This is a genomic window from Streptococcus vicugnae (genome assembly GCF_016461705.1).
GTDB classification, from domain to species: domain Bacteria; phylum Bacillota; class Bacilli; order Lactobacillales; family Streptococcaceae; genus Streptococcus; species Streptococcus vicugnae.
Map to the genome: position 1 here is coordinate 115343 of NZ_JAEMHW010000001.1, position 115343 is coordinate 230685.

General features: G+C 36.5%; 109 protein-coding genes, 1 tRNA gene, 1 pseudogene, 1 CRISPR repeat array and 1 riboswitch (2 of these 113 running past the window's edge). Of the genes and pseudogenes, 22 read left to right on the top strand and 89 right to left on the bottom strand.

The features are described 5' to 3' along the window. From JG537_RS00575 to JG537_RS00590, 4 genes are all read left to right on the top strand, one after another. A protein-coding gene (locus tag JG537_RS00575; RefSeq protein ID WP_199542399.1) for an ABC transporter substrate-binding protein/permease crosses the window boundary here: on the top strand, window positions 1-712 show its end. The gene continues 1493 nt to the left of window position 1, outside the view; 712 of the gene's 2205 nt are visible here — the last part of the coding sequence; its start codon lies beyond the left edge, outside the window; it ends in the stop codon at window positions 710-712. Beyond that, a complete protein-coding gene (locus JG537_RS00580) occupies window positions 712-1452 on the top strand; it encodes an amino acid ABC transporter ATP-binding protein (RefSeq protein WP_074481560.1) in 741 nt (246 codons plus the stop codon). The genes JG537_RS00575 and JG537_RS00580 overlap by 1 nt, the downstream gene beginning before the upstream one ends. A 280-nt stretch (window positions 1453-1732) precedes the next feature. Next, window positions 1733-2269: a rubrerythrin gene (gene rbr / locus JG537_RS00585; protein WP_132869271.1), complete on the top strand. Its 537-nt coding sequence runs from the start codon at window positions 1733-1735 to the stop codon at window positions 2267-2269. Window positions 2270-2550: 281 nt separating this feature from the next. After that, complete coding sequence (locus JG537_RS00590; protein WP_199543588.1) at window positions 2551-4050, top strand: ATP-binding cassette domain-containing protein; 1500 nt, start codon at window positions 2551-2553, stop codon at window positions 4048-4050. A gap of 39 nt (window positions 4051-4089) precedes the next feature. On the opposite strand, the gene JG537_RS00595 is transcribed toward JG537_RS00590, so the two are convergent. The 29 genes from JG537_RS00595 to lepA all read right to left on the bottom strand — a co-directional run bounded on the left by JG537_RS00595 (window position 4090) and on the right by lepA (window position 32102). Then, window positions 4090-4272, bottom strand: a complete 183-nt coding sequence (locus tag JG537_RS00595; protein WP_132869594.1) for a hypothetical protein — start codon at window positions 4270-4272, stop codon at window positions 4090-4092. Between the two features lie 231 nt (window positions 4273-4503). Then, a complete protein-coding gene (gene obgE / locus JG537_RS00600; protein WP_074560570.1) occupies window positions 4504-5817 on the bottom strand; it encodes a GTPase ObgE in 1314 nt (437 codons plus the stop codon). An 85-nt stretch (window positions 5818-5902) separates the two neighbouring features. Beyond that, entirely contained in the window at window positions 5903-6031 is a 129-nt protein-coding gene (locus JG537_RS00605) for a DUF4044 domain-containing protein (RefSeq protein ID WP_003065505.1), read from the bottom strand. An 83-nt stretch (window positions 6032-6114) separates the two neighbouring features. Further along, window positions 6115-6843: a pseudouridine synthase gene (locus JG537_RS00610; protein WP_132869595.1), complete on the bottom strand. Its 729-nt coding sequence runs from the start codon at window positions 6841-6843 to the stop codon at window positions 6115-6117. 104 nt (window positions 6844-6947) lie between these two features. Continuing rightward, entirely contained in the window at window positions 6948-8594 is a 1647-nt protein-coding gene (locus JG537_RS00615) for a peptide ABC transporter substrate-binding protein (protein WP_132869596.1), read from the bottom strand. 440 nt (window positions 8595-9034) lie between these two features. Next, on the bottom strand, window positions 9035-10681 hold the full coding sequence (locus tag JG537_RS00620; protein ID WP_199542401.1) for a peptide ABC transporter substrate-binding protein: 1647 nt from the start codon (window positions 10679-10681) through the stop codon (window positions 9035-9037). 356 nt (window positions 10682-11037) lie between these two features. Beyond that, a complete protein-coding gene (locus tag JG537_RS00625; RefSeq protein ID WP_132869961.1) occupies window positions 11038-12690 on the bottom strand; it encodes a SulP family inorganic anion transporter in 1653 nt (550 codons plus the stop codon). A gap of 598 nt (window positions 12691-13288) precedes the next feature. Next, complete coding sequence (locus tag JG537_RS00630; RefSeq protein WP_246454252.1) at window positions 13289-13693, bottom strand: nucleoside deaminase; 405 nt, start codon at window positions 13691-13693, stop codon at window positions 13289-13291. A gap of 140 nt (window positions 13694-13833) precedes the next feature. After that, window positions 13834-14244: a GNAT family N-acetyltransferase gene (locus tag JG537_RS00635; protein ID WP_132869883.1), complete on the bottom strand. Its 411-nt coding sequence runs from the start codon at window positions 14242-14244 to the stop codon at window positions 13834-13836. 36 nt (window positions 14245-14280) lie between these two features. After that, window positions 14281-14697 (bottom strand): GNAT family N-acetyltransferase, encoded by a 417-nt coding sequence (locus JG537_RS09670; RefSeq protein ID WP_249927644.1) that lies wholly within the window; start codon window positions 14695-14697, stop codon window positions 14281-14283. A gap of 69 nt (window positions 14698-14766) precedes the next feature. Continuing rightward, the gene (locus tag JG537_RS00645; RefSeq protein WP_132869882.1) at window positions 14767-15363 is read right to left on the bottom strand and encodes a transglutaminase-like domain-containing protein; all 597 of its coding nucleotides are present in this window, start codon (window positions 15361-15363) and stop codon (window positions 14767-14769) included. An 11-nt stretch (window positions 15364-15374) separates the two neighbouring features. Further along, window positions 15375-16277: an NAD-dependent epimerase/dehydratase family protein gene (locus JG537_RS00650; protein WP_199542404.1), complete on the bottom strand. Its 903-nt coding sequence runs from the start codon at window positions 16275-16277 to the stop codon at window positions 15375-15377. Between the two features lie 255 nt (window positions 16278-16532). Further along, a complete protein-coding gene (locus JG537_RS00655; RefSeq protein ID WP_165941976.1) occupies window positions 16533-16709 on the bottom strand; it encodes a glycine zipper domain-containing protein in 177 nt (58 codons plus the stop codon). Between the two features lie 25 nt (window positions 16710-16734). Further along, complete coding sequence (locus JG537_RS00660; RefSeq protein ID WP_132868968.1) at window positions 16735-17229, bottom strand: GNAT family N-acetyltransferase; 495 nt, start codon at window positions 17227-17229, stop codon at window positions 16735-16737. 21 nt (window positions 17230-17250) lie between these two features. Then, window positions 17251-18057 carry an N-acetyltransferase gene (locus tag JG537_RS00665; RefSeq protein ID WP_246454253.1) on the bottom strand — a complete coding sequence of 269 codons (807 nt, stop codon included), beginning with the start codon at window positions 18055-18057 and terminating at the stop codon, window positions 17251-17253. 161 nt (window positions 18058-18218) lie between these two features. Beyond that, window positions 18219-18863, bottom strand: coding sequence for an ABC-2 family transporter permease (locus JG537_RS00670; protein ID WP_199542406.1), 645 nt, complete (start codon window positions 18861-18863; stop codon window positions 18219-18221). Continuing rightward, on the bottom strand, window positions 18841-19575 hold the full coding sequence (locus tag JG537_RS00675) for a lantibiotic immunity ABC transporter MutE/EpiE family permease subunit (RefSeq protein ID WP_199542408.1): 735 nt from the start codon (window positions 19573-19575) through the stop codon (window positions 18841-18843). The genes JG537_RS00670 and JG537_RS00675 overlap by 23 nt, the downstream gene beginning before the upstream one ends. Window position 19576: 1 nt before the next feature. After that, entirely contained in the window at window positions 19577-20269 is a 693-nt protein-coding gene (locus tag JG537_RS00680) for an ABC transporter ATP-binding protein (RefSeq protein ID WP_132868833.1), read from the bottom strand. A gap of 86 nt (window positions 20270-20355) precedes the next feature. Continuing rightward, window positions 20356-21696, bottom strand: a complete 1341-nt coding sequence (locus JG537_RS00685; protein WP_199542410.1) for a sensor histidine kinase — start codon at window positions 21694-21696, stop codon at window positions 20356-20358. Then, on the bottom strand, window positions 21689-22372 hold the full coding sequence (locus tag JG537_RS00690) for a response regulator transcription factor (protein ID WP_199542412.1): 684 nt from the start codon (window positions 22370-22372) through the stop codon (window positions 21689-21691). Before JG537_RS00690 ends, JG537_RS00685 begins: the two co-directional genes overlap by 8 nt. A 257-nt stretch (window positions 22373-22629) precedes the next feature. Further along, window positions 22630-22947 (bottom strand): TfoX/Sxy family protein, encoded by a 318-nt coding sequence (locus JG537_RS00695; protein WP_199542414.1) that lies wholly within the window; start codon window positions 22945-22947, stop codon window positions 22630-22632. 1 nt (window position 22948) lies between these two features. Beyond that, the gene (locus tag JG537_RS00700) at window positions 22949-23719 is read right to left on the bottom strand and encodes an alpha/beta fold hydrolase (RefSeq protein WP_199542416.1); all 771 of its coding nucleotides are present in this window, start codon (window positions 23717-23719) and stop codon (window positions 22949-22951) included. Between the two features lie 2 nt (window positions 23720-23721). After that, on the bottom strand, window positions 23722-24231 hold the full coding sequence (locus JG537_RS00705) for a CDP-alcohol phosphatidyltransferase family protein (RefSeq protein ID WP_199542427.1): 510 nt from the start codon (window positions 24229-24231) through the stop codon (window positions 23722-23724). Between the two features lie 249 nt (window positions 24232-24480). Continuing rightward, window positions 24481-25851, bottom strand: coding sequence for a 23S rRNA (uracil(1939)-C(5))-methyltransferase RlmD (gene rlmD / locus JG537_RS00710; RefSeq protein WP_199542429.1), 1371 nt, complete (start codon window positions 25849-25851; stop codon window positions 24481-24483). 110 nt (window positions 25852-25961) lie between these two features. After that, a complete protein-coding gene (locus JG537_RS00715; protein WP_132868841.1) occupies window positions 25962-27443 on the bottom strand; it encodes an LCP family protein in 1482 nt (493 codons plus the stop codon). Window positions 27444-27542: 99 nt separating this feature from the next. Next, on the bottom strand, window positions 27543-28367 hold the full coding sequence (gene pheA, locus JG537_RS00720) for a prephenate dehydratase (RefSeq protein WP_132868842.1): 825 nt from the start codon (window positions 28365-28367) through the stop codon (window positions 27543-27545). Further along, window positions 28364-28840, bottom strand: coding sequence for a shikimate kinase (locus JG537_RS00725; protein ID WP_132868843.1), 477 nt, complete (start codon window positions 28838-28840; stop codon window positions 28364-28366). Before JG537_RS00725 ends, pheA begins: the two co-directional genes overlap by 4 nt. Continuing rightward, on the bottom strand, window positions 28833-30116 hold the full coding sequence (gene aroA / locus JG537_RS00730; protein WP_074481533.1) for a 3-phosphoshikimate 1-carboxyvinyltransferase: 1284 nt from the start codon (window positions 30114-30116) through the stop codon (window positions 28833-28835). The genes JG537_RS00725 and aroA overlap by 8 nt, the downstream gene beginning before the upstream one ends. Before the next feature lie 150 nt (window positions 30117-30266). Beyond that, the gene (gene lepA, locus JG537_RS00735) at window positions 30267-32102 is read right to left on the bottom strand and encodes a translation elongation factor 4 (protein ID WP_074481532.1); all 1836 of its coding nucleotides are present in this window, start codon (window positions 32100-32102) and stop codon (window positions 30267-30269) included. A 252-nt stretch (window positions 32103-32354) separates the two neighbouring features. On the opposite strand from lepA, the gene JG537_RS00740 reads away from it, so the two are divergent. Then, window positions 32355-32921 (top strand): Ltp family lipoprotein, encoded by a 567-nt coding sequence (locus JG537_RS00740; protein ID WP_074481531.1) that lies wholly within the window; start codon window positions 32355-32357, stop codon window positions 32919-32921. Window positions 32922-33056: 135 nt separating this feature from the next. Then, window positions 33057-34279: direct repeats of the CRISPR family, unit length 36 nt; unit sequence GTTTTACGGTTACTTAAATCTTGAGAGTACAAAAAC. A 62-nt stretch (window positions 34280-34341) separates the two neighbouring features. On the opposite strand, the gene csn2-St is transcribed toward JG537_RS00740, so the two are convergent. The 14 genes from csn2-St to cdaA form a co-directional block, all read right to left on the bottom strand. After that, window positions 34342-35391 (bottom strand): CRISPR-associated protein Csn2-St, encoded by a 1050-nt coding sequence (gene csn2-St / locus JG537_RS00745; protein WP_199542431.1) that lies wholly within the window; start codon window positions 35389-35391, stop codon window positions 34342-34344. Next, window positions 35388-35711, bottom strand: coding sequence for a CRISPR-associated endonuclease Cas2 (gene cas2, locus JG537_RS00750; RefSeq protein WP_199542436.1), 324 nt, complete (start codon window positions 35709-35711; stop codon window positions 35388-35390). Before cas2 ends, csn2-St begins: the two co-directional genes overlap by 4 nt. Window position 35712: 1 nt before the next feature. Next, window positions 35713-36624 (bottom strand): type II CRISPR-associated endonuclease Cas1, encoded by a 912-nt coding sequence (gene cas1, locus JG537_RS00755; protein WP_199542444.1) that lies wholly within the window; start codon window positions 36622-36624, stop codon window positions 35713-35715. A 172-nt stretch (window positions 36625-36796) separates the two neighbouring features. Then, complete coding sequence (cas9, locus tag JG537_RS00760) at window positions 36797-40186, bottom strand: type II CRISPR RNA-guided endonuclease Cas9 (RefSeq protein WP_199542456.1); 3390 nt, start codon at window positions 40184-40186, stop codon at window positions 36797-36799. Between the two features lie 116 nt (window positions 40187-40302). Continuing rightward, window positions 40303-40719 carry a nucleoside-diphosphate kinase gene (gene ndk, locus JG537_RS00765; protein ID WP_199542460.1) on the bottom strand — a complete coding sequence of 139 codons (417 nt, stop codon included), beginning with the start codon at window positions 40717-40719 and terminating at the stop codon, window positions 40303-40305. Between the two features lie 159 nt (window positions 40720-40878). Continuing rightward, entirely contained in the window at window positions 40879-41073 is a 195-nt protein-coding gene (locus JG537_RS00770; RefSeq protein WP_199542463.1) for a type II toxin-antitoxin system HicB family antitoxin, read from the bottom strand. 33 nt (window positions 41074-41106) lie between these two features. Further along, window positions 41107-41277, bottom strand: coding sequence for an NADH-quinone oxidoreductase subunit L (locus JG537_RS00775; protein ID WP_199542466.1), 171 nt, complete (start codon window positions 41275-41277; stop codon window positions 41107-41109). Window positions 41278-41282: 5 nt separating this feature from the next. Continuing rightward, the gene (locus JG537_RS00780; protein WP_132869984.1) at window positions 41283-41939 is read right to left on the bottom strand and encodes a TIGR01906 family membrane protein; all 657 of its coding nucleotides are present in this window, start codon (window positions 41937-41939) and stop codon (window positions 41283-41285) included. After that, the gene (locus JG537_RS00785) at window positions 41929-42702 is read right to left on the bottom strand and encodes a TIGR01457 family HAD-type hydrolase (RefSeq protein ID WP_132869985.1); all 774 of its coding nucleotides are present in this window, start codon (window positions 42700-42702) and stop codon (window positions 41929-41931) included. The genes JG537_RS00780 and JG537_RS00785 overlap by 11 nt, the downstream gene beginning before the upstream one ends. A 95-nt stretch (window positions 42703-42797) precedes the next feature. Continuing rightward, complete coding sequence (locus JG537_RS00790; RefSeq protein WP_074481523.1) at window positions 42798-43526, bottom strand: acyl-ACP thioesterase domain-containing protein; 729 nt, start codon at window positions 43524-43526, stop codon at window positions 42798-42800. Between the two features lie 5 nt (window positions 43527-43531). Then, window positions 43532-44662: a radical SAM family heme chaperone HemW gene (gene hemW, locus JG537_RS00795; RefSeq protein ID WP_132869292.1), complete on the bottom strand. Its 1131-nt coding sequence runs from the start codon at window positions 44660-44662 to the stop codon at window positions 43532-43534. 113 nt (window positions 44663-44775) lie between these two features. Beyond that, window positions 44776-46128, bottom strand: a complete 1353-nt coding sequence (glmM, locus tag JG537_RS00800; protein WP_132869293.1) for a phosphoglucosamine mutase — start codon at window positions 46126-46128, stop codon at window positions 44776-44778. A 109-nt stretch (window positions 46129-46237) separates the two neighbouring features. Continuing rightward, on the bottom strand, window positions 46238-47194 hold the full coding sequence (locus tag JG537_RS00805; RefSeq protein WP_132869294.1) for a CdaR family protein: 957 nt from the start codon (window positions 47192-47194) through the stop codon (window positions 46238-46240). After that, on the bottom strand, window positions 47191-48039 hold the full coding sequence (gene cdaA / locus JG537_RS00810) for a diadenylate cyclase CdaA (RefSeq protein ID WP_132869295.1): 849 nt from the start codon (window positions 48037-48039) through the stop codon (window positions 47191-47193). Before cdaA ends, JG537_RS00805 begins: the two co-directional genes overlap by 4 nt. A 105-nt stretch (window positions 48040-48144) precedes the next feature. Between cdaA and murT the strand changes: the two genes are divergently transcribed. Both murT and gatD read left to right on the top strand, forming a co-directional pair. Further along, window positions 48145-49488: a lipid II isoglutaminyl synthase subunit MurT gene (gene murT, locus JG537_RS00815; protein WP_132869296.1), complete on the top strand. Its 1344-nt coding sequence runs from the start codon at window positions 48145-48147 to the stop codon at window positions 49486-49488. Between the two features lies 1 nt (window position 49489). Beyond that, a complete protein-coding gene (gatD, locus tag JG537_RS00820) occupies window positions 49490-50278 on the top strand; it encodes a lipid II isoglutaminyl synthase subunit GatD (protein ID WP_132869297.1) in 789 nt (262 codons plus the stop codon). Window positions 50279-50450: 172 nt separating this feature from the next. On the opposite strand, the gene eno is transcribed toward gatD, so the two are convergent. Next, window positions 50451-51749: a surface-displayed alpha-enolase gene (eno, locus tag JG537_RS00825; protein WP_132869298.1), complete on the bottom strand. Its 1299-nt coding sequence runs from the start codon at window positions 51747-51749 to the stop codon at window positions 50451-50453. Between the two features lie 206 nt (window positions 51750-51955). Here eno and JG537_RS00830 point away from each other — a divergent pair, with 206 nt between their 5' ends. Continuing rightward, entirely contained in the window at window positions 51956-52405 is a 450-nt protein-coding gene (locus JG537_RS00830) for a YueI family protein (RefSeq protein WP_132869970.1), read from the top strand. On the opposite strand, the gene JG537_RS00835 is transcribed toward JG537_RS00830, so the two are convergent. From JG537_RS00835 to JG537_RS00960, 27 genes are all read right to left on the bottom strand, one after another. After that, window positions 52402-53517, bottom strand: a complete 1116-nt coding sequence (locus tag JG537_RS00835; protein WP_199542469.1) for a glycerate kinase — start codon at window positions 53515-53517, stop codon at window positions 52402-52404. The genes JG537_RS00830 and JG537_RS00835 overlap by 4 nt on opposite strands. Window positions 53518-53664: 147 nt before the next feature. Further along, on the bottom strand, window positions 53665-60315 hold the full coding sequence (locus tag JG537_RS00840; protein ID WP_199542472.1) for a pullulanase: 6651 nt from the start codon (window positions 60313-60315) through the stop codon (window positions 53665-53667). A gap of 204 nt (window positions 60316-60519) precedes the next feature. After that, window positions 60520-60834, bottom strand: coding sequence for a phosphoribosyl-ATP diphosphatase (gene hisE, locus JG537_RS00845; RefSeq protein ID WP_199542475.1), 315 nt, complete (start codon window positions 60832-60834; stop codon window positions 60520-60522). An 11-nt stretch (window positions 60835-60845) separates the two neighbouring features. Then, on the bottom strand, window positions 60846-61166 hold the full coding sequence (gene hisI / locus JG537_RS00850; protein WP_132869324.1) for a phosphoribosyl-AMP cyclohydrolase: 321 nt from the start codon (window positions 61164-61166) through the stop codon (window positions 60846-60848). Continuing rightward, entirely contained in the window at window positions 61163-61921 is a 759-nt protein-coding gene (gene hisF / locus JG537_RS00855; RefSeq protein WP_132869325.1) for an imidazole glycerol phosphate synthase subunit HisF, read from the bottom strand. The genes hisI and hisF overlap by 4 nt, the downstream gene beginning before the upstream one ends. Before the next feature lie 3 nt (window positions 61922-61924). Continuing rightward, window positions 61925-62644, bottom strand: coding sequence for a 1-(5-phosphoribosyl)-5-[(5-phosphoribosylamino)methylideneamino]imidazole-4-carboxamide isomerase (gene hisA, locus JG537_RS00860; RefSeq protein ID WP_199543591.1), 720 nt, complete (start codon window positions 62642-62644; stop codon window positions 61925-61927). A 64-nt stretch (window positions 62645-62708) separates the two neighbouring features. Then, entirely contained in the window at window positions 62709-63317 is a 609-nt protein-coding gene (gene hisH, locus JG537_RS00865; protein WP_199542478.1) for an imidazole glycerol phosphate synthase subunit HisH, read from the bottom strand. Window positions 63318-63389: 72 nt separating this feature from the next. After that, window positions 63390-63974: an imidazoleglycerol-phosphate dehydratase HisB gene (gene hisB, locus JG537_RS00870; RefSeq protein WP_132869327.1), complete on the bottom strand. Its 585-nt coding sequence runs from the start codon at window positions 63972-63974 to the stop codon at window positions 63390-63392. 39 nt (window positions 63975-64013) lie between these two features. Beyond that, window positions 64014-64661, bottom strand: coding sequence for a phosphoserine phosphatase SerB (gene serB, locus JG537_RS00875; protein ID WP_132869328.1), 648 nt, complete (start codon window positions 64659-64661; stop codon window positions 64014-64016). Continuing rightward, entirely contained in the window at window positions 64654-65931 is a 1278-nt protein-coding gene (gene hisD / locus JG537_RS00880; protein ID WP_132869329.1) for a histidinol dehydrogenase, read from the bottom strand. The genes serB and hisD overlap by 8 nt, the downstream gene beginning before the upstream one ends. Beyond that, the gene (gene hisG / locus JG537_RS00885; protein WP_074481505.1) at window positions 65928-66575 is read right to left on the bottom strand and encodes an ATP phosphoribosyltransferase; all 648 of its coding nucleotides are present in this window, start codon (window positions 66573-66575) and stop codon (window positions 65928-65930) included. The genes hisD and hisG overlap by 4 nt, the downstream gene beginning before the upstream one ends. Beyond that, window positions 66576-67544 (bottom strand): ATP phosphoribosyltransferase regulatory subunit, encoded by a 969-nt coding sequence (locus JG537_RS00890; protein WP_132869330.1) that lies wholly within the window; start codon window positions 67542-67544, stop codon window positions 66576-66578. A gap of 26 nt (window positions 67545-67570) precedes the next feature. Further along, window positions 67571-68629, bottom strand: coding sequence for a histidinol-phosphate transaminase (hisC, locus tag JG537_RS00895; protein ID WP_199542481.1), 1059 nt, complete (start codon window positions 68627-68629; stop codon window positions 67571-67573). 443 nt (window positions 68630-69072) lie between these two features. Further along, complete coding sequence (ezrA, locus tag JG537_RS00900; RefSeq protein ID WP_199542484.1) at window positions 69073-70797, bottom strand: septation ring formation regulator EzrA; 1725 nt, start codon at window positions 70795-70797, stop codon at window positions 69073-69075. Between the two features lie 105 nt (window positions 70798-70902). Further along, window positions 70903-72855, bottom strand: coding sequence for a DNA topoisomerase (ATP-hydrolyzing) subunit B (gene gyrB / locus JG537_RS00905; protein WP_074481501.1), 1953 nt, complete (start codon window positions 72853-72855; stop codon window positions 70903-70905). Further along, window positions 72856-73416 carry an HAD-IA family hydrolase gene (locus JG537_RS00910; protein ID WP_199542487.1) on the bottom strand — a complete coding sequence of 187 codons (561 nt, stop codon included), beginning with the start codon at window positions 73414-73416 and terminating at the stop codon, window positions 72856-72858. A gap of 94 nt (window positions 73417-73510) precedes the next feature. Continuing rightward, complete coding sequence (locus JG537_RS00915; protein WP_199542490.1) at window positions 73511-74722, bottom strand: FtsW/RodA/SpoVE family cell cycle protein; 1212 nt, start codon at window positions 74720-74722, stop codon at window positions 73511-73513. Between the two features lie 266 nt (window positions 74723-74988). Next, window positions 74989-75060, bottom strand: a tRNA-Arg gene (locus tag JG537_RS00920). Window positions 75061-75117: 57 nt separating this feature from the next. Then, entirely contained in the window at window positions 75118-75465 is a 348-nt protein-coding gene (gene rplS / locus JG537_RS00925) for a 50S ribosomal protein L19 (protein WP_021142699.1), read from the bottom strand. 145 nt (window positions 75466-75610) lie between these two features. Then, entirely contained in the window at window positions 75611-76831 is a 1221-nt protein-coding gene (locus JG537_RS00930) for a voltage-gated chloride channel family protein (RefSeq protein ID WP_199542494.1), read from the bottom strand. A gap of 12 nt (window positions 76832-76843) precedes the next feature. Beyond that, the gene (locus JG537_RS00935; RefSeq protein ID WP_199542497.1) at window positions 76844-77131 is read right to left on the bottom strand and encodes a chorismate mutase; all 288 of its coding nucleotides are present in this window, start codon (window positions 77129-77131) and stop codon (window positions 76844-76846) included. A gap of 38 nt (window positions 77132-77169) precedes the next feature. Continuing rightward, the gene (locus JG537_RS09675; protein WP_425507459.1) at window positions 77170-77448 is read right to left on the bottom strand and encodes a VTT domain-containing protein; all 279 of its coding nucleotides are present in this window, start codon (window positions 77446-77448) and stop codon (window positions 77170-77172) included. Window positions 77449-77456: 8 nt separating this feature from the next. Further along, on the bottom strand, window positions 77457-77648 hold the full coding sequence (locus JG537_RS09680) for a hypothetical protein (RefSeq protein WP_246454255.1): 192 nt from the start codon (window positions 77646-77648) through the stop codon (window positions 77457-77459). A 298-nt stretch (window positions 77649-77946) separates the two neighbouring features. After that, window positions 77947-79332, bottom strand: coding sequence for a Fe-S cluster assembly protein SufB (gene sufB, locus JG537_RS00945; protein WP_199542500.1), 1386 nt, complete (start codon window positions 79330-79332; stop codon window positions 77947-77949). An 82-nt stretch (window positions 79333-79414) separates the two neighbouring features. Next, a complete protein-coding gene (locus JG537_RS00950; protein ID WP_132869609.1) occupies window positions 79415-79858 on the bottom strand; it encodes a flavodoxin in 444 nt (147 codons plus the stop codon). Window positions 79859-79899: 41 nt separating this feature from the next. Beyond that, window positions 79900-80919 (bottom strand): adenosine deaminase, encoded by a 1020-nt coding sequence (gene add / locus JG537_RS00955; RefSeq protein ID WP_132869610.1) that lies wholly within the window; start codon window positions 80917-80919, stop codon window positions 79900-79902. A gap of 131 nt (window positions 80920-81050) precedes the next feature. Beyond that, window positions 81051-82202, bottom strand: coding sequence for an iron-containing alcohol dehydrogenase (locus JG537_RS00960; protein WP_199542502.1), 1152 nt, complete (start codon window positions 82200-82202; stop codon window positions 81051-81053). 194 nt (window positions 82203-82396) lie between these two features. Here JG537_RS00960 and JG537_RS00965 point away from each other — a divergent pair, with 194 nt between their 5' ends. Both JG537_RS00965 and JG537_RS00970 read left to right on the top strand, forming a co-directional pair. Beyond that, the gene (locus tag JG537_RS00965; protein WP_199542504.1) at window positions 82397-83338 is read left to right on the top strand and encodes a DHH family phosphoesterase; all 942 of its coding nucleotides are present in this window, start codon (window positions 82397-82399) and stop codon (window positions 83336-83338) included. 156 nt (window positions 83339-83494) lie between these two features. Then, on the top strand, window positions 83495-83740 hold the full coding sequence (locus JG537_RS00970) for a type B 50S ribosomal protein L31 (RefSeq protein WP_021142736.1): 246 nt from the start codon (window positions 83495-83497) through the stop codon (window positions 83738-83740). 101 nt (window positions 83741-83841) lie between these two features. On the opposite strand, the gene JG537_RS00975 is transcribed toward JG537_RS00970, so the two are convergent. Then, window positions 83842-84999, bottom strand: a complete 1158-nt coding sequence (locus JG537_RS00975; protein ID WP_199542506.1) for a tyrosine-type recombinase/integrase — start codon at window positions 84997-84999, stop codon at window positions 83842-83844. Between the two features lie 54 nt (window positions 85000-85053). Further along, window positions 85054-85653 (bottom strand): helix-turn-helix domain-containing protein, encoded by a 600-nt coding sequence (locus JG537_RS00980; RefSeq protein ID WP_199543593.1) that lies wholly within the window; start codon window positions 85651-85653, stop codon window positions 85054-85056. 131 nt (window positions 85654-85784) lie between these two features. Between JG537_RS00980 and JG537_RS00985 the strand changes: the two genes are divergently transcribed. The 7 genes from JG537_RS00985 to JG537_RS01015 all read left to right on the top strand — a co-directional run bounded on the left by JG537_RS00985 (window position 85785) and on the right by JG537_RS01015 (window position 90962). After that, on the top strand, window positions 85785-86063 hold the full coding sequence (locus JG537_RS00985; protein ID WP_009853864.1) for a hypothetical protein: 279 nt from the start codon (window positions 85785-85787) through the stop codon (window positions 86061-86063). A 7-nt stretch (window positions 86064-86070) separates the two neighbouring features. Beyond that, window positions 86071-86397: a replication initiator protein A gene (locus JG537_RS00990; protein ID WP_199542508.1), complete on the top strand. Its 327-nt coding sequence runs from the start codon at window positions 86071-86073 to the stop codon at window positions 86395-86397. Window position 86398: 1 nt separating this feature from the next. Further along, window positions 86399-87040, top strand: a complete 642-nt coding sequence (locus JG537_RS00995) for a hypothetical protein (protein WP_199542510.1) — start codon at window positions 86399-86401, stop codon at window positions 87038-87040. Window positions 87041-87331: 291 nt separating this feature from the next. Further along, window positions 87332-88183, top strand: coding sequence for a replication initiation protein (locus JG537_RS01000; RefSeq protein ID WP_199542513.1), 852 nt, complete (start codon window positions 87332-87334; stop codon window positions 88181-88183). Window positions 88184-88242: 59 nt separating this feature from the next. Next, window positions 88243-88677, top strand: coding sequence for a hypothetical protein (locus JG537_RS01005; protein ID WP_199542515.1), 435 nt, complete (start codon window positions 88243-88245; stop codon window positions 88675-88677). 316 nt (window positions 88678-88993) lie between these two features. Then, window positions 88994-90250: a MobV family relaxase gene (mobV, locus tag JG537_RS01010; protein ID WP_199542525.1), complete on the top strand. Its 1257-nt coding sequence runs from the start codon at window positions 88994-88996 to the stop codon at window positions 90248-90250. 172 nt (window positions 90251-90422) lie between these two features. Beyond that, window positions 90423-90962 carry a hypothetical protein gene (locus tag JG537_RS01015; RefSeq protein WP_009853857.1) on the top strand — a complete coding sequence of 180 codons (540 nt, stop codon included), beginning with the start codon at window positions 90423-90425 and terminating at the stop codon, window positions 90960-90962. A gap of 639 nt (window positions 90963-91601) precedes the next feature. On the opposite strand, the gene JG537_RS01020 is transcribed toward JG537_RS01015, so the two are convergent. The 8 genes from JG537_RS01020 to JG537_RS01055 form a co-directional block, all read right to left on the bottom strand. After that, a complete protein-coding gene (locus JG537_RS01020; RefSeq protein ID WP_199542536.1) occupies window positions 91602-92360 on the bottom strand; it encodes a glucosaminidase domain-containing protein in 759 nt (252 codons plus the stop codon). A gap of 143 nt (window positions 92361-92503) precedes the next feature. Beyond that, window positions 92504-94021, bottom strand: a complete 1518-nt coding sequence (locus tag JG537_RS01025; RefSeq protein ID WP_199542539.1) for a zinc ABC transporter substrate-binding protein AdcA — start codon at window positions 94019-94021, stop codon at window positions 92504-92506. 133 nt (window positions 94022-94154) lie between these two features. Then, on the bottom strand, window positions 94155-95552 hold the full coding sequence (locus JG537_RS01030) for a C69 family dipeptidase (RefSeq protein WP_132868738.1): 1398 nt from the start codon (window positions 95550-95552) through the stop codon (window positions 94155-94157). 18 nt (window positions 95553-95570) lie between these two features. After that, window positions 95571-96482 (bottom strand): DNA-binding protein WhiA, encoded by a 912-nt coding sequence (whiA, locus tag JG537_RS01035; protein WP_132868737.1) that lies wholly within the window; start codon window positions 96480-96482, stop codon window positions 95571-95573. After that, window positions 96479-97456, bottom strand: coding sequence for a YvcK family protein (locus JG537_RS01040; protein WP_132868736.1), 978 nt, complete (start codon window positions 97454-97456; stop codon window positions 96479-96481). Before JG537_RS01040 ends, whiA begins: the two co-directional genes overlap by 4 nt. Next, window positions 97453-98343 (bottom strand): RNase adapter RapZ, encoded by an 891-nt coding sequence (rapZ, locus tag JG537_RS01045; protein ID WP_132868735.1) that lies wholly within the window; start codon window positions 98341-98343, stop codon window positions 97453-97455. Before rapZ ends, JG537_RS01040 begins: the two co-directional genes overlap by 4 nt. Beyond that, a complete protein-coding gene (locus JG537_RS01050) occupies window positions 98336-99106 on the bottom strand; it encodes a DUF1003 domain-containing protein (protein WP_132868734.1) in 771 nt (256 codons plus the stop codon). The genes rapZ and JG537_RS01050 overlap by 8 nt, the downstream gene beginning before the upstream one ends. A 72-nt stretch (window positions 99107-99178) precedes the next feature. After that, entirely contained in the window at window positions 99179-99790 is a 612-nt protein-coding gene (locus tag JG537_RS01055; RefSeq protein ID WP_074481486.1) for a TetR/AcrR family transcriptional regulator, read from the bottom strand. 297 nt (window positions 99791-100087) lie between these two features. Here JG537_RS01055 and JG537_RS09825 point away from each other — a divergent pair. Beyond that, a pseudogene (locus tag JG537_RS09825) lies at window positions 100088-104473 on the top strand (acyl-CoA dehydratase activase-related protein). A gap of 70 nt (window positions 104474-104543) precedes the next feature. Here the strand turns inward: JG537_RS09825 and JG537_RS01070 are convergent. After that, window positions 104544-104924, bottom strand: a complete 381-nt coding sequence (locus JG537_RS01070; RefSeq protein ID WP_006532694.1) for a RidA family protein — start codon at window positions 104922-104924, stop codon at window positions 104544-104546. A 156-nt stretch (window positions 104925-105080) separates the two neighbouring features. Then, a riboswitch (PreQ1 riboswitch) is annotated at window positions 105081-105124 on the top strand. 106 nt (window positions 105125-105230) lie between these two features. Here JG537_RS01070 and JG537_RS01075 point away from each other — a divergent pair. Continuing rightward, on the top strand, window positions 105231-106214 hold the full coding sequence (locus JG537_RS01075; RefSeq protein ID WP_199542547.1) for a nucleoside hydrolase: 984 nt from the start codon (window positions 105231-105233) through the stop codon (window positions 106212-106214). A gap of 3 nt (window positions 106215-106217) precedes the next feature. Further along, window positions 106218-106775 (top strand): ECF transporter S component, encoded by a 558-nt coding sequence (locus JG537_RS01080; RefSeq protein WP_132869783.1) that lies wholly within the window; start codon window positions 106218-106220, stop codon window positions 106773-106775. Window positions 106776-106817: 42 nt separating this feature from the next. Here JG537_RS01080 and JG537_RS01085 read toward each other — a convergent pair whose 3' ends face one another. The 6 genes from JG537_RS01085 to JG537_RS01110 all read right to left on the bottom strand — a co-directional run bounded on the left by JG537_RS01085 (window position 106818) and on the right by JG537_RS01110 (window position 113173). Continuing rightward, window positions 106818-107102 carry a hypothetical protein gene (locus JG537_RS01085; RefSeq protein WP_132869782.1) on the bottom strand — a complete coding sequence of 95 codons (285 nt, stop codon included), beginning with the start codon at window positions 107100-107102 and terminating at the stop codon, window positions 106818-106820. Between the two features lie 98 nt (window positions 107103-107200). Beyond that, complete coding sequence (gene asnS / locus JG537_RS01090; protein ID WP_132869781.1) at window positions 107201-108547, bottom strand: asparagine--tRNA ligase; 1347 nt, start codon at window positions 108545-108547, stop codon at window positions 107201-107203. Between the two features lie 18 nt (window positions 108548-108565). Next, a complete protein-coding gene (locus tag JG537_RS01095; RefSeq protein WP_158914234.1) occupies window positions 108566-109009 on the bottom strand; it encodes a protease inhibitor I42 family protein in 444 nt (147 codons plus the stop codon). A gap of 1 nt (window position 109010) precedes the next feature. After that, window positions 109011-110192: a pyridoxal phosphate-dependent aminotransferase gene (locus tag JG537_RS01100; protein WP_132868938.1), complete on the bottom strand. Its 1182-nt coding sequence runs from the start codon at window positions 110190-110192 to the stop codon at window positions 109011-109013. Next, window positions 110189-110659, bottom strand: a complete 471-nt coding sequence (locus JG537_RS01105) for a cell wall elongation regulator TseB-like domain-containing protein (protein ID WP_132868939.1) — start codon at window positions 110657-110659, stop codon at window positions 110189-110191. The genes JG537_RS01100 and JG537_RS01105 overlap by 4 nt, the downstream gene beginning before the upstream one ends. A 30-nt stretch (window positions 110660-110689) precedes the next feature. Beyond that, a complete protein-coding gene (locus JG537_RS01110; protein WP_199542549.1) occupies window positions 110690-113173 on the bottom strand; it encodes a bifunctional DnaQ family exonuclease/ATP-dependent helicase in 2484 nt (827 codons plus the stop codon). A 125-nt stretch (window positions 113174-113298) separates the two neighbouring features. Here JG537_RS01110 and JG537_RS01115 point away from each other — a divergent pair, with 125 nt between their 5' ends. Together JG537_RS01115 and JG537_RS01120 are read left to right on the top strand one after the other, a co-directional pair. Then, entirely contained in the window at window positions 113299-113940 is a 642-nt protein-coding gene (locus JG537_RS01115) for an MBL fold metallo-hydrolase (protein ID WP_199542551.1), read from the top strand. Beyond that, the gene (locus JG537_RS01120) at window positions 113937-114650 is read left to right on the top strand and encodes an alpha/beta hydrolase (RefSeq protein WP_199542553.1); all 714 of its coding nucleotides are present in this window, start codon (window positions 113937-113939) and stop codon (window positions 114648-114650) included. The genes JG537_RS01115 and JG537_RS01120 overlap by 4 nt, the downstream gene beginning before the upstream one ends. Window positions 114651-114687: 37 nt before the next feature. On the opposite strand, the gene ftsX is transcribed toward JG537_RS01120, so the two are convergent. Then, window positions 114688-115343, bottom strand: the 3' portion of a protein-coding gene (gene ftsX, locus JG537_RS01125) for a permease-like cell division protein FtsX (RefSeq protein WP_199542555.1). The gene runs 274 nt beyond the window's last position; 656 of the gene's 930 nt are visible here — the last part of the coding sequence; its start codon lies off the right edge, out of view; its stop codon occupies window positions 114688-114690.

A 115343-nucleotide genomic window follows, 5' to 3' on the forward strand; every position in this document is an offset into this window, starting at 1 on the left:
TGGCTCATCAGACGAGAAGAAATCAACTTCATCAAGTGTCGATGAAACAACTATTTGGGGACTTATCAAAAACAACTACTCACAATTGCTTTCAGGTCTTGGAACAACTCTTAGCTTGACATTGATCTCATTTGCAATTGCAATGGTTATTGGTATCATCTTTGGTATGATGGCAGTTGCACCAAATAAGGTTCTTCGTACAATCTCAGCAATCTTTGTTGACGTTGTTCGTGGTATTCCATTGATGATTGTGGCAGCCTTCATCTTCTGGGGAATTCCAAACCTCTTTGAATCACTAACTGGTAAACAAAGCCCAATCAATGATTTCCTAGCTGCAACAATCGCCCTTTCATTGAATGCTGGTGCTTATATCGCTGAAATCGTTCGTGGTGGTATTGAAGCTGTTCCTAAAGGACAAATGGAAGCTAGCCGAAGCTTGGGTATCTCATACGGTAAGACAATGAAAAAAGTCATCTTACCACAAGCTGTTCGCGTGATGTTACCAAACTTCATCAACCAATTCGTTATTTCATTGAAAGATACTACTATCGTATCAGCAATTGGTCTTGTCGAGCTCTTCCAAACAGGTAAAATCATTATTGCTCGTAACTACCAATCATTCCGTATGTATGCTATCTTAGCAATCATCTACCTTGTAATGATCACCCTTTTAACTCGTTTAGCAAAACGTTTAGAAAAGAGGCTTAAATAATGGCAGAATTAAAAATTGATGTTCAAGATTTGCACAAATCTTATGGAGATAATGAAGTCTTAAAAGGAATCACAACCCAATTCCACGAAGGTGATGTTGTATGTATCATCGGACCTTCTGGTTCAGGAAAATCAACATTCCTTCGTACCCTAAACCTACTTGAAACAATCACTAGTGGTAAAGTTGTCGTTGATGGTTTTGAACTTTCTGACCCAAACACTGATGTCGATAAAGTTCGTGAAAACATTGGTATGGTATTCCAACACTTCAACCTCTTCCCACATATGACGGTTCTCGAAAACATCACTTTCGCACCAATCGAACTTGGAAAAGAATCTAAAGAAGAGGCAGAAAAACACGCTATGGAGCTACTTGAAAAAGTTGGTCTAGCTGATAAACGTGATGCTAAACCAGATAGCTTATCAGGTGGTCAAAAACAACGTGTGGCTATCGCTCGAAGCTTGGCAATGAATCCAGATATCATGCTCTTTGACGAACCTACTTCTGCACTTGACCCTGAAATGGTTGGTGATGTTCTTGGTGTTATGAAAGACTTGGCAGAGCAAGGTATGACCATGTTAATCGTTACTCACGAAATGGGATTCGCTCGTAAAGTTGCCAACCGTGTTATCTTTACTGACGGTGGACAGTTTATTGAAGATGGTACACCAGAACAAATCTTTGATAACCCACAACACCCGCGTCTAAAAGACTTCTTGAACAAAGTATTGAACGTATAATAAATTAAAAGCTAGTTGTAACAAACTAGCTTTTTTATTGCAGTAAATTTTGGCTATGTATGTCAGAATTTTGACTTTCATTTTTGGATTTGTTAGACTTAAGTTAAGTTGTTTAGACAAACTACAAAAGATACACACTTGCACATTACCTCACTTATATTTAAAGTACTCCTAAGTTTGTCATAAGCGAGATAATATGACCATTCGTAGCAAATCCAAATAACTTTCGTATGTGATATTCAGTAGTTATCTACTGTTTAATATAAGGAGGATTTTTGATATGTCTAAGTATGCAGGTACTCAAACCGAAAAAAACTTACAAGCTGCATTTGCTGGTGAATCTCAAGCTCGCAACAAGTACACTTTCTTTGCTTCAAGAGCTAAAAAAGATGGATTTGAACAAATCGCAGAACTTTTCTTAAAAACCGCCGATAATGAAAAAGAACATGCCAAGATGTGGTACAAAGAACTTTACGGTATTGGTGACACTTCAGAAAACTTGGAAACTGCTGCTGACGGTGAAAACTACGAATGGACTGATATGTACGTTGAATTTGCCAAAACAGCTGAAAAAGAAGGATTCCCTCAACTTGCTAAGAAATTCCTTATGGTCGCTGAAATCGAAAAACATCACGAAGAACGCTATCGTGCTTTATTAAAAAATATCGAAACTGCTAAAGTTTTTGAAAAGAGTGAAGTTAAGATTTGGGAATGTCGTAACTGCGGTCACATTATTGTTGGAACAAAAGCACCAAAAGTTTGTCCAGTATGTGCTCACGCTCAATCTTATTTCGAAGTTCGTGCTGAAAACTATTAATAAAATCACCTCCCAGCTAATTTTTACTGGGAGGTTTACCATATCCTTTGACAATAACCTTAGTCTTTTGCTAAAATGGAAGCAAATCAAGCAGGAGGATTTTTAGCAATGAACAACTAAGAACAAAATGTGTTATATACCATATCAGGTTTTGTTTTTAGTGCACTCTTTTATTCTCTTGCTTATCCATCATACGTGTTGGGTATTTTTAGCGTTGACCATAATGAGATTCACACTCTACCTGATATGGTAGAGTGTGTTTTTTTGAAAGGAAGTCTCGTATGCTAAACATAAACCAACTATCAATTACTAACCTCAAGGATTCTAAACAAATGATTGCTGATTTAAACCTCATAGTAAACTCAGGTGAAAAATTAGCGATTATCGGCGAAGAAGGAACTGGAAAGTCCACTTTGCTTCAAGCTATTGCCAATTCACAAATGATTGCTAGCTATGCAAATCTTGAAGGGCAAATTCAAAATAATTTTAAAAAAGTGGGTTATCTCCCACAGTCGCTAGCTAAAGAAGAAAGAAGTCAAACTATTTCTGATTTTCTTTACAAAGATATAGATTCTTTTTTCAATTACAATGCATTTTATCAAATGGCTGCGCTCCTGCATCTAGACCTTTCTACACTAGAGAATAATAATCAATCATTAGCTAATTTATCAGGTGGTGAGAGGATAAAACTTCAACTAACTAAATTAACTGGTCAAGAACCCGATTTGTTCTTGCTGGATGAACCATCTAGCGACCTTGATATTGAAGGCCAAAATCTCCTTAAAGATTTTATTCAGAACACTGATAAAACTGTGATTTTTATTTCTCACGATGAAGCGATACTTGAAGACACTGCAACTGCTATTCTACACTTAGAGCTAATCAGAAAACGACAAATACCTCGCGCTAGCTATTTTCAAGGAAATTATAATGACTACCTTAAACAGCGGAAAAAAAATTTTATAAAGCAATATAAAGAAGCAAAAAACGCTCAACGTCTGAAGAAAAAACGAGATGAAAAGATTAGGAGATTGCACCAAGCTGCCCAATACAATGTTCGACATACTCATGATAGTACCCTGGGAAGACTAGCTGCTAAAAAGATGAAAAATGTCCTATCACTTGAAAAAAGATATGAAAAAGAAGACAAAAATCTTACAGAATTCCCCGAAAACATGGATAGCATAAAGCTCTTTTTCCACGGTATTTCCCCGATTGACAAGAAAAAACGACTCTTATCATGGCATAATCAAGTGTTGTCGACTGGTCAAACTATTGATTTGGATATTTTAGGACAGGATAAAATTGTTATTACTGGGAAAAATGGCATTGGAAAAACGCGACTTCTCAAGCAAATTTACCGAGAGCTCAGCAGAAATAAACAATTGTCTATCGGCTACATGCCTCAAGATTATGACAATATACTAAAAGGTGACATTTCTGCTGTCTCATTTTTAAGTGAAGTAACAACCGATAAAACGGCTAGAACTATTTTAGCTAGTCTACAATTTACAAAAAATGAAATGGAGCATAGCATTATTGAATTATCTGGCGGGCAAAAAGCCAAGATCTTTTTAGCACGTATGGTTCTTGCTAAAAATCATATTATTATCCTAGATGAAGTAACTCGACATTTTTCGCCTACTAGTCAATCTGTTGTTCGTCAATTATTACGTGATTATCCTGGCTGTATTATTAGCGTTTCTCACGACCAAAATTATATCAATAATGTTGTAAGAACACATTATCAATTAACTAGCGACACTTTACAAAAGCATTAAAAAAGCTCAGCATATGCTGAGCTCAAGCAGGATAGTGCATTAAGACTCATCGGCTTCTGCTTCTCCTGCTTTTTCTTTTGCCAATTTTTCACGTTCTAAGCGAAAACGTCGATTTGGATTAAGTGTATTGAAAAGTTCTTCTAGCTTTTCAGCATTCCAGACATCGGCTGCTGATACAAAATTACCATCTTTATCTCTAAAAGATATCGGTTTTTCTCCCATAAGAACCTCCAGTTAAATATATAAAACTTATTTGTGAATTAAAAACTTTGAATTGTCATTCAAAATACATTCTACAAGCTCTGCAAAGAAGATAATTGCTATCTAGAGCTCATGGCTCTCCGTCAAAATTCCTATTTTTGCTCTGCTTCATTAGAATATAAGTTACTAGCTCCCATATAGAGCTTGCTGCTTTGTCGTTAAACAGCTAAGCTAGCAACGACAAATAGTAGGTTAATCCACGAATTCAAATTCGAAGTTACCAATTCGAACGATATCTCCGTCTTTAGCACCGCGTTCACGAAGGGCTTCATCAACACCCATACCGCGCAATTGACGGGCAAATTTCATAACTGATTCGTCACGTTCCATATTTGTCATGACAAAGAGTTTTTCAAGTTTTTCACCTGACAATACCCAAGCAGCATCGTCATCACGTGAAATTTCAAACGGACGTTCGTCTGGATCAAATCCGTAGTAAACTTCTTCATCAATCATATCATCTTCAGTGTAAAGCAAGAATTCATCAGTCTTATCAAGCAATTCTGCTGTTGCTTCCATAAGATTTTCCAATCCTTGATGTGCCAAACTTGAAATTGGGAAAATCATTGGCATTTCTTCAAAATCATCATAGTTAGCAGCCAATTTTTCTTTAAAGACTTTCAAGTTTTCTTCTGCCTCTGGCATATCCATCTTATTTGCAACAATGATTTGTGGACGTTCCATCAAACGAAGGTTATAAGTTTCAAGTTCATTATTAATTGAAACATAATCTTCATATGGATCACGTCCTTCACTTGCTGACATGTCAATCACGTGAAGAATAACACGTGTACGTTCGATATGACGAAGGAATTGTGTACCAAGACCAACACCTTGTGAAGCACCTTCAATCAACCCTGGAAGGTCCGCCATAGCAAAGCTGTCACCTGATTTTGTGCGAACCATACCAAGGTTAGGCACGATTGTTGTAAAGTGATAAGCACCGATTTTGGGTTTAGCAGCTGTAACAACACTTAGTAATGTAGATTTACCAACTGATGGGAATCCAACCAAACCAACGTCTGCTAAGATTTTCAATTCCAATTGAAGTTCACGTTCTTCACCTGGTTCACCATTTTCAGCGATTTCAGGTGCAGGATTACGTGGTGTCGCAAAGCGGATATTACCACGTCCACCACGTCCACCGTGAGCTACAACAAACTCTTGACCATTTTCAACAAGGTCAGTGATAACTTTATTTGTCTCAGCATCACGAACAGTTGTTCCTTGAGGGACACGTACAATAAGGTCTTCTGCACCACGTCCATGCATTCCTTTTGTCATCCCTTTTTCACCAGATTTTGCTTTAAAAATACGGTTGTAACGGAAGTCCATCAAAGTACGAAGTCCTTCGTCAACTTTAAAGATGACTGAACCACCTTTACCACCGTCACCTCCCCAAGGTCCGCCATTAGGGACGTATTTTTCACGACGGAAGGCAACCATGCCATCACCACCACGACCAGCTTTAACGCTAATTTTGGCAGTATCTAAAAACATACTCATTATTAATTCCTATTCTTTCATTATAGTAACTTTTACACTAAAAATTGATTTGCAAAAGCATAAAAAAACGCCTCATCAGCGTTCTTTAAATAATTGAACCAATAGCAGTCGCAATAAGACCACCTACAGTTACTAGAACCATTAAGATAACAACTACTAAAGTCAGTTTTTCAAACGCTGTTTTTTTACGTGGTCCGTTTTCACCAAATGCCACCTTAATACACCTCGCTCAATTGATTTTATTACTATTATCTTAACATGATTAGCCTAAATAATCAAATAACTACTGCAAGAAATTTACAGTTCAACGTCAAATACTTCTAGTTTTGCTAGCTCTTCTGCCGTCAATCGACGCCATTGTCCAAGTGTCAACGATTCATCCAACTGCAAAGGCCCCATACTCAAACGTTCTAACTCTGTGACTTCCTTGCCACAAGCTAAAACCATGCGTTTGACTTGGTGGAATTTTCCTTCTTTGATTGTGATTTCGACAAGACTTGTTTCATTTTCCTTATCAACTTCTAAAATCTCTAGCTGCGCTGGTTGGCAAGTAAAATCTTTCAGCTCAATTCCTTTGGCAAAACGCTCAACATCTTCTGCTGTCATAATGCCTGAAACTCTAGCACGATAACGTTTATCAACGTGCTTTTTAGGTGATAGCATGGCATGCGCCAATTTACCATTATTAGTCAACAATAACAGTCCATGAGTGTCTATGTCTAAACGCCCAACAGGAAAGACTTCTTTATCCCAAGCTGTTTTATCCAACAAATCTAAAACCGTTTTGTGGTGATTATCTTCTGTTGCTGAAATTACACCTTTTGGTTTATTTAGCAGGTAATAGACATATTTTTCATAGGAAAGATTTTCTCCCTGACAGACAATTTGATCAGCCTTTTCATCAATTTGAGTCTTTGGAGAGGTTTTAATTTCACCATTAACAGTTACTTGTTTTTTCTTAAGTAATTGTTTGACCTCAGTTCGCGAACCGATTCCGGCTTCTACTAAAAATTTATCTAAACGCATAGTATTCCTTTATCTGAATATGATACACTCATTGTACCATTTTTCAGAGCATAAAAAAACAAGGTCGAGCAAGCTCGAACCTTGTTTAATCATCACTTCAAGATTTATTTTTTGTATGCGTATGTGAAGTCTACAGACAAACCTGTTGAGTTACGGACGAGACCTTTAAGGTCTGGATTTTGAAGTGATTTTGTACTACGGAAGTAGATTGGGTTGTAAAGTGCGTTGTCATAAAGTGCTTTTTCAGCAGCTTTATAATCATCAGCAGCAGCTTTAGGATCTAGAGCATCTGTAGTAATAGCTTTTTGGTAGGCAGCATCGTAATCTGCATTTGAGAATTTACCATAGTTATATGATGAACCAGTAGTGAAGAGTCCGTAGAATGTTGAACCTTCTGGATAGTCACCACCCCAAAGAACAAGGGCAACATCAAAGTTTTGGTTCTTAGTATCTTCAAGACGTTGTTTGAAAGTAACAAATTTTTCTTCAACTTTCAATCCTGGAAGAGCTTCTTCCCAAGTTTGTTTGATATAGTCAACTGATGCTTTAGCAACTGGTGCGTCTGAGTCAGCTGTGATAGTTAATTTAACTGAATCAGTACCAAGTTCTGCAAGACCTTCTTTGAAGAGTTTTGTAGCTTCTTTCTTATTGTAGCTGTAACCTGGTGATACGTATTTAGCTAAGTCAGTTCCATCAGGAAGTTTTTCAAGACCTGTTGGTGCTAGAGCTGTAGCAGCTTTTGAACCAGTATCGATAGCAGCTTTTACAATTCCTTCACGGTCTGTTGCCAAATTAAGGGCTTGACGGATTTTAGTGTTGTTCAAAGCAGTCACTGTACCAGTTTGGTTGTAAACCATGTAAGCTGTCGTTGCTTCTGGAACTGGAACAACATCTTCACGGTTTTTATTAGCTTTAAATGTAGCTTCTGTATTTGAGATGTTTGCTGTATCAAGGTCACCGTCTTTGTACATTTGAACAGCTGTATCAGGTTTCTTGATTGTTTGAACGTTTACTTTCTTAGTTTTAACGTCTTTTGCATCCCAATAGTATTTGTTTTTCACAAGTGTGAAGTTACCATTTGTACCGTTCCATTTTTTAACAGTGTATGGTCCAGAATACAATGCTTTATCTGAAGTTGTACCATATTGGTCGCCTGCTTTTTCAACAAATGCTTTACTTTGAGGCATGAAGTTTGCAAATGATAGAAGGCTCTCAAATTGTGGAGAAGGGTTTGACAAAGTAAAGATAACTTTGTTTCCATCAGCTTTTACACCAAGTTCTTCAACAGATTTTTTACCTGCGATAATATCTTCAGCATTCAAAACATGAGCATCTGATGCAAGGTATGAATATTCTGATGCAGTTTTTGGATCAACAAGTCGTTGCCAAGTATAAACAAAGTCTTCAGCAGTCAATTTGCTTCCGTCTGACCATTTAAGGTTATCACGAAGAGTAGCTGTATAAGTTAAACCATCTTCTGATACTTCAACACTTTTAGCCAAATCTGGTTGCAATTTACCATTTTTATCAACTCGAAGAAGGTTACTTCCTGAGTTACCAATAGCAATTGATGAGTAAGTATCAGTTACTTTTGAAATATCAAGCGTGCTGATTTCAGTTGGTACGAACCAATTGATATCTTTGCTAGCAGATTTTGATGTTGATTTATTTCCACCACATGCTGCTAGTGTAGCAACAGACAACAATGCGACAGCTCCAAGACTGACACGTTTTAAAGTTTTAATCTCCATAATGGATCCTCCTACCATATAACTTTCTTTCGGTATGTTAAGTATTATAACACAATATTTTCTAAAAATACAGAAAATTTGAAAATTAATTAAAATTTCAAAAAGATTGCTTACGCTCATTTTTCACTTATTTTTCAATCATTTCATGATAAAAACAACAAATTATATCGAAAAAACGCATAAAATAAACTAATATAGACATTTTTTTGTATTGAAAGCTTTTCATTTTTATAAAACATTAAAGGTTTCATATTTCCAACTATCCCTCTTTTTCCCAACAATCAATGTCTATAAAAGCTAACATCAAAAATGAATATTTTATCTTTTTTTGTATAAATCATAACTAAAAACAACCTTTTATGTGATATTTAAAAATAATTATACAAAAACAAGGCCAACTAAGATCAACCTTGTTTTGTTTTTTTTAGAGAGGTTATTAATTATTTGTGAGCATAAGTGAAATCGACAGTTAAACCTGTTGAATTTCGAACAAGTCCTTTAATGTCTGGATTTTGAAGCCATTTAGTACTACGGAAGTAGATTGGGTTATAGTGTGCTCCATCATAAAGAGCTTTTTCAGCTGCTTTATAATCTTCAGCAGCCGCATCAGTATCCAAAGCATCAGTTGTTAAAGCTTTGTTATAGGCTGCGTCAAACTCAGGGCTTGACACTTTACCATAGTTGTATGCTGAATTAGATGAGAACAAACCATAGAATGTTGAACCTTCTGGATAGTCACCACCCCATGCTACAAGAGCAACTTCAAAGTTTTGGTTCTTAGTATCTTCAAGACGTTGTTTAAAGGTAACAAATTTTTCTTCAATCTTCAATCCTGGAAGAGCTTCTTCCCAACTTTGTTTGATGTAGTCGACTGCTGCTTTAGTTACAGCATCATCAGAGTCAGCGGTAACAGTCAATTTAACTGAGTTTGTTCCAAGTTCTGACAACCCTTCTTTGAATAATTTAGCTGCTTCTTTTTCATCATACTTGTAACCTGGTTCAACATATTTTGAAAGATCAGTTCCGTCAGTCAATTTTGCAAGACCTGGTGTAACAAGAGCTGTGGCAGGTTTTGAACCTGTATCAATTGCTGCTTCGACAATACCTTTACGGTCTGTAGCTAAGTTAAGAGCTTGACGGATTTTTTCATTGGCAAGAGGAGCTACTGAACCAGTTTCATTGTAAACAATATAAGACATACGAGCTTCTGATACTGCTACTGCATCTTTATTAGCTTTATTCGCTTTGTAGATAGATGAGGTTGCAGAAATATTAGCTGTATCTAGCTCACCATTTTTGTACATTTGAACGGCTGTATCAGCTTTTTTGATAGCTTGAAGGTTAACTTTTTTAGTCTTAACGTGTTTAGCATCCCAATAGTATTTATTTTTAACTAAAGTGAAGCTACCATCGCTACCGTTCCAACCTTTTATTGTATATGGGCCTGAGTATAGTTGATTTTTTGAAGTTGTTGCGTATTTATCGCCTTCTTTTTCAACAAATGCTTTTTTCTGTGGCATGAAGTTAGAAAAAGCAAGGTAATATTTGAATTGAGGACATGGACTTGTCAATGTGAAAGTCACTTTATTACCATCAGCTTTTACACCAAGTTGGTTAAGGTCAGTGATTTCACCAGAATTAATTTTATCCGCATTTTCCAAATGAGATTCAACAGCTAGATAAGAATATTCTGATGCTGTTTTTGGATCAACCATTCGTTGCCAAGTATAAACAAAATCATCTGCAGTCAAAGCACTTCCATCTGACCATTTAAGTCCATCACGCAAAGTTGCTGTGTAAGTCAAACCATCCTCAGACACTTCAACACTTTTAGCCAAGTCTGGTTTTGGATTACCATTTTTATCAACACGCAGAAGGTTACTTGATGAGTTCCCAATAGCTAGTGCTGAATATTGGTCAGTATTTTTTGAAATATCAAGTGACAAGATTTCAGTCGGTGTGTACCAATTGATTTCATCTTTATTAGTAGCTGATTTGCTACCGCCACCACATGCTGCTAGTAGAGCGACAGAAGCCAAACTAACCGCTCCCAGACCAACACGTTTCCAAGTTGATTTGTTTTCCATAAAAAATTCCTCCTACCATAAACTTTCTTTCGGTATGTCTGGTATTATAACACACTATTTTCTAAAAATACAGAAAATTTCAAAATTAATACAATTTTAAAAAAACTGAATTATGATAATAAAGTGTTGTTTATGGCTGAAAAATGGGGAAATTGCTTGAAAATTTGTGACTTTTAGCTACTTTTATGGCAACTATTTATTCTCCTGCCTTGCTTACTTTTTCATTTTTGTGGAAAATTAAAAAATATTGCTACCGCTACTTGTCACTTTTTAGCCAAAAATCAGTTAGGAAAACTAACATAATAACAAAAAATCCCACAGATTTTTCTGCAGGATTTATTTATCTATAACCACTATTATGCAAGACTTGCTGCACGTTTAAGTGAGGCATCAATATTTTCACAAAGATTTTCTTGACCAACTTTTTCGATAAAGCCAGCTTTTTCCATCACACGATATGGTTGTTTATTAACATGAGAAAGAATCAATGTCATACCACGTTTTTGGCAGATTTCAAGTGTTTCTTCAAGTGCTTCAAGTCCTGAAATATCCATTGCAGGAACATTACGCATACGAAGAATCAAGACATTTTTTCCTTCTTCGTGGGTAAAGTTAAGGAAATCATTAGCTGCACCAAAGAATAATGATCCAAAGATTTCGTAAACAACTGTGTTATTTGGAACATGTTTCAAATCAGTATTCTCAGAAAGTTCAGCATCATCAAGACTATCTTTATCAACCCATTGACGAACTGCTGCAACGTCTGACATGCGTTTAAGGAATAAGAAGGCAGCCAAAACCATACCGAATTCAATAGCTACTACAAGGTCAAAGAAGACTGTCAATACAAGTGTAATAACCAAAACAGCAATATCACTCTTAGGTGCTTTTTTAAGCATGTGTACAAATGTACGCCATCCACTCATATTGTATGCAACCATAATCAAGATTGATGCTAAACAGCTCATTGGAATAAGTGAAGCATATGGCATCAAGAACAATAGGATTAAAAGAAGAGTTACTGCGTGTGTCATACCAGCAATCGGTGTACGTCCACCATTTTTAACATTGGCTGCTGTACGAGCAATAGCTCCAGTTGCAGGAATGCCACCAAATAAGGCAGACATCATATTACCAACACCTTGTCCGACCAATTCAGCATTTGAACGATGGTGGCTACCAATCATACCATCAGAAACCACACATGAAAGAAGTGATTCAATCGAGGCAAGGATAGCAATGGTGAAGGCTGGTGAAATCATTTGACGAACTAAAGCAAACGAAAGGCTTGGCATTGTGAATGAAGGTAAACCAGCTTTGATTGTGTACAAGTCACCAATTGTTTTAACAGACATGTGACCAAATCCAACAAGTGCTGTTGTCACAATAATAGCAACGAGAGAACCAGGGATTTTTTGAGAAACACGTGGCCAGAAGATTTGGATTAACAAAGCAATCATACCAATCAATAGTGTTGGCCAGTTAATTGTATTTAAATGTTGAGCATAGGCTACCATTTTTTCAACGAATTCAGCTGGAACGGCACCCATATCAAGTCCTAAGAAATCTTTGATTTGTCCAACAAAGATTCCGACAGCAATACCTAATGTGAACCCAACTGTGATTGTTTTAGGAATGAATTTAATCAAATCTCCAAAGCGAAGAAGTCCCATCACAATCATCATAATACCAGCTAAGAATGTTGCAATGGTAAGACCAGCCATACCATATTGTGCAATAATACCGTAGATGATGACTACGAATGCTGCAGTCGGTCCACCGATTTGAACACGACTACCACCTAAAAATGAAATAAAAAAACCTGCCACAACTGCAGTATAAAGACCTTGTTCTGGATTAACACCTGATGCAATCGCTAAGGCAATTGACAATGGTAGGGCAATGATTGCCACAATAATCCCTGCAACAAGGTCTTTTGCAAACTGCGCACCCGAATAATTTTTAAGAGTACTGAACAGTTTTGGCTTAATATACTTAAAAGCGTCCATCTTTTCCTCCTACTTTTATTTGTTCTCAGACGCTTACGAGAACTCACATTACCATTTTATCACACCAAAAGTGAGAATTCTAGGTATATCAAGGGAAAAACTAGCTTTATTTGCTAGTTTTTAGCTCCGCTAGTTTACAGATTTTGGATTTTGAATCAAAAATCATTCTGATTTAAAATTGTAAGCGCTATACGCTGTTTTAGCCGCGTTTTTTGAAAATCCACAAAAATTCAAAAGTAAATTTTCAGATTATTTTCAACCTTCAGGTGAATGATTGGATTTTTAAAATGTTTTTGATAACATTTCAAGTATTTCTTCCCCATTTTTCTGCATAAAAAATGTGAACCTCCGTCTGAGCGGGAGCAATTTGAGTTGCTAATGGCGTTACAAAATCAGAATAACACTGGCAAAATAATGATTTTTTACTAACCAATCCTGCCATAAAAATACCTCAGTCATTATATCATTTTATTAACAAAAAACTGTAGCATATTTGCTACAGCTAATAATAACTTGAATCCTTCAATCTAATAAAGATCATGATTCATTTTTTGATAATCATCAAATAGCTTTAGACACTCTTCGTGACAAATTTGAGTTAAATAGTTTTTAGGAAGATGTGACAGATTGTTGACAATATCATCCAACTTTTCATTACGAAAACCGATTTTTGAATATCATCATTTGAACAGCCATAATAAATCTTATCAATATTTGCCCAAAGACACGCTGCCAAACTAAGTAAGCTTGGTTCACCTGTTGACACCAAAATACATCCAGATAAGTCAAAGTTATTCAACTTTTGACTAGCTTCACGAATTGCCAACAATTCTCCATGGGCAGTTGGATCATTTTTTCTGATTACCATATTATGACCACTACCAATGATTTCGCCGTCTTTCACAACAACTGAACCAAAAGGACCACCATCTCCCTTATGAATTCCATCATAAGTTTCTTCAATAGCCTTTTGCATATAAATTTCTAATGATTCATTTGACATCAAAATCACTCCTTCCTATTGAAAAATCGGATAAAATTTTAGTCTTTTTACAAAGATAAGAATTTCTGCTATTCGTGAAATATCTTCTTTTCTGGCTTTTCTAATCGCTGCTTTTCCTTCTCATCGATTAATCCTCAAAACTAAGTCCATAGCGATGTAATGAAAAGTGGTGAGCAATTTTCACTTTTAACAAAGCCACAATTCTCATAAAAGTCAATTTCCTTATTATAGCCAATCACAGCAATTCGCATGAAAGACTTGTATTTTTCTTTTACCATCTGAATCAGTTTTCTTCCGATAGTATGCCCTTGATAGTCAGGATCAACGAGCAAATAATGAATATAGGCATTCATGATGCCATCATCCATAACACAAATCATACCTACCAGCTTCTCTCCATCCCAAGCTGAATAGACAGTTTTAAAATTCTGCATGGCAAGGACTAACTTTTCAGGGAAATGACCTGAGGACCATTCTACTGAAAGAAATAAACGCTCTAAGTCGCTACATTTAAAATTTTGAATAGATTTATAATCAATATCTTCCGCCATCTGATAACCTCGTTTCTTCGTACAAGTACGCTTATCTTACTCACGCGCTTTATTTTGAATAATAAATTGCATTTCATCATTCATTTGACAAAAGCCGTAATTTTCATAAAGTTTTCTTCCCATTTGAGTCGCTTCAAGCGTGATGAAGTCAATACCACGTTCTCTTGAATCAGCAATCAACAAATCCAATAAATTGCTCGCAATCCCGCGTCTACGATATTCTGGAGCCACATACATGTTCATAATATAAGCTTTTTTCCCTGACGGATTATGATAGGTTGGCATAACACGATAGTAAGAAATTGCCCCTGTTGCCACCACCTTGTCAGCATCATAAACCAAAAATGCTGTGTGATTGCCATTTGACAAAGCTTCTTGATAATACTCTTTTGAACTTTTAGCCAAATGACTTAAATCTACGGAATGCTCTAATTGATTTGCCGCCCGTAGCACTTCAATTCATGCTGACACCAACATATCTATATCAGAAATACTAGCTTTTTTAAATAACATATCGTTCCCTTACTTCACTTCGCAAGTTAATCTATCGGGTAAATGATGCAAATACATATCAATAGCGTCTGTGCTCTTTTCTAGTACCGTCATCAAGCCTTGATCTGGTTTTGCATGATTATCGTGATAATCTACCTCACCTTCTGCATCTGGATAAAAAGCTAATCGTTCCTCATCTAGCGAAAACTCTGCTTGAACATTCTTTTTATTTCCTCTAGCATCTAAGCGTAGCCATTTTCCTAAAGAATCAAGATAAACAGTATTAAGAGCATGAATACAATAACCTGTGTCAGGTGTAGAACCAAGTATCAATCGTTGATAGGAAAAGCCAGAAGGAATGCCATTTGCTCTAAAAAGTGCGGCCAAAAGATTTGATTTTGCCCAACAAATCCCGACACCTTCTCTAAGACAGTCACTAGCTGAAACTGTTACGCGATGATCTTTCACATCCCAAGAATGTGAAATTTTATCTCGCACAAAATGGAAAGTATTTTTGACCAAATCTATTTCATCTATGCTCTCATTTTTTAATTGGTGAGCACGTTTTTGAATTTCAGGATGAAGATAATCAACATATTCACTGACTTCTAAAAATTCTTGATTCATACACCCCTCCTTTACTTCAAATGTTTTTCAATATAATCAAAAAATGGTTTCTTTTTGACGTCGAAGACGTGGTTTTCACACCATGTGTAGGATTCTTTTAAGCCAATTTCTAGAGGTGTTAGCTCTGGTAATAATTTCTCTTGCCTTTTGACATCTAAAAAGAACTCATAGTCGTAAAAACTAAAGTAATTGCGCTGATCGACCTCATCAAAGACTTCGATGAATTCTGGAATTTTATTACTGCAGGCATAGCAGAGCTTCACCCACTGGCGAGTACTTATAACTTCAGTATTTCCTACGTTATAGAGGTGTTCTGCTGGCCGCTTTTCAATAATAGCTTCCATCATGCGGCACAAATCCTTAATATAAAAGAATTGTAATTTTAATTCACCGTGGCGTGGCAGATAAAATGGCAAATCATCCTTAGCACAATCAAAGACAAAAGCTTCGCGATAAACATTATTCATCGATCCGTAGAGATATGGTGGGCGTAAAATATAAGCTTCTGGAACCAGCTCAAGCAAACGTTTTTCTGCTGCAATCTTATCTAGACCATACTGGCCCCAGAATTTATTTTCACCGACTTGGGAAGTTTCTAAAAATGGTTGAGGTCCATTTTCCGGATAGACAGAACTTGAACTAATCATGATATAGGTGTCAAATGAGTCAAGCGCTTCTACAAGGCAAGTAATATCACTAGCCTTGTAGGCTGTTACATCCAAAACAAGGTCAAAATGCAAACCCTTCAGTCGATTTTCCAAGTTGTGTCGATCAGCTTGAATCAAAGTCACGCCTTCAACTTGCGTCTTGGTACTTCGATTAAGCACATAGACATCATAACCTTGTTTAAGAAAGTAAGCTGCCGCATACTTGCTCACAAAAACTGTTCCACCCGTTACAAGTACTGTTTTCATCCAAAAACCTCCTTTGTAATTATCAGAATATTATAATATCTGAATTCTATCATAAAAAAACTGTCGTTACAACGAACAACAGTTTTTCAGCTAATTCCCTATCAGATTTTAGACTTTTTTGTGCCAGTTTCTGATAAAAATGTCATTTAACAATATTTTTTGACTATCTCTTTTAAACTCATCAAGCACTCTGATTAGAAAATAAAGTAAATAAAAAACTACCATCACATTAAAACGGCAGTTATCTGTTGACTATTACTCCATTTGATTATTATCACCATCGCCATCTTTTACAAGAAGAAGCCCAATAATAAGACCAATGGAAATACCTAGCGACACCCATAAACCAATACTATGCGTCAAAACGCCGATTCCTGCCCCAAATAATACTCCAAGACTGATTCCCATTGCAATTCCGTTTTCTTTATTCATAATCTTCTCCTCCTAAATAGTGAAACTATAGGCGTTTTTCAAATCGAAACATTTCTGAAGCTTCATCATCATTTGGATCTTTGTGGTGACTGTTAAAGAATTCAACAATCTTAAACCCACAACGATTGACATAAAAATGGATATTACGCTTTTCAAAATATGGTGTCACAGTTTCCCAAACTTTCACTTGAGGAAACATTTTTTCAATCTGACACCAAGCGGCGTAGCCGATTCCTTTGCTATGACACTTAGGAGAAATAAAGAGCAAATCTAAGTCTCCCTTATCTCCATCAACACGCACAACAACACCACCGACAACCTTTCCATCATCAAGGATACGGTAGGCTTCTCCACTATCTATGGATTCTTCAATTGTCTCTAGAGAGATGATTTGACCATCTTCTTCAAAATGGTCATCTCTCAAACCAAATTCCTCTAAAGCCCCATAATTGAAAGCTTCTTGATTATCTTTAATAAATTGTTCACGATCACTTGAAACAAGTGGTTTTAACTCAATCATACATACCTCTTCATCGAAAAATTATCCTTCAACTTTCGAGACGAGTTTTAAAAACTTCTTAGCATTCATCTGCTCATTTGTCACATAATCTCCGTTATAAAAAAGAGCATAGGTCGTTATTGGGGTTGGCACTGATTGTGCTGTTTTTTTATCCGTAATCTGAATAGCTTCAAAAGGAATCCCTTCTTGCTGAGCTGTTTCTGCAAGGATTGGAACATACTTGGCATTAAAAGGACATTGACTGGTGTAATACAAAATGTAACCTGATTTATCGATATGAGGATGTTTGGCACAAGCTTTGAATTTTGGACATTTGTCATCATCAGAAAATGGCAAATACCAAAGTTGAATACCATTGTCAGCTTCATCAGCCACCTTAAACCCCTTGTAAGTTAAATACTTAGGGTCTGCCAGAAATGGTTTCTTCTTAGCCGCTGCTAGAATGCACAGCCCTTTCTTTCCTTTAGCCTTACTATCAGTAATACAAGCTTCTAATAAATCCGTCGAATACCCATGTCCCTTAAATGCTCCTGATACCCACAAGCAATCAATGTACATATAATCATCTGCTTCAATGGGATTCCAAGCATTTTCAGCAGGAAGATACTCGATAAAACACTTGCCACGTTCAACACTTTTTAGGAAAACTAATCCATCATCAAAGCGCTCCAACAGCCAAGCTTTTTTAGATGATACCTGAACATCTTTGTTGTTAGAGATGGCACAACAAATATGCTCTTTTTCCAAATTTTCCTTTGTCACTTGGATGTATTCCATAACCGATACCTCCTCATCGCCCAAGAAAACGTTATCACTCTTTGCTTTCATTGTAGCAAAATCAAGGTATTCTGACAAAAGAAAAACCAGACAAAAAAGACATTATCTGGTTGGTTTAATTATTCAATATAATAGGATAAGCAAAGCGATAGCTATTATTAATTTCAACAGCAACTGCTGCCTGTTCTGATTTTCCTTCTACAGAGTAAACTTCATCCTACTAACATTACCAAGTTTACAAGGTAAAATAGAATGATATTAGCCACTAAGGCTAGCAAACTTGTCGCTGAATAAGTAAAAATCAGGTTAACAGGAAGTGCAATTGGCATCCAGAGAACGTTAAGAAAAGCTTTATTTGTCGCAAAGATAATAAATAAACATTCTACAAAGGATAGGAGTAAATTCCCCCCTTTTCCTATAAAAAGGCTCAAAAACATGTGAAAATGGTTCAACATTATCAACAATAGCCAAACAACAAGTCCAATGTAAAGAAAATGAGTGAGTTCATTGACCTCAGCTCCTACTCCCAGCCAAAGTATAACTGTAGGAATAAGCAGTATCACATCAGTCGCCAAAAGCTTCATTGACCAAATTCTCAGTTTATGCTTTTCACTTCTGATGTTTTGAAAATGATTAGCATCCATCTCTTGCTCATGTAACAAAATTGATACGATACTCATCACGATACAATAACCTAACATGTATAAGAAAACAATGTTTTGTAAGATAGTCGGATTATTAACAATCAAGACATAAGGCAGAATGGTGACTAATTGCAAGAATGACAAGATTAGAATCAAGTAAAAAGCATAGGAATTTTTCCATTTTACCAACTCACTTTTTAGATAATTCATCATTATTCAGCCTCCATTTCAGTAAAAATACGCACAGCAAGCACATCAAAAGAGATAGTATCAGTGCTGTAATAATCAGTTGAATATCCATTACACCAGCAACGTCTAAATCTCCCGATGGTTTTAACTGCATCATGCCATAAGCAATTTTATAGTGATAAGTATAAGGAAAAATATACCAAAAAGATGTCTGGGCTAAAAATGGCGCTACCAGCAGGCAGACCAAAGCATTTACTGCCAATAAAAGATAGGGACTCAACCATCGTGATAAAAAATATAAGAAAGGTAAATTCCAAATAGAGGCTAACATAATCAAAAGCAAACAAAGGAAATCTCTACTCATATCTACAGACATTACTCCTGAAAACAACAGTGATACAAGATAGAATATCACCGTAAAGATTACTGTTGCTACAAAAATATCTTTCACCTTTAATAGCATCTTAGCTAGATAAATGTTAAAAGTCTCTTTTCCTAGATGAATATTTTGAAAGTGACCTGCTTTTTCTTCGGCTTTATAGTCATAGAGAAATAACAAACCAATTAAAGTGTACAAAAAGATTGATTCCCACCAGTACACTGAAAAGCTCTCTAAAAGGCTATAACCTGAAAGCAATACTGCGATAAAAATCGTTAAAAATGGGACAAAGAATAATAATTTCTTATCTGAGCTCGACTTTTGTTTCAACCATTCTGACTTCAATATTTTTTTCATCCTAAGCACCTCCGTGAACGATTTCAAAGAATAATCTTTCTAAATCATCATCATGAGTATTATCTTCATCATAGAAGATTTCACCATTATGTAAAATAACAATATGGTCTGCAACTTTACTAACTTCGTGGAGTTGATGACTTGATAAAAGAATGGTCATACCAGATTTTTTTAAATTCGTTATTAAATCTAACAATTCTTTAATACCATCTGGATCTAAACCATTTGTTGGCTCATCCAAAATCAATAAGTCAGGATTAGTTATCATCGCCATTCCTAAGCCCAAGCGTTGTTTCATCCCTAATGAAAAATGTCCTGCTTTTTTCTTACCTGTATGAGATAATCCAATCAACTTTAGCACTTCATTGATTCTCTCATCTGAAATGTCATATAAGAGTGCGCGTGTTTTTAAATTATCAAAAGCTGACAAATTCATATAAATTGCTGGTGATTCGATAAGAGCACCAATATTAAAATCTGCACTAGATTTTTCACTAATTTGCTCACCATTAAAAACAACAGCACCGCTATCAGCTTCTTCCAAGCCAAAAATAATTTTCATAATGGTTGACTTACCGGCACCATTAACGCCAAGCAAACCACAGACATTACCTTTTTCAATATCAAATGAAACACCTTTTAATATCTCTTTATCTTTAAAAGACTTTTTCAAATTTTTAACCTGCACAACCATAAGTCTTCCTCCTTTTTACCTATTAACTATATCGAAGGAATTTCAGCGTTTGTTCAGAAAAAAAGAAAAATAGCACCTAAAAGATGCTATTTCTTGATAGATAAACTGACTACTGCTCCACCTGTGGGAGGATTTTGTAAAACAAGCTTTCCGTGGTGATTTTTAGCAACTACCTGAGCAAATGATAAACCTATACCATAATGTTTGCTATTTCTTCCTTTATTTTCAGTGTAAAAAAGATTATCTGCGCTTTCCAAAGCTTCTTTTGTAAAAGCAGGTCCATTATTCCATATATGAAAAACTAGAAACTCTTCTTCCTCAATCACTGAAAGTGTTACTTTTTTATGACCAGAACTATATCTCGCAGCATTTGACAAAATGTTAATCAGAGCTCGGCTTAAATTAAGTTGGTTTCCTTTGAAAAATTCCAAGTTAACGCGCTTAATCACATTAAACTCAACCTCATGTGTATCCATAATTGCCCTTGCTTCTGTAACGAGTTCTTCTAAAAATTCTGGCAAAGAAATCTCTTCTTGATAGTCCTTTTCTTCCACTAGTAAGCGAGAATACTGAATCATATCATTAAAATATTTTTCAAAAACTTTGATACTGTTATCAGCTGAATTGAGAAAGTCTGATTGTTGATTCGTCAATTCTGTCATATCAAGCAACTCCAAATTTCCTTTTAAAACTGTCAAAGGTGTTTTGATATCATGAGCTAAGGCTGCCACTTGAAAAGATAAATCTTTTTTTGCTTTTCGCTCTGCCTCCAACAGGGTAACTAGTTCAGCGTCTTTTTGATAAAGCATCGATAAAATATCGTTAAACTCTATCATTTCCGTCTGAGAATGTTTGACAGTCATCTCAGGTTTTCCCATGTTCAAAGAAATCTCTTGAATCAATCGAAAATTCTTAGTAAATTCTTGTAAAAGCCTTGAAATTGACCAGATAATCAAAGCGAGCTCTAATATCAAGAAAAAGAGGTATGAAAAACTGTTAAATGAAATCTGTCTTAATCTAGGATTGACAAATTCAGGCAAGGTTGGGCATCTGAGAATGAGCACGTATTTTGAATTACTGAACTTTGCATAACGAATTGTCCCAACTTCTTCAGTTCTTCCATGATCAAAAGCATCTTTATAATGCTTATAATCCTCACTTTGATACCTACTGGTACTGATTTTTCCAGAAGATTTTTCAAATACAACATAGTCAAAAGTCGTTTGATTTAACTGCTTTGCAATCATCTTAGCTGAAGCATTATCTTTTATCTTAACCTTAAACTCTGAGCCATAGCTATTCAACTGCCCTGTTATCACTAAAAGATAAGTGAGGAAAAATAACACTAAGACATTAATCACGGTTCCCAGTAATATTTCAGAAATGCTCCGCAACACCCTTCTTTTGATTGAGTAATGTCTAGTCATACCACTTATATCCCATTCCTCTCACAGTCTTAATCGGATTGATGCCATAAGACGAGAATTTCACTCTTATCTGATAGACATACTCTGATACCGAACGAAATAAAGCATCAGCTTCTTCATCATAAATATGGCTGTAAATATCTTCTCGCGTGAAAACTTTATTGCGATTAGCTGACAGTAGTTCTAACAAATCGTATTCTCTACTTGTCAATGGAACAACCTTGCCATTAACACATACCGTTTTTTCTTGTAAATAAAAAGTAATCGGTAGCAATTCTCGAACAACTTTCCCATCTGATTCAGCTTTTCTAAAACGTTCTTCGCGTTTCAAATGCGCAGCAACTTTCGCAACCAACTGTTTAACACTAAATGGTTTTGTAATGTAATCGTCACCACCAAGATTTAATCCAGTAACGATATCATCTTCTTCGTCTTTTGCACTAACAAAAATAATTGGCGCACTCACTTTATCGCGGATTTGTTTACAAACTTGCAAACCATCAATATCAGGCATCATGACATCAAGCAAAATCAAATCATATCCTTGAAAATCCATGCTATTCAGCGGTAAAGTTATTCCTTGATAAGTTGTGACATCATAATTTTTCATCTCCAAAATCGTACGCATTAACTTTAAAATTTCAAAATCATCATCTACAACTAAAATTTTATACATCCTATCTCCTATACATTCACCCAAAATTGACCATCAGTTGCTTCTTCGCTATAATCAAGACTTTAAAAGGATAGCAACAACATTTCAGAAAAAGTTCAGAACAAGTTTCCTTCTGAAAACTTGAAATCTTGAAATACAAAAATTTCTCAATTCATATTTTATCAACAATTGCTGTAATAAGTATATCATTCAATTAATAGATATACTAACTCTTAACTTATTTTCAATTTTGAAAAGAAAAACCAACCTTTAAATGGTTAGTTTCTTTTTTTCTTAGGGGCAGGTAATTCCTCAGCTATTGCCTGCAATAATTGTGCCAAAAATGCTTTATCATCAAGCTTATCAACCAGAAGCATCTTCTTGGCACCTTCATAAGGTAATGCCATCTTAGCCTCTGGTAGCATATCTAGCGCTGATTTTGTTGGTTTAACGAGGAAACGATTATCATAAATACCACCAATGACCTTGCCTTGACAATATATAATATACTCGCCCATCATCGCTCGCCAAGAGACCTCTTTTGTCTCAGACAATTGATTTAAAATAACTGTTAAATACTCTTTGCTTGAAGCCATATCATTCACTCCTTGTATGCTTACATTCACTTCTTTGAATTCCCTCCAGAAGTTCTTTGACATATAATTCTGGATAATTAATAGAATACTGACCGTGAGCCAGACCAACTTTGATTTCCAAGCGACTGTCTGGTAAAAGGTGATTTAGCTGATTTGCTGAGCGGATTACTCTTTTTGGCTCTTTATCTCCAACAATAATTCTCACAGAGGCAGAGCAATTTCTCAAATTATCTTTTACTTGATACAAGCTACTTGCTTTTGTAAAAGCAATCAAATTTTGCTTAGAAAGTTTCACTGTGTCCTCATAATAGTGCTCGAATAAATCATCTCTCATGCCAAGATAGTGAAACTGCAACTTTGCAAACCACTTTTGTTTGATCAAGCCATAAGTGGCTGAAAATAGCGGAGCAACCACACTTGCTGTCAATTTATCTGGAATGATAGCAGCACTCTCAATAATCGCCTGTTTACAAATAGTCGGTTGCTTAGCAAGCATTTCTAAAAGAATCTGACCGCCAAGCGACAGACCAGCAATTAGCAAAATCGAACCGCCATACTCAAGATTGATGAAATCAATCAAGCTAGCAGCATTTTCTTCAATACTTGTAAAATCTCTATCACTTCCAGCATGCCCATCGAGAATCGGCACAACCACATGATAATTTTTACATAGCAGCTCCATCTGAGATTGATACTGCCACCAGGACAAACCGCCACCATGAAGTAACACGATAACGTCTTGATTTTCTTGACCAACTTCAACAAACTTCATGCCTACCTCCTTTTATTAGACGATTCACTATTTCCTGTTCTAATCAGGTGGCCTTCTTGAATAGCAGCTAAAGTTGCCACAATCCCAATCACCAGCATACTGTAACTCAGGTCAATTACCTTTAACGATATTGGCAAGAAAAACAACAAAAGCCCCGTTAATTTATTGAGATTTGAATGAATAGCCACAAACTTCTTCTGCACAACATAAGCAGAAATAAGATTAATTAGCTTGATGATGGCTATCACAAAAATCCAGATAAGCATCCAATTTGCAAATTTTAATACTGGAATTAATTTGATAAAACATACTAGACAAAAGATAAAATCAGCAATTGTATCAAGTCTTGAACCAAATTCACTGACATACTCAAGTCGTCTAGCCACCATACCATCAAGAACATCTGTAATCCCAGCTAAGATATAAAGCACATAAAAAGAGACCGAAAAAGCAGGACAAAACAATAACACGATGCTACAAATTATTCGAATACATGTTATCGCATTTGCCATACCTTGGCCTCCTTTTAGAAAAATAAGCTAAATTCTTATTCTGCGTTTTTAACTAGTAAGCTTACACATTCAGCGGTTCGCCGTTACCGTTTCATTTCGTCGCTAAGTCCTCATTCTACGACAGGCGCAGTGGTTACTAACCAATCAAGCTTCGTAACCTCGCTTTCTTGGAGTAACTGTGCGTAGCATACTCCTAAGTTGCTAAAGCAACAAGGATTATCCTATATCGCATGGGCAGAACATCCACTTCTACTTCGCTGTTTCAGCAGCTCGTACAAGCAGTGATACTGCCTCAATGTGGTGCGTATTCGGGAACAAATCCACCGGCTGTACTTTTTGGAGTTTGTAGCCGAGTTCTTGGTAGAGTTTGATGTCACGCGCCATAGTTGCTGGGTTACATGAGATGTAAGTAACTTTTTCTGGCTGCATCGCTACACTTGCTTTGATGAAGTTTTCTGTCAACCCTTTACGAGGTGGGTCAACCAGAATCACACTTGGTTTGATACCATCTTTGCTCCATGTTGCCATAGCATGTTCTGCTGAGTCAGCCACATAGTGTGCATTGGTAATACCGTTTAGCGCAGCATTTCGTTTAGCATCTTCAACAGCATCTTCAATCACTTCAACACCGTAAACTGCCTTCACATTTTTAGCAAATGAAAGACCAATTGTTCCGATACCAGAATAAGCATCAATAACAATATCATTTGGTGTCAAATCTGAGAAATCAATAGCAGTTTGGTAAAGTTTTTCAGCCATTTCAGTGTTCACTTGGTAGAATGAACGCGCTGAAATTTCATATTGATTGCCAAGCATACTATCAACAATCGTATCTTTTCCATAAAGTGTTCTAAAGTCATTACCAAAAATCGCATTGGTATTTTTATCGTTGATATTTTGGACGATTGATTTTACGGCTGGGAATTCAGCAACGATTTTTTCGATGATTTGCTCGATGCGGAAAATTTTCGGACGTGTTGTGACAAAGACAAGCATCATTTCACCAGAATAGTGTCCACGACGAACGACCAAGTTACGAATCAAACCAGTTTGTTCTTTTTCATCGTATGGTTTAAGGTCAAAACGACGAAGCAAATCACGTGTGAAATTGATTAAACGGTCAATTTCTTTATTTTGAATGTAAAAATCAGAAATTGGCATCAAGTCATGTGAATGTTTGCGGAAAAAACCAGTTTCTAGTTGACCATTTACACGACGAACTGACACTTGAGCCTTGTTACGATAAGCATATGGATGTTCCATACCTAGAGTTTCAGCTACTTCAACATCTGAAATACCAGCTGTCTTATAAAGGTTATCAGCTACTTGTTTGCGTTTAAATTTTAGCTGCTCAGCATAGGCAAGGTGCCCAAAATCAGCGATTCCTGTACGCAAATAATCCACATTCAAATCTTGATTGCGGTGCTCTGAAATCGTCAAGTATTCCTCAACCTTACCGAATCCTATATTTTTCTTCACTTTCAAGACACGCATCTTGATTTTTTCACCTGGAAGAGCATTTTCAACAAAGAAAACAAAGCCATCAACCTTTGCAACACCAGCTCCTTCATGTGATAAATCTGTGATTTCAACCTCAACAATGCTATTTTTTTCTAACATATTTTCCTTTCAACAAGCCTGTAAATTCAAGCTTCTATTTAATCAATTCTCGTTCGGTTACTTTTCTCAAAAAAAGAGAAGCATAACTGCCTCTCTATTATATCATATTATTAACGTAGCCCAAGCTCCTTCAACTCTTCTTGGTATTTATTAAAATCAATTGCGATACCGAGTCCGCCGTACATGTCATAATCATCAGTCCAGTCTCCTTCCGCTGGGACCGTCTTTTGCTCAATACCTTTTTGACCACTAGTAATCACACCCAAACCTTCTTTAAGAAGAAATGAGTAAGACACATTTGTTGAGGTAAGGGCATAGATTTTTCCGATGGCTGCAGATCCTGTAAAGAGTTTTGAAGGATCTTTGATCTGGTTGACGATAGCAGAAATCACTTGTTGTTGACGTTGAGTGCGTCCATAGTCACCGTCATCATCTTTACGGAATCGAGCATAGTTAAGCAAGGTACGTCCATCCATCCTTTGATTGCCAACTTCAATCGTTTGATTTGGCACTGTTCCATCAGCTTGCATGTTCAAATCATCTGGAACTTCAACAGAAGAAACTTCTTGTCCATCAACAGTACCGAATTTGGCATCTATTTCAACACCCTTTGGAAATAGTGTATCGATAGCTTCTGCAAAGGTTTCAAAGTCAACCATGACATAATACTTAATATCAATGTCAAAATTATTTTTCAAGGTTTTACGCATAAGTTCTGCACCTTGACGATCATCTTGTTCACCAATATTGAAAGCAACATTAAGCTTTTGGTCGTTTGCGTAATCATTATAGCTAACACCGTTAATATTAACCAAGGTGTCACGCATAAAGCTAACTAGTTTAACTTTACCTTCTTTGTTACCAATATTCATCACCATGATGGTATCTGTTCTAGCATCAGATGAGCCCTGCGAAATCCGCTTATCACTACCAAGAATCAGAATATTAGTCCCGTCATGACTATCTTGACCGTTAAAAGGTTCTACTACTGCAGCAGAATAATTCGTTTCACCACTTGATACCTCATCGACACCACGATAGAACATATAAACCATACCAGCCATAATCAAAATGACTAATAAGCTACAAAATTGTAGAAAATGTTTAAAGCGTTTTTTGTGATGCTTCTTTTTAGGCTTCTTTGCCTTTGGAGCTTTGGGTTCATCGTGTGCAATCCCTTCGTAATAGTCCAAATAGGAAGAAGCGGGATTTTTTTCTTTTTTCTTTCGTTTTGAACGATGTGACTTCTTGGTTTGAGGATATTTTGGTAAACCTTGTGACGTTAATTGATTGTCAGATGTATCGTAATCATCGTACTCATCATAAGTCACATAAGCGTCATAATCATCATCATAGTCGTCATCGTAGTAATCATAATAATCATAATAATCGCCATAATCATCATAGCGTTCATAATGAGGCTCTTTATTGACAGACGAAGAGTATCCAGATGACATCTCTTGCATACTCATCTGCTTTTTTTGATAGAGATAACCAAACTCTTCCTTTTGTTGCGGATTTAGGTACTCTAAATTTCCCAAAAGGTATTCATATCTTAATTCTTCATGCCGACTTAATTTATTTTCTGCCATATCTCATACCACTCTTTCAATCAATCTATACTAAAGTCAGTACAAGTTTAACGAAACGACTATACTATCATTATACTAAAAAAGACATCAGGAAAGAAATTATAACTTGTAAACGTCGTATTTTCCAAGCATTTTATAACCAATGCCAAGTTGGCGCAATTCTTCTAAGGCAAAAGAGACAAGCGCTTCATTGGTATTGTCAATATCAACGATGAAAAAATACTCTCCAAGCGCAGTTTTTAAGGGACGACTTTCAATTTTAGTCAAATTAATCCCACGCCAAGCAAAGACCGCTAAACCTTTATAAAGCGCACCTGGAAGATTATCTGGGAGCGTTAAAGCTAATGAGATTTTTTGTTGACACTTAGTCAAATCAAATGAACACTTCTTGCGCCCCAATACCCAAAAACGCGTGAAATTCTCATCCATTTCTTGGATATCTTTAGCAATAATTTCCAAATCATACTCTTTTGCTGCTGCAACTGGTGCAATTGCTGCAAAAGGCTCATCGGGATTTTCAGCAATAAAACGTGCAGCGTAAGCCGTGCTTGCTGTCATCTCTATTTGTGCATTCGGATAATGCGCTTTGATGTATTTTTTCCCTTGAGCAATAGCCTGCGGATGTGAGAAAATCTTTTCGATTTTCTTATCTTTCGAAGTCGCTAAAAGTTGTTGCTTAATGGGTTGAATCATTTCCGCAACCGCTTCAATTTTAGCTTGATGAAAAAGGTAGTCCAGAGTTTCGTGAACTGACCCTTCAATCGAATTTTCAACTGGAATAATGGCATAATCCACCATTCCTTCTTCGTAAGACTTGATTACTTCAGTGATATTTGCAAAAGGCACTCGTTCAGCTTCTGGGAATGCCTTAACAGCAACATTGTGCGTAAAAGAACCATTCGGTCCTAAATAGCCAACTTTCATCCAATTTCCTCAATAATTTCTTCCGGTGTTTTTCCAGCAACTTCGATAATACGATTGGCTGCAGCCTCATACATCTCTTGACGTCCATCAAAGATAGCTTTGAAATCTTCTTTACTATTATTAACAAATAAAGGACGGACATTCTTTGTATCATTTTTAATACGATCATAAAGCGTGTCAAAATCAGCTTTCAAGTAAATCGTTTCAGGATTTTTTGCCAAAATATCTCGGTTAATTGGGTTGATAACCACACCACCACCAGTTGAGATAACATGGTCAGAATTTGCCAGTTCAGCTAAGACCTGTGATTCAATCTCACGGAATTTTGCTTCGCCTTCTTTTTCAAAAAAATCCGCAATTGACATGCCAATACGCTCTGTAATCAAAGCATCCATATCAATATAATCTTTATCTAAAAGTGATGAAATGGTTGATTTTCCAGATCCCATAAATCCAATAATAATTCTAGCCATGTGACAAGACCTCCAAATCACTAAAGAAGCTTGGGTAACTTGTATTGATTGCTTCTGCTCGTTCTAATTCAACGTCACCATCTGATACCAAAAGCGCAGCAATAGCTGTCATCATTCCGATTCGGTGGTCACCAAAGGTATTGATTTTAGCACCATGAAGTGGTGTTTTTCCTTTGATAATCATGCCATCGTCAGTCGGTGTAATGTCAGCACCCATGGCATTCAAAGCATCGGCTACAACTTGGATACGGTCTGTTTCTTTGACTTTCAATTCTTCAGCATCACGAATGACTGTTGTGCCATTAGCTTGTGTAGCAAGAAGAGCAATAATTGGCAATTCATCAATCAAACGTGGAATGATTTCACCACCGATTTCAGTACCAGAAAGCTCTGAAGTTTCAACGGTAATCGTTGCTGATTTGGCAACTTCATCAACATCTGAAATTGTCATTTTACCACCCATTGCTTCAATGACATCAAGAATACCTGTACGAGTTTCATTGATACCAACGTTTTCAAGTGTTACTTTAGCATTTGGAACAATAAGCCCTGCAACTAACCAAAAGGCTGCTGATGAAATATCTCCCGGTACAACCACATCTTGACCAGTAAATTCTTGACCACCTTTGATGCGAATTTCTTTGCCATTCACATCAATTGCACCGCCAAATTGAACAATCATATCTTCTGTGTGATTACGCGTCTTTTCTTTTTCGATAATGACTGATTCCCCATCTGCTTGCAAAGCAGCAAAAATCAAAGCAGATTTCACTTGAGCTGATGCCACAGGAAGTTGGTAATGAATAGGCTTTAGATTTTTACTTCCATGCATGGTAAGTGGTGGCAAATCACGGTCTGTCTGACCAGAAACTTCTACACCCATTTGACGAAGTGGAATTGTCACACGATCCATTGGACGTTTTGACAAACTGTCATCTCCAAACATCTCAACCGTAAAATCTTGTCCAGCCAAAACACCAGAAATCAAACGAATTGATGTTCCTGAATTTCCCATATCAAGTTTATTTTGAGGGGCTTTAAGACCATCAAAACCAACACCTGTAATGGTTACAAGGTCTCCATCATCTTGAATATCAACCCCTAAATCACGAAAAACTTGCATGGTTGACAAAACATCTTCGCCACGTAAAATATCGCGAACAGTCGTTTTCCCCTTAGCAAGACTTCCGAACATGATTGAACGGTGACTGATTGATTTATCTCCAGGAACACGTAACGTTCCTTGTAATTGTGACACATTTGTCAATAATTTCATACAACTCTCCCACGGTTTAGTTTTAATTCTATTGTACCATAAAAATACTGAAAATTTGCACAACTCTCTAACAATTCTCTTTTTATGATGTTTTCTGTACAAAATTTACAAGAAAAACAACTGAAAGAAATTCTTTCAGCTGTTTATGTTTTATTTTTTGCTGCTTTCGTCATCCATTGAAAGAACTGACAAGAAGGCTTCTTGTGGCACTTCAACAGAACCGATAGCTTTCATACGTTTCTTACCAGCTTTTTGTTTTTCAAGCAATTTACGTTTACGAGAAACGTCACCACCATAACATTTCGCCAAAACGTTTTTACGAAGAGCTTTGATGTCAGATCGAGCAACAATTTTTTGACCGATAGCCGCTTGAATTGGCACTTCGAATTGTTGACGAGGAATGATTTTCTTCAATTTTTCAACAATCATTTTACCACGTTCATAGGCAAATTCATTGTGAACGATGAAGCTAAGCGCATCGACCTTATCACCGTTAAGGAGAATATCCATCTTAACCAATTTAGATTTGCGGTATTCTGAGATTTCGTAATCAAAGCTTGCATAACCACGTGTTGATGATTTCAATTTATCAAAGAAATCAAAAACGATTTCAGCTAGTGGAATTTGGTAAATGACATTAACACGATTTTCATCGATGTAATCCATTGTCACAAAATCACCACGTTTGCGTTGCGCAAGTTCCATAACCGCTCCAACAAATTCTTGCGGAACCATGATTTGTGCTTTAACATATGGTTCTTCGATACTTGCCACCTTAGTTGGGTCTGGGAACTCAGATGGATTTGACACTTCTAGCATTTCGCCATCAGTCGTATTGACATGGTAAACAACAGATGGTGCTGTCATAATCAAGTCAATGTTAAACTCACGTTCCAAACGTTCTTGGATAACGTCCATGTGAAGAAGTCCCAAGAAACCACAACGGAAACCAAAACCAAGAGCTTGTGACGTTTCTGGTTCGAATTGAAGACTAGCATCGTTCAATTGAAGTTTTTCAAGTGCTTCACGAAGGTCATTGTATTTATTTGATTCGATTGGGTAAAGACCAGCAAACACCATTGGGTTCATTTGTTTGTAACCGTGAAGTGGTGCTTCTGCTGGGTTATCCGCAAGAGTAACCGTATCACCTACACGTGTATCAGCAACTGTCTTGATTGACGCCGCGATATAACCAACATCACCTGTTGCTAAGAAATCACGTCCAACTGCTTTTGGTGTGAAGATACCAACTTCAGTAACATCAAATGTTTTACCATTTGACATCAATTGAATGGTATCACCAGGTTTTACCATACCATTGACGATTCGCACTTGCAAAATAACTCCACGATAAGCATCGTAAACAGAGTCAAAGATAAGTGCTTGAAGTGGTGCTTCAACATCTCCTGCTGGCGCTGGCACGTACTCAACGATTTGTTCGAGGATTTCTTCAATCCCGATACCAGCTTTTGCTGAGGCAAGTACTGCTTCTGACGCATCAAGTCCGATAACATCTTCGATTTCTTGACGCACACGTTCAGGGTCAGCAGCTGGCAAGTCAATCTTATTAATAACTGGCAAGATTTCCAAATCATTATCAAGTGCCAAATACACGTTAGCAAGAGTTTGAGCTTCGATACCTTGTGCCGCATCGACAACCAAAATAGCCCCTTCGCAGGCTGCTAGAGAACGTGACACTTCATATGAAAAGTCAACGTGCCCCGGTGTGTCAATCAAGTGGAAAATGTAAGTTTCACCGTCTTTAGCTGTGTAATTCAACTCAATCGCATTCAATTTGATTGTGATACCACGTTCACGCTCCAAATCCATGCTATCCAAGAGTTGAGCTTGCATTTCACGACTAGAAACTGTTTCAGTCTTTTCCAAAATACGGTCAGCCAAAGTTGACTTTCCGTGGTCAATATGCGCAATAATAGAGAAATTGCGAATCTTTTCTTGTCGTTTTTTTAATTCTTGAATATCCATCTATCCTATAATCCTATACAATTAATCACTATTCCTATTATATCAAATAAACACCTTGGGTGCTATAAAAAGTTTGTAACAAGCGATAAAAGCAAAGAAAATCACTTATTAAAAAGAGCCTCAAATTTCTTTACATTTTGTAAATAAAACGCTATCATTTAAGTGAAAATTAGACAAATAACTTACTTCCACACTTCATTTTAAACTGTATTATCCTATCTCACACACTTAACCGTTGATAAGGAGAACATCATGAAAAAGAGAACAATGATTATTGCCTGTGCTTTGGCACTATTAGGATTGTCTAGTTTTTTCATAACAAGTCCACCACTTGTCTCGCACCCTCATATCGTCTATGCTGCAGCGACTAGTAGCCAGAAAAAAGCTCTAAGCAAGGCTGAAAAGTACTACAAGCTCATGAACATGTCAAAATTAGGCATTTACGACCAATTGACATCAGATGTTGAAAAATATTCTGCCGAAGATGCTCAATATGCCGTTGACCATTTGAAAGCTAATTACAAAAAAGCTGCGCTTAAGAGAGCAAAGAGCTATTACAAGATTATGCACATGTCAAAACAAGGCATCTACGACCAATTGTCTAACGAAAATGGCGATAAATTCACTGCTGAACAAGCTCAGTACGCTATCGACCATGCCAAATTAGACTATAAGAAAGCTGCCTTGGAAAAAGCAAAAAGTTATAAGAAAACACTAGACTTGTCATCAGATGAAATCTACGAACAACTCACTTCTGAGCACGGCGCAAAATTCACCACCGAAGAAGCTCAGTATGCCATCGACCATCTGAATGACTAAGCCAATCTAACCTAGCAAACCTATGACCCATATAGGAAAAACCACCTGGAAATTTCTAGGTGGTTTTGGTGTTTCAGTGTTTTTTAATCTTGAGAGTACAAAAACAGCCAGTTGGTGTTACTGTTGAAATGTCTTGTTTTACGGTTACTTAAATCTTGAGAGTACAAAAACTGCTGTGACAGTTGTTGGTTTAGTAGACCAGTTTTACGGTTACTTAAATCTTGAGAGTACAAAAACATCGAGTACTACTTCAATGCTTCTCATAAAGTTTTACGGTTACTTAAATCTTGAGAGTACAAAAACCTACGGCTTAGACGGTCCAATTTGTAAACCGTTTTACGGTTACTTAAATCTTGAGAGTACAAAAACTGTCGTTATAACCACAAAACTAAAAAAAGGTTTTACGGTTACTTAAATCTTGAGAGTACAAAAACTTTCGGCTGCGCTGATAATTAACCAGATGAGTTTTACGGTTACTTAAATCTTGAGAGTACAAAAACTAGCAAGTTGTTTGTTGATCATAAACATTGGTTTTACGGTTACTTAAATCTTGAGAGTACAAAAACTAGAAATATTCTTAACATCGTAAGCCTTAAGTTTTACGGTTACTTAAATCTTGAGAGTACAAAAACGTTGACTACAGACGATTTTAGAGTACTAAAGTTTTACGGTTACTTAAATCTTGAGAGTACAAAAACTAGATGTTAATGACAATACGCTTGTATGTGGTTTTACGGTTACTTAAATCTTGAGAGTACAAAAACTGATAGTTCCAGAGACAACATAACGCGTCCGTTTTACGGTTACTTAAATCTTGAGAGTACAAAAACGGTCGATATAGCCGTCTGCTTCGTCGTATTGTTTTACGGTTACTTAAATCTTGAGAGTACAAAAACCGCTGTGTAGATGTCGCTGCCTACTGTCACGTTTTACGGTTACTTAAATCTTGAGAGTACAAAAACAAGTTTCCAATCTTTGATATTGAAGAACTCGTTTTACGGTTACTTAAATCTTGAGAGTACAAAAACCAAGCTCATATTGAGAAATCACTTGACGAGGTTTTACGGTTACTTAAATCTTGAGAGTACAAAAACGTCCTTTTGCAATATCTAATAAACTCATATGTTTTACGGTTACTTAAATCTTGAGAGTACAAAAACGTCCTTTTGCAATATCTAATAAACTCATATGTTTTACGGTTACTTAAATCTTGAGAGTACAAAAACAGCCTAGCTTGCTAGCCATGCTACTAACAGGTTTTACGGTTACTTAAATCTTGAGAGTACAAAAACCTGCTGTGACAGTCGCTGGTTTAGTAGACCGTTTTACGGTTACTTAAATCTTGAGAGTACAAAAACCTCAAATCGTCATTTTTGGTCTTTATACTCTACAAGAATTATAATTTCATTGAGCCTAAAAGTCAATCTTTATCCTTAAGAAAGCTTATTTCAAGCTGATTTATCTCTGAAATTGGATATTTAACTGACTTATCATAGTGATATAAACTATTTAGTATCTTGATAGCTACCATATCCGAAATTCCTAAACTCACATATGAAATTTGCTCACTAAATAAATAACTTGCATTCTTCTGTAAAAGAATTAAAAATTCTTTTTTTGTTGGTACATTGTTGGATGGATATCTTCCAACAAATCTTTCATACATAAAATTAAGATCAAACAAAGATTCAATATAATCTGAAACAATGGTAATATTTTCTATTGTTTCTTTAGTCACATACAAGTAGCTTTCGTTTGACGGAAAAATCGTACAATAAAAATTTGGAAACTCCTCAGTCATTCTTGTGATAACCTGACAAATTCTTATAAATGAGGCATAATCAAGGTAATCATCCATATTCTTAAAAATCAGAAGAATGTTACTAGTATCATTGGATAATTTTTCACTTAACATTTTGAGTAAAAACATTACCTTAATCTCGTTATCAACAAATTCAAAAGCAATATTTTTGTCTTGATATTTAAAATATGGTTGAAAATACTTACTCAATAAGTGTTCAGCCGTAACCATACAACTCTCTGTATGATAAGTTACATCTTTAATCGATAAGTCTAGAGCTTGATTAACAGTCAAAGAAACTTTTTCTAATTTATCATTGATTTCATCGATTTCTTCCATAACATCAACTGTATCTAGATTTATCTTCATAAAATCAAAGGCCACTGTACCTTTTTTATAAGACATCTGTTCAAGTAAATCTTTAATATCAGAAATTGAAATAATACTAAAATCATTTCTTTTTAAACTTTTTCCTTCACACAAGATTTCTGGTTCTTCTTGGTTAAACAACGATAAATCTTCTTCTGAATATTTTTTGCCGTCAAAATACCATATAAATAATTGCCACATATAATATTTTAATTGCTGATTTTGACCAATAATTTGTGTAAATTGTCCAAAATGAATATCAAGATTATCTTTAAAAGGATGCGTAAAATGTAATCTCATATAACCACCAATTTATTATCACTAACAACTTCTTCTTGTTTCGTTTTACCTCCAACAATCAAAGTCATTTCCGAAAACTGTTTTTCAGTTACAGCCAAAAGGCGTACATTACCAGCTGGTAGATTGCTTTGTTGCAATCTTTTATAAAACTTATTAGCAAAACTCCGATTTGGGCATGTACGATAATAAACAGAGAACTGTAACATTTCAAAACCATTAGCAATTAACTCTTTTCTAAAATTTCGATAAGTTCTTTTTTCGTGTGCAGTTTCCATCGGTAAATCAAAAAAACATAATAATCTCATTGCAGCATACCTCATCTTAAGACTCCAATTCTAGACTAGAAACCACCGGACAGAAAAACTTACTAGTATCTTTCTTGTCAATACATTTTATAAAACCTTGAACATATTTATCCATAGCTCCAGTCACCGTACAATTCTCATTACCGTATTTAATCTTAGTATTCAATAAATTTGTTAAAGCCAAGCGATATTCATATTTTAAATATTCTTTATCTCGCAAATTTTGATAAACCCAAACATCAACTATTTGTCTAAATGGCTCCATTAAATCATCTACTAAGTTAAATTGATTATATTCATTTTTATGAAAGATACCAACTAAAGGATTTAGACCGTATCCCTCAACAATCCTAGCCATCTGTGCTCTTAAAATTGCATATCCATAATTTAGTCCAGCATTAATCACATCAGCTTCCTGCTGTGTCACGCGCGTAAACTTTTTACCAAAAAGCTCATTAAAATAAACTTTAGCCGCATGTCCTTCACGATTAGTCTTATCCCCTAGCTCAATGTGATCTTTATAGTCAGCTAACAATTGGATTGCATCGATATCTCTTTCAAATAGAGATAATACGTCTTGTTGGTTATTAATTTTAAAATAGGTTACAATTTGCCAAAGCTTATCTTTTTGCTCCTGACTCCACTCTAACTGCTTTTGCAATCTCTTATAAGCCCTAGAATGTCCATTCGGTGCATGATAAACTCCAGTTGGTAAATGTTCGTTGTCACAAACAATTAATGCAATATTGTATTTGCTTAATGCACTTAAAAGTCTAAGAGTAACTACAGTATCACCACCTTCAGCAACAATGATTGAGATATCACTAAGTGGGATAGTGTATTCCTCTCCCATCTTTTTTATAACAATATTATCCAATTTTAAGTGCATTTTTTCACTTTGATTGACATACACAACTCTCCAAGTCATAATACTCTCCTTTTTACACAACGAAAAGCACCCCATGTTTAACATGGGGTGCTTGAATTCGGCATGAAGCCTTATCTTTGTAGGCTCTGCAAGATTTAAGTAACCGTGCAAGGCGTCCCTTGCAAAAACTATTATATAGCGTTTACATAAAAATTGCAACCCCAAATTTCAATTATTTTTTATTATTTTTAAAATCTAACTTAGGTTTATCGCCTTCTTTTTTAATAAAGAATTTATTACCAAGAACATCTGTTCGAACTTTATAGATTGATATGTTAGGTTTATTTAAACCTTTAATAAACTGTCCACTTTTTGCAACTTTTCCCAAAACTGGTAAAATTTCTTCCTCAGAATCAAAAGTTCCTTTTTCTAATGGTTTTAATTCCACATAGTGCTTAGATGTATCATTTTTTGAGCCGAATCTTAACATCCTTTCACAATTATTTAGAGTATCTTTGATTAAAATCAAATCATTTCGGTAAAGAGTAAACTTAAACTCAGAGTCTTTACTGACACCTTCTTTTTCCCTTATCGCATCATATTTTTCTTGTGAGATATGATACTTACCAGTTCCTTTTTCAAAACTTAAATCAGAATATTTCAATCCCATCAGTTCATATTTTAAAGTCTCTGGATTAAAGTAAATATCAGCTCGCCAAGGAGAAATTTGTCTCAATACAACACTATTTTTAGATTTTTCAGGTGTTATATCAATATAATTTCCTAATTTTTTATCATAATACTTAAGAGACTTAATTGGTGTTCCATTTCCTTTTTTACTGTATTTACAGATTAAGCCATTTTCTCTACGATACTCTTCAAAAGGATTGCATTTTACAGTTTTTTTACCATCTTCGGAAAGTTTTTCACTTGGATAATCTCTGAGAATAACTTCAATAACATTTGTCCAAGTCATTGGGTCTTTTTGGTATATCAAGAATTGTGTTTTATCTTTTTTATATCTTTTAATAAAAGTATCAAAACCATCTTGACTGTAGATATCTTTTATCTTTCCTAAAACATAAGTTTCATCTTTTTTATCTTTTCCAAGTTTAGCTTTTCGTGTTGAATAAATAGTGGCATCAGAGACTTTACGATTAAATTTTGAATCAACTTGATAAGAGAATAAAATTTCATCTTCAAATCCTTTACTTGAAATCGTATTTACAAATCCTTGATAAGGTGGTTGGAAGACTAATTCTTTATATTCATCATCAGAGATACTTAAAATTTCACCAGTCTCTTTATTCACCACTTGATTTTCACCATAGCTCTCAAACATCGGATTTTCTTGTTTTTGCCACAACTTCAATTGACTTGAAGCAGCAATAATCAAAGCATCAACAGCATGGTGATGATAAGTTTCGCGTGATTTATCAATTTTCCATTTTCGACGTAGTTGTGATGTAAATTGACCTCTGACAACTGAGACTTTAGTATCTTTCCCCAACTCTTTTAATGCCGTTTGAAGGCTATTCAAAACTACTCGTGAAGCATAACGAGTGTCCACAAGATTACGTTCGATAAATTTCTTTTTTACTTCGATTTTATCAATATTTTCTGTTGTTAAAAGATATTCACGTTTTTTCTTACCAAGCCCTTTTTGTTTTAAGACATAATCTTTCATTTCTCTAAATGACCATGCCGCATCCATAGAATCAATAACTTGATAAGGAGTTTTTTGTCCCTTCTCTTGGTTAGTCCAAGCATACACTAAAACCTTATTAGCTAAACTATCATCAAAAGAAAGTGATAGAGGCAAAATATGATCAATCTCATAGTTATTTGAATTATGCACTAAATCATGAATAGAAATTGGCTTACCAGAATATAAACAACGCTCACCTTGTTGATACCAAAGGCGAATTTTAGTTTTTAACTCTTTATTGCCATGAAAAACGCCATCAGGTAAGTTATCAGTACCATTATAAAGAAAAGCTGCTCGTTTTAAAGAATCATCTTTTTCTTTTTTATTTTCTTTTTGCTTTTTATCAATAAATTTCTTCTCATCTTCAGCATTCTTATCTCGTGGCATCTCGATAACAATCTTATCAAAATCGCCATATTTCTTAACAGCTGCATTAATGATTTTAATTGTTTGTCGAACTGATTTTGCTACAACAGGATTATAAATTTCATCTGTTATTTCTTTTTCATCAATTGTTTTTGTATTTTTTGACGATTTTTTATTAACCTTGAATTTTTCTAGTCTTGTCAAGATTGTCATCTGTTCTTCAGATGTTGCATACAGTTCAGGGATTAGTTCATTCATCAATTTAGCTGAAAAGCTATGCCAACCTTTATTGAATGCTGAACTTTGATTTTTCCTAATTTGAACAATTTCAGAAATTTGTTCTTCGGTAAATTGACTTGGAAGATTGCGTTTGATAGCATCTTCAATACCTTCACGTTCTGTATTAAGTGTTAAAATATCTGCCAATTTATCTAATGTTTCTCTTGATAGTTCATCAATATCAATTGAACTTAAATTAAATTTTAACTTACGATAAGGCTCAAAAGTATGCAAATCTGGCTTATCTTTATTATCTACTCGATAGCCCTTAATATCATCTACACTACAATCTACCATCTTCGCAATTTCTTTTAATAATTTAGAAGCACCGAGTGCTTTTGATTTCTTAGCAAAATCTACTAAATACTCTTTCTGCTCAGTAGACAATTTACCAGTTTCAGTAGGAACTTTTAAATTATTTAAATCATTTAAAAAGTTAAACTCTTGCGCAGTATATGAAGCTTTAGAAGCACGATATTCTTCAGGATAAAAACTACATTTTCCAATCAAAATTCCAAAGATATTCTCCAAGGTTGTTCCATCTGTACGAAAACGTCCGTAATCTGTACGAGATTTTTCGTTACCTGGCCCATGGTAATATTTTCTTTTTTGAGTTAGGATTTCAATATAGTCTTCAATAAACTCATCTGTAATTTGTTTATTATAGTTTGATTGAGTTTCTAAAATTTTACGTGCTTCATTCTTATAATCAGAAGTAGAGAAAACGTTAATTAGTCTATGAGCTTCACCATTTTCATCATACACTGTGAAGTTTCCTCGTAATTGACCATGTTTTTCCAATCGTTCTAATTGAATTTGACCTGGAGTTTTAGTTTTCAACAAACGACGATTCTCATCAATAGATTTTGCATAATCTGAACTACCTGTTGAATCATCTTCTGCATCATCAAGATATGAAATGCCTCGTCTTTTTGCAATTGTACGCAAAGCAGCAAACAATTCTTCATTTGTTAATTGTTCCGTTAACCCTTTAACACGAAGTTCGTACGGATTTAAATTTAGATTTCTAAAATCAGTTGAAATATCATATTTTTCAAATAAATCACGAACACGTTTTACACGATGTTTTTTACGACGGGTTAAACGTCTTGCACCGCGAAAACCTCTTCTTTCAGCATTATTTTCAGCATTTGCAGCAGAAAATAAACGCGAATTGGCGTGTATTACATTTCCTGTTTTTGCATCAATAATACCAACACCAACGGAAGCTACACCAATATCCAAGCCTAAAATTTTTCCATTTGTCATAATAAATCCTTTACTCTTTGACTTTTATTTATACCTTTCATTTTACTCCTTTGCAAAATAAAAAACAAGCGCTTTCAAGCGCTTGCCTTTACTTTTACTGTACAAATTATTGCCTTTTATTTCCCAAACCAAAGAGCGATTTCACGTTCTACTGATTCTGGTGAATCTGAACCGTGAACGATGTTAAATGTTGCTGCTCCTTCTGCGGGTGCTTGTGCATAGTCACCGCGGATTGTTCCAGGAAGAGCTTCTTTAGGGTTTGTTGCTCCCATCATTGTACGCCAAGAAGAAATCACTTCTTCACCTGACATAACACCAGCAATCACTGGACCACTTGTCATAAAGTCTACAATTAATGGGAAAAATGGACGGTCAACTAAGTCTTCGTAGTGTTTTTCTAGCAATTCTGGAGTTGCCATACGCATTTCCAATTTTTCAATTTTGAAACCACGACGTTCGATACGGTGTAATACTTCACCAACAAGTCCGCGTTTCACACCATCTGGTTTAATCATAAAGAAAGTTTTTTCCATGTAAACAATCCAACCTATCTAACTAAAATAAATTCACTTTCAATTTTACCATAAAAGAAAATTTTTGAAAAACGTTGAAAGACATTTTCACTAAAGTTTTAGTTGATTTTCATGAACTTCAACCTTAACTAGATTAGCAGAACTATCTGTACAAGATTTTTACTCCATATCACTTGGATTTGGCCAAGTGATTCCATCTTTTTGGTGAGTTTCCAAGATAGCTTGTAAAAATTCTTGAGCATTCATCATCACTTCTTCAAAGTTCCCATCTTGAGTACCTCCTGCAAACTCCGGAAATTCAACCCAATATCCTTTGATTTCTTTTTGAAAAATTGCAGGATAAGCTTTTAACATCATAAACACCCTTAATTAAGTAACTGATTTTCCCTAACTCACCAGCCAGCCCCAGAAAAAGGGGAGGAGAAAGGCGATGATACCTGCGATAACGAAGGTGATGCGTAGCCATTTTTGAGAAATATCAGCTGATTTTACCCAAAAAGTAATGGCAAAAAGCCACGATACGGCAAATAAAAGCCAGTAATACCATTCAAGAAACATTTTGCTTATCCTTTCTCTTTACCATGATGTGCTAGACGCTCTGCTAATTGTTTCCTTGCTATGACAAGTAAGCTTAGCATGAGTGCTTCATAAGTTACAAAGAAGATGATAAAGCAGTGCATGAAGTACTCTTCTGGCAGCACCCAGATGATAGGATCTGTTGCTGGGTTAAAGAGCCAGCTAGAATCCCCTGGAAATAGCATTTCATGAAAAAGGGTAAAAAATTGGTCAAAACCAATCAAAATTCCCACCACTGCAATCAGAATCGGTAAAATAGCTGCAAAAGCAAATGTTTTTTGATGTAGAAAAAGGGATTTGTCAGCTCTGCTATTTTTCCAAAAACGCCAAGATGGATAAACCAGTAAGATGAACACTGCTTGTGCTAAATGAAATAGATGCTTCACGTCGCCAAAATGCTTAAGCCCACTAGCTGATGAGGGAAAATCAGGCATAGCTAAGGTGTGAGATAAGGGATTTGTCAGATATGTCATCAAGACATTGAAGTTTTTTAAGAGGTCAGCTTTTGTTATAGTCACTTGGAGGGTAAGCTTGAGCCAATCCACCTCTAAAGGATAGATTAACCACGCGCCATAAATAGCTACTAGCACTGCTAAAGATAGAAGCCATAACCAAGTGCTAAAGGTCCAAATTCTATTTTTCATCAAAATTCCATTCGTCAAGGCTAGCTAGTACGTGGTCAGGTTTTACTGGAAGTGTTGGCACTTCTTCAGGTTTGGTAAATCCTGTTGTCACAAGTAAAGTAGCAATATCATTTTGAATTCCTGCCATGATATCTGTGAGGTAGTTATCTCCAACCATGATAGCTTCTTCACGTTTGACCCCAAGAACGTCCAAGGCTTTGTTCATGATAATAGCATTCGGTTTTCCGATATAAACTGGTTTAACACGTGTTGCAACTTCTAATAGATTGTTAATGGCACCAGCTCCTGGCATCAAACCACGTTCTGTTGGAATATTCAAGTCTGGATTTGTTCCGATAAAGACAGCACCTTTTTGGATAGCTAATGTTGCTACTGACAATTTTTCATAAGTCAAATCAGTATCGAGTCCCACAACGACATAGGCCGGATTTTCAGTATCTTCGACATAACCGGCTTCTGCAATAGCAGTTTTCAAACCTGTTTCCCCAATCACATAAACAGTTTTGCCACGATTTAAATCATTCATGTAATCAATCGTTGCCATTGTTGCCGTATAAATCGTATTAAGGGGCGTGTGAACATTAAATTGTGTTGCCAACATTTCTTGTACTTTTTCAGGAGTACGTGTTGAGTTGTTCGTTACCAATACATAAGGAATTTGTCGTTCTTGTAGACGTTGGATAAAGCGTTCCCCGGCAGGAATACGTTCTTTTCCTTTATAAATTGTTCCGTCTAAATCAATCAAATAGCCTTTATAAGTCATTCTTTCCTCCAATATATAGTAAATGACCTTTCAGGTAAGTTAAAAGGTCATTAAGTCTTACTTCTTTCCTTAATTATTTAAAAATAGCAGAGCGCTTATTTTTCTTTCCATTCAATGCGTGCTTGAGCTCGCACCACACCTTGAGTGACAATTTCATGCTTGGTTGTCAATCCATCACGTTCAACACGTGACTTGATGTCATGACCATATTGAACCTCTTTAACATATTTTAAATTAATATGATGAGGAATGTATTTTTCTAAAAAGTTGACATCTAAAACATCATACATCCATTCAAGGTATTTACTATTATTAACATGACCATTTAAATCAAGATCAAAGAAACGCACATGATAAAGAGTTTCTTCTGGATTTTCCAAACCTTCATAGCGAGGACCACGATAGATTTTCTTAACTTTTTCCACTTGGTAAACATCCACAATGTCATCAACGACAGGATGTACTTTTCGAGTGTCATAATCCATCAAAACAAAGGTTGAGTGAATGGTCAAAATCTTCTCACCATCTTGACCATAGACATTAAAATCACGGTAACAAAAGAGCTTGTTATAAGCTGTTGGGACCGTCTCAATCACAATGTTTTCAGTGTATTTAGGCAAGCGGTCAATCTCAATAGCATATTCTGTGATAATCCAGACAAGATTATAAGTTTGAAAAACATACTCGTCACTCATTCCAAGACTTAACGATTGCTTGCCAGAAACCTGCAAAACAAGCGATAAGAGTTGTGATAATTTCATATTTTGATTAATATCACTTTCATAAAAAGGTACTTGATATTTTTCTTGATAACTTAATCCCATCTTTTTTACTCCAATATAAATCTCTCTGCGACTGTGTCTCCCAAAAACAGTCCTTTTTTGGTCATGCGTATCACCTTATCATCTGGGACTAATAAGCCCTGCTGACAAAGGTCTCTCACAATTTGACCATAACGTTCTTCAAAAGACAAGCCGAATTTTTCTTCAAATCTGGCGATAGAAACACCTGATTTTTTACGTAATCCTAAGAACAATTCTTCTTCCATCATCTCATCTTTTGTCAATTTTTCTTCTGATAATCTGGCATTACCTTGAGCAACTGCTTTAAGATAATGCTGAATTGGTCCACGATTACGATAGCGGACACCATTTAAATAACCAGAAGCCCCTGCTCCCACACCAAAATACTCTGCATTATCCCAATACACCAAATTATGACGGCTTTCAAAACCTGGTTTGGTGAAGTTTGAAATTTCATAGTGCTCAAAGCCATTAGCTTCTAACTCAGAAATAATGTATTCAAACATCTCCGCCTCCAAGTCTTCTTTAGGTAATTGTAATTTACCGCGACGCATCTTATTCATGAAAACCGTATGATGCTCCAAAATTAAGCTATAAAGACTCAAGTGCGGAATATCAAGAGCAATAGCCTTAGCCACATTTTCCTTAACATCTTCCATAGTTTGACCAGGAAGAGCATAAATCAAATCAATGGAAATATTATGAAAACCAGCTTTTTTCAAATTTGAAATGGTTGAATAAATCTGTGCTTCATTGTGACTACGACCGATTTGTTTCAAATGTTTGTCATTGAAAGTCTGAACGCCAAGTGACACACGATTCACGGCTGAGCGCTTGAGCACTTCAATCTTATCTTCTGTTAAATCACCTGGGTTAGCTTCAATAGTGAATTCTTCTAAAGCACTCAAATCCAAGTGCTTAGTCAAATTCGTCAACAAGTACTCCAGTTGTTCTGCAGTAATTGAGGTTGGTGTTCCACCACCAATATATAAAGTACGCAATTTCTTAATATCATAAGACTCAAACTCACGAATAAGAGCCTGCAAATACTCATCGACAGGCTGATTCTTGATAAAAACCTTTGAAAAATCACAATAATAACAAATCTGCGTACAAAAAGGAATATGTACATAAGCTGATGTTGGTTTTGTTAGCATGACGCTATTATAACATTTTTAAGAAAGATAACCAATGAAATAAACACAATAAAACTCTCTAAACTAGCAAAAAAAGTAGAGCATTGCTGCTCTAACCTTTTTTAATTATTCAATTAATCAATTCCGATTTCTTTACGAACAACATCCGCAATCGTATCTACATAGTAGCTAACTTCGGCATCAGTTGGTGCTTCAGCCATGACACGAAGAAGTGGTTCAGTACCACTTGGACGAACCAAGATACGACCATTACCATTCATTTCTTCTTCCATTTTACTGATGATTTCTGCAATAGCTGGAACTTCCATAGCTTTGCTCTTCATGCTGTTTTCAACACGAACGTTAACCAATTTTTGTGGGTAGATAGTCACTTCAGCAGCCAATTCAGAAAGTGTTTTACCAGTTTCTTTCATCACTTTAACCAATTGGATACCAGTCAATTGACCATCACCAGTTGTGTTGTAATCCATGATGATAACATGACCTGATTGTTCACCACCAAGGTTGTAACCAGATTTACGCATTTCTTCAACAACGTAACGGTCACCAACTGCTGTGATAGCTTTGTTAATTCCTTCACGGTCAAGTGCTTTGTGGAAACCAAGGTTTGACATAACAGTTGTTACGATAGTATTGTGAGCCAATTGTCCACGTTCTGATAGATATTTACCGATGATGTACATTACTTTGTCACCATCAACGATTTCTCCGTTTTCATCAACGGCAATCAAACGGTCACTATCACCATCAAAAGCTAAACCAACTGCTGAACCTGATTCTTTAACAAGTTCTTGTAATTGTTCTGGGTGGGTTGAACCAACACCATCATTGATGTTAAGACCATCTGGATTTTCACCAATAACAGTAATATCAGCATCCAAATCAAGGAAAACATCACGTGCTGATACTGAGGCTGAACCATTAGCAGTATCAAGAGCGACTTTCATTCCTTCAAGGCTCACACCTGTAGAAACAAGGAATTTTTCGTATTTACGAAGTCCTTCTGGATAATCAACAAGTGTTCCCAAGCCGTCTGCTGAAGGACGAGGAAGAGTATCTTCAGGTGCATCAAGAAGAGCTTCAATTTCCAACTCTTGATCATCAGCCAATTTAAAGCCGTCACCACCAAAGAATTTAATTCCGTTATCTTGTGCAGGGTTGTGACTAGCAGAAATCATAACACCAGCACTAGCTTTTTCAGTACGTACAAGGTATGAAACACCTGGAGTTGCTAAAACGCCAAGTTTATAAACTTCAATACCAACTGAAAGAAGACCAGCAACCAATGCTGATTCAAGCATTTCACCAGAAATACGAGTATCGCGTGCAACAAATACTTTTGGACGTCCTGTTTCATGCTGGCTAAGAACATAGCCACCAAAGCGTCCCAATTTGAATGCTAACTCAGGGGTCAGCTCAACATTTGCTTCTCCACGAACACCATCTGTTCCAAAATATTTTCCCATTATTTTTTTTAGCGAAAAATTCGCTTCCTCCATTACTAATATTCATTTCCTAAGGGCAAGAAATTAACTTGTCCACTATTCTTTAATATATAGTCCTAGCTATTATGAACTATTTTTTTGTCACTGTCAACTGTACCGTCACTACTGAAGGCTCAACAGCTACATTATCAGCTGTTAAATTAACACTTAAATTCGTATCTTTTGTTACGTTCGACACATCGACATTTGCAACAACTTCATTGACAGCATTAAGAGCATCTTGACTACCAGAAATCGTCACCTGATCTTGACTAAGATTGTAAGAAATTTTTGATAGTTTGTCATTCATTTTGCCGGTCATCTTAACAGTAACAGGCACAGTTTTAGTCAACTTTTTGATGTTAACTTCAAGTCTTGCTTTTGAAGGGTTGATAGCACTTGCAAGGATTGTTCCATCGGCGGCTACTGCTTGCAAGGCAACTCGTCCATTATAGTTGCTATTTAAAACTTCATTTTCTGGCAACTTGGCAACTACATGATCAATTTGATCAATGATTGACTCTGAACTAGTCACTTCAACTTCTGAAATGTCAGTTGATACCTTCTTCAATTCATAGCCTTTGGCAATTTGGTTATCGTCAATGACACCTTGAACCTCAAAAGTTTTGGTTTTCTTTTTACCAATTGTCACTGAAATATTATTTGGTGAAGCTGTTGCTGTAACACCTGAAGGTAAATTAGTTACCTTAAGCGGTACGGTTTGAGTACCTTCACCTAATCCAGTCAAATCTGCAACAACCTTAAAACTTCTCGTATCATTATTAATCTCTGAATCTAATTTAACACGGTTAATTGATGTTAAATAAACTTCTGTTTCATAAGAGTAACCACTAATAAAATACTTATCGCTATCATATTTGATATCGATAGGAACGTTGGTCAAAGTGTGCGTAAAGGTCTCCGTTGCCCCAGACACCTGTGACCCAACGTTCTTATAATTACTCGTTGTGGCAGTCAAAAATAGAAGAATGGAAAAGATAATCGATACAATAACCAACCAAAATTGACTATTGAAAAACTTTTTCATTTTTTCTTCCTCCAAATTTTTTGGTACCAATGCTCTTCTTCCTCAACTTTTGTAATTAAGTGGGTGCGAAGAATGGCCTCAAAATTTTCTTTTGTCAAATCATGTAAAAATTCGCCTTTTGACGTAATTGAAATACCACCAGTCTCTTCTGACACAACAATTGTAAGAGCATCAGAGTTTTCTGAAAGTCCAATAGCCGCACGGTGACGTGTTCCAAATTCCTTTGAAATTGCCATTGACTCAGATAAAGGAAGATATGAACATGCTGTTGCAATTTTATTGCCACTAATAATAACAGCTCCATCATGCAAAGGAGTATTTGGAATGAAGATATTAATCAATAATTGACTTGAAATATCAGCATCCAAAGGAATCCCTGTAGAAATATATTCTTGCAAAGTTTGTGTACGTTCGATAGAAATCAAAGCTCCAATTTTACGTGGACTCATGTAAGCTACAGATTTGACCAAAGCTTCAACTAATTTTTCTTCATCACTGATTTGTTGTGTTTGCGAAAAAACTTGTGTTGAACGACCAAATTTTTCAAGTCCTGAACGAATCTCAGGCGCAAAAATCACAACACACGCTATCACACCATATGTGATAACTTGATTCATCAAATAAGAAATGGTCGTAAACCCAATCCATTCAGCGATAAATTTCAATAAGATAAAGAAGACAACACCTTGAATCAAGGACATAATCTTCGTGCCCGCTAAGGCTTTTATTAAACGATAAATAAAATATGCTACGATTAAAATATCTAATAAATGAACAACAATAGTCCATGGATTTTCAACTAAAGTTGCCCAAAATTTAGCATCAATAGCCGCTAAATTACTCATACATACATCTCTTTTCTCTAACTAATTAAAACTACCCCTCTATTATACCACTTTTAAAACAGATTTTCTTTATTCGAAAATACCTTTTTGTGGTACAATATTCCTATGAAAGTAAACACATTAATGGGAATTACGGCTGGTAAAGCAGCTCACGCCATTCTTTCAAAAATGGGACGTGGCTCAACCTTGCCTGGAAAAATTGCCCTCAAATTCGACAAAGATATTCTAGATACGATTGCAAAAGATTACGAGATTGTTGTCGTGACAGGAACAAACGGTAAAACTCTCACAACTGCCTTGACAGTTGGAATTTTACGCGAGGCTTTCGGTGAAATTGTGACAAATCCAAGCGGTGCTAACATGATTACCGGAATCACGTCAACTTTCTTAACAGCTAAAAGAGCGAAATCTGGCAAAAAAATTGCTGTGCTAGAAATCGATGAAGCTAGCCTTCCAAAAATCACTGAGTACATCACACCAAGTCTATTTGTTTTCACGAATATTTTCCGTGACCAAATGGACCGCTATGGTGAAATCTACACAACTTATCAAATGATTTTGGATGGCGCTGCCAAAGCTCCTAATGCTACAATCTTGGCAAATGGTGACAGTCCACTCTTTAATTCAACAACTGTGGTCAATCCAGTAAAATACTACGGATTTGATACTGAAAAACATGATCCTGAGTTGGCTCACTACAACACTGAAGGTATTTTGTGTCCGCAGTGCCAAAGCATCTTAAAATACAAACTTAACACTTATGCCAACCTTGGTGATTATGTTTGTGAAAATTGTGGTTTCCACCGTCCAAAACTCGATTATGCCTTAACAGAATTGACAAAAATCACAAACACAACTTCTGAATTTGTCATTGATGGACAAGGTTACAAAATCAACGTTGGCGGTCTTTACAACATTTACAACGCACTTGCTGCTGTTTCCGTTGCTGAATTCTTCGGGGTTGAGCCTGAAAAAATCAAGGCTGGCTTTGACAAGAGTCGCGCTGTATTTGGCCGTCAAGAAACCTTCAAAATCGGTGATAAATCATGTACTTTGGTTCTCATCAAAAACCCAGTTGGTGCCAGCCAAGCCCTTGATATGATTAAACTTGCGCCATATCCATTTACCTTATCAGTCCTACTGAATGCTAACTATGCTGATGGAATTGATACTAGCTGGATTTGGGATGCTAACTTTGAATCTATCCTAGATATGGATATTCCACAAGCCTTTGCTGGTGGAGTTCGTCATTCCGAAATTGCACGTCGCTTACGTGTAACCGGTTATGATGAAGACAAAATCACTGAAGCAGAAAGTTTAGAAGATATTATGGCATTGATTGAAGCTCAACCAACTGACCATGCTTATATCCTCGCTACCTATACTGCTATGCTACAATTCCGAGAAATATTAGCTAGTCGACATGCTGTTGGAAAGGAGATGAGCTAAGATGACATATACTTCACTACAATCTCCTAACACTAAAGATTACCAATACGAATTAAACGTTGCTCATCTTTACGGAAATCTAATGAATACCTACGGTGACAATGGTAACATCCTTATGATGAAATATGTCGGTGAAAAGCTTGGTGCTAAAATGACCTTTGATATCGTTTCATTAGGGGATTCATTTGATAGCGATTATTATGATATGGTCTTCTTCGGAGGGGGACAAGATTACGAACAATCTATTGTTGCCAAAGATCTTCCAAGTAAAAAAGAAGGTATCGCTGATTTCATCAACAAAGATAAAGTCATTCTTGCTATCTGCGGTGGTTTCCAATTATTAGGTCAATACTACGTCCAAGCCAACGGCGAAAAAATTAACGGTATCGGTGTAATGGGACACTACACCCTTAACCAAAAAAATAACCGTTTCATCGGTGATATCAAAATTCATAATGACGAATTCAACGAAACTTACTACGGTTTTGAAAATCATCAAGGTCGTACTTTCCTCTCTGACGATGAAAAACCACTTGGTACTTGTGTTTACGGAAATGGTAATAACAAAGAAGACGGTACAGAAGGTGTTCATTACAAAAATGTCTATGGTAGCTACTTCCACGGACCAATTCTATCACGTAACGCTAACTTAGCTTACCGACTTGTAACCACTGCTTTGAAGAACAAATACGGCTCTAGTATTACACTACCAAGCTATGACGACATTCTTTCAAAAGAAGTTGCCGAAGAATATGCTGATACTAAAAGTAAAGCCGAATTTGAAAAATAGCATACTAAAAAGCGCCTGAAGACAATTCTTCAGACGTTTTTTCTCACTCTTCAATTGGCCCATTTTCTTTACTCATAAAATCATGAGAAATTTACCTTCAATACTATTTATCATTTTAAACACAAAAAAACCTTAGCCTAAGCTAAGGTTTTTTACCTTATATAATCAGAGATTATTTTTTAAGGTTGTAGAATGATTTCAATCCACGGTATTCAGCTACTTCACCAAGTTGGTCTTCGATACGAAGCAATTGGTTGTATTTGGCGATACGGTCAGTACGTGAAAGTGAACCAGTTTTAATTTGACCAGCGTTAGTTGCAACTGCGATGTCAGCGATTGTTGAATCTTCAGTTTCACCTGAACGGTGTGATACAACTGCAGTGTAACCAGCTTCTTTAGCCATTTCGATAGCTTCGAATGTTTCAGTCAAAGTACCGATTTGGTTAACTTTGATAAGGATTGAGTTAGCAGCTTCTTCTTTGATACCACGTGCAAGGTATGAAGTGTTTGTTACAAAGAAGTCATCACCAACCAATTGAACACGTTTACCAAGACGTTTAGTAAGTTCTTTCCATCCGTCCCAGTCGTTTTCGTCCATTGCATCTTCGATAGTGATGATTGGGTATTTGTTAACCAATTCTTCAATGTAGTCGATTTGTTCTGCAGCAGTACGTTTAGCAGCACCTTCACCTTCGAATTTAGTGTAGTCATAGACTCCGTTATCGTAGAATTCTGATGAAGCACAATCAAATCCAAGGAATACATCTTCACCTGGTTTGTAACCAGCAGTTTCGATAGCTTTGATGATTGTTTCTACAGCGTCTTCAGTTCCTTCAAATTTAGGAGCGAAACCACCTTCGTCACCAACAGCTGTTTCAAGACCACGTTCTTTAAGGATTTTCTTAAGTGTGTGGAAGATTTCAGCACCCCAACGAAGAGCTTCTTTGAAAGTAGGTGCACCAGCAGGTACGATCATGAATTCTTGGAAAGCGATTGGAGCATCTGAGTGAGAACCACCATTGATGATGTTCATCATTGGAGTTGGAAGAACTTTAGTGTTGAAACCACCAAGGTAGCTGTAAAGTGGAACTTCAAGGTAGTCAGCTGCTGCGCGAGCTACGGCAATAGAAACACCAAGGATAGCATTTGCACCGAGTTTACCTTTGTTTGGAGTACCGTCAAGAGCGATCATAGCACGGTCGATAGCTTGTTGATCACGAACATCGAAACCGATGATTGCTTCAGCAATGATGTTGTTAACGTTGTCAACAGCTTTTTGAGTACCAAGACCGTTGTAACGAGATTTGTCTCCGTCACGAAGTTCAACTGCTTCGTGTTCACCAGTAGAAGCTCCTGAAGGAACCATACCACGACCAAATGCGCCTGATTCTGTGTAAACTTCTACTTCAAGTGTTGGGTTACCGCGTGAGTCAAGGACTTCGCGAGCGTAAACATCAGTAATAATTGACATTATGTTACTCTCCTTATGAGTTTTTAATATTTTTACACTAAAATAATACCATAATATCGGCGCTTAAGCAAATAAAAACGAGAAATTTTGAAAATCGCTACCAACTTTCATAACTTTTCACAGTTTTCAATAACCAGACAGCTCAAAACTGACAGTTTAGTAAATTTAACTTATAATGGTTGTAACAACATACGGAGGCCCTTACTATGACTGATTTAGAAAACAAAGTTTTGCAAGCTGCAACAGGAGAAAAACGCTTAAATCCTGATGAACAACGTCTTTATTTTGGAACTTTTGCAGAACGTGTCGTCTTGTCTATTCCTCTTGAAGAAAGTCGATTAGAAGATGTTCAAAATCGTTTTAGTGATATTTTAGGACAATTAAATAAAAAATACGACACTTTATTAGTTAAAATTTCGCCAAAATTATCCGTTTCAAACCAAATGGTTTACATGAAAACTGCTCAGGAATTACACATTCAAGCAACAATTGTTGATGAAAAAAATGCCCAATCCCCTTATGGTATCATTGTTCACTCAAACCAAGCTGAAAATGTAGCAAATCCTCTGCTATCTGATCAATTTCCTATTAGCCATAATGAACCAAAAGAAGCCCCTAAAAAGGGCTTCTGGTCAAAACTTTTCCACAAAAATTAAAATCTAGTAAAGCTTAGTAAATTTCCAACGTTTTGTGCGGTGCGTTCCAAGTTTTGCCTAGCTTTATCAAGAGTATTTTCCAAAGTATCGACATCAGCAATGATCGGGAAAGCAGCCTGAATATTTGAAATTGGGAAACTTGGCAAATCATCTTTGAGACTGCCACAGATAGCAATCACTAATTTTCCGCGTGGTGTTCGTTGAGCGAGTCCAACTGGTGCTTTTCCTGACAAGCTTTGCTTATCCATACGTCCTTCACCGACTATAACAACATCAGCTTTTTCAACACGTCGATCAAAATCAAGCATATCAAGAACAGCATCGATACCTGAAATAATTTGCCCACCAGCAAAGGCCGATAAACCAGCTGCCATTCCACCACCTGCTCCTGCTCCAGCCAAATCCAAAACAGCTGGGAAGAAAGTTTGGTAAAATCTTTCCATATCTTTATCAACGCTTGCAAAGTCATCTTTTGCAAGCCCTTTTTGTCCTCCAAAAATATAGGTTGCTCCATTTGGACCACACAAAGGATTGGTTACATCAGTGATGACTGTTATCTTAGTTTGCGACAAATCCCAATGACAACTTTCGTAAGAAACCATTGTAATCTCTCCAAGATGCTCACCAATAGCCTCTACTTCATGACCAGTTTTATCAAAGAACCGGTAACCTAAACCACCGGCCATACCAAGACCACCATCATTGGTTGAACTACCACCAACGCCAATCATAATTTCTTCGACACCTAGTTCAACAAGGTGACCAATCATTTCACCGACGCCTCTTGTTGTAAGGGTTAATGGGCTACGCTGATCAGTCGGTACTTTTTCTAGACCACAAATATCAGCCATTTCAAAAACAGCTAAACGACCATTAGTTGCATAATGAGCTTCAACGGGTTGACCGAGAGCTCCTGTAACGGTATAGTTTTCACGTTTTAAATGGAGACCATCAGTCAATGCTTCCAATGTGCCTTCACCGCCATCACCAACTGGCATTAAATCAAAGGTAGCGTTAGGCAAAGCTTTTCTAAACCCTTTTTGAATAGCTTTTGCAACTTCGAGTGCCGATAAACTTTCTTTAAATGAATCAGGTGCGATTAATATGTGCATAGTACCAACTCCCCCTTACACTTCTTACTACTATTATATAATTTTTTTTAACAAAAGAGGTTACAAAAACATGAAGCTATACAAAAATCCCCTTTCATACAAGAAAGGGGATTGTAATGAATTTTAGTCAGAGTACATAATCATAGTTTAGCCATTCTTCTTATGTCTTTTTACTTCTAACACTGCTAAACTTGCCAAGCTTAGAAGACCTACAAAGCTTAAAACATTGCTATTTCTTTGACCTGTTTCTGGCAAAGCACCTGTGCTATTTTCAACTACCTTAGCAGTTTCAAGATTATTAAGAGCATCAAATACAGCTTTATTTTGATTTTGTGCAGTTTCTAAGGCTTGTGACGCTTGATTAGAATCAGTAGACACTTCATTTTCTGCGATTTTATCTTGATAAACAATACCATACTGGCTAAAGTGGTCTACATCAAAGACTGCAAATGTTACAAGGTGACCATCAATAACTCTATTCATTAGTTGGAATGTAAGAGATTGAGGCTGACCATTAACTGGCAGATAAAAAACTTCTGAAATTGTTTTACCAGCATCAACCGGTAAAATGACACGAGCTGTTTTGGTGATATCCAACACATGACCTGCATCATCTGTTGGTTGAATATCAAACAAATCATAATCGTCACCAGTTAAAATTTCTGGTGTTTTAGCATCGTTAGTTTCTTGATGACTTACTTCAATTTTTTTGATATCTTCACGCTCACCTGGCGCTAAAACAACACTAACACCACTCGCTTGGTCATAAAGAGTTCGCTCAGTTTCAGCACTAGGTTTTCTCAAACGTAAAATTGTTGCTGTTAAGGGATCAAGTGTCACACTATTTTCTGTAAATGACACACCTTTTGGATTTAAAATCGCACTTGAACCAGCTTGTTCACTATCTGCAACTACTTCAGCATTCAATAAAGCTTTATAGGCATCTGATAAAACAATATCACGCGCTTTACTATCAGCGTTGATAAAGACAGCATAAATATCTCCGTTACTTGCTTGTGTTTGATAGGCAATAATCAAATCTTCTTGACCTACACCATTTTCATTTGGTACAGTGATTAGTTTAACTTTGCTATCAACTTCTTCCTTAGTCTTAAGGGTAAAGGCGTCAGTTGAGCGACGTAGAGCAATCAAACCTTTTGTATAAACTTGTGTTTTCGCATGTTCTGGATAAGCTGTTTTATCTGTCGCCTTCGTCCAATCAAAATGATTAATCGCATCAGTTGAGTCATAAGAATCACTGATGAAATATGGATAGTCAAATGGTGTGCCATCTAAGTTGGTTAGTAAATCTGATTTTTCTGGTACTTTATCAGCAGAAACAGGAGTCTTATAGGCTTCGTCACGGAATTGTTTGGTGCGGCCATATTCTTGACCTGAATGAATAAAGGCTGTTCCTTGAGAAGTTAAGATAATAAGATTTCCCAAACGTTGACGACGTAGAATCTCAGATTCATTTTCAGCAACTGATGGATCTTTATGGATTGATTTGGCAATAATATCGTGAAGCGTTAAATTATCGTGAGCCGCAATGTATTGAATTACATCACCTGGATCATCCGCTGTGAAATTATTTGGCTGAGCTTTGATAGTGTTAAAGAGTTCTTGTAAATCTTTTACCCCACCAGTGATAAAACATGGTAAACCTTCACTTGGATAACCTGATTTAAGGAGATTACGAATATCATCAGAGAAAGAAGCGACACTATCTGTGTGTGCCATCCAAGTTTGGTCAGCTGGTTGACGACTATCATTAGCATCACCTGCATAAGTTATCCAACCTTCACCAAGCATAATAACATTTGGATTCAAGGCTTTTGCTATATCATAAGCCATCTGAACAGTTTGGGCATCCAAATCTCCCATCATATCAAAACGGAAACCATCTACTTTGAATTCTTTTGTCCAATAGGCAATAGAATCCAAGACCATACGTCGAGTCATGTAGTGAGTTGTTCCTGGACGACCACCGCCAAAGCTTGTCTTAGCTTTGCCATCTGCTTCCATGAAGTGATAATAATTTGGCTCTAAATCTTCAAGAATAGCAAGATCTGCTGTGTGATTATAAACAACATCCAGGATAATGCCCATGCCATGGTTGTGAATTTCATTGATGAGATTCTTAAATTCAGCAATACGTTTAGCTGGATCTGATGGATTTTCAGAATACATCCCTGTCAAAGCAAAATAGCTTTGTGGGTCGTAGCCCCAATTATAGTTTGTATTACTTGAAGCATAATCAGTTAATCGTTGACTATTAATTGCTTCATTAACATAGTAATAACTCATCACTGGTAACAATTGAATATGAGTGACACCTAGACTTTGGAGATAATCTAATTTTTCAGCAAATGCCGCAAATGTCCCAAATTGATTACGAAGCTCTTCTGAAATCGCTGTGTCAGATGTAAAGTCACGGACATGTGCTTCATAAATAATGGCATCTTCACGAGCTGTGTAACCTTTAATATCTGCATAAGTCATGTCTTGATTACCAATAGCACTTGTATCGACAATAGCTGCTTTAGCAACCTTATATGATGGATCTGCTCCTATTAAGTCACTATTCCATTCAGCTAGTGACTTAGCATAAGGATCAAGTGCTAAAACAGTATCCTCACCACGAGTGATTTCATAATGGTAATAATAACCACGATAATCAGTAATTCCTAAACCAAGACTTGGTGTCAATGTCACAGACCAATCGCCCTTATCACCTTTTGCCATGGCAACTTTACCAAGAACTTTTGTTTGGTCATTTTTATCATAAAGTACAAGTGAAACACTGTCAGCACTTGGAGACCAAACAGTCAAATCAACACGCGCTCCTTCTTCAGAAACACGCGCTCCCAATTCACCGTCATAAGCGTATTGTGAATCCATGTATTGCCAACTTCTTTTGGCTTGATAGTGATCTTCAGCATAACTTACAGTATAAGTTGTTGCTGCTGAAAAATCACCTGTAATGGTTACTTTATTGCTTGCAGCATCTAGACTAATAGCTGTAATCGCAACAGGATTACCATCTTTATCGCTTACTTTAAGATTTTCTAAAAGGTTATCTTTATCAGCATCTGCTAAGTTGCTGATAATTGCTGAAAGTTCTGTTTGACTAATTTGTTGTGCTGATGTTAAGCGAACAGTGCTTACAAAATATGGATTCGTATAAATAGTCTTATCCTCATCTTTCAAGAAAATTTGTGTTTGATTAGCTAAATCTTTAAACGTGTAATTATCTGGCTGAATTTTAGCTGCATCCCCTTCTTTAGATTCATCAAGAAGCAAGAAACCAAGTTCATTGAAATCAGCTAAAGGAACATCAATATAGGCACCATATTTGCCAAAATTTTCAAAATCAACGCCATCAGGCCAAGCCCCCATACGAGAAGTGATTGAACCGTCTGCACTACCCCATAGCCAAATCGCTAAATTCTTGTAATTACCATCGCTACGGTAATAATTAATCCGAATTTTTCCTTTTTCAAGTGGAGCATAGTAATTAGCATTGTAATTTTCATCAAACCAAACTTCATTCATGTCCTGGCTAATGAGATTAACCAATTTATCACCTGAAACATTATCACCCTTGCTATTATTGATTAACAGTCCAACCTTGTGACGATTAGCATTTACCAATTTCACATCAAGATAATAACCATAAGCATCACGTTTAGCATTTGAAAAATTAAGAGCTCCGTTTGGCCAAGATTCTGATGGGTGTTCAACATCTTCCCAAGTCCATAAACCAAGGCTAGCTAAATCATCTGATGGCAAAGTCTTAAAATGAACGCGCAGCGTATTTTCAGCAATTGGCTCTTCTTCTGTCTGAGCGATAAAAGCCTGTGTAATAGCACCTGCAGACACTTTTAGCAACATGGTACCACCTTTTGAAATGGCTGGCGCTTCAATATCAAGATAATACTGACCATCTTGTCCAAGGAGAGCTTGATAAGTTGCTCCTGTGTAATAATCAGTCACCGTTGCTGCCTCAGTCAAAAGCAAATGAAGTTTTTGCGATTGGTCTTTGAGATTGTAGAGAATGTAAGCCGCATCTGAGTCATTAGCTCGTTTTGCAAGTAGCCATCCTTGACTGTCATTTACAGCTACAGTACTGTGACTACCACGCGCTAACAATTCACTGTTATCACGACGGAAGGCTAATAATTTTTGATAGTGCTCTAAAACTTCATTATCAGTTACATCATTCCAATCAAATTCATAACGATTGTCATAGTAAGGCCAGTTATTAGCACCAGATTGCCCTAGCTCCTCACCATAATAAATGACTGGTTGCCCTTTAGCAGTTAACAAAAGCGTTGCTGCTAATTTGAGTTTATTTAAATCACCACCAATGCTATACAAGAAACCATCTTCATCATGGCTACCTAGAAATTGTGCCAAGGTATAAGCACTAGTAAGCGCATCATTTCTAGCAATTAATTCATCATTTGCTTCTTTTAAGCGACCATTGACTAATAATTTAGCAATATCTTTGAATCCAAAGTCAAGCAAACTATCCATGCTACCAGTTCCTAAATCACCTTTGGTATCTTTGTAATTAGCTCCCCAACTTTCTCCAACCAAGTGGAAATCAGCATCTTTTAGCGCTAGCTCATTTTTAAAATATTGCCATGTCGTATCATCAACGTGTTTAACAGTGTCGACACGAAAAGCGTAGATACTATTTCCTTTTGCTGTTGTAGATTTTTCAAGCCATGCTGTTTGCCAAGCAACTAATTGCTCTCGCACAGCTTTCTCTTCTGTTTTAAAATCAGGTAGGCCAGATTGTGACCCTTGAATATCATCGCCTTTATCTTCTTCTGGTGTACGTACCATACCAGCAAATTTATCTTCTGTACCATAACCTGAGTGATTTAGTACCACATCAACAATAATATTAATACCACGCTCTGCTGCCTGATCAATCAATTCATGGAAATCATCAAGTGTCCCAAGATGTGGATTAAGTTTTTCAAAATCATCAGCCCAATAGCCATGATAAGCATAATACTCTTTACCAGCTTCAGTGCTAACATTTTGTGGGACATTTTCAACAATTGGTGTTACCCAGATACTTGTTACGCCTAATTGTTTGAGGTAATCAAGTTTAGCGGTAACCCCTTTAAAATCACCACCTTTGTACACACCTGCCTGATTGACAGCTTTAGCGTAGTCTTGATGATAAGGATCATCATTACTTGGATCACCATTGTAAAAACGGTCAGTCAACATGAAGTAAATCACTTGTTCATCCCAGTCGACTTCATTAGCCTGTTTAACTCGCTTGGTTACAGTGACCGAAACCGTCGTATCATAATAACCATTATCTTTATCAAAGACTCGAACAGGAAGACTATAATTTCCGGGTTGAGTATCTGAAGTTGCCGTAATCGTTACACGATTGAGCTCAGGTGACATTTCAATAATACCACCACCGATTTGAGTCGTATCAACTTGCATGCGCGTGATGTCAACATTTTCCGGATTAGTAACTGTCACATCAATCAAATCGGTTTCATTATAATTAAACGGACGGTAACTACTTGCTGCTACTGAAACATTGTGTACTCCAGGGGTAGCTTTTGAAAAGTCCTGTCCTGTAACCGTAGCTACATAATAAGGATTCGTATAGACTGTGGCATCGTCATTATGTAAGAAAATCTGACTATGAATCTCTCGATCAGAAAAGGCCATATCAAGAGTTTTATTACCAGACTTGTCAGGATCATTTTGATTAACTAACAAGAAACCAATATTAGAATCTAACAATTTTGACAGAGGTAGATCAATATAACGACCGTAAGCTCCTTCTTGTGTGAAATCAAGAGCATCTGTTGGCCATGTGCCAAATTGCGAAGCCACATCTCCCCAAGCCCACAGGCCCCAGCCATCATAATTACCGTCATCGCGCTTGTAGTTAATACGAATAATACGGTCATCAGCTAAAGGCTTATAGCTATAAGTCGTAAAATCTGAAGTAACCCAAACTTCATTAGCATCTTTTGATAAAGGTTTAATGCTTTGGTCTGAATCACTAGTCTTCTCACCATTTTTTAGTAAAAGGTAGCCAATGTCACCGTGACTTGCCGCTTGCTTAAGGTCAATGTAGTAACCAAATTCATCTTTCTGATTAGCAGAAAATGGCGTTGCTGCTGCAGGCCAATTATTACCATCAGAAGGTTCAGCTACAGCACCCCAAGTCCACAAGCCATACTGCGCATAATTATCATCTGTTACTGCTTGGTAGTGGACTCGAATCGTATTTTCAGCAATCGGAGGATTTGATACTTGACTGTCAGATTGAGGAGAATTTAGAAGATTAATCTGATTAGCAGTCTCAGTAGTGGTTTCACTAGTAGAAGACTCTGGACCTACTGTTTCTGAATTACTTAGCTCATTAACAGCTTGATTACCTTGACTTTTTGAATTAGCTTCTGAAGTTTGTAAATCTTGTTCAACTTCTTGTTCTGCAGCAACTGTTGGCTGAGACTCAGTCTCATCAACCGAGTTAGTTGGCACGTTAGTTTCTGTGTTTAAGGTCTGATTAACTACCTCAGTAAACTCAGAAGTTTTTTGCTGCTCAGTCACAGAAAGCAAGTTATCACTCATTTCCTCTTCAGCTGCTAGCTGGGCATTTACCTGATCTGCAGAAACGCTTGTTATCCCAGCGCCCCAAAAAAGTGCAGTCGCAATTGCAACCGAAGCGACACCAACTTTTAGCTTACGAATCCCAAAGCACTCTCGCTTTTCTGGGAAAGAAAGTCGACTTATTTTTTTCATTGAAGACCTCCGTCTTAAATTAGTAGTATTTTATGCTTTCAGTATACAAAATACTTTATATTTACGCAAGCGTTTTCGTAAAATAAATATTATATTTAAAAATAGTTTTTATGGTAAATAATTAGACACTAAGAAAAACAGAGTGCAATCGATTGCTTTTGGACACAATAAAAAGGGTAGAACTTTTTCTACCCTTTTTTTAACTTAATAATTTGTAATTTCTGGTCGGTCGTGAACATTGCTCTTTTTGCCTTGACGAGCCTCTAAAACAGCTTCGACATCATCAGTAGTAACACCAGTTTCAACTAGCATAACTGCCAAATGATATAAAACATCTGCTGTTTCATTAGCGATTTCATCTTTGTCAGCATTTTTAGCAGCGATAACAACTTCAGTTGCTTCCTCACCAACTTTTTTCAAAATCTTATCCAAGCCTTTGTCAAAAAGGTAATTAGTGTAAGAACCTTCTTTAGGATTTTCTTTACGATCTAAGGCTTCTTTATAAAGTGTTTCTAACATAGTTTTCCTTTCTATAAAATATCATTGAAGAAACAGCTGTAAGCACCTGTGTGACAAGCTGCTCCTTCTTGTTTTACAGCCACAAGTAGCGTGTCACAATCACAATCCGTCTTAATTGACTTAACATACTGGTAATGACCACTTGTTGCTCCTTTATGCCAAAGTTCATTTCGTGAGCGACTCCAATAATGCATTTGTTTTGTCTCTAATGTTAAACGGTAAGCTTCTTCATTCATGTAAGCAAGCATTAACACTTGCCCAGTCTGATAATCAGTAACAATTACAGGAAGAAGACCGCCTTGTTTAGCAAAATCAAGTTTAATATCACTCATTGTCTCACCTCGATTCCAGCTTTGGTCATGGCTGATTTGGTGTCAGCAATCGATACTTCTCCATAGTGGAAAATCGATGCAGCTAAAGCACCTGTAGCTGTTGTCTTTTCAAATACTTCTACCATGTGCTCAATATTTCCAGCTCCCCCAGAAGCAATAATAGGAACATTGACCACATCAGCAACTGCATTTAACATATCTAAATCAAACCCTGATTTAGTACCATCTTTATCCATACTAGTGAGAAGAATTTCACCAGCACCAAGACTAACAACTTTTTTTGCCCATTCAATCAAATCAATGCCTGTATCCTTACGACCACCAGCAACATAGACATGCCAAGTGCCATCTTCTTCTTTTCGAGCATCAATAGCTGAAACAACACACTGATTACCAAACTTTTCAGCACAATCTTTAATCAATTGCGGATTAGCTACCGCTGATGAGTTAACCGCCACTTTATCAGCACCAGCTTTAAGCATTTTATTCATATCCTCGACAGAGCGAATACCTCCACCAACTGTAAATGGAATAAAAACTTGGTCAGCAACGCGTCTCACCATATCAACCGTCGTATCACGTTTTTCGTGTGTCGCTGTAATGTCTAAGAAAACCAATTCATCACAACCAGCTTCATAGTAGGCACGCGCGGCATCAACAGGATCTCCAACATCGGTTAAATTAACAAAATTAACTCCTTTAACCACACGCCCATCTTTTACATCAAGACAAGGAATAATGCGTTTTTTCAGCATAGACTATCCTCCAAAAGCTTTCAATTCTTCAAGACTAATATTGCCATTATAGTAAGCTTTACCAACGATTGTCCCAGCAACACCAATTTCTTGTAATTTCACTAAATCACCCTTCTCAGCAATACCACCTGAAGCAATGACTTTAGCCGTTGTTAATTCAGCAACCAAGCGCTCATAATGTTCAAAATTAGGTCCTGTTAGTGTCCCATCTCGATCTACATCGGTGTAAACAAAGAGAGTCACTCCAATTTTTTCCATAGCTTTAGCTAAACTAATGTAGTCAACATTACTTGTTTCTAACCAACCTTCAGTGGCTACGTAACCATTTTTGGCATCAATACCGACAACAATTTTATCGCTACCAAACTTTTCTAAAGCTGCTTTAACAAAATCTGGATTCTTCACTGCCATTGATCCGATAATCACACGGTCAATACCCACAGCCAAATAATCTTCAATCTGTTCAAGCGTACGAATGCCACCACCGACTTCAACGCCAAGGCCAGATTCTTTTTTTAATTTGGCAATCAAATCACGATTAGTAGCTCTACCATCAAGAGCACCATCTAAATCCACAACATGAATAAATTCAATGCCAGCTTGAGCGAAAATTTTAGCTTGCCCAAGTACATCAGGGTTAACAATAGTCTTTTGATTAAAATCACCTTTAAAAAGACGAACCGCCTGCCCTTCTTTAATATCAATAGCTGGAAGAATCTGCATCATTAAACTCCTTTTCTTTTTTAACACTATACCTAAAAGATACTTTTAAATCTCAATAGCTGATTTATTTTTCACATAGAGCAATAAACTTTTTAAGTATACCCAAACCAACATCGCCAGATTTTTCAGGGTGAAACTGTGCTCCATAGACATTATCTTTGTGAATCATAGCTGGCACATCAATGCCATAATCAGCTGTCACATCAATGTATTCTTTCGGAACATCTGTAAAGTAACTGTGCACAAAATAGACAGACTGATTTTCTAGTCCTTCTGTTAATGGGCTAGTGTGTTTAACTATCAAATTATTCCAGCCCATATGTGGTACAGGCTTAGCTTTAGTTGCTTGTATTTCACGACAAACGCCTGGAATAAAACCAAGACCAGCTGTTTCTTGGTGTTCTAAACCAACCTCAGTTAAAACTTGCATGCCAAGACAAATTCCTAATAAAGGTGTCCCTTTAGCAACAGCTTCCTTAATCACTGGAACCAAGCCACGTTTAGTTAGCTCAGCCATAGCTGCCGGATAAGCACCAACACCTGGTAAAATCAAACCACTGGCAGCCAAAATTTTAGTCGGATTGCTGGATAATTCAGCCTCAACACCAATTTTTTTCAAAGCTCTTAAAACATTAGCAGTATTTCCTGCATCATAATCAATCACAATAATCATTAGCTAAGTTATCAAACCTTGTAAACACCACTAAGTAAAGGCGTTTTGGCTGATTTTCCTTTCTATTTTCTATTAAAGTGAACCTTTTGTAGAATTAACACCATGAATTTCTGGGTTAATCGTAATAGCTTCGCGAAGTGCACGACCAGTCGCTTTGAACAAACTTTCTGATTTATGGTGGTTATTTTTACCATGCAAAATCTTCAAGTGCAAATTCATTTGAACATTGAAAGCAAAAGCTTGGAAAAATTCCTCAACAAGTTCTGTATCAAAATTGCCAAGTTTTGGATTATCAAATTCACAATCAAACACAAGGTAGCTACGTCCCGACAAATCAAGACTAGCCATTCCCAATGTTTCATCCATAGGAACAAATGATGTTCCATATCGATTGATACCAGCTTTATCTCCCAAAGCTTCTTTCAATGCTTGCCCTAAAACAATTCCCACATCTTCAACAGTGTGGTGACTATCGACATAAAGATCTCCATCAGCTTTAACCACAAGAGAAATACGACTGTGCCTTGCAAAAAGGGTTAGCATGTGGTCAAAGAAACCAACTCCAGTATTGATATCAACTGGTTCTTGAGCATCCAAGTTAAGGCTCAATTTGATTTTAGTTTCAAAGGTATTACGTTCAATTTCTGCTTGTCTCATAATAACTCCTTTTCCTTTGATTGTTTATAATGAGTTACTTTACTTATCTTGATTATCTAAAATATCAATAACCTTGTATAAATCTGCTTCATTAATTTGGTAAGGTGCTTCTTTTCGAACAATTGGCTTAGCACAAAAAGCAACCCCAATGCCAGCTGTTTTAATCATTGGCAAATCATTAGCACCATCACCCATTGCAATGGTTTGACGTAATTCCAAATCATTTTCAGCTGCCCATTTAATAAGACTTGCTTTCTTAACGTCTTTTGTAACCACGTCACCAAGAACTTTTCCTGTCAAAAGGCCATCTTTGACTTCTAAGCGATTAGCTTTGACATAATCGAGACCGATGCGCTTTGCTAAAACATCTACAGTTTCATGGAAACCACCTGACACAACAGCCACCTTGTAACCACGACGATGAAGCTCAGCTACCAATTTTTCAGCACCATTTGTAAAATGCATACGAGCAAGTACTTTGTCAAAGATACTTTCAGGCAAGCCTTTTAGCAAACCAACACGTTCATCTAAAGCTTGTTTGAAATCTAACTCACCATTCATGGCACGTGCAGTGATATCAGCAATTTTTGCACCAACACCTGCTTCTTCACCTAATAAATCAATGCCTTCTTCTTGAATGAGGGTTGAGTCCACATCCATTACCAATAAACCATTTACTTTAGTCATGACGCACCTCGATTGCTTTAGCGTGAGCTTGCAAACCTTCTGCATAAGCAAGCGTTGTTATATCGTGACTAGCAGCATTGACAGCATCCTTAGAGTATTGCATGTATTGAATTCGTTTCACAAAATCATGCACTCCTAGTGCTGATGAAAAGCGACTAGTGCTTGTTGTCGGCAAGACGTGGTTAGCACCAGCATAGTAATCTCCAATAGGCTCACTTGTAAAATGACCTAAAAAAACTGAACCAGCGTTTTGAACTTTATCAAGGTAATCGTAAGCATTGTCCATTGCTAATTCCAAATGCTCTGGAGCGACCTGGTTCATCAAATCAAACATAGCTTCAACAGAATCAGCAATAATAATACGACCATTATTTACAACTGACGCACGCGCAATTTCTTCACGTGGCAAAGCTTTAAGCTGTTCATCAATCTCTTTTTCAACAGCATCAGCTAATCTAGCTGAATCAGTCACCAAAATTGCACGAGCACGCACGTCATGTTCAGCTTGAGAAAGCAAATCTGCAGCAACGTATTTAGGATTAGCTGAGCTGTCTGCAATCACTCCAATTTCAGAAGGTCCCGCAATCATATCAATTCCTACCAAGCCATAAACCATCTTCTTAGCTGTCGCAACAAAGATGTTTCCTGGTCCAGTAATCTTATCTACTCGAGGAATCGTTTCTGTACCATATGCCAATGCAGCAACACCTTGAGCACCGCCAACTTGGTAAATCTTATCAACACCAGCAAGCGATGCAGCTACCAAAATAGCTGGTTCGAAATGCTTTTGAGGTGGTGTAATCATAATGATTTCTTTAACGCCAGCAATTTTCGCTGGAATCACATTCATCAAAACTGACGATGGATAAGCAGCTGTTCCTCCTGGGACATAAACACCAGCACGTTCAATTGGACGAATCAATTGACCACGTAGGACACCGTCTGTAGGTTGATCTTCAAAACCAGATTCTAATTGTTGCTTGTGATAACTTTCAATGTTAGCTTTTGCATTTTTTAACGCTTCTAAAACTTCAGCGTCGATTTCCTCAAAAGCTTGATCAATCAAATCTTGACCAACTTCAAAATCATCCAAGGTAATCTTATCAAATTTTTCTGAGTAAGCTTTGAGAGCTTTATCTCCATTTTCTTTGACATCTTCCAAAATTTGGCGAACCGCATCATCAACATCAAGATTTTCTTTACTTAATTCAAGTTGTTCTTGGTAGAGAATTTTTGAAATTTCTTCTGTCGTTCCTGTTAAACGTTTCATTTAAAAGCTACCTCCTCATTTCCGACGATACTTTCCAATTTTTGGATAAATGGCATAATTTCAGGATTATTTTTCAAAGCCGCTTTGTTCACAATCAAGCGAGCAGAGATACGGCAAATATCTTCGTAAACTTTAAGACCATTTGCCACTAAAGTATTTCCTGTTTCAACAATATCAACAATGGCATCCGCTAAGCCAATAACAGGAGCAATCTCGACACTACCTTGGATAGAGATAATTTCGACGTCTTCTCCTTTTTTATTAAAATAGTCTGTGGCAATTGTTGGGTATTTTGTGGCAATACGTTTACGCTTATGGTCATGTGGTTTGTAGTCATCTGTTGAAGCTACTGAGAATTTACACAAACCAAAATTCAAATCTAACATTTCAAGATAGCCAATCGGATGTTCAATTAACAAATCTTTACCAACTACACCAAGATCAGCAACGCCATGGCGCACATAAGTTGTGACATCTGGTGCCTTGACAAGTAAAAAGCGGAATTTCTTATCTGGACTTTCAAAAATTAAATTGCGGCCCTTGTCTGCCATAAATGACATGTCAAACCCTGCTTTTTCCAAAAGTTTTACAGTATCTTTTTCAATACGCCCTTTGGTTAAAGCAATGGTAATTTGATTTTCCATTTAGGCACCTCCTTCTAAACTATCATGTACAGCTTGGTAAATAGCATCGATATCTACTGCCCAACCAACAGCTGTTAATTTTTTAGCTTCAAATCGTTCAAAAAGTTTATCGTAACGACCACCTGAAGCAAAGGCATCTGGAACCTTATCACCAAAAACCTTAAACATGACACCAGTGTAATATGGCATTGATGGAATTTGCGCCAAATCAATATTACTTTCTGGTAAAATATCAGAAACTTGTTCAAGAAGTTCTTCCAAATCTGTCAACGCTGCCAAGATTGCCTCATTTTTAACAAGCTTACGAGCTTCGTTGAGGACTTGATGACTTTCACCAAAAAGGTATGGTAAATTTTTCAAAAAGTCATCAAACTCACTTGGATACTTCTTAGTCAACTCATTTAGCTGTGTGATATTTTTATCTTTAATGGCTACGTCCAATTCTTTTTCGGCCGCAACTGGCAAATTCAAATCTTCAAAAATCGTTTGTAAAATTCCTGCATGTGAAAATTCAAATTGATAAGAGGGAATATCCGCTTTATCAAGCGATGCTTTGGCTGAAGCAATTGCCTCGTAAACCGCTTCTTTAGCAGGATAACCAACAATTTCAATCCCAGCTTGCGTGTGTTCGTTCATCAATCCACGCATTTCTTCATTGTATTTAAAAACTTTGCCAGAATATGAAAACTTGATTGGTGTTTCAACTTGCGTCGAAGCAATGACACGACCAATTTGACTGGTAATATCTGGACGAAGTGTCAGCAGTTCACCGCTTTTATCAAAAAAATTGTAATTATTTTTAGTAATGGTATCACTAAAGACTTCGAAATGTTCCAAGGTAGGTGTTTCAATGCGATTAAAACCTTGACTCATCAAAAAGTCACTAATATCTCGTTCAATTTTGTAGGTCACACGTGCTCGTTTGAATAATTTATCGTGCATTCCTACTGGTAATGTTGTCTTCTTCATTCAATCACTCCTCAAATCATTTCACATTAAAGTGCTAAAAAATCCTTAATTGCCTTAAGCACTTCTTCCATTTCATCTTGTCTACCAATTGAAATACGCAAATGATTTTTAATACGTTCAACTTTTGGGAAATAACGGACATAAATATTTTTCGCTTGCAAGTAGTTAAATAGCTCACCTGCGCTATTTTTAGGACATTTCGCTAAAATAAAATTAGTTTTGGATTCTAAAACTGTAAAATCTAGAAATCTTAATTCATCAGTAAACCAATCCCTGGTTGTCATGATTTTCTGACAAGTTTCTTCGTAATAATCCCAGGATTCAACGGCTGCAAGAGCTAATTTCTCAGCAATCAGATCAACATTATAAGGATTCACTGAGTTTTTAACAGTATTGATAACTGCCATTAGTTTAGGACTTCCCATACCATAACCCACACGAAGACCGGCAAGAGAGGCATCTTTTGAAAATGTACGCGTGATAAACACATTCTCATATTTTTTAAGCAATGGCAGAGCTGTTTCACCACCGAAATTGATATAAGCTTCATCGATGATGACGACGACATCTTGATTAGCACGAATAATCTTTTCCAAGTCATCAAGCGATTTATAAATTCCAGTAGGTGCATTTGGATTAGTAATGATAACTCCGCCATTATCAGCAATATAATCACTTGAATTAATTTCAAAATCACTAGTTAACGGAATTTCATGATAATTGACGTGATATAAATCTGCCCATACCTTGTAAAATCCATAAGTCAAATCAGGAAATAGAACTGGCTCATCGCTATTGAAAAATGCTAAGAATGCCATTGATAAAATATCATCAGAACCATTACCAACAATAATTTGATCTGGATCAAGACCATGTTGCTTAGCGAGTGCAATACGCAATGATTTTTGATCTAATGTTGAATATTTTCGCAATTGATGGACGTCAAAATGCGCAAAAACTTCTGCTACTTTTGGACTTGGTCCGTAAGCATTTTCGTTTGTATTTAATTTAATTAAATTTTCACCGCTTGGTTGACTTCCGGCAACATAAGGTTCAATCTCTCTCAATCCTTTTATAGTTGTCATAATATGTTCCTTTCTATTTTCTGATATAAAAAAGACGCCCTCGCAAAAAAACTTTGCAAGGACGTTAAAAACGTGGTTCCACCTCTGATTCAACAGCCAGTCGCCTAGACTGTTCTCATGAAGTACGTGACTTCTATTCCGTAACGTGGAATCACCCGTCGTGCACTACTAACTGATAAAAGCAGCATTCGCACACGCACTCAAGAATGTGTCGCCCAAGGATTGCACGCTTTTCTCACCACCAAGCACTCTCTGTCTGTTGTCTCAGGCTTTTTCTATCGTCGCTTTTTTATATTAAAGTTATTTTACAAGAAAATTCTGAAAATAGCAAGCCATATTTTCGGATTTTTTATATTTATTTAAATTCCTGTAAATATTGTATAAATACCAATAAATTATGTATAAAAAAAAAGACAATCCAAGGATTGTCTTTTTAACTTTATTTAGAAACGAATTTGTTCACGTGTCTTTTCATATGATGATACAAAACGATCAGTAACACCTGGTTCAACTGTTTCAAGAGCATATGAGATTTCATCAAATGATGCTTGATAATCGTTGTCTACTTCAAAAAGATGCAAAGCATGTTCGAAACTACTTTGAACGCTTGGTTCAAAGCTACGGTAACGGTTTGAGTATTGTAACAATTGTTCAGTCAATGTTGCATTTTGAACAACTTGGTAAGTTGCTTCTTCAAGATTAGCAATTGCCGCAGTAGCAACGTCTGTCAAACGAGACACTGCTTCAATATCAATACGTCCACGACTAAGTTCATCAATCAATACTTCTAACTGTTTACTTGTTGTGAAGAATGCACTCAAGAAATCTTGAGGAATTCCTGGCAAGTTACGTTTTTCCATGTAACGTTTGATTGAATGCAAACGATTAATGTATTGATCCAAGCTTTGACGAGCAACACTTTCAATCTGTTCAATGTTCTTAACTTGTTCAAAGACTTGCATTTGGCCTTCTTCAACCGCATCAAGAGTTTTCAATGTGCGATCAAAAATCAATTGAAGTTCTGAGAATGGTTTATCTTGATTATCAAATACTTCAACGATTGGCAAGGTTTCTTGTTCAATTTCATCCAAGTTCTTAGTGAATGAACGAAGGCTAAGATTTTCATTGTCATTCAAGATGTATTTGTGAGACAAACGTTTGATTTCGTGTTCCAATTTTTCATTATTGGATTTAGCATGTGCCAAATAATCTGGAATAATTTTACTGTCCTTAAGCGCAGCCTTGTGAGCAGCAATTTCACGTTCAAACAATTCATACAATGAATCAATTTTTTCTTGAATGTGTTCATTTTCATCACGCGCACGATCCAAGTCCAAAGTTACAAGTTCAGAAGAATTTGCACGAATGGCATCACGAACTTCTTGGAAACGAGATTCGATGTCTCTTTCAGCAAAGTGATAATTTTGTTCAAGCAGACGACGGTAACCTTGTTCCAAATCATCAAGTTGATCTGGAAAATCATCTTCCAATTTAGCAACAATTGCTGGAATTTGCTCTGAAATTTGACCAAGTGCAATAGTGTGTTCTTCAGCACGATCAAGCACTTCTGACGCTTCAACCGGGTCACCAGTTGAGTTAAGTGTCACAAATTGAGAGAACTCAGTTTCAATGTTCTTCAATTGTTTCTCAACTTCAGACATTGTTGAACCAAAATTGTCTTCTTTTTCTGAAATAGACGCTTGAAGTGTTTCATACAAGTCCAAAGCATGTTTAACTCGAGCACTGTTCTTTTCTTCTTGTTCTTTCAAAACAGCAAGTGCTTCTCGAATAGCATTAATATCTTCTTCAACCAAGTTCAATTGGCTTTCAACGTTGTCAATTTCATGTTTAGCACTGATAAATTTGAAACTATCATTAAGGTCTTCTGCTTCAAAAATATGGTTTTCAATATCTGAAAATGAATTTAATGAAAGGTCAACCCATTTTTGGTTCCATTCACGAAATGTTGTTTGACTTTGCCCGATAAGATGAAGGTTTTTGACAGCTTCTACTTCTTCATTGACTGGTAATCCAAATAACGATTGCTTTCTTTCTTCTAAACTTGCAATCAATGAATCATTTCGTTTGCGTACAATGACGCCAACTAAATAAGCAATAATGACTAAAACAACTATTGCTACAAGCAGTAAAATAATTCCGCTCGACATTTAAAACTCCTTATAAATTGTCTTTTTTATCGTAAAAAATAGCTATAACATTACGATTATAACATACTTAGAGATTGTGTGCAGTATTTTTATGTTAATATTCGATTAAATATCAAGCGTACTATAAACCGCATTTTCTTCGATGAACTCACGACGTGGTTCAACCTTATCTCCCATAAGCATATCAAAAATCTTATCTGCTTCGGCAGCGTCATCAACAGAGACACGCGCCATTAATCGATTTTCTGGATCCATTGTGGTTGCCCAGAGTTGGTGATCATCCATTTCTCCAAGACCTTTGTATCGTTGAACAGATGGTTTTGAACGACCATTGCTATAACGTTCAATCGCTGCTTGTAGTTCAACTTCTTGGTTAGCTCCAGGTTGGATATATTCTTTAATTTCGCTACCAACTTTAACACCATAAATTGGTGGTTGCGCGATGTAAACATAACCTGCCTCCAATACAGGACGCATGAAACGATAAATCAATGTCAAAAGCAACGTGCGAATGTGAGCACCATCGACATCGGCATCGGTCATGATAACAAGTTTGTGGTAGCGTGCCTTAGTAACGTCAAAATCAGCTCCGAAACCAGTTCCCATAGCAGTAAACAAACTACGGATTTCTTCGTTAGCAAGAATTTTATCCATACTTGCTTTTTCAACGTTCAAGATTTTACCTCGAATTGGTAGAATTGCTTGGTGCTCGCGGTCACGTCCTGATTTTGCAGAACCACCCGCAGAGTCCCCTTCGACGATAAACAATTCATTCATTGTTGCGTCGTTTGAAGAACAGTCAGCCAATTTACCAGGAAGGTTTGAAATTTCAAGTCCTGATTTCTTACGTGTTACTTCACGCGCACGTTTAGCAGCGATACGCGCTTTAGAAGCAAGAATACCTTTTTCAACGATTTTCTTAGCAATTTGAGGATTTTCTAACAAGAAACGTCCAAAAGCATCGCTAAACAAACGGTTCGTAATCTTAACAACTTCTGAGTTACCAAGTTTTGTTTTGGTTTGTCCTTCAAATTGTGGATTAGGGTGTTTAACAGAAATAACAGCTGTTAAACCTTCGCGGACATCATCACCTGTTAAATTATCGTCTTTTTCTTTCAACAGTTTGTTTTGACGAGCATAATCGTTAATCACACGTGTCAAGGCTGTACGGAAACCTTGCTCGTGAGTACCACCTTCATGCGTGTGAATGTTATTCGCAAAACTCATCACTGTCTCATGATAGCCAGTTGTGTATTGCATAGCAACTTCAACTGAGATACCGTCCATTTCACCGTCAGTATAAATTGGTGTATCAAAGATGACATCTTTATTTTCGTTAATAAATTCAACGTAACTTGAGATACCACCTTCGTAGTGATAATGCTGTTCTTGTTCGATACCTTCACGTTTATCAGTAATTGAAATACGTAAACCGCGATTCAAGAAAGCAAGTTCTTGAATACGTTTAGCTAATTTATCAAAATCAAATACTGTTGTTTCTGTGAAAATTTCACCGTCTGGAGTAAAGTGAACTGTTGTTCCATGACGATCTGTATCTCCAATAACTTTCAAATCATCAACAACGTGACCACGACGGTATTCTTGATAATGGATTTTTCCATCACGGTAAACAGAAACATCCAATTGTGTTGAAAGGGCGTTAACAACAGATGAACCTACCCCGTGAAGACCACCTGATACTTTATAACCGCCTCCGCCAAATTTACCTCCGGCGTGCAAGACTGTAAAGACTGTTTCAACGGCTGGACGACCAGTTTTTTCTTGAATATCTACCGGAATACCACGTCCATCATCGACAACTGTAATTGAATTATCTTTCTCAATGAAAACCTCAATGTGTGTCGCAAATCCTGCTAAGGCTTCATCGATTGAGTTATCAACGATTTCCCAGACTAAGTGGTGCAAACCTTCTTTTGAAGTTGAACCGATATACATACCTGGGCGCATACGTACAGCTTCAAGTCCTTCTAAGACCTGAATCTGACTGGCATCGTACTCTTTCGCTAATTCTGCTAAATTTTTATTTTCTTCCGTCATTTACTTCACTATCTCCAATAAGGATTTTTTTCCATCAACTAACAAGGTATCAAAGCCAGCAGCCTGACCAGCTTCTTTATCAATTTCACGATCTCCAATAACTAAAGCATTATCAATCTTATACTTTTTCTTAAGGTATAACATTGATTCTGGGTTAGGTTTACGAGCAAAGCCGCTTTCTGAGGTAACGACTTCTGTGAAATAAGGGAGTACCTTTGTTTTTTCTAAAATATCAAGGACTTGTTTATTTCGATGAGAAACCAAGAAATTTCTCCCACCGCTTGCCACAATTGCCTGCAAAACTTCGCTGGCGCCCGTAAAAAGAACCGGTGTTTTCAAATAATCAGCTTCTAATGCTTTATATGCTTTCAAAAATTGTGGTTGGTTTGGGATAAATTTCTTAACAGCGGCATCTGTTGATTCTTTTAGCTTTTCATAGACATCATCATGTGATGCTTGACATCCAAAATCCGCCAAAGTTTTCACAAAAGCCTGAGTGGACATTTCATAATTATCGAGTAAAGTGCCACCCAAATCCCAGATATAATCATGGTAATTCATAACCAATATTATATCACATTTTTACATTTTTTTATAGTCTCTACCTAATCAATTTCTGGCACTAAAAAAGGTTTGGGAAATGTCCCAAACCAACTTAGTAACGTGCACTTCTTCTGAAATGTTCTTCAATTTCTTGCTCATGATGCAAATTATTTTGGTAACTCATCGATAAAATCAAACCAACACAAATCAAATTAGAAATCAATGATGAACCACCTTGTGAAATGAATGGCAAAGGAATACCAGTCAAAGGTAGAATACCAATAGCTGCGCCAATATTTTCGAAAATATGGAACAAAATCATCATGATAAATCCTGTTGAGATGTAAGTGTAGAATCGATTATTTGATTCAAAAGTCACACGAAGCATTCGATAAATCAAAACAAGATACAAGGTCATGACAACCGCACAGCCAATGAAACCAAAATCCTCAGCAATAACTGTAAAAATCATATCACTTTCACGAACTGGGACTGAAAGATCAATCACGTTAAAACCTTTACCACCAAGTCCTCCACTACCAATCGAAATCATACCTTGTGTTTGTTGATAAGCGATTGACTTAGCGTATGAAAAAGGATCTAACCAAGCCGAAATACGGTTGATTTGATAAGTATCCATCCCCAATCCATAGAAAATATCTTTGCCATGTGTTGATAGAAAAAGTGCTAAAAATCCACCAATGATTACCGTTACAGCAATAACAACAGGTAAGATAATCCACCAAGAAATTCCAGACAACAAAATCAAGCCAGCTAAAATAGCCGAGAAGACCATAGCTGTTCCCAGGTCTTTTTGTAAACCAAGAAGAATCATCACTGGCAAGGTAATCAACGCAAAGATTCCTAGTAACTTCCAATCATTTTTTAAGTTATCTTCTGGAACCTTATGTCGGAACCAAATCGATGCTCTAGCGAGCATCAAAATATAGGAAACCTTCATGAATTCAGAAGGTTGAAATAAGGTCACAGACCCAATGGTTACCCAGTTTTTTGCCCCGGTTGACTCTACTAATTCTGGACTGTAAAAAATTAATGGTAAAACCATTAAAGCCAATCCCAATACATACAAATAAGGGGTGACTTTCCATAAAAATTCGGTACTAAAGAGCATGACAACAAAGGCAACTACGCATCCTAAGAAAATCCAAACGCCTTGTTGTGTCATTACTTTTGTAATTGTTCCAGGGTAGTCATTTGAAGTTGCAATATAGACAGCCACCAAACCAATTAGCAAAAGAAAAAAAACAGGTAAAATTACAGAATAGTCAATACGACTATCAATAGAATATTTTTTTCTTGCCATTTTACTTCCTTCGTTTCTAGTCAAAAAATATTATATCATTTTTTATTTAGAATAGAGGAAAAATACTAGTGAAAATAGGAGAATTTTTCAGAAAAAATTAATCAAGTTTTTTCAAGTATTTTTATAGGTATTTTCAGGAAAAACAAGGCTAGCAACTAAGCATAATTCTGATAAAATACTCAAGTTTTTTCAGGACAAATTTCGGGCTGTCTCATTTTGTAATACATAAAAAGCCCTTGAAACCAAGAGCTTCTAACTAGCTTATATCTCCCCTGCCGGAATCGAACCAGCAACTACTCCTTAGGAGGGAGTTGTTATATCCATTGAACTAAGGGGAGCTATGAAAAAATCTGTCGCTAGGACAGATTTTTATCATCGAATATTTATCGTCAAAATTAACGACGGATTTCTTTAATACGAGCAGCTTTACCTTGCAATGCACGCAAGTAGTAAAGTTTAGCACGACGTACTTTACCGTGACGAACAACTTCGATTTTTTCTACACGTGGAGTGTGAACTGGGAATGTACGTTCAACACCGATACCACTTGAAATTTTACGAACTGTGTACATTTCTGAGATCCCTTGACCTTTACGTGAAATTACCACACCTTCGAAAATTTGGATACGTTCGCGGCTTCCTTCAACAACTTTTGCGTGAACACGAACAGTATCACCAGGTTGGAATGCAGGGATGTCAGTACGTAGTTGACCTTCAGTCAAGCTTTGAATTAATGGATTCATTTATTTATTCTCCTATCTTACTAATCATTAGGTGCTTGTCCCAGCGGATTAGCCGTATTTTAGTGCGTCCATTACACACTCTACGTATTTTACCAAAAAACACCATAGCTGTAAAGCGAAATGAGTGATTTTTTGAGTGTTTTTACTAGAAAGTAAGAACTTCTTGCCCAGTGTAGATAGAATGCTTACGATTAAAGCTATAAGCGAAAATCATAACCAAGGCAAAGTAAGGAAGATTAACAAAACCAAAAACTTCTCCGCCAATAAAAATCGGTGCCAAAAAAGTATTTGTCGCACTTCCAAAAACACTAATATAACCTGCTGCAGCAACAAATTCAATTGGCAATCCAAAAATATTAGCCAAAACCACACCAAGTGATGCTCCAATAGCAAAGAGCGGTGTTACTTCTCCACCTTGAAAGCCAACCGCTAAAGTGGCCACTGTTAACAAGAGCTTCAAAAGCCAATCATAAAAGTAAATGTCTTTTCCAGAAAAGCTTGCCTCAATCAGATTTGTTCCAAGTCCAGAATAACGTCCATGATAAAGCATTAAGAAAATAAGACTTAATAGAATACCACCAAATAAAATACGATAATAAGGATTATCCATAACTTCTTTAGCTTTTTGTTTAGCATAAGTCAAAAATGCTGCAAAAACATTTCCCACTATCCCAAAAATAATTCCTAATAAAGCTAAACGACAAAAGACTGATGCATTAAGAGGCAAAGAAACATTCACAAAATGAGAGAATTTTTCTAGTCCCAAGGCGTGTGATGTTGCGCTTGCGACAAATGAAGCAATTGTCATCGGAACAAGAGCTGGCAATTGTAACTTGCCAAGAACTAAGATTTCAAGTGCGAAGAAAACTGCAGCTAAAGGTGTTTGAAATAAACCAGCAAAACCAGCAGCCATACCAGTCACTAAAAAGATGCGAGAGCTATTTTCAAATGAGAAAAACTTACTAAAAGCATGTGAAATGGTTGCACCAAGTTGAACGCCTACTCCTTCTCGACCAGCACTACCTCCAAAAAGATGAGTTAACCATGTTGCCACAGTCACTAACGGCAACATAACTAAGGGAATTTCTTTTTCTTTCCCCTGACCAACTTCAAAAACTAATCCCATTCCTTTGCTAGCTCGTACATCGGCTTTTTGATAAAAAAAGACAATCATAAGTCCAACTAACCCTAAAAATGGAATCAGATAGTTAAAATGTCCCACTCTAAAGGCACTAAGCAGTAGTAAAACACGTCCAAAAACAGTGTCAACACAGCCTACCAGGATACCAATAATAAAACTAGCACCAATTACCTTTAAAAGGGCTCCATAAGAATAGTCTTGATTATCTTTTAGCTTTTTAACCATTATTAGCACCTCTTAGGCCAAATCGTCACTCAATTGTTTTGCTTGATAAGCGCGTGAATTTTTCATAATATCTGCAAAAGTATTGACAAGCGTTGTTTCAAAATCTTTATTTTGAACACGGCTAGCCACTTTATTTAAGATGACTTCTTCACGGCTCGTATCTAAAATAGGTTTTCCAGTAGCTTTTTTGTATGCTGCCACTTGATTCACCAAAGTCATACGTTTTTCAAGAAGAGCCACCAATTCTTGATCCACCTGGTCAATTTCTTGACGGATTACATCCAATTCTTTTACTGACATGTCCCTCTAACCTTATCTTTCCAATTTCTACTATAAAGTTACTTTTTCTTTTTTCGTTTGAAATAACTTCCCAACAAAGTGATTGAAACAAACACAACAAAAAGTACAATGATACGTTTTATATTTCCTGCAACGACAGCATCTCCACCTAGAGCATATAATAAACTACTAGGAGCAACACCGACCGTAACATAGAAAAACCACCTGCGCCAAGGCAATTTGATTTTTGCCACATGATAATTAATTAAAATCGTTGGAATCACAGGAATCATATAACCTATCATAATTCCAAGTTCCTGATTTTCAACAGCATCAATGACATTTTTTAAACTAGCAAAATGTTTTTTAGCTTTGTATCATTTTCTTTCAAGTCAATCATTTCTAGAATTTTAACAAAAACAAAATTGCCCAAGACATTTGCCGTTAAATTCATCAAAAAGCCAATCACTGGACCGTAAATCAAGCCATTAAAGACAGCAAAAATAGCATTTGACATAAATGGAATTGCTGCTGTCAAAGCTGTAAAAAATAACAGAACAGAGATATTCAAAAGATTTTTTGTCCGCAGCTGCATAAAAAACTCAGTTAAAGCCGTCTTGGAGCTCGATTGCCAAAAGGTAGTAATGAGTTGCCAATGTCTTACGACATAAATGATAAAATAGCAGGCCACACTAAGCAAACTAAAAATCACTAAGAATTTGCACAGTTGACTATATCTGTACTTGTGTTTTTTCATATCGCTTCCATTATAAAGAAAAGTTTATAGCTTGACAAGAAAACTTTAAAGATAATGCCTTCTTCTGAAAAAAGATAGTTTATCCAACAGAACCTTCCATACTCATGGTAATGAGACTGTTCATTTCAACAGCATATTCCATAGGAAGTTCTTTAGTAATTGGCTCCATAAAACCATTAACAATCATAGCTGTTGCTTCTTCTTCTGAAATTCCTCGGCTCATCATATAATAAAGTTGTTCTTCTGAAACTTTTGAAACTTTAGCTTCGTGTTCTAAAGAAACGTTTGAATTATGAATTTCATTAAAAGGTATCGTATCAGAACTAGATTCTTCATCCATCAAAATTGTATCGCATTCAATATGAGATTTTGAGCCACTGCTATTTTTTCCAAAATAGACCGAACCGCGATAATCAGTCTTACCACCATCTTTAGCCACTGATTTTGAAATTAAAGTTGACGAAGTATGAGGAGCGTTGTGATAGACTTTACACCCTGCATCCAAATGTTGCCCATAATTGGCAAATGCCATAGAAAGAACTGAAGTTTTAGCATATGGACCATTTAAAATAGAACAAGGGTACTTCATATTAACCTTGCTGCCGAGGTTACCATCAATCCATTCTAACATACCATTTTCTTCAACTCTTCCACGTTCAGTAACAAGGTTATAGACATTGTCAGACCAATTTTGCATGGTTGTATAACGAAAGCTTGCATCGCGTTTGACAACAATTTCTACAGTTGCAGCATGTAGGCTATTTGTCGTGTAATTGGGAGCTGTACACCCTTCAATATATTGAATAGAGGCTCCTTCATCCACAATAATTAAGCTGCGTTCAAATTGCCCCGCATTTTCCCCATTAATACGAAAATAAGTCTGTACTGGAATATCACACTGAACACCTTTTGGAACATAAATAAAAGTTCCACCTGACCAAACGGCACCATTTAAAGCGGCAAACTTGTGTTCACTATTTGAAACAATTTTTCCAAAATATTCTTTAAACAGTTCGGGATATTCTTGAAGGGCTGTATCGGTATCGGTGAAAATTATCCCTTGTTTTTGGAACTCTTCTTTCATGTTGTGATAAACCACTTCAGATTCGTATTGCGCAACAGCACCAGATAAATAATCACGCTCTGCTTGTGGGATTCCAAGCCGTTCAAACGTTTCCTTAATCTTATCAGGAACATCATCCCAATCATTGACTTTTTTATCAGATAGCTTTTGAAAATAAATCACATCATCAAAATCAATTCCTGACAAGTCTGGTCCAAAGTCTGGCATTGGCAATTTATAAAACAACTCCAAGCTCCTCAAGCGATAATCAAGCATCCACTGTGGTTCATGCTTGTATGCTGATATCTGACGTACAATTTCCTCAGTTAAGCCCTTGCCTGTTGAATAAGTTGGGGTAAGTTCATCGTGAAAACCATAATCGTAATCTCTATTTTTGGCCATCTGACCACCTCACTTTATATAACATTCTTTATGAAATGGAGAAAAAAAGAGATTGGAGCACACTCCAATCTCAGTTAGCTATTTAGTTCACTTTTTCAGAAATAGTTTCTGCGAAAGCTTCTAGATTTGCAATATCTTCGTCTTCTGCAGCCAAGTCAACTTTAACTGAATCAGCACCTTTTGTGGCACCAGTCAATGCAAATTGAGCTTCAAATTCGTCAACTGCTTTACAGAAGTAATCATAGAAAGTATCACCAGATCCAACAACACCAAAGATTTTATCTGACAAATCAACATCTGCAAGATCTTCATAAAAATCAACGATTTCATCTGGCAATTCACCATCACCATATGTATACGATGCAACGATAGCAACATCAGCATCTTCAAAATCAGCTGCATCTACTGTTGTACATTCATCAACTTCGACAGTGTGTCCAAGTTCTTCAAATTTATTTCCTACGATGTCAGCAATTTCTTCAGTATTTCCTGTCATGCTGGCATAGACAATCTTAACTAAAGCCATAGTTCCCTCCAAACATAAATTACCACTATTGTAGCATATTTTTACAGAAATGTTTTATATAAATTGTCAATTTTAGATAATAAATCAGCTTTTTGAGCTTCTGTCGTAAACGATGCACGAATAGCATTTTTATTAAATGTTAGAAAATCATTAACGCCAGCACCGAAATGTTTCACAAAAAGGGAATATTCTTTAGTTAGGTTAGTATCAGAAACCGTACGGTTATCGGTGTTAATGGTAATCTTAGCACCAGCATTTTTCAAAGTAAGAAAAGGAAACTCAGCTAAAGATTTCGCAGCTTTGGTTTGGAGATTGCTTGTCAAGCATAACTCAGCTGTCACTCCTTTTTTGACAAATTCTTGAATCAATTCAGGTTGGTCATAAATGGCTGTGGTATGTCCGATACGCTTGATATCAAGAGCAATGGTATCCACAATGTAATGAGCGCAGCCACATTCACCAGCGTGAAATGTCAAAGGAAGTCCTAACTCCTGAGTGTGCTTGATAATGGTTTCTAATTCTGCAGGTGGAAAATCTAGTTCATTTCCTGCAAAGTCAAAACCAGCTAATCCTTGGTCAGCTAACTGGACGACATGGTCAAAAATATCACGTGTCACATGTGCAGGTGATTGTTTCATGCCACAGACGAGAACCTTAGCCACAATGCCAAAATCTGCTTCTGCCTGTTTAAGACCTGAAAGTACTGCTTCAACAGTTTCAGAAGCTGTTAAACCTTGGTCCATTGAAAATTCAGGTGCAAAGCGAATTTCAGTATAAATCACGTTTTCCTGCGCAGCTTGTCTAGCAACATCATAAGCAGCCAAATGAAGAGCTTCTTTCGTCTGTAAAAGCGGACGAACAAAATCAAATGCTTTTAAATAGTCCATCAAACTTTCCGCTTCAGCCGGTGCGGTAACTAAGTCTTTCAAATCTTCATCTGCTGCTGGAACAGCAATATCTGCCATATCTGCTAATTGACGAATTGTCTCTAGTGAGATAGAACCGTCCAAGTGACAATGAAGTTCTGTTTTTGCCAAGTCTTTTAATGTTGTTGTATCCAAGTTAGCCTCCCTAATTAAATTTTTTTAGCTACTATCTTAACATATTCTTTTTACTTTGCAAAGAAATTTTACCAAAAAAAGATAAACCAGAATATTTTCATGGTTTATCTCTTTACTTTCTCCATTAAGACTTAAAATAATTGTTTATAAAGTGCGATTGTTTCTTCAAGGGTTGGCATGAATGGATTACCAGGTGCACAAGCATCCACCATAGCATTTTTAGAAAGAAATTCAAAGTCAAATTCTTCTTCCTTAATCCCCAATTCTGTTAATTTCTTAGGAATACCAACGGTAGCTGACAAACTTTCAATGACTGAAATAGCATAATCTGCACATTCTTGATCGCTTTTATCTTCAGTATGAAGACCTAGTCCTTTAGCAACGTCACGGAAAGCAGCTGGAACGTGTTTAGCATTTTCACGTTCAACGATTGGTAAAATCATGGCACAGCAGACACCGTGTGGCAAATGGTAAACAGCGCCAAGTTGATGAGCCATCGCATGCACGTAACCAAGTCCTGCATTGTTAAATGCCATCCCTCCAAGGAAGATAGCATTGACCATAGCTTCACGCGCTTCCAAATCTTCACCGTTTTCAACGGCACGAGGTAGAAATTCTTTGATTAACTCAATAGCTCCAATAGAAAGTTTTTTAGTAGCACCATAAGCGCCTGGAGTAACTAAAGCTTCAATTGCGTGAGTCAAAGCATCCATACCAGTTGCTGCTGTTAACGATTTTGGCATTGAAACCATAAGTTCGGGGTCATTAACTGACATCAAGGCTAAGCTATTTTTATCAACCATAACCATTTTAACTTTACGTTCTTCATCTGTGATGACATAATTGATTGTAATTTCAGCTGAAGTCCCTGCTGTCGTATTAATAGCTACAACAGGAAGACCTTGTTCTTTTGATTTATGAACCCCTTCGTAATCTTGTGGGCGCCCTCCATTTGTAGCCAAGATAGAAATACTGCTTGCAGCATCTTGTGGAGAACCTCCGCCAAGTGAAATAATAAAATCACAGCCATTTTCTTTTAAAACCGCCAACCCCTCTTCAACATTTTTAACAGTCGGATTTGGATCAACATCGCTATAAATAATATAGTCGATGTTTTCAGCATCAAGCGGAGCTGTCACCTGTGGTAGAATGTCGCTTCCAGCAATAAAATGGTCGGTTACCAAAAGGGCTTTGTGATAACCTAATCTTTTGATATAACTACCAATCTCTTTGACAACACCACGTCCAATAAGGTTTACTGATGGAACATAAAACACTGACATAAGCATATCCTCTCTAAGATTTTTAGAAAACGTTTACATAGATATTTTACCACTTTGATCCTAAAAACAAAAAATAAAACATGAACTGAAAAGGAAGACTTAATAACTTTACCACATTCTCAAAAGCCCCATTAACACCTCTCAGTCTTTTCATGCTATAATAGGGTAAAATCTTGCTTACAAAGGAATTAGATATGAATACATTTGAAGAAATTTTAGAAAAAATTAGAGCTTATGATACCATTATTATTCACCGTCACCAAAGACCTGACCCAGATGCACTTGGAAGTCAGGCTGGTTTACGTGAATTGATTAAGCATAATTTTCCAAATAAAAAAGTTTTGGCAACAGGATTTGACGAACCAACCCTTACTTGGATGACAAGCATGGACCAAGTCAATGATAGCGATTATGAGGAAGCTTTGGTTATTGTAACGGACACAGCCAACACGCCTCGTATCGATGATGACCGTTATACAAAAGGTGACTGTCTCATTAAAATTGACCATCACCCTAATGATGACGTTTATGGGGATTTGCTTTATGTTAATACTGAAGCTTCAAGTGCCAGTGAAATCATCTCAGATTTTGCTTTCTCAACAGGTTTAAAAATTTCATCTGAAGCTGCCCGTCTCCTTTATTCAGGTATTGTCGGAGACACTGGACGCTTTCTATACCCTGCCACAAGTAGCAAAACATTTTTGATTGCAAGTAAACTTCGTGACTATGATTTTGATTTTTCTGGCCTAGCTCGACAAATGGATTCTATTTCATTTAAAATTGCTAAACTCCAAGGCTTTGTCTATGATAACCTCCAAGTTGATGAAAATGGAGCTGCACGAGTTGTGCTAACCCAAGAAACAATGAAAAAATATAATGTCACTGAAGCTGAAACTTCTGCTATTGTTGGTGCTCCAGGTCGAATTGATTGCGTCGAATCATGGGCTATTTTTGTTGAACAAGCTGATGGTAACTATCGTGTTCGCTTACGCAGTAAAACTCATGTCATTAATGGAATTGCTAAACGCCATGACGGTGGAGGTCATCCACTTGCTAGTGGAGCAAATTCATATAGCCTTGAAGAAAATGAACTAATCTACCAAGAAATCCAAGAGTTACTCCGTTCGAAAAACTAGCCTCAGCCCTGTTATATCACGCTTTTTAACATTTATATTTCAATTCAATTAATTTACACAAAAGTCTTGTCAAAAATTGCATTATTTGATAAACTATAGAAGTTAAATAACTATGGTGCTGAAAAAGTGCCATGGCAGAAAGGAAATCTTTTAACAATGAAACAAAACATCCACCCAGAATACCGTCCAGTAGTATTCATGGACACAACTACTGGTTACAAATTCCTTAGCGGTTCTACAAAAGCTTCTGACGAAACTGTAGAATTTGAAGGCGCTACTTACCCACTTGTACGTGTGGAAATCTCATCAGATTCTCACCCATTCTACACTGGTCGCCAAAAATTCACTCAAGCAGATGGTCGTGTGGATCGCTTCAACAAAAAATACGGTTTCACAAAATAAGAAATCGCATTTATCAATTATTGTTGATTTTAAGCCTTTTTCGGGAAGTCGAAATTGGCTTTTTTTGTTTTTAGTACCGTTTTTGGTACCGTCTTGGAAAATTAGTTATTTGACTTTTTGAGATAATCAGCAAACTTTTTAATCGTTCTTTCTCCACCAGCTTCGGTTACATGACTATAGGTATCTAGTGTCATTTGGCTACTTGCATGCCCTAACCGTCTAGCAGCATTTACTGGATCTACACCAATCTCAATCATCAATGTTGCATGAGTATGTCTAAAACCATGTGGCGATATTTTCTTTAGATTATGTTTATCAATAATACGTTTTAGGTTATAATTTATATAATCTTGATACAATGGTTGTATTTTTCCGTCTCTATCAACAAACGTAAACATGTAATCATTATCAATTAATGGGGCAACTGAAAGTTGCCCTTTTTCTTTTTTACTACGTACTTTCCATTCTCTCAAGATAGAAATAGTCTCATCATCTAAAGGAATTTGTCGTACTGAGAACCTGTTCTTCGTTCTTTTCTCAACAGCTTTTCCTCTAATTCGCCCTAAATTTTTGGTGATAGATAGTATTTGTTTATCAAAATCAATATCAGACCACTTCAAAGAATAAAGCTCACCTTTCCTTAAACCGCTATAAGCTAGCAATCTAAATAAAGCATAATCTTTGTAGGACTCTTCTGCTTTTACAATAGCTAAAAATTCATGCAACTCGTCAACATTAAAGAAATTATCCGATTGCTTATGATCCCGTTTTGGTAAAGTTATATCTCTCATAGGATTTTCAGCAATCAATTTCATCTTAACCGCAAAATTGAAAACTTGATTAGCATAAGACTTTACTTGCTTAATATTTCTAAATGTTTTTCCCTTTTCTGTAATAAACTCCTGGCATTGCCAAGGAGTTATTTTTGAAATTTTAAAATTTCCTAGTGTTGGTAAGATGTGTAACCGAAACATATCATCAGTACGGACACTTGTCGTCCTCTCTACAGTATCTTGATATGTTTTGAACCATTCTTCAAAAACTTCCTCAAAAGTCCTCTCAGAAGCTTTTAAAAGCTCTGTGAGCTCTCCTGTTAGTTTTTTATGATAAATTATAGCTTCATGCTCTTTGGCTTCTCTACGCGTCTTAAAACCACTTTTAAAATAATCATGACGTTTCCCGTCAATAACTCGGTAAATTCTAACTTTGTAAAGATAGCCTGTTTTAGACTTTTTAGCCTTGTACTTAATAATAGACATTGTAATTTCTCCGTTTCTAAGGTTTCGGAGCTTATAAAACAATGAAATTACATGTTAGTCTTTCTTTAGTTGGTCTTTCTGCATATCTTTATACTCTTCAGACTTTTCCCATTCTTCCCAAACATAATGATAAGGTGAGTTTTTATCACTACTCTTATTTAGCAAATACGGAAATATTGTTTCAGATTGCTCTTTTAAAAATTGCTTATAGGCTTTCACAATAATTGGGTGATACCCTTTTTCTTTTATCAAAAAATCAATATAGCTTTCTAAAATTCCTGTCCCACTAATATCAGCTAGTAAACCGGCAACATCATCTTTAAAAGGGGTCAAATCATCAATTTTTTTACTTGTAACAGATCCGTCTTTTAAAAACTTAATAAATGATTTAACAAAACTATCCTCACTAGGATTTTTTAAGACTGGATTATCATCCAAACCAAGCAAATACGGAACAGATACTCCAAAGTAGTCAGCAAGTATTTGGGCATTTTTCTTTTTAGGTGTTGAATAACCATTTTCATAGTTTGAAATAGTTGATAATCCGATACCCGTCTCTGCAGATAATTCCTTCATTGTCTTTCCAAATTGTTTTCGTAATTCATTCACTCTATTATCCAATAAAACACCTCCACTTGGGCTATATTTTATCATATATACACCATTTTTACAAAAAAATTGTAAAAACAATTGATTTTACAAATATTTTGTAATATAATAACTGTAAATTACAAAATATTTGTAATTTAATTCAGAGCTTATAAAACAATGAAAGGAAAAAGAAGATGTCTGAAGAATTCATTTTACAATTACCTAAGCGAAAAGAAAAAGAGCTATTAGCTCGCTACGATAACATGCTACAAACCGCCATTGAAAAAGCCCTTGAAGACAAGGAACTTTATAAACCATTGGTTCGTATGTCTGGTTTAAGTCGTTGGCTAGATGTTTCAACGACTACTATTGCAAAATGGCAAAAAGAAGGTATGCCCTATATGGTTATTGACGGAGTAACTTTATACGACAAACGTAAAGTTGCTCAATGGTTACAACAATTCGAGAGGTAAGAATATTATGGACTACGATAGTGAAAACTTTTTAATTCCTAAAATTCTCTTCCAAGATGAATTTTATAGTGAATTGTCATTCAATGACATTTTTGTGTACTCAGTCTTAAAAGATAAGCAGATTGAAGCTACTGAAAAAGGTTGGATAGATACTGATGGTAGTGTTTATCTAAGTTATACCATGAAAGAACTCGCAAAAATGTTTTCTTGCAGTAAAGAAACAATGATAAAAATCATGAGACGTTTAGAAGAATTCAATCTAATTGAACGTGAAAGGGAAGATGTTTTTTATGGATATAGTCTCCCTTATAGAACTTACATTAACGAGGTGTGAGATGATGAAAATCTATTTTGGCAATGACGAAGAAAACAACTTACTTGTTAAAAAGCGCTTAGAAAGTTTCAAAATTGACTACGAAGAATATTCTAGCAAAGACATTGATTATCAAACACTACTGAATTGGTTTACCAACTCTTCAGATATGTTTGAATTTCTACAGCCTAGATTAATGAGGTACAAACTTGACAGTAAACTAACATTTAATCAGTTTGTATTGAAAATACTAACTGATATCGATAATTCACTTAAATTTCCTCTAGTTATTACAGATACAGAGATTCTTCCTGGTCTAACACCTGGTGAGGTAACGATATTTCTTCCCGCAGAATATCGTAAAACAGAAAGAATTCAACTTTATCATCAGCTAGATCAACTAGATAATGAACGTCGATTCTGGAGAAACCTGAAAATCTTTCGTGAACAATCTGGCCTACGTTGGTTTGAGTTTAACCAATTGATGTTTTCGGATACTTCTGATGACTTAGGAGAAGTCAAAAAGGCTAAAGATAAATTCTTCACTTATAAACGAAATTTAAAAATTCCACCTCAAGATCAAATCGAAAAAGCAGCTAAAATTTTAATGGTTGAACCAGAAGATTTTTTCACAAAAACTGTCTCAGATTTACAAAATTTCTAGTCTAAAATTTTATGAAAACAGCTATAAAAATATTATGAAAATGAATTTTTGGGGTCAAATTTTTGGAGGGTCCGAAAATTTTATAACAGGGCGCCCTCTAACAGCCCGCTATGTGCACATCTGATGTGCATCCACTACACCCATTTTTTGGCAAGTTTGGCTGGAGAAAAATGAAAATGGTTCGACGAAGTCGGCTCGGGGTTGCTCCCCCGAGAACGTCATTTTACGTAAGCCTTTGCGTAGACAAAAAAATCGGCGCCGATAGGCGACCGTCAAAGAAAGGAGTTCTTTTTGGATATAAAAGTTAACTTGGATAATATTACGATGACAGCCTATGTCAAATCAAACAAGTTAAAATCACTAAAAAAGTTGGTTGAAAACCACATTGCAATCATTGTAACTACAGCTATGACTGATTTATTTAATGCTTATACCAAGACTGAAGGCCATGTTATCCTAAAAATTGATTACGATAAAAGAAAAGGGCAAGACTTTCATGCTCGCCCTTTCCGCTTAGAGTTCAATCCTAATAAACTCCGCTTAATTGATAAAAAAATTATTGACATCATTATACCATACCTTGAAGATATTTCAATATCTCGTGCTGACTTGGCATTTGACTTATTTGAGGTAGATTGTAGTGAATTTATTTTAGAGAAAAAAGGCAGAGCAACTGCAACAAGAGAATTTAGGTCCAATCTAGGAAAACTTGAAACAAAATACCTTGGCGCTCCTAGCTCAGAAAAGCAAATTAGGCTATATAATAAAAAACTTGAGCGACTAAAAAATGGAACACCTGCTGAAAAAGAATTTGCCAACCAATTTTCCAACTGGTGGCGTTTAGAATTTCAACTTCGCAATCGTTCTGTTGAAGAAATATTTGACGTTATTAATACTATTATTTTTAAACCATTTAATTTTACTGATCTACCAGTTGAAACACAGATTTATCTTGTAGCTTATACTCGTAATAAAAATATCTGGAAAAAGCTACATAGAAACACCAGAACCAAATATAAAAAAATTCTGGAAAGTTATAAAACATCTGAAATAGACTATTTAGAACTCATGAAAGAATTGCTTAAACATGAACGCCCAAGACTAAAAAAAGAATTAGCTTATTTTGGTGGTCAAACACCTTAAAATTACTTTCAACCAAAAGGTTGAAAATGCATTAATAACAGCACTTTGAGAGGTTAAAAATGAAAATAAAAGACTATGCAGAAAGTCAGGGAGTAACTACTCAATCCGTATATAAGAAGATACGATCGCCTAAATATAAAAACAGATTAAATGGTCATTTATACAGAGACAACCAAAAGGTTGAAAACCTTGATTTAATAGGCATTAAAATACTAGATGATTATGCATTTGAAAATGATGTCATAAAATTAGAGCATGAATTAAACAAACTCAAGAAAACGAATAGAGAAGAAAAACAAGATATGCAAATTAGGATAGATAAGTTAGCTAATAAATTAACTTCATCACTTGAAATTCGTAATAACCTTATTCAAGAAAGATACGATTTACTAGATTACATTAGGAGTTTAGAACGACAGAAGACTATCTTACTTATTATTATCATTACGATAGTACTTAGCTTTCTAATAGTGATTGGCTTTACTCTTTTTTAAGGAAACTTGTCGGACAATGCGAAGCTGTCCGACCTTTGGCACTGACTAAGTGCCCTACTCGCTTCGGCGAGTATAGTCGGAACTCCTCTTGTGGCTCGAGAGTTGTTCCGATGTCGCTACTACTTTTGGAGCGACCAGCCGTCTGCAAGACCCTTCGGAGAACGCACTTTTACGAAGTAAAGCGTAGTGCGTTACACTTTACATGGAAGTAGTACCGACCTCTTAAGAGGAAACTAATTGTGTGGTTGCTTATTCGTGGTGGTAATTTCCGCCACCACCTCGGCGACCTTTTGAGCCGAGAAAGGAGCTTTGAAATATGAGTTATATTGTAGCTAGAATGGAAAAATACAAATCTAGTCAATTAAGTGGTATTTATAATCATAATGAACGTGTTTTTAAAAATCACTCTAACAAAGATATAGATCCAAGTCGTTCTCACCTTAACTATGAACTAACCAATCGCAATAAAAATCAAACTTACCATAAACAAATAAAGGAGCATATTAATGAAAATCGCATATCTAGTCGTGGAATTCGCAAAGATGCTGTACTATGTAACGAATGGGTTATTACATCAGATAAAACATTTTTTGAGTCGCTAGATCAAGAACAAACTAAAGAATTCTTTGAGAGTGCTAAAAACTACTTTGCTGAAAAATATGGAGAAGCTAACATTGCCTATGCTAGTGTACATCTTGATGAAAGTACACCACACATGCATTTGGGAGTTGTACCAATGAAAGATGGTAAATTAAGCTCCAAAGCACTTTTTGGAAACCGAGAAAAATTAAGGGAAATTCAAGATGAACTACCCAAATACCTTAATAAACAGGGGTACAATTTACAACGAGGTGAGGCAGATAGTAAGAAAAAGCATCTAAAAACGGAAGAATTTAAAGAAAAACAAAAAATACTAAAAATGGCTGACAAAGCCATTGATAAGAAAAACAGCGAAATTGACAATGCTAAAAGTCAATTAAATAACCTACAAAATGATATTGATAATAAAAAACAAGTTCTTTCAGAACTTGAAAACAAAGAATGGGAAACCGTCGGAACTATTGAAAAATACGAAAAAGAAATCAAGGAACTTTCAGATTTAAAAATAGACTTAACTGAACTTGATAACTTTAACATTGATAATCTACAAAAAAATAATCTAATCAAACGAACATTTGACGGTAAATTAAAAATGGATAAAGAAACATTCGAAAAACTCTATCATACCGCAAAGAAGAATATATCAAATAACACTAAATTAAAACAAGAATTAAATAAACTCCAATCAGAAAACAATCAACTATCACGAAACTTATTGTCTTATCGTAAGACAAGTGATGAGAACTTAATATTAAAACAGGAAAATCGGCAGTTAAAAGACAAAGTCAAAACTTTAGATAGTCAAGTAACGCTATTAAACAAAAAAGTGGCTATTTGGAGAGAGAAAGCAAAAGAATTTATGCCAAAGCCAGTTTTCCAAAACACACTTTCACTTGTCAATAGCTTAAGTCCAATAGGGTTAGCCAAGACAGTTGTTAGACAAGTTAAAAATCTTGTCGACAAAAATAGCTAGTATCACTTTTATGCCGTGAAAGCTACTTGATAGCAAGCCATGCGATTTAGACTAAATTTGACGAGTTGTCAGACTAAAGAGCTGACAACCGACAAATTAGAAAAAAATAGCATGGGTTACTTGCTGTCAAGTAGACCATGGAATAAATTAAAAAAATCAAGGAGCAAAGAAAATGACAGAAAAAGCCTTTTATTACTTTCATCATGACTTATCAAAAAAGGATAAAGGAGGAATTGAGCCAATATACACTGGGAAAAATCTCTTAAATTTATTATGGTGGACTTTTATTCACACAGATTATAGTAATTATGTTGATATTGAATCTGATGTTCAAGATGATGTCACTAAAGCTGTTAGGGAAACAAAAGAATTTAAAGATTTTTATGAAAGTGAATTACAACTTCGTTGCATAAAACAGGAACTAAAAAATTATAATATCCATTTTGCTTACGCTACTGATAAAGAATTAGAAAGATATAATGCAGAATTTGGATACGAAACATCTGAAGAACATAAAGGAAAAATGCTAATTGGAATTGCACCTACGGACGAAGAAAACTATGTCAGAGGTTATTTGAAATTCATTGAAGATATTTCAAATGATGATACTCGTTTTGGAATATATCACAGACTCATTAAATCTGAAAAGACCATGCTTCCAATTGAGCGAATTAATTATATAAAAAAATTGACTAAAAAGAATTTGAAATGATATATTGATAATGAGCTAAGACTGAGTTTGAGTTGGTAACAACTCATTCAAAGAGTACTCTTCATGAGTACTAGGTAGAGGTGCTGCCTCCTGCCCTTGCTCAGGTAAATCCCCGATTGGGTTCTTAGCTCCTTAAAAAGGCTCCTTTTTCAAGGGGCCTTTTATCATAATAGTATTTTTATAAAATAAAAAACGCTCAACATAATTGAGTGAAATTTCATTGTTTTATAAGCTCCGAAACTTAATATTTTTGGTACCTTTTTAGTACCGTATACGTTTATAAATACTTAATATATATATAAATTTTTAAAATTAAAATCCGTTAAAGCCTTATTTTAAAAGGTATTTGCTAATATTTTATATAATGTTTGGAAAATACGGTCTCAAATAAGAAACCGCATTTACTACAGAAAAACCATTTTCGAGAAATCGGAATGGTTTTTTATTTAAATCTAAAAGGATTTTTGATATAATTACAGCGAGGGCACAAAAGTCTCCATTGCTTTCGTGTTGCAACTGGCATTGTATTCATTTGTTTTTGCCCTCGATTTTCGAAAATTAAAACGTTAGCTATATCTAGCTAACGTTTTTTTACTATTAATAAAAAATCCCAAATCTTGCCTGATTAAGGCTTCTAACTTAGTGAATAAAGGCAATCCAGGCTTCATCTTCTGCTAAGATATCTGAGCTTGTATAAGAACCTCTATATTTATTCCAAACATGATTTGGATCAGCTGTTTGAGGTGTTTCTTGGCTATTTTGGTCCTCTTGTACTTCTTCAGGGCTTGTTTGAACTTGCTCAGCCACAACCGGTTCATCATAAGCAGTTAAACCATATTGCTCAATCAAAGCGTTTAACTTATCAGCATACAAAGTATCTGTAGCGTAGCGGCCAGTAAGTGCAGCTGTAGCATCTTGATAGGATGAAGTATTTGACTTCCAAGTATCTGAATAAAGACTCCAACTTAATAAATTAGCATAATCATTTAGTGAATCAGCTAAGCTACTATAAGAACGAAAAGCTTGGTCCACTTCATAAGTATTCCCGCTACCATCATCTTCCCAAGTCTGCATGATTACAGAATTACCGTTATACGCTCCTTTAATCCCAAAAAAATTATAATATGGTTCTTGGCTAAGTGCTGATTGGCCACTGCTTGATTCCAAAACTGCTTGAGCAATCATAACCGAGGCGTAAAGATTTCGATCTTGACCAATTTGTCGAGCTGTTTCGCCGATACTTGCAATAAAATCAGCCGTAGCTGTAGGGGAAACTTGACCTGATTCAGCTATAACAGCATGAGCTGCATGCCTGAAAGTGAGATTAATCCCCAAAGTAATACAAGTAACTAAGGTCGAACAAGCTAAAAAAAATTTTGTAACTTGTTTTTCTTTCACGGGACCTCCTAAAATGTAAGTGCTATCTTAAATCATTATAGCAAAGATTTTATAAGCTGGCAACGCAAGTCAAATCGTTCATAAGGCTGCCTTTGATATCAAAGAAAAAAGGTTTGAACCAATGATTCAAACCTTAATCTATCTTAATGAGCAACAAGGTCTTGAGCAATTTCTTGACCTGATTTTTTTGCTGGGAAATAAGTTGGCCAGTTATCCATTTCTTTTAGGATTTCATCTTGGCTGCTGTTTCCCCAGAAGAGATGGAAGTGTTCAACATCTGTTGACGTGATATTATGATCACTAAATTGAATGTATTTGAACTCGCCAGCGTCTTTGTCATCTGTTTCAAACAGGTAACGAACACCGCGGTTCCCTTTCTTGTATTTCAAGATTTTGTGACCAACATATTTGTACTTAAAGGTATGTTTTTCACCATTTTGAACAAATGTAACAGTATTTTTCTTACCATCAATGATGATTTGTTCAACGTCTGTCTTATATCCTGTTGTGTAATAATCTTTAACTTCTTGAGCTGTTTGTTGGCTTTTTGAAGCTTTTGCTTTATAATCCCAGACTGGGTCAAGCGTTCCGTCAAGCAAGTATGGATAAACTGATTGCCATTTTCCTGTCCAATCACTTAATTTACGGTCAGTAACATCTTTATCTTTGAAATAACCATGTTGAACAGTTTTTGTATCATCTGTTTCAGCTTTAATTTCTTTACCTTTGACGTCTGTTGTCAATTGCAGTGCTTTCAAGTTTTCTCGCATTACTGAGAAATAATCTTCACCAGCTTTGATTTGTTTATTTGTCAAGCTTTCTAGTGGATTCAAAACTTTTGTTTTTACATCAGCTTCGTCTGCCAAAGTTGAAGCGACTTTACTTGAAGCATTTTCTTCAAAGTAAATATACTTGATATCATATTTTTTAACGTATTTTGCAAGGCGTGCAATACGTTTAGCTGATGGTTCTACTTCTGGTGAAATGCCAGCAATTGAGATTTGGTTCAAACCATAATCAAGTGCTAAATAACCAAAAGCAGCGTGTTGTGTAACAAAGCTTTTTTGTTTAGCATCTGACAAGCCATCTGTATACTCCTCATCAAGAGTATTCAGTTTATCAATGTAAGCCGCTGCATTAGCCTTGAAAGTATCTGCCTTTTCAGGGTATTTTGCAACAAAAGCATCACGGATATTTTCAACTAAAGTGACAGCACGTTTTGGTGACAACCATACGTGTGGATCGTATTGGTGGCTGTGGCCTTCACCTTCATGCTCTTCCCCTTCTTCTTCAGCTGTTCCAGCCATGAGAAGCATATCTCCACTTGCTCTAACAACGGTTAAATCTTTTGATTTAACAGACTTTTGAACTTTTTTAACCCACGTTTCCATGCTATCATCCATGTAAACAAACATATCAGCATCTGAGATAGTGGCTACATTTTTAGTTGAAGGTTCAAAATCATGTGGTTCTGTTCCTGCCTTAATCAACATGGTAACATCAGCTGTATCTCCTGAAACAGCCTTAGTGAATTCATAGACAGGATAAAAAGTTGTCACAACTTTAATCTTGTCATCCGCTGCAACCTGCTTAATATGGCTAACTTGCCAAACAAGCAAAAGTGCAAGTACATTTATCAATAAAAGAAATCTCTTCTTCATGACGGCCTCTTTTCTTAACTAGTTAATGGTTTACCAGTAAAGTATATCCGAACTTTCAACTTTTTGCAAGCATTTTTTGTAAATTTTTCCACTTTCAAAAAAATCCTCTGAAAGATATTCAGAGGATTCGTTATTAGTCACTTACTGAGAAGCGATTTGTCATTAAATTACTTGCATCAAAAAGAATTTTATTCAAAAGTTTTTGTGTTTCTTCTTGGATGTAATCACTCATAGCTTGGTTTTCAGCATCAAAATCAACAGTCTCACCTTTAGCTAAAGCTTCGTCAACACGTTTGATACGCGCATGTCCTGCTGCCATTGTTTTCTCAACATAAGCTTCAATATCGCCTTCGTGTTGGTGGAAATGTGGATCTGCAATCGCTGCAATTAAGCGATTAGCCCAATAGAATGAATCAGTTGAGACATTTTCAGCAGTATTTACAAAATAATCTGGTGTTGTTGAAATCTGAGTGAAGAATGGCACCATTGTTCCAAATGGCATTGAACCATAAGCCAACCATTGAATACCTGTTGTATCATGTGGTTGATCTGGACGCAATTGAAGAATAGCAGTTTGGCTTGTGCGGTTGATACCGATTGTACGGAAAGTACGTTGTGTCACAGCGTTACCTTCTGGACCATATGGATCAAATTCTGTATCTTGGTAGTGATTACTCAAAACATATTTGACATCTTCAATAGTGATTTTACGATAAGGTTTTTGAGCCCATGGAATAAAGAAGCTACGTGGATCTTGCTCAATTTCAGGATTCAAGAAACGTTGCATTGCCCAAGCACGTGGTGTATTGTAATGACGGTCTTTATCACGTTGGCTACCAAAAGCGTAACGAGGATTAAAGTGCTCATTTGAGTAAGTCAAATCTAGATTATTATCCTCGATGAAATCACGCAAGTCACTTGAGTACATGTAATCATCTGGATTGTTAAATTCAAAATGATCAATACCAAGTTGATTTGGATTTGTGACGTAACAATCATCTGGCACTCGTCGAGCAATCCAGTGGTGTCCACCAACAGTTTCTAGCCACCAAATCTCATCAAGGTCAGAGATAGCAACACCATTTGATTCATAAGTACCGTACTCTTCTAGGATAGCACCTAGACGTTCCACACCTTCGCGCGCTGTACGAACATAAGGAAGCACCAAAGTTAGCATATCTTCTTCACCAATACCAGATTCAACCAATGGATCTGCTCCTAGAACACGCGCATTTGTTGTGATTGTTTCTGTCTCACTCATTGCAACATTGGCTTCATTAATACCTGCTTCTCCCCAGATACCATCTTTGCGTAAAGCATCTGGTACTGAAGTGTAGCGCATTGGATTATCAGGTAAATCCATTTCAAATGATGATAAAACTGATTTGTAGTGACGTGGTTGATCTTCAGGATTTACCACGATAAATTGTTTCGGTGTGAAATCACCACTTTGTGAATCTTCAGTTCGAGCAATGATGGTTGAACCATCATATGACGCTTTTTTACCGACAAGAATTGTAGTACAACTCATAGTAAACTCTCCTCTTTCTTATAATTCATTAGCAATTTTATTGATTTTACGTAATCTATGGTTGACACCGCTTTTGGTTAAGGTACCTTCCAAATGATCCGCAATTTGTTGAATCGAGTAATCAGGATTTTCAACGCGAATTTTGGCCACTTGTTGAAGTTCGATTGGCAACGTTTCAAGGCCAACGGTATCCATGATTTTGATGATATTATTGATGGTCTTCATGCTTGCTGTGACGGTTTTAGCAATATTTGCCGTCTCTGCATTATTAGCACGGTTAACATCATTACGTGTCTCACGCATAATCTTAACTTCTTCAAAAATATCCTTACACTCTAAGGCACCAATGACTAGAAGAAAATCCATAATATCTTCGGCTTTTTGTAAGTAAGTCACTGCACCATTTTTGTGTTCAATAACTTTGGCATCAAGGATAAATTTTCGCATCAAGTTTGCCAAGTCTTCAGCGTGATCTTGGTAAACCGAAAAGATTTCCAGTTGGTATTTTCCAGACTCTGGATCACGAATAGTACCCGTTGCCAAGAAAGCCCCACGTAAATAAGCGCGTCCCTTGTCATCATCTTCAAGGATATTAGGATTAATGCCCATCTCAATACCAAAGAAAGAATCCGCCAATTGCAAATCTGTTAAAATCTCTCTGACATTTGTCGCCACAAAAACATTGTAAACACGATTTTTGCGTAGATTCGTCTTTTGATGATACTTAATCTCTGGCTGAACATGATAAATCGTCTCAATCAATTCATAGATATGACGAGCAACTTTTGCGTTTTCTGTCGTGATAGACAAGGTCAATCCTGCACCCGTCAAGCCAAGGCTACCAGACATCTTAATAATGGCTGATAATTCACTCTTATCGAATCGCGACAAATTCAACAATTCTTCTTTAACTTTTACTGTAAAACTCATCGCTTCTTCACCCTCACAAGGTTCATTAATTCTTCAACAACATAGTCGCCATTATGAAAAGCTCCGCCATTTTCTAAACGTAAGAAATCAGATGAAATAACACGTTTGACTTGTTTACGAAGCCCTGCAAAATCATGCTCAACTTGAACCAAATATTCATCAAATTTATTGTGATCCATATAATCTTGCGGTACTTTTTCGATGTTAACTAAGACCGTGTCAATGACGTCTTTTCCAAGGTGACGATTGAGCACCTCAACGTGGTTAGCATCTGTAAAATGCTCTGTCTCACCATACTGAGTCATGATATTACAAACATAAGCTACCTCAGCTGTCGTATCAAGAAGAGCCTGCTTAATTTCAGGAATAACCAAGTTTGGCAAAATAGATGTAAATAAAGATCCAGGACCAAGCACAATCATATCACTATCCATGATGGCATCGACCACTTTTCGACTAGCCGACGGTTCATCGTCATTATATGTATTTGTGACATAAACATGGTCAATCATCCCTTGATAATCAGCAATATGACTCTCACCAGTTACTTCATGACCATCTTTAAACACAGCATGCAAAGTCAAAGGATTCTCACTTGCTGGGTAAATTTTTCCTGTAACGTGGAAAAATTTTGTCAAAATCTGCATGGCACTATAAGTTGAGCCTTCCATCTCAGCAATCCCTGAAATAATGAGGTTACCAAGTGGGTGTCCTGCCAATGGCCCATCGCCTTCAGCAAAGCGATACTGAAAGACTTTTTCATAAAACTTAGGCATATCACTCATGGCAACAAGGACATTTCTAAGATCTCCTGGTGGTGTCAGCTGCATGACCGAACGTAAAGCACCTGAGCTACCTCCATCATCAGCAACCGTTACGATGGCTGTAATATCAACGTCTTCATGTCTTAAACTATTTAAAATAACAGGAATACCTGTCCCACCACCAATAACGGTAATTTTAGGTTTTCTCATGAACGGTTCACAGTCTCCTTGCGACGATTTTTATCACGGTGGGTTTCATTGACTACCCAATCCGCTTTGAGCTCTTCAGCTAAGCGATGAGCAAAAGCAACACTACGGTGTTGTCCACCTGTACAACCAACAGCAATCGTTAAAATAGACTTTCCTTCTTTTTGGTAACCAGGCAAGATAGGTTTGATAAGACCAATCAAATGTTGGTAAAAATCCTCAGATTCTTCGTGATTCATCACATAATCATAGACTTCTTTTTCAAGACCTGTTTGATTGCGAAGTTCTGGTTTGTAGTATGGATTTGGCAAGAAACGTACGTCAAATACCAAGTCTGCATCGAGTGGCAAGCCATATTTGAAACCAAAACTCATGACTTCAATACGAAATGAAGCTTGATTTTCATCACTTGAAAATTGTTCAGAAATGGTTTTACGCAATTGACGCGGTGTTAATTCTGTCGTATCAACCACATTTTGACTCAAGTTTTTCAATGGGGCTAACAATTCACGCTCCAACTTAATCCCGTCTAAAATACGACCATCTGCTGCTAGCGGGTGGCTACGGCGTGTTTCTTTGTAGCGCGCCACAAGTTCACCATCTGTTGCATCCAAGAAAAGAATCTTGAAGTCAATTTTTGGATTTGAATCAATTTTATCTAAAACAGAAGTAATTTCGTTGAAGAAAAGACGACTACGCATGTCCACCACAAGAGCAACACGATTATTGTCACTTGTTTTTTCAACTAATTCAATAAATTTTGGCACCAAAGTCGGTGGCATATTATCAATAGTAAAATACCCTAAATCTTCAAAGGATTGAATGGCCACTGTCTTACCAGCACCACTCATCCCAGTTACAATAACTAAGTTAATCTCTTTATCAGACATTTTCTTCGCTCCCTCTCATTTTTTCAATTTGACCCACTAAACGCGCCTGTTCTTCCTGCATACTCACCAATTGTTTTGTCAGAGAAGCTAGCATTTCCGTTTGTAATTTTTGAATTTCCAATAAATCTGACTGATCTTGCTGAACCAAGTGATCCAATTTGGTGTGCAATAAGCGGATGCCTTCCTCTGATACCTTATTAACATTGTAATCATTCTTAGCTTGCAAGCGATCGTAGTCAGAAGCTCGATTTTGACTCATCATAATTAATGGCGCTTGAACAGCTGCTAAAGTTGATAATGCAAGATTTAACAAAATAAAAGGATATTTGTCAAATACAATTCCAAAAGGCTTCACAACATTGAAAGCCATCCAAACTCCCATAAAGCAGATAAATGTAATGATAAAAGTCCATGACCCACCAAAACGAGCGACATCATCTGCAATCCGCTGACCAAAAGTAATCTTTCTATCTAATTGATCTTGAACATCTAAAGCTGTGTAACCTTTATGCTTAGTCGCATCATAAACAGCTTCACGAACATAGTCATTTTTACGATTGGCTTTATCAATAATCTCTTCTAAAAAGAGAAGGCGATAATAAGTCAGATTCTTATGGCTAATAAAGGCATCTTCGTTAACATCAGGATGTTGCTTTTTGATAATCTCTTGTAATCTAATGTCCAGAGAATTGATTAAAACACCTTCTTCTTCTGGATAATAGTGGTGATCAATGCTATCTTGCATTAGCTGTTTTTGGCTCATAAGATCCTTCTTTCTGTCTGTTCCATTATATCAAAAATAAAATAAAAAAGCTGACTTCTCAGCTCTTTTATACTAATCTTCTCGATCAATAATAACTCCCATAACAGTAAGGTGGCCATTACTAACTAAAGTCAAAACAAGACGTGCCAAATCTTTAGCAGGCATTGAAAAATCTGACTTAATCCACCACATCAAAGTACCTGTAAAAATACTCGTTAAGTAAGCCACAATAAAATCAGTCGGAACTTGTTCACCAGATTCTGTAACGTTCAACTTAGCTAATAAATGATCGTATTTTTCATGAACCAAACTTCCAAATTCTTCTTGCATGACTTCTTGCGAAATGCTTTTCAGAACAATTTTAGCAATTGCGGCATTCTTTTCTAATCCGTGATAAAACTCTGTCAAAAGCTTCTCAGCTCGCTTAACTTTTACCCTCTCACCATTTGTAATCTGAGCCGCATCAATCATATCTGACATTTGTTCAAGAACTTGTTGCTGAATACCTTTTTGAAGATCATCTTTGTCAGCGTAATGCGCATAAAAAGTTGCCCGATTAATCATGGCTTCATCAGCAATATCTTGCACAGTAATTTTCTCATATGGCTTTTCACTGAGCAGTTTAGCAAAAGCGTCAAAAATCAGTTTTTCAGTTCTCAAATAACGAATATCAGTAAGTTTCATGAGCTATTCCTCCGAGATAAACAACAGATTGTCGGGAATGTGTTGTTTAAGCAACACAAGTTAAAAAATTAGCGATTGCAATTGACAATGAGTGTTCTATAATACTATTATAACAAACACTCTGTTGAATAAGCAACAGCTTGTTGTGACATTAACAGTGTGTTAGATAAGGTAAGAAAGGATTGAAATAGTGTTAAAGAACTGTCGACGTAACTACATTATTCGTTGCTAGATAATGAGTCATTTTTAGGAATGATATTTATCTACTACCTTCTAACACTTTTAGGTTTTTTATTAATGTTTAAAGCAGGTATAGATGTCGGGTCGACCACTGTTAAAGTAGTCATCTTCGACGATAATTATCAATTACTATTTTCACGTTATGAGCGTCACTTTTCTGACGTCAAAACAGCAACTATCAAAGTTTTAAGCGAAGCCATTGCTGAAATTGGTGACCAAACAGTCAGTATTGCTATAACTGGTTCTGGAGGTATGGGCTTAGCTGATATAGCTAAAATTCCATTTGTCCAAGAAGTTATTGCTGCAACAACTACCGTTGAAAAATTCATCCCAGAAACTGATGTTGTGATTGAACTTGGTGGTGAAGATGCCAAAATGACTTTCTTTGGTGATACCCTCGAACAACGCATGAACGGAACATGTGCCGGTGGTACTGGTGCCTTCATTGACCAAATGGCTGGCCTCCTAAAAACAGATGCTAACGGGGTTAACGAACTCGCAAAGGGCTATGAAACCATATATCCAATTGCAAGCCGCTGTGGAGTATTTGCTAAAACTGACGTGCAACCATTGATTAACGAAGGTGCTCGAAAAGAAGATATTGCTGCTTCTATCTTCCAAGCTGTTGTTAACCAAACCATCGCTGGACTAGCTTCTGGTCGTAAAATCACTGGAAACATCGCCTTTCTTGGTGGACCACTCTTTTTTATGAGTGAACTTCGCAAGCGTTTCATTGAAACCCTTAATATTACACCAGAGCACGTTATTTTCCCTGAAAATCCACAACTCTTCGTAGCTATGGGAGCTGCTTTAGATCAAGACCAAGCTCAAATTGCTTTGTCAGAAATTATTCATAACCTCGAAAACAATACGTCAAAATCTTTAGTTCCTAAAAATACTCTCGACGTTCTTTTTAAAGATCAAGCTGAATTAGATGCTTGGCGTGCTCGTCATGATGAAGCAAGTGTTGAATACAAGGATATGGCGACTGCTTCAGGTCCTCTTTTCCTTGGAATCGATGCTGGGTCAACCACTTCAAAAGTTGTCCTTACTGATCCTGACGGAGCAATTCTCTTCCAGCACTATGGTAATAACCAAGGTCAGCCTCTTGAAAATGTTATTTCTATCCTAAAAGAACTCTATCACCAATTGCCACAAGACGCTTTTATTGCCCGCTCTTGTGTTACAGGATATGGTGAAAACCTCATCAAAGCTGCTCTTCACGTTGATTACGGTGAAGTCGAAACGGTAGCCCACTTTAAAGCAGCTAACTACTTCAATCCTGGTGTTGATTTTATCCTTGACATTGGTGGACAAGATATGAAAGCCATGAGTGTCCGTGATGGTGCTCTATCAAGCATTCAATTAAATGAAGCTTGTTCTTCTGGCTGTGGGTCATTTATCGAAACTTTTGCCAAATCCCTCGAATATGATGTCAAAGATTTTGCCAAAGTTGCTCTTCTTGCTAAGCACCCCGTTGACCTCGGCTCACGCTGCACAGTCTTTATGAACTCTAAGGTAAAACAAGTTCAAAAAGAAGGGGCTACGGTTGCTGATATTTCAGCAGGGCTTTCATACTCTGTCATCAAAAACGCCCTTTACAAAGTTATCAAATTAAAACGTCCCGAAGATTTGGGTGAGAAAATCGTTGTTCAAGGTGGAACTTTCTACAATGAAGCTGTTCTTCGTGCCTTTGAACTCGTCAGCGAACGCGAAGTCGTTCGACCAAGCATTGCTGGACTTATGGGAGCTTATGGCTGCGCTATTATCGCTAAAGAAAAATACGAAGATGAACTAGCCAACCAAGAAGCTACTCTTGAAGTTAGTGCGGTTCAGTAAAGGAGGGAAAGCATGACTGAAACATTATTGACAGCCAATCGCAACAAATCATCTTTGATGGGGCTTGAAGAACTCGATCAATTTACCACTCAAAAAGAATTCACACGTTGCGGCATGTGTGAAAATAACTGTGCTTTAACTGTTACCATTTTTAATGACGGTTCAAAATTTGTTACTGGTAACCGTTGTGAACGCGGAGCTGAAAAAGTCACTAAAATCAAATTCGACCGTAGCAACCAAAAAGAAAATCTGGTCGATTACAAATACAAAAAACTCTTCAAATTCAAAGCTTTGTCAAAACGCGATGCTGTCCATGGTATCGTCGGGATCCCTCGTGTGCTAAACATGTATGAAAATTACCCACTTTGGCATACTGTCCTTACTGACTTAGGATTCCGTGTTCAAATTTCACCAAAATCAGACAAACGTTTATTTGAAAAAGGAATTGAAACCATTCCAAGTGACACCGTTTGTTATCCTGCCAAAATGGTTCATGGTCACATTCAAAGTTTAATTGACCGTAAAGTTGATGCCATTTTCTATCCTAGTGTCATCTACGAGCAAATTGAAAATAGCAAAGCACCTAACCACTACAACTGTCCAATCGTTCAAAGTTATCCAGAAGTCATTGAAAAAAATATGGATCCGATTCGTAATGGCGACGTAAACTATTTCCACCCATTTGTGAATCTTGCTGACCACGAATCAGTTGTCAAATCACTTGCCAAGAGCTTTGCAGATTATGATGATATTACTATCGATGATATTCGAAATGCCGTTGAACATGGTTACCAGGTATTAGCTGACTTCAAAAAAGATTTACAAGACAAAGCTGATGAACTTCTTAGTCGACTAGCTCTTAACAATGAAAAAGCAATTGTTCTTTCTGGACGCCCATATCACCTTGACCCTGAAATCAATCACGGGATTGCTAATATTATTACGCAAGAAGGTTTCCACGTTTTAACTGAAGATATGGTATCAGGCTTAGAAGAGGTAGCTGGTCTGCGCGTGGTTAATCAATGGGTTTACCACTCACGCCTATACGCTGCCGCTAAAGTGGTCTCTAAAAATCCTAATCTTGAATTAGTCCAATTAAATAGTTTTGGTTGCGGACTTGATGCTGTAACAACGGACCAAGTCGAAGAAATCATGCGAGCTCACAACAAACTTTACACTGTGCTAAAAATCGATGAAGGAAGCAACCTCGGTGCTATCCGTATTCGTCTTCGTTCCCTCAAAGCAGCCGTTGAAGAACGTGATAAGAAAGCTAAAAAAGCCAATCTCAATCACATTTTCAACCAAGCTCCTCAATTCAATGCTGCAACTGAAGAAGAAATCAAAGAACCTGTCTTTACTAAAGACATGAAAAAACGCCACACTCTTCTTATGCCAATGCTTTCACCAATTCACCAAAACGGTCTTATTGAAGAAGCCTTCAAACAAGCCGGTTATAATGTTGTCATTCTACCAGCTATGGACCGTAAAGCCGTTGATGTTGGTCTAAAATTTGTTCATAACGATGCCTGCTACCCTGCCATCATTACCATTGGTCAATTAATTGAAGCTCTTCAAAGCGGTAAATACGACCTCGATAATACCAGTGTTATGATGACACAAACAGGTGGTGGCTGCCGTGCAACAAACTATATTCCACTCTTACGAAAAGCCTTAAAAGATGCTGGATATCCTCAGATTCCTGTTGTTTCTGTTTCTATGGGAAATCAAGGTACCGAAGAAACACCTGGTTGGAATATTACTTTACCATTTGTAAAACGTCTACTTATCAGTGTGCTTTATGGTGACCTCTTTGAACGTGTGCTTTATCGTGTTCGTCCATATGAAGCCGTTCCAGGTTCTGCCAATGCTCTGTATGAAAAATGGTTAGAAATTGCCCGTAAAAATGTCAAATCAGGCTCATACTTCGAGTTCAATCACAATATGAAACGTATCATCAAAGAGTTTGACACACTTGAAACCATTGATTTTGGACAAAAACCACGAGTTGGTGTGGTCGGAGAAATTTTAGTCAAATACGCTCCAACAGCTAATAACGACATTGTTGCTATCATTGAAAATGAAGGTGGCGAAGCTGTTGTTCCTGACTTGATTGGCTTTATGAATTACTCACTTTTTAACCAAATCTGGAAAGCTGACGAACTCAACATGAGCCAAAAATCAAAACGCTTAGCTAAGCTTGGTATCGATGCTATCAATCTTCTTGAAAAACCAATGAACAAAGCCCTTGAAAAATCTGAGCGCTTTGAAGGTATTGAATCCATTTACGATATTGCAAAAGGTGCTGCAAAAGTCGTTTCAATCGGTAATCACACCGGTGAAGGCTGGTTCTTGACGGGTGAAATGATTGAATTGCTTAACAACGGTGTTAAAAATATCGTTTGTTTGCAACCATTTGGATGTCTTCCAAATCACATTGTTGGTAAAGGCATGTTAAAAGAACTTCGCCGACAATTCAAAGGGGCTAATATCTCACCAATCGATTACGACCCAGGCTCATCTGAAGTTAACCAATTGAATCGTATTCGCTTGATGATGACAACAGCTAAAAAGATGCAAAAAGCTTCTTTAGCCAATTCTAAATAAATAAAAAATGAAAAAAGTTCGCCGAGAGAGTAGCGAACTTTTTTCGTGTCAAATAATATTAAGAGAACATCTAGTCGAGATAAGCGATGACTTCAATTTCTACCTTGACGTCTTTTGGCAAACGAGCAACTTCAACAGCAGAGCGCGCTGGGAAATCAGCTTTAAAGGCCGTAGCGTACACTTCATTAAATGGAACAAAGTCATCCATGTCGCTTAAGAAACATGTTGTTTTAACCACATGGTCAAAATCAGTACCTGCTTCTGCTAAGATAGCAGAAATATTTTTAAGGACTTGTTTGGTTTGTTCTTGAATGCTTGTACCAATAACTTCACCTGTTTCAGGTGACAAAGGAACTTGTCCTGAAGCAAAAAGGAAGTTACCAACAACTTTTCCTTGAACGTAAGGACCAATTGCTGCTGGCGCTTTGTCCGTATGAATTGTTTTCGCCATAAATTTTCACCTTCTCTCAAATAGATTAGGATTATTATAACAAAATATTCTGAAAATTGAAACATATTGATAAATAAAAATGCATTTATTTTCAAATATTTACAAAAAGGCGATTTGTTTATATAATAGAAGGCGTGCATAATCAAAAGTACTACTTTTGGACTGGTTCGAAAACTCCCAGAATAAAAAACTAGCTATCTATCAATTGACAAGCTCTTATAGAGCGTCTTTTTGAGTGGCTTTGTTTTTTATAAAACAAGGCTATTTTTTATTTTCTATAAAAATTTCTTGGGAAAGGAGGACAAAATGACCAAACAAAAAATTATTATCGATTGTGATCCAGGTATCGACGATACTCTAGCACTACTTTATGCTTTAAAACATCCTAATTTAGAAGTTATAGCGATTACCATTGTTGCAGGAAATTGCCCAACTGATCTTGGTATTAAAAATACTTTTACAAGTTTAGAGCTTCTCAATCGTCTAGACATCCCAGTCTACAAAGGTGCTGATACCCCTCTAAAACGCGACTATATTTCTGCCCAAGACACACATGGTATGGATGGCCTAGGGGAAAATGATTTTGAGCTCAAGCATACGCCTTGCGTTCAAGAAAAATCAGCAGAACAGTTTTTAGCAGATTACTTTAAAAAACCTCAAAACACTTCTATCATCGCGCTTGGTCCTTTGACTAATATCGCTAAAGCACTTGAGATTAATCCAGAACTCGGCAAAAACTGCCATCGTTTTGTCAGCATGGGGGGCAATTTCAAATCACACGGCAACTGTTCACCAGTCGCTGAATATAATTACTGGTGTGACCCTCATGCCGCACAAATCACTTTTGAACGCTTAGGACGTAAAGTGGAAATGGTCGGTCTTGATGTTACTCGTCACATTGTATTAACCCCAAACCACTTAGAATATATGAGTCGTATTAACGCTGAAATGACATCATTCATCACTAACATTACCCGCTTTTACTTTGATTTTCACTGGGAATACGAACATATTATCGGTTGTGTCATTAATGACCCACTGGCCTTAGCATATTTCGTTAATAGCGACGTTTGTTCTGGATTCGATGCTTACACTGACGTTGTAACAGATGGTATCGCTATGGGCCAAACAGTCGTAGACCAATATGATTTTTACCACAAGCCTAAAAATAGCACAATCCTAACGCAAGTAACCCCAACTTTATTCTGGCAAGATTTTCTAACCGTACTTTTAGATGCACAAAAAGACATCATTCAAAATGATCTTAAAAATCTACAGTTAGAAAGTTAAATTATGAAACAATCATCTACTCGACTTATTTCATTTATGGCAATCGCCATTGCTATTAACTACATTGGTGCAAACATTGCACTCTTTCTGCGCTTACCAATCTACCTTGACATGATTGGAACTTTATTGGTTGCTGTGGTCCTTGGACCATGGTTAGGTGCTGGTGCTGCTATTATTAGCGCACTAATTAGTTGGATGACAACTGATATCTTTGCTATCTACTTCGCACCTGTTGCCATTGTTGCTGCTTTTATCACTGGTTTCCTTGTTAAAGAAACAAGTAAATCAAGAGATTTAATCTGGAAAAGTCTTCTTGTCTCACTTCCTGGAACCATTGTATCATCAAGTATCACAGTGATTCTTTTCCATGGTATCACCTCAAGTGGCTCAGGAATCTTAGCACAAGTTCTACATGGTCTTGGCATTGATATGACAGCAAGCCTCGTCTTAGTACAAGCCATTACTGACTACGCTGATCGCCTTATCAGCCTTATCCTAGTATTTGCCATTATCAAATCTCTTAAAACCTTTGCACCAAACCTTGTGGCTGCTAAAGGGTAAAGACACATAAAGACCAGCTTTTAACAAGCTGGTCTTTTTATCTTATTTTAAAGTCTGGCAAGTAATTGAAGCAATTGCTTCGTGCTTTCCCAAATCCGAAAAATGCTCCTGCAAAATTCTGATAAAAAACGTGTTACAGAAAAATATCTCGCCTGATAGTCTGTCAACCGTATCAGAAAAAGCTTCTTGCCAAGCATCTAAATCATGCTTAACTAAACCTACTTGTCGTTTAATTTGTTCTAAGAGTGAATGTGAGACTTTTTTTAGGTCTAGTGTAATACAAAATGTCTTATCAAAAAAGGTAATTTTCGCGATATAAGTTATCATGTTAACCACCTCTCCTAAGGAGGATTTTAGCAAAGCTTTCTTAAATAAACTTAAAAAGCCTAAACTTAAAACGTTCAGGCTTTTTGTATTTTTTATTTCTAAGGTTTAATGCGGTGTAGCATACGTGGGAATGGAATAGCTTCACGGATGTGTTTAGTCCCAGCTACGAATGTTACCATACGTTCGATACCAATACCAAATCCAGCGTGTGGTACTGAACCATATTTACGAAGGTCAAGATAGAATTCATATTCTGATTTATCCATACCAAGAGCGTCCATTTTAGCAACGAGTGTATCGTAGTCATCTTCACGAACAGATCCACCGATGATTTCACCGTAACCTTCTGGTGCAAGAAGGTCAGCACACAAGACGCGTTCTGGGTTACCAGGAACTGGTTTCATGTAGAAGGCTTTGAAGCTTGCTGGGTAGTTGATAACAAATGTTGGTACACCAAAGTAGTTTGAAATCCAAGTTTCATGTGGTGAACCGAAGTCATCACCGTGTTCTAGGTGTTCATAATCAGCATCTTCATCATTTTCGTGTTCTTGAAGAAGATCGATAGCATCATCGTAAGAAACACGTTTGAATGGTTCTGCAATGTATTTTTTAAGCAAATCAACGTCACGTTCCAAGATTTCAAGGGCTTGTGGAGCACGGTCAAGAACACCTTGGATAAGAGCTTTAACATAAGCTTCTTGAAGATCAAGAGATTCTTCATGTGAAAGGAATGAATATTCAGCATCCATCATCCAGAACTCGGTCAAGTGACGACGAGTTTTTGATTTTTCAGCACGGAATACAGGACCAAAGTCAAAGACACGACCAAGAGCCATAGCTCCAGCTTCAAGGTACAATTGACCTGATTGACTCAAGTAAGCAGGTGTACCGAAGTAGTCTGTTTCAAACAATTCTGTTGAATCTTCAGCAGCGTTTCCAGACAAGATTGGGCTATCAAATTTAATGAAACCATTTTTATCAAAGAATTCATATGTAGCGTAGATGATAGCGTTACGGATTTGCATGATAGCCATTTGTTTACGAGAACGCAACCACAAGTGACGGTGATCCATAAGGAAGTCAGTACCGTGTTCTTTTGGAGTGATTGGGTAATCTTCTGAGTGACCTACAATTTTAAGATCTGTCACATCAAGTTCGTAACCAAATTTTGAACGTGAATCTTCTTTAACGATACCAGTGATAAGGATAGAAGTTTCTTGGCTAAGGTGTTTAATTGTGTTGAATTTTTCAGTTCCTTCTTCTTCACCATATTTTTCAATAAAGTTTGGTTTGAAAGCAACTGCTTGGAAGAATGCTGTCCCGTCACGAAGTTGTAAGAAAGCAATTTTTCCTTTTCCTGATTTGTTAGCTACCCAAGCCCCAATTGTGACTTCTTCACCAACATGATCTTTAACATCAATAATTGATACGTAATCTTTAGACATAATTCCTCTTTTCAAATATTACTCTGACACTTTTGTCAGTTTAATCTTATTAATTTTAGTTTTAGAGCTACTGATAGTAACGTGGTAAGTCATCTCCTTCTTACCTCCGTCCCAATTTTGACAATACGTTAAATCAAATTCTTGCTGACCAGCTTTTTTAACTCTTCCTGTAACACGACTGTAGCCAGAAGAACCTAGTCGATTATCTTTACTTGGATAAGATTGATAAAAAATGTCATCTAAACTACAGTTATTCTTATCCACGCCACTAGCAGTCCAAGTATAACCAGTCGTACTATTGCTAGCCAAGTCAATTTCAAAACGCATGCCTTTAGAAGTAATTGAGTAATCCCCCAGTTTGGTTAATTCTGGAGAATTTGGTTTAAAATGAATGCCAAGTCCAACTGCAACGATTCCTGAAAAAGCAACTAATGCAATAATAAGTTTTCGCTTTTTGGACATCTTATTTTTCCATAAAGGCTTTCAAGCGTCTTACGGCTTCTTTTAAAGTATCCAAATCAGTTGCATAGCTCAAACGAACATTTTCAGGAGCACCAAACCCAGCACCAGTAACAAGAGCAACTTCTGCTTCTTCAAGAATAGCAGTTGTAAAGGCAGTGACGTCAGTGTAACCTTTCATTTCCATTGCTTTTTTCACGTTAGGGAAAAGGTAGAAAGCACCTTGAGGTTTGATAACCTCAAACCCAGGAACTTCACAAAGCAATGGGTAGATTGTATTAAGACGTTCTTCGAATGCTTGACGCATGTCTTCAATAGAATCTTGTGGTCCTGTAAGAGCTTCAATTGCTGCATATTGTGAAACAGCAGTCAAGTTAGATGTTGTTTGGCTGATAACTTTTGACATTCCAGAGATAATTTCTTCATTACCAACCGCAAAACCAACACGCCAACCAGTCATAGCATAAGTTTTTGATGTACCATTTACAACAACTGTTTGATTTCTGATTGCTTCAGAAATTGATGAAATTGGTGTGAACTCATTTCCATTATATACCAAACGACCATAAATATCGTCAGCTAAGATTAAAACATTGTGTTCAACAGCCCAATTACCAATTGCTTCTAATTCTTCACGGCTATAAATCATGCCAGTTGGATTAGATGGTGAATTCAACAAAAGAACTTTTGTTTTATCTGTACGAGCAGCTTCAAGTTGTTCTACAGTAGCTTTAAAATCATTTGCTTCGGTTGTTGCAACTGTCACTGGAACACCATCAACCATTTTAACTTGATCGACATAAGACACCCAACATGGTGTTGGGATAATAACTTCATCGCCTGGATTAAGAACAGTTGTAAAGAAAGTATAAAGAATGTATTTTGCACCTGTCGCTACAACGACTTGATTACGATTAACTGAATAACCGTAGAAATTTTCCATGTAGGTATTAATAGCATCCTTCAATTCTGGAAGTCCAGAAGCAACAGTATAAAAGCTAGCTTTACCATTTTGAATAGCTTCAATTGCAGCATCTTGGATATTCTTAGGAGTTACAAAATCAGGTTCTCCCAAAGTTAGTGATAGAATATCACGACCTTGTGCTTTCAAGGCTTTGGCACGCGCACTTGCTGCTAAAGTCACACTTTCTTTCATGTTCAACACGCGATTTGATAAGTTTGTCATATGCCCTCCTTCTTCACGAGCTCACTTGTTTCAAAATTCACAAGATAATAACCATCAGTAGCTGTAACTTCCCAAATAGGGGTCTTACCATCAATTCCGTAAACGACTTTTGAAATACCAGTCGCTCCATTTGCTGCTGCTACTTGCTCAGCTTGTTTACGACTAATCCCATCATTTACAGAATAAACAAATACCTTACCATTGTCTTCACCGACAGCGACAATCTTCTGTTCGCCTGATGCTGTCGTTCCAAAAACACTATAGTATGTCTTAGAACCGTTGTAAAGGTCAACAGAAGACGTTTTAACTAAGTCAGCTTTTTCAATGGCTACTTGGGTCACCAATTTTTCTGCTCTCTGTCTTGGCTGTATCGCCAAATCCAAAACAGATGCAGCAGAAATCAAGAGAACTAATAAAATCAAGCTAAAACCAAGTAAATATTGTTTTACTGGAGTTAATTTTTTCATTTACTTCTCCCTTTTTGTTTATCCCTTTTATTATAGCAGAAAATTCTTTATTTCAGTGAGACTCTTTGAAAATTTTTGATGAGAAATGTAAAATTCTTCAGCTAAAGCATCACTAATTATTTTTCCGTACGATTTTGTTAAAATTCTTGAGTCTAGTAAAAGCACAGCCGAACGTTGATTTTCGCGTCTCATAGTCCTTCCAATAGCCTGTTTTAGTTTCAAAATCGCTAAAGGTAGGGAATAATCATTAAATGGTGACTTTGCTTGAGCAAGCAGGTGATTGCTAATTTTCTGAACGAATAAATCTTTAGGATTTTCAAATGGCAAACGTGTAATCACCTCAATCATTTTATCTGATTGCACAAAGTCTACACCTTCCCAGAACGCCCCGGTTCCAAGAAGAATGTGACTTTCACCTCGTTCAAAACGACGTTTAACATTATAAGCTGTTCCGTTTTTCTCTTGTGTTAAGTGGTGAAGTTCCATCTCATCTAGAAGATCAGAAACGTCAAGCATAGCTTTTTTAGAATTAAACAGCACTAACATCTGTTCATCCAATTGCCTGATCTGATAAATTCGCTCTGCGATTACTTTAGCGTACTCTTCATCAGAAATCTCAGCAACATTTGGCATTTCCTCATCAATCCAAATACGCTGTGACTCTTGCTTATCACGTTCAATGCTCATATAGTGATATTGCTCAAATCCTAGTAAATCAGCTAAGCTAACTTGAGGACTAATATGTAATGTTGCAGAAACCATGTAAGTCTTGCGTGTTTCCGGTAAAAATTCGCTGAAATTCAAAAGCTCATCACTACTTGCATTGAGGTACGTTTGACGCTTCTCATTTTCATAACTTGTCTCAAACCAAAAATCTGTAAATGGCTGTGCAAATAAAGCTAATACATCTTCCAAGCAAATGTATCGCCACTCAGGATTAATAGCCACTAATTCTTTTGCAGCTTGCTCAATACGATGAGCATCTTCTGTTGTCACATAAGTTTCTTGATGTTGATAAAAACGTGTGGCAAGATGACTTAATTGGAAAGACAGACTTTCAATTAAGCGTTTTTCAAGCGTTGGTAAAGCAGTGTCCAATTGTTTTTCAAGTTTTTGCACCAATTGCGTCACGTTAACACGACGGCGTGAAAATTGTTCCAAATTCAGAATTAATTTTTGAGCTTCATCGAAAACCAAAACTTTTTTAGCCGCAAAGGCTTTATCATCTTGGACACGTTCTAAAAAGTAGGCATGATTAATGATTAAAAGTTTGCTGTGCTTAGCATTTTCATAAGTACGTTTCCAGAAATCAACATCTTTATAAAGTGATTTTTCACTCAAATTACCATCGTGCTTGATCTGTTCAAAGAAAGCTTCAAAGCGCTGCTTTTGTCGAATTTCGTCTAAATCCCCTGTTAAGGTCTCAGTCAACCAAACAAGCAACTGCATCTTGTAGCGATTCACCAAACGATTATCACCTTCTCTATGCAAGCTTTCTGCAAAAGTATCTAGCTTAATATAGTTTCCAGGACCTTTAATAGATTGGCAAGGAATATGAAAGACCTCTTGAATTTGCTTAGCTTCATTAGCCATAATCTGATCTTGCAAAATCTTAGTTGGTACAGAAACAATGATTTGCTCATCTTGAACCATCTGCAAAAGAGGTAAAAGGTAACCATAAGTCTTTCCAAGACCAGCCTGCGCTTCTAAAAATGACACTTTGGATGATTGAAAATCATCTTTAACCATTTGAGCAAATTGGCTTTGTTTCTTACGGGCATCTAAGCCCAAAAGAGCCATATTAAGGTCAAAGTCTTCTGATAACTTACGCTCACTACCAATAGCCTTATCACGTCGTAAAATAAGACCTCCAACTTCTTGGTAATCTTTTTTTGACATGACTTTTGCCTTTTTAAAACTCTCTTTGACTAACATTCCTGTTTCAAATAAAAGATTATCTGCTAATGGTAATAACTGCTCTAAAAGTTCTTTTGGCAAGCTTTCCATTTTTTCTTTTAGCTTTAACAATAGCTGAGCTGTTGCATAAGCATCAGAAATCGCTGTGTGAGCATCCGTCAAATCAAGTTGTAAAACTTCTGCTAAATGACCTAGCGTGTATTTTTCAAGGGTCGGATAAAAAACTTGTGACAACTCTACCGTATCAACAAGCGGCGTACGCAATTCGTAGCCTTCTAAGAATAATTTTTCTGCTAAAAGATTGGCATCAAATTTCACATTGTGAGCAACAAAGACACAATCTGAAATCAAGTGATAAATCTCTTGAGCAACTTGTGAAAAATCTGGCGCCTTAGCCAATTGCTCATCAGTGATTCCTGTTAAATGAATAATGTGTTCAGACAAAGCTTCATGCGGATTAACATCCGTCTGATAAGTCTTCACAATTTGATTATTTTCAATAATGACAATGCCAACCTGAATAATTTCTGCCATTGCGTGGGCACCCGTTGCCTCCAAATCCACAACAGCATATTTTTGAGAATTAACTTGCATCATAACATATAGATTATACCATTTTTAAGACACACATTCACCTAATCTCAAAAATAAGATATTGAAAAAATCCCTTTTGAGAAAAGACATTATATGACTTTTAAAGACTTTTTTGATACACTTTTTCTATGAAGATTTATAGACTATTAAACCACGTTGCACGTGAAAATACTTACTTATTGGTCAATGATCAAGCTATCATTGTTGTTGACCCAGGTAGTGATACCGACAAAATTAAAGAAAAGATTACCGCCCTTGATAAACCTGTAGCAGCAATCTTGATTACTCATGCGCATTATGACCACATCATGGGACTTGATGTCATTCGTGATGCTTTTGGACAGCCACCAGTCTACATTTCAGAAAAAGAAGCATCTTGGCTTTACTCACCTAAAGATAACTTTTCAGGTTTAGACCGACATGCTGATATGGATGATGTGATTTTAAAACCAGCTGAACACCATTTCCAATACCAAGACGATTATGCCATTGCTGGTTTTCGTTTTCAAGCTCGTCAAACTCCCGGGCACTCTTGGGGAAGTGTTTCTCTAGTCTTTCCTGATGATGAACTGGTTCTTACAGGCGATGCTCTCTTTAGAGAGACTATTGGGCGAACTGATTTGCCAACTGGAAACGCAGAACAATTACTAAATAGTATCAAAACTGAACTCTTTAGTCTTCCAAATCACTTCACCGTATACCCTGGTCATGGTCGTGAAACGTCTATTGCACATGAAAAGAATTTTAACCCGTATTTTAACACACTATGAAAAAACTTAAAAAATGTCTACTCTACTTTTTAGTTTGTTTAACAACTCTGCTTGTTCTAGGCCTTGGTTTTATTCGTTATAAAACCTACCAAGCGCATCAAAGTTCTATGGCAGCTGCTAAATCCGCTGAAATCACAAAAGACTATCTACTCTTTGAAAGTAAAGAAAGCGCAAAAGCAACTATTATCTTTTACCAAGGTGCTCTCGTTGAGGAAAAAGCCTACGCTAATTTAGCAAATGATTTAGCCGAATCAGGATATAATGTTTACATCTTGAAAACACCCCTAAATCTACCTGTGCTATCGAGTAAAAAAGCTTTAGCCGTCATCAAAGAAAAAAACTTAAAAAATGTCTACCTCGCTGGGCACTCACTAGGTGGCGTTGTTGCCTGCATGAACGCTGATGCAGCCAAAACAGACGTTACTGGTTTAATTCTTCTTGCAAGCTATCCAAGTGAGAAAACAGACTTATCAAAAGACAAGCTAAAAGTTCTCTCAATCACAGCTAGCAAAGATAAAATCCTTAAATGGAACCAGTATAACAAAGCTAAAAAGAGACTTCCGCAAGATACAAAATACGTCAATATCTCTGGAGGTAATCACAGCGAATTTGGAGATTATGGTCACCAAGCAAAAGATGGAAAAGCAAGTATTTCTCAAAAAGAACAAGAAAAAGAAATTGCTACAGCTATTTCAAGCTTTATTAATTAAAAAACAACTTCTGAAAGTCAGAAGTTGTTTTTCTATGTTAAATTTTAAGATAACGTCTCATTGAAATAACTGAACCAAGAGATCCAATAAGAATACCAACTAAGAACATACCACCAATAATCATTGGAAGGAATGAATCAGCAGGGTACAATGTTAAACCTTGTACTTCAAATTGTGGATTAACTGATGCATAAACAGCTTTGTAAGCAAAGTAGATAACAATTGATGGTACAATTGCTCCAAGTAATCCTACCCAAGCACCTTCAAAGAAGAATGGGCCACGGATATAAGAATTTTTAGCACCAACCAAACGCATAATTTCAATGTCACGATGACGAGACATAATTGTCATGCGGATTGTATTTGAAATCAAGAAGATAGCTACGATAACCAAGAGAACTGTTCCGGCAAATCCCCATGTACGGATAAATTTAGACACTTTGAAAAGTTGATCCGAGTTTGATCCACCGTAATCGACAGATTCAACGCCTTCAATTTTAGAAATCTTATTAGCTATTTTTTTAACTTTAGCAGCTGATGTTGCTTCTACAACGTAGACATCTTGCAATGGGTTTGAGTCACCATCAAACATTGCCCAATCATCACCGTAAGTTTCTTTTAATTTGGCTAATTGCTCATCTTTACTTGAGAATTTGACAGATTTAACACCAGAAAGAGCATCAATTTGGTCAT

Bases quoted from the DNA above. Each gene is read 5' to 3' on its own strand.
- JG537_RS00665 (WP_246454253.1), bottom strand. From the start codon at position 18,057: ATGAAAGCAAAGAGTGATAACGTTTTCTTGGGCGATGAGGAGGTATCG.
- JG537_RS01055 (WP_074481486.1), bottom strand. From the start codon at position 99,790: ATGAAACTTACTGATATTCGTTATTTGAGAACTGAAAAACTGATTTTT.
- asnS (WP_132869781.1), bottom strand. From the start codon at position 108,547: ATGTCTAAAGATTACGTATCAATTATTGATGTTAAAGATCATGTTGGT.
- obgE (WP_074560570.1), bottom strand. From the start codon at position 5,817: ATGAGTATGTTTTTAGATACTGCCAAAATTAGCGTTAAAGCTGGTCGT.
- JG537_RS00650 (WP_199542404.1), bottom strand. From the start codon at position 16,277: ATGAAAACAGTACTTGTAACGGGTGGAACAGTTTTTGTGAGCAAGTAT.
- JG537_RS00705 (WP_199542427.1), bottom strand. From the start codon at position 24,231: ATGGCAAATGCGATAACATGTATTCGAATAATTTGTAGCATCGTGTTA.
- rbr (WP_132869271.1), top strand. From the start codon at position 1,733: ATGTCTAAGTATGCAGGTACTCAAACCGAAAAAAACTTACAAGCTGCA.
- JG537_RS00615 (WP_132869596.1), bottom strand. From the start codon at position 8,594: ATGGAGATTAAAACTTTAAAACGTGTCAGTCTTGGAGCTGTCGCATTG.
- JG537_RS00960 (WP_199542502.1), bottom strand. From the start codon at position 82,202: ATGTCAGTGTTTTATGTTCCATCAGTAAACCTTATTGGACGTGGTGTT.
- serB (WP_132869328.1), bottom strand. From the start codon at position 64,661: ATGACTAAAGTAAATGGTTTATTGGTAATGGATGTGGACTCAACCCTC.
- gyrB (WP_074481501.1), bottom strand. From the start codon at position 72,855: ATGACGGAAGAAAATAAAAATTTAGCAGAATTAGCGAAAGAGTACGAT.
- JG537_RS00725 (WP_132868843.1), bottom strand. From the start codon at position 28,840: ATGGCTAGAATTATTATTGGATTTATGGGATCTGGAAAATCAACCATT.
- JG537_RS01110 (WP_199542549.1), bottom strand. From the start codon at position 113,173: ATGATGCAAGTTAATTCTCAAAAATATGCTGTTGTGGATTTGGAGGCA.
- JG537_RS01070 (WP_006532694.1), bottom strand. From the start codon at position 104,924: ATGGCGAAAACAATTCATACGGACAAAGCGCCAGCAGCAATTGGTCCT.
- JG537_RS00635 (WP_132869883.1), bottom strand. From the start codon at position 14,244: ATGGCGGAAGATATTGATTATAAATCTATTCAAAATTTTAAATGTAGC.
- JG537_RS00740 (WP_074481531.1), top strand. From the start codon at position 32,355: ATGAAAAAGAGAACAATGATTATTGCCTGTGCTTTGGCACTATTAGGA.
- JG537_RS00620 (WP_199542401.1), bottom strand. From the start codon at position 10,681: ATGGAAAACAAATCAACTTGGAAACGTGTTGGTCTGGGAGCGGTTAGT.
- whiA (WP_132868737.1), bottom strand. From the start codon at position 96,482: ATGAGTTTTACAGTAAAAGTTAAAGAAGAATTGTTGAATTTGTCGCGA.
- JG537_RS00930 (WP_199542494.1), bottom strand. From the start codon at position 76,831: ATGGTTAAAAAGCTAAAAGATAATCAAGACTATTCTTATGGAGCCCTT.
- JG537_RS00655 (WP_165941976.1), bottom strand. From the start codon at position 16,709: ATGAATAAAGAAAACGGAATTGCAATGGGAATCAGTCTTGGAGTATTA.
- JG537_RS00580 (WP_074481560.1), top strand. From the start codon at position 712: ATGGCAGAATTAAAAATTGATGTTCAAGATTTGCACAAATCTTATGGA.
- hisC (WP_199542481.1), bottom strand. From the start codon at position 68,629: ATGACAACTATAAAAGGATTGAGAGAGATTGAACCTTATGTTGCCGGA.
- JG537_RS00610 (WP_132869595.1), bottom strand. From the start codon at position 6,843: ATGCGTTTAGATAAATTTTTAGTAGAAGCCGGAATCGGTTCGCGAACT.
- JG537_RS01100 (WP_132868938.1), bottom strand. From the start codon at position 110,192: ATGACAAACTTATCAAATCGCGTGTTGAACATGAAAGAAAGTGTGACT.
- JG537_RS00675 (WP_199542408.1), bottom strand. From the start codon at position 19,575: ATGAAAAAAATATTGAAGTCAGAATGGTTGAAACAAAAGTCGAGCTCA.
- JG537_RS01005 (WP_199542515.1), top strand. From the start codon at position 88,243: ATGAAAATAAAAGACTATGCAGAAAGTCAGGGAGTAACTACTCAATCC.
- JG537_RS01050 (WP_132868734.1), bottom strand. From the start codon at position 99,106: ATGAGCCAAAAACAGCTAATGCAAGATAGCATTGATCACCACTATTAT.
- JG537_RS00935 (WP_199542497.1), bottom strand. From the start codon at position 77,131: ATGTCAGTAAAAGAATTGGATGTAATCCGTCAAGAAATTGACCAGGTG.
- hisE (WP_199542475.1), bottom strand. From the start codon at position 60,834: ATGTTAGAAACACTTTATAAAGAAGCCTTAGATCGTAAAGAAAATCCT.
- lepA (WP_074481532.1), bottom strand. From the start codon at position 32,102: ATGGATATTCAAGAATTAAAAAAACGACAAGAAAAGATTCGCAATTTC.
- hisA (WP_199543591.1), bottom strand. From the start codon at position 62,644: ATGCAGATTCTTCCAGCTATTGATATTAAAGAAGGGCAGGCGGTTCGT.
- JG537_RS01115 (WP_199542551.1), top strand. From the start codon at position 113,299: ATGAAGATTTATAGACTATTAAACCACGTTGCACGTGAAAATACTTAC.
- sufB (WP_199542500.1), bottom strand. From the start codon at position 79,332: ATGGCCAAAAATAGAGATTACGATTATGGTTTTCACGATGAACTTACC.
- ezrA (WP_199542484.1), bottom strand. From the start codon at position 70,797: ATGTCGAGCGGAATTATTTTACTGCTTGTAGCAATAGTTGTTTTAGTC.
- JG537_RS00715 (WP_132868841.1), bottom strand. From the start codon at position 27,443: ATGGCAGAAAATAAATTAAGTCGGCATGAAGAATTAAGATATGAATAC.
- JG537_RS00590 (WP_199543588.1), top strand. From the start codon at position 2,551: ATGCTAAACATAAACCAACTATCAATTACTAACCTCAAGGATTCTAAA.
- JG537_RS00985 (WP_009853864.1), top strand. From the start codon at position 85,785: ATGTCTGAAGAATTCATTTTACAATTACCTAAGCGAAAAGAAAAAGAG.
- JG537_RS00805 (WP_132869294.1), bottom strand. From the start codon at position 47,194: ATGAAAAAGTTTTTCAATAGTCAATTTTGGTTGGTTATTGTATCGATT.
- JG537_RS00990 (WP_199542508.1), top strand. From the start codon at position 86,071: ATGGACTACGATAGTGAAAACTTTTTAATTCCTAAAATTCTCTTCCAA.
- murT (WP_132869296.1), top strand. From the start codon at position 48,145: ATGAAAGTAAACACATTAATGGGAATTACGGCTGGTAAAGCAGCTCAC.
- glmM (WP_132869293.1), bottom strand. From the start codon at position 46,128: ATGGGAAAATATTTTGGAACAGATGGTGTTCGTGGAGAAGCAAATGTT.
- JG537_RS01015 (WP_009853857.1), top strand. From the start codon at position 90,423: ATGACAGAAAAAGCCTTTTATTACTTTCATCATGACTTATCAAAAAAG.
- hisG (WP_074481505.1), bottom strand. From the start codon at position 66,575: ATGGAAAATCAAATTACCATTGCTTTAACCAAAGGGCGTATTGAAAAA.
- csn2-St (WP_199542431.1), bottom strand. From the start codon at position 35,391: ATGAGATTACATTTTACGCATCCTTTTAAAGATAATCTTGATATTCAT.
- JG537_RS00950 (WP_132869609.1), bottom strand. From the start codon at position 79,858: ATGGCTTTAGTTAAGATTGTCTATGCCAGCATGACAGGAAATACTGAA.
- hemW (WP_132869292.1), bottom strand. From the start codon at position 44,662: ATGCTAACAAAACCAACATCAGCTTATGTACATATTCCTTTTTGTACG.
- JG537_RS00835 (WP_199542469.1), bottom strand. From the start codon at position 53,517: ATGCACATATTAATCGCACCTGATTCATTTAAAGAAAGTTTATCGGCA.
- JG537_RS00965 (WP_199542504.1), top strand. From the start codon at position 82,397: ATGAATACATTTGAAGAAATTTTAGAAAAAATTAGAGCTTATGATACC.
- cas1 (WP_199542444.1), bottom strand. From the start codon at position 36,624: ATGACTTGGAGAGTTGTGTATGTCAATCAAAGTGAAAAAATGCACTTA.
- JG537_RS01105 (WP_132868939.1), bottom strand. From the start codon at position 110,659: ATGAAAAAATTAACTCCAGTAAAACAATATTTACTTGGTTTTAGCTTG.
- hisH (WP_199542478.1), bottom strand. From the start codon at position 63,317: ATGATTATTGTGATTGATTATGATGCAGGAAATACTGCTAATGTTTTA.
- pheA (WP_132868842.1), bottom strand. From the start codon at position 28,367: ATGAAAGTTGGCTATTTAGGACCGAATGGTTCTTTTACGCACAATGTT.
- JG537_RS01120 (WP_199542553.1), top strand. From the start codon at position 113,937: ATGAAAAAACTTAAAAAATGTCTACTCTACTTTTTAGTTTGTTTAACA.
- ndk (WP_199542460.1), bottom strand. From the start codon at position 40,719: ATGGAAAAAACTTTCTTTATGATTAAACCAGATGGTGTGAAACGCGGA.
- JG537_RS00645 (WP_132869882.1), bottom strand. From the start codon at position 15,363: ATGAATCAAGAATTTTTAGAAGTCAGTGAATATGTTGATTATCTTCAT.
- JG537_RS00695 (WP_199542414.1), bottom strand. From the start codon at position 22,947: ATGGCTTCAAGCAAAGAGTATTTAACAGTTATTTTAAATCAATTGTCT.
- rapZ (WP_132868735.1), bottom strand. From the start codon at position 98,343: ATGTCTGATAAAGAGATTAACTTAGTTATTGTAACTGGGATGAGTGGT.
- rlmD (WP_199542429.1), bottom strand. From the start codon at position 25,851: ATGTTAGAAAAAAATAGCATTGTTGAGGTTGAAATCACAGATTTATCA.
- JG537_RS00670 (WP_199542406.1), bottom strand. From the start codon at position 18,863: ATGATGAATTATCTAAAAAGTGAGTTGGTAAAATGGAAAAATTCCTAT.
- JG537_RS00685 (WP_199542410.1), bottom strand. From the start codon at position 21,696: ATGACTAGACATTACTCAATCAAAAGAAGGGTGTTGCGGAGCATTTCT.
- JG537_RS00970 (WP_021142736.1), top strand. From the start codon at position 83,495: ATGAAACAAAACATCCACCCAGAATACCGTCCAGTAGTATTCATGGAC.
- JG537_RS00890 (WP_132869330.1), bottom strand. From the start codon at position 67,544: ATGAAGAAGACAACATTACCAGTAGGAATGCACGATAAATTATTCAAA.
- hisB (WP_132869327.1), bottom strand. From the start codon at position 63,974: ATGAGACAAGCAGAAATTGAACGTAATACCTTTGAAACTAAAATCAAA.
- JG537_RS00625 (WP_132869961.1), bottom strand. From the start codon at position 12,690: ATGGACGCTTTTAAGTATATTAAGCCAAAACTGTTCAGTACTCTTAAA.
- JG537_RS00915 (WP_199542490.1), bottom strand. From the start codon at position 74,722: ATGGCAAGAAAAAAATATTCTATTGATAGTCGTATTGACTATTCTGTA.
- JG537_RS00770 (WP_199542463.1), bottom strand. From the start codon at position 41,073: ATGTTAAAAGCTTATCCTGCAATTTTTCAAAAAGAAATCAAAGGATAT.
- eno (WP_132869298.1), bottom strand. From the start codon at position 51,749: ATGTCAATTATTACTGATGTTTACGCTCGCGAAGTCCTTGACTCACGC.
- JG537_RS01080 (WP_132869783.1), top strand. From the start codon at position 106,218: ATGAAACAATCATCTACTCGACTTATTTCATTTATGGCAATCGCCATT.
- JG537_RS00775 (WP_199542466.1), bottom strand. From the start codon at position 41,277: ATGTTTCTTGAATGGTATTACTGGCTTTTATTTGCCGTATCGTGGCTT.
- aroA (WP_074481533.1), bottom strand. From the start codon at position 30,116: ATGAAATTATTGACAAATGTGTCACAATTACAAGGAACGTTACGTGTT.
- JG537_RS00700 (WP_199542416.1), bottom strand. From the start codon at position 23,719: ATGAAGTTTGTTGAAGTTGGTCAAGAAAATCAAGACGTTATCGTGTTA.
- JG537_RS00995 (WP_199542510.1), top strand. From the start codon at position 86,399: ATGATGAAAATCTATTTTGGCAATGACGAAGAAAACAACTTACTTGTT.
- JG537_RS00690 (WP_199542412.1), bottom strand. From the start codon at position 22,372: ATGTATAAAATTTTAGTTGTAGATGATGATTTTGAAATTTTAAAGTTA.
- JG537_RS00660 (WP_132868968.1), bottom strand. From the start codon at position 17,229: ATGATTGAGTTAAAACCACTTGTTTCAAGTGATCGTGAACAATTTATT.
- JG537_RS01030 (WP_132868738.1), bottom strand. From the start codon at position 95,552: ATGAGTTGTACTACAATTCTTGTCGGTAAAAAAGCGTCATATGATGGT.
- cas9 (WP_199542456.1), bottom strand. From the start codon at position 40,186: ATGACAAATGGAAAAATTTTAGGCTTGGATATTGGTGTAGCTTCCGTT.
- JG537_RS00840 (WP_199542472.1), bottom strand. From the start codon at position 60,315: ATGAAAAAAATAAGTCGACTTTCTTTCCCAGAAAAGCGAGAGTGCTTT.
- JG537_RS01075 (WP_199542547.1), top strand. From the start codon at position 105,231: ATGACCAAACAAAAAATTATTATCGATTGTGATCCAGGTATCGACGAT.
- mobV (WP_199542525.1), top strand. From the start codon at position 88,994: ATGAGTTATATTGTAGCTAGAATGGAAAAATACAAATCTAGTCAATTA.
- JG537_RS00830 (WP_132869970.1), top strand. From the start codon at position 51,956: ATGACTGATTTAGAAAACAAAGTTTTGCAAGCTGCAACAGGAGAAAAA.
- cdaA (WP_132869295.1), bottom strand. From the start codon at position 48,039: ATGAGTAATTTAGCGGCTATTGATGCTAAATTTTGGGCAACTTTAGTT.
- hisI (WP_132869324.1), bottom strand. From the start codon at position 61,166: ATGAGTGATATTAAACTTGATTTTGCTAAACAAGGCGGTCTTCTTCCT.
- JG537_RS00785 (WP_132869985.1), bottom strand. From the start codon at position 42,702: ATGACTTATAAAGGCTATTTGATTGATTTAGACGGAACAATTTATAAA.
- gatD (WP_132869297.1), top strand. From the start codon at position 49,490: ATGACATATACTTCACTACAATCTCCTAACACTAAAGATTACCAATAC.
- hisD (WP_132869329.1), bottom strand. From the start codon at position 65,931: ATGAAACGTTTAACAGGAACGACAGAAGAAATTTCAAAAATTCTCTAC.
- cas2 (WP_199542436.1), bottom strand. From the start codon at position 35,711: ATGAGGTATGCTGCAATGAGATTATTATGTTTTTTTGATTTACCGATG.
- JG537_RS00595 (WP_132869594.1), bottom strand. From the start codon at position 4,272: ATGGGAGAAAAACCGATATCTTTTAGAGATAAAGATGGTAATTTTGTA.
- JG537_RS00980 (WP_199543593.1), bottom strand. From the start codon at position 85,653: ATGATAAAATATAGCCCAAGTGGAGGTGTTTTATTGGATAATAGAGTG.
- JG537_RS00780 (WP_132869984.1), bottom strand. From the start codon at position 41,939: ATGAAAAATAGAATTTGGACCTTTAGCACTTGGTTATGGCTTCTATCT.
- JG537_RS01025 (WP_199542539.1), bottom strand. From the start codon at position 94,021: ATGAAGAAGAGATTTCTTTTATTGATAAATGTACTTGCACTTTTGCTT.
- rplS (WP_021142699.1), bottom strand. From the start codon at position 75,465: ATGAATCCATTAATTCAAAGCTTGACTGAAGGTCAACTACGTACTGAC.
- JG537_RS01095 (WP_158914234.1), bottom strand. From the start codon at position 109,009: ATGTCCAAAAAGCGAAAACTTATTATTGCATTAGTTGCTTTTTCAGGA.
- JG537_RS00790 (WP_074481523.1), bottom strand. From the start codon at position 43,526: ATGGGATTAAGTTATCAAGAAAAATATCAAGTACCTTTTTATGAAAGT.
- JG537_RS00975 (WP_199542506.1), bottom strand. From the start codon at position 84,999: ATGTCTATTATTAAGTACAAGGCTAAAAAGTCTAAAACAGGCTATCTT.
- hisF (WP_132869325.1), bottom strand. From the start codon at position 61,921: ATGCTGAAAAAACGCATTATTCCTTGTCTTGATGTAAAAGATGGGCGT.
- JG537_RS00630 (WP_246454252.1), bottom strand. From the start codon at position 13,693: ATGTCAAATGAATCATTAGAAATTTATATGCAAAAGGCTATTGAAGAA.
- JG537_RS00680 (WP_132868833.1), bottom strand. From the start codon at position 20,269: ATGGTTGTGCAGGTTAAAAATTTGAAAAAGTCTTTTAAAGATAAAGAG.
- JG537_RS00910 (WP_199542487.1), bottom strand. From the start codon at position 73,416: ATGAATTACCATGATTATATCTGGGATTTGGGTGGCACTTTACTCGAT.
- JG537_RS01040 (WP_132868736.1), bottom strand. From the start codon at position 97,456: ATGAGAAAACCTAAAATTACCGTTATTGGTGGTGGGACAGGTATTCCT.
- JG537_RS01085 (WP_132869782.1), bottom strand. From the start codon at position 107,102: ATGATAACTTATATCGCGAAAATTACCTTTTTTGATAAGACATTTTGT.